Source organism: Burkholderia pyrrocinia, from assembly GCF_018417535.1.
Lineage (GTDB): Bacteria > Pseudomonadota > Gammaproteobacteria > Burkholderiales > Burkholderiaceae > Burkholderia > Burkholderia pyrrocinia_E.
On record NZ_CP070979.1, the window covers coordinates 1,151,595 to 1,266,937 of the forward strand.

Genomic DNA, 115,343 nt, shown 5'->3' on the forward strand with positions numbered 1-115,343 from the left:
TCGACGACGCCGATCATCGGCTGGCCCGCGCGATGGCGCGCGAGGTTCGCGAGCACGGCGTCGACGGCGGTGTCGGGCCGCGTCGCGCTGGCGATGTGCGGCGTGATCCGGATGCGCGGATGCGTCCAGAACGGGTGTCCGGCCGGCAAAGGTTCGGGGTCCGTCACGTCGAGGATCGCGCTGTCGAGCCGGCCGCTGTCGAGTGCCGCGAGCAGCGCGGCGGCGTCGAGCTGCGGGCCGCGACCGACCTGCACGAGCGACGCGCCGGCCGGCAGCGCATCGAACACGCGCGCGCCGAGCAGCCCGCGCGTGCCGTCCGTCAGCGGCAGCAGGCAGATCAGGATGTCGGTGCGCGCGAGAAACGCGTCCAGCGCCGCATCGCCCGCATGGCACTCGACGCCGTCGAGCGTGCGTGGCGTACGGCTCCAGCCGGCGCACGGGAAGCCGAAGCGCCGCAGCGTGTCGAGCACGGCCTGGCCGAGCGTGCCGAGCCCGAGCACGCCGACGCGGCGGGATGCAGCCGCGCGCACCGGCCGCTCGTGCCATACCTGCGCGCGTTGCTGCGCCGCATAGTCGAACAGGTCGCGATGGATCGTCAGAACGGCCTGCGTCACGTACTCGACCATGCCGTCGACGATGCCGGGCTCGATCATCCGCACGACCGGGATGTGCGCAGGCACGCGCGACAGGTCGAACTGGTCGATGCCGGCGCCGACGGAGAACACGATCTCGAGGTTCGGCAGCAGCGCGACCGGATCGTCGGGCGGCTGCCACGCGGCGAGGTAGCGCACCGCGTGCGGATCGCCGATGTCCGGCCAGATCCGGAACGCGAGGTCGGGCGCCTGTTGCGCGAAGCGGTGCGCCCATTGCGCGCCGCGTACTGGATCGGCCTTGTAGACGAAGCTCATGGCACGCGTCGCTCAGCCGAGCGCCTGGTTCACGATCGCGAACGTGCGCAGCGCCGGGTCGCGCGCGGGCGCCGCACCGCGCGCCATCGCGACGACGGTATCGACGCGCGGCAGGCCGAGCCCCTGCAGCCAGTCCGACAGCCCGCTGTCACCGGGCACGTCGATGCGCACGAACATGCCTTCGTGCAGCGCGAGCCAGTGGCTGATCAGCGCCTGCGCGCGCAGCGCGTCCGGTGCGATCACCGGGCCGATCGCGTGGCCGCGGCCGAAACGGCGAAACAGCGCGAAGCCGAGCAGTTCGCCGTCGCGATCGAGCGCGATCCCGTTGGCGACGCCGAGCAGCGCATCGATCACCGCATCGCGCGGGTAGCCGGCCGCGCGCGCTGCGAGCGCCGCGAGTCGCGGGCCGTCGTTGGTGCCGAGCGGCCGCAGCCGCTCGCCGGGCGGCAGCGAAATCAGCGGCGGCTGGAACGCGGCGCCCTGGTGCTGGTCGATCGTGCCGATCGCACCGAATCCGAACTTCACGTAGAGCGGCTCGCCGGCCGGCGTCGCATGCAGGAACACGGTCCGCGGGCCGAGGCTGTCGACGACGCGCGCGAGCAGTTCGCGGCCGATGCCGCGGCCCTGGCGCTCGGGCGACACGATCACCATGCCGAGCGAGGCGTGCGACTCGCCGAAGCGCCAGCCGAGCGCGGTGCCGACGATGCCGGATTCGTCTTCGGCGACGAAGCCGCTGCCGAGCTGGAGCGCGAAGCGCCAGTCGTCGAGCCGGTGCGGCCACTTGACCGCCTCCGACAGCCGGTGCGCAGCGGGCAGGTCCGTTTCGGCGAACGGGCGATAGGTAAGCGTGCGGGAAGTATTGAGGTCGGACACGCCGGACTCCGGATGGGTAGGAATGACATCTCGACTCTGCCAGCGGCACAGCGGCGCGGATAGGACGATTCGCCTGTTTTCCGGCGGCAGCGGCCGCTCGCGTCAGATCGACGCAAACCCGCTCGATCGGCGCGAACGAACACGCGTATCGTGCCGGCGCGCGCTGCCGATCCGGCAACTCCTGCTGTGGGAATGCCACTACGATGAAGGCGACGGTGTCGCTGCCGCTTGCCGGCGAGCCGCGTCGGCCGGCAGCCTGCCCGGGTTTTCGCGAGGCTCGCCGGCCGGCCCGGCGAGCCTCGCCGGATCATGCCGCACATCGTGCTGCACGATCCGGGCAACTCGCGGCGATTGTGCGTTTTGGGCGGCGCCGAACGATGTGCGAACGACTTTTTGCCCTGATTCAATTTCGTTGAACCCAGCCCGTCCCCGGCCCTGCCGGGGCTTCACACCGACAGGACGTCACCATGATCCAATTTGAACCGAAGTACATCACGTTCGACTGCTATGGCACGCTGACCCGCTTCCAGATGGCGGAGCTTGCGCGCGAGATTTACGCGGGCCGGCTGTCGCCGGTCGCGATGGAGGACTTCGTGCGCGCGTTCGCCGCGTATCGGCTCGACGAGGTGCTCGGCGCCTGGAAGCCGTACCGCGACGTCCTCGTCAACGCAATTCGTCGCACCTGCGCGCGGATCGGCGTGACGTTCGACGAAGCCGAGGCCGAGCGTTTCTATCATGCGGTTCCGACCTGGGGCCCGCATCCGGACGTGCCGGCCGGCCTGTCGCGGCTCGCGAAGAAGTACAAGCTGGTGATCCTGTCGAACGCGTCGGACGACCAGATCATGAGCAACGTCGACAAGCTTGGCGCGCCGTTCCACGCGGTGTTCACCGCGCAGCAGGCGCAGTCGTACAAGCCGCGCATGCAGGGCTTCGAATACATGTTCGACAAGCTCGGCTGCCAGCCGCAGGACGTGCTGCACGTGTCGTCGAGCCTGCGCTACGACCTGATGACGGCCGAGGATCTCGGGATCAAGCACAAGGCGTTCGTCAATCGCGGCCACGAGCCCGGCACGCCGTTCTACAACTACTACGAGGTGTCCGACATCGGCCATCTCGCGACGCAGCTCGGCCTGTAAGCGCCGCGCCGGCTGCGCGCGAATGTGCCGTGCGACGCGTAGCCACGCGGGCACACCCGGGGCGAATCCAGGAGCGGCCGGCCCGGCCGCTTCGTCGTGCGCGTACGATCGGCGCACGAAACAAGGGTAATTACCGATGCGGTGCCGTTCAAGGTAGAGCCGCCAACGCCGATATATGTACCGAATGGTTAATATCGCGAGGCTCCCGCATGAAGTTGTCCACGAAACTGCTGATGCTCGTCGCAGCCGCGCTGCTCGGCGTCGTATTGCTTGCCGCGATGTCGCTGCAGACGCTGCGCGGCGCGCTGATCGACAGCCGTCGCGAAGAGATCGTCATTCTTTTGACGAAGGCCGAACATCTGGTCAATTCGTACCGCGCGTTGCAGGCGAGCGGTACGCTCACCGCGGATCAGGCCCAGCAGCAGGCAAAAGCCGCGCTGTCGGCGCTCAACGCGGATACGAAAAGCTACTACTGGGTCACGACTGCCGACGGCGTCAACCTGGTTCACCCGAACGCGAAGTTCGTCGGCACGCGGGCCAAGGGCAACCGCACGACCGGCGGCCTGACCGATAGCGAGGCTTATCGCGCCGGGATGGCGCAGGCGCATTTCGCGCTCGTCGACGTGCTGGTCAAGCGCAGCCCCGACGCGGATGCGGAGCCGAAACTCCAGGGCGTGGTCGCCATTCCGGAGTGGGACTGGTGGATCGGCACGGGATTCTTTTATGACGATATCGACGCGGCCTTCACGCGGCTCGAGATGGTACTGGGCGCCATTGCGCTCGTCATCGCCGCGACGCTGGCAGCAATCGCGTGGGGCGTCCTGCGCAGCGTCAGGCGCACGCTGGGCGGCGAGCCGGCGCACGCGACGCACATCGCGGCACGCATCGCCGCCGGCGAACTGGACGTCGAGTTCGATGCGGCAAAGGCGGCGCCGGGCAGCCTGCTCGCGGCGCTCGGCGAAATGAAGGCGCGACTGACCGAGACGATCGCCGAAATCCAGACCACGTCCCACTCGATTGCCGTCGGCACCGGCGAGATCGCGCAAGGCAATCTGGACCTGTCGCAACGCACGGAGGAACAGGCCGCGTCGCTGCAGGAAACGGCCGCCAGCATGGAACAGATCACGTCGACGGTCAGATAGAATGCCGAGAATGCGCGTCAGGCCAATGTGCTCGTCACCACGGCCAAGGAGGCGACCGAACTCGGCGGTGCCGCCGTGCAGGAGGTCGTCGAAACGATGCGGCAGATTTCGGACGAGTCGGTGCGGATCGCCGACATTACCGTCGTGATCGAAAGCATCGCGTTCCAGACGAACATTCTTGCGCTCAACGCAGCGGTCGAAGCGGCGCGAGCCGGCGAGGAAGGGCGCGGGTTCGCGGTCGTGGCTTCGGAGGTCCGCTCGCTTGCCCAGCGCAGCGCCGCGGCGGCGAAGGACATCAAGGGGCTGATCGAGGTGTCGGTCGGGAAGGTCGGCAGTGGCAGCCGGCTCGTCGAGGCGGCGGGGGCGCGCATGACGGAGATCGTCCGGTCGATCGACCGGGTTGCCGACATCATGGGCGAGATCTCCACGGCCTCGGCCGAGCAAACTACCGGCATCGAACAGGTCGGCAAGGCGGTGGCGCAAATGGACGAAGTCACTCAGCAGAACGCCGCGCTCGTGGAGCAGGCCGCCGCGGCGGCTTCCTCGCTGGATGAACAGGCGGCACGGTTGCGGTCCGCGGTGGCGGTGTTCCGGCTGGCCAACTGAACTGCCGACCCGGGCGAGAAACCGGGCGCGGCGCGCGTGGGCGATGAACCCGGCATGTTCATGGGGTTCGCGATGGTTTGATCGCCGCCTTCGATAAGGAGGCATGCCGCGCTCACGCGTGCGCTCGGTGCCGAACCGACCGACTTCGCCGAGACGTTGCCTGCGCGGCCAGCCCGCCGTCTCGGGAAAGCCTGCGGGTGCGCTTGCGTCAGACGATCGCGTACACCTTGCGCATCGTCTCGCACACCTGCCAAAGCCCTTCGGTGTTCGCGGCAAAGAACGGCGTGTCGCCCGCGCCGAACTCGATTGCTTCCTCGCCATCCGGCGCAAACGTGCCGGCTCCGGCGACGAAATGCATCATCTCCGTTTTTCACGCCGCGCCGGTAAGTGCCCGGCGTGCATTCGAACACGCCGGTGTCGAACACCTCGCTGCCCGGAATGACCACCTGACGGTCCGACACGCGGGCGGGCCCGGTGCCGCGCAATCCGGCGGTGCCCCGGTCTTCGGGCAAGCCGGTGTCGACGGAGCGGGAGATCTTCTGAACTTTCATGCGTGGGTATTCTCGCGGTGCCGGGAAAAACGTCCCGACGCAGCGGCTGCGAGGGCGGCTCACTGTCGCGCGCGCGCGGCTGGCGACCGGGACATTTCGCTCGTTTCGACCCACGCCGGCCCCCGAGCGCGCAATCGACGCAAAACATGCGGTTTGGGGCCCTCGAACGCGTTTCGGATGCCGAACGGGCAATTTTGTCGGTGCAATCTGCGGTGGCCGTCGCTTTACGATTCTCCTCGTCGCGCATGTCGCCGGGGCGACGGGAAGACAACGCAGCACACGCGGGCACGCAGCAATTCATGCTGCGCGGACGGCCCAAAACGGTCGAATCGTGTCGTGCAGGCGCCCCGAATCGCGACAACCGCCATTTTGGCGGTGCTTAAATGAACTCAATGCGTACGACGTTGCGCTCGCTACCAGCAGGCGGCCGCGGCGGGAATCACGAACCACGCTGGACCCCAGGACCCACTTTCCACAGTCAGGAGCAGTTCGGATGAGCGACGATATCGACAACGGCGGAGATCACCGCGGCTTCACGCGCCGCGACATGATGCGGATCATGGCGGCGGGCGGCATGATGGCCACCGGCGCCGGCGGACTGCTGATGAGGACGCAGCCGGCGTTCGCCGCACCCGCGCCGAAGCGCGGCGGCAAGATCCGCGTGGCCAACGAATCAAGCTCGACGGCCGATACGCTCGACCCGGCCAAGGGCTCGACGGGCGCCGACTACATCCGCTTCTTCATGTTCTACAGCGGCCTCACGCAGCTCGATGCGAGCCTGGCGCCGCAGATGAATCTCGCCGAGTCGCTGCAGACGACCGACGCGAAGACCTGGATCATCAAGCTGCGCAAGGGCGTCACGTTCCACGACGGGAAACCGGTCGGGCCGGCCGATGTCGTGTTCTCGCTGATGCGCCACAAGAGCGCGGCGACCGCATCGAAGGTCAAGCCGCTCGCCGACCAGTTCGCCGACGCGAAGGCGACCGGCCCGGACGAAGTCACGCTGACGCTCACGAGCGCGAACGCCGACCTGCCGGTGATCCTCGCGACGCCGCAACTCGTGATCGTCAAGGACGGCACGACCGACTTCACGACCGGCATCGGCTGCGGCCCGTACAAGCTGAAGGCGTTCAAGCCGGGCGTATCGACGGTCGGCGTGCGCAACGACAGCTACTTCAAGCCGGGGATGCCGTATCTCGACGAGATCGAGCTGATCGGCATCAGCGACAGCGCCGCGCGCCTGAACGCGCTGCTGTCCGGCGACGTGCACCTGGTCAACGCGATCGATCCGCGCTCGACGCAGCGCGTCGCGTCGACGCCCGGCTATGCGCTGAAGGAAACCAAGTCGGGGCTCTATACCGACCTCATCATGCGCAGCGAAAGCCCGCTGACCGCGAACCCCGATTTCGTCGAAGGGATGAAGTACCTGTTCGATCGCGAGCAGATCCGTTCGGCGGTGTTTCGCGGCTACGCGGTGATCGGCAATGACCAGCCGATTCCGCCGGGCCATCGCTACTTCAATGCGTCGTTGCCGCAACGGTCGTACGACCCGGACAAGGCCAAGTTTCTGTTCCGGAAGGCGGGCGCGCTCGGCGTCGCGCTGCCGCCGGTCTATGCGACGTCCGACGCGAACGGGTCGATCGAAATGGCCGTGCTGCTGCAGCAGGCCGGCCAGAAGATCGGGCTGAACCTGCAGGTGAACCGCGTGTCGCCCGACGGCTACTGGTCGAACCACTGGATGAAGCACCCGCTCGGCTTCGGCAACATCAACCCGCGTTCGAGCGCCGACGTGCTGTTCACGCAGTTCTTCAAGTCGGACGCACCGTGGAACGAGTCGGGCTGGAAGAACGCGAAGTTCGACCAGTTGCTGCTCGCCGCGCGTTCGGAGACCGACGATGCGAAGCGCAAGCAGATGTACGGCGAAATGCAGGCGATCGTCGCGCAGCAGGGCAGGGTCGGCATCCCCGCATTCATCAGTTTCCTCGACGGGTACGACAAGCGGCTCGCGGGCCTCGGCTCGATTCCGACCGGCCCGATGATGGGCGGCATGTTCGCCGAACACGTATGGTGGAACGCCTGACGCCGTCGCCTGCCGCCGCCGCGCGGCCGGTGCGGACCACCGCCCCGACCGCGCGCGGCCTTTCCGGGAGTGCCGCTTCATGAACCGAATCCTCATCGGGCTGATCGGCCGGCGCATCGCGGTCACCGCGCTGACGCTGCTGATCGTGTCCGCGATCATCTTCACGATCACGAACCTGCTGCCGGGCGATGCCGCGCAGGCCGCGCTCGGCCAGTCGGCGACGCCGGAAACGATCGCCGCGCTGCGCCAGCAGTTCGGCCTCGACATGCCGGCGCACGTGCGCTACGTGCACTGGCTCACCGGGTTGCTGCACGGCGATTTCGGCCGCTCGCTGTCCGGCGACATGCCGGTGTCGGACATGATCGGCGGGCGCCTGCCGAAGTCGCTCGCGCTCGCGGCGATCACGACCGCCGTATCGGTGCCGATCGCGCTGCTGCTCGGGATACTCGCGGCGGTCAAGCGCGAGTCGGTGGTCGATCGCGTGATCAGTCTCGGCACGCTGTCGCTCGTCGCGACGCCGGAATTCCTGATCGCAACGGTCGCCGTGCTCGTGCTGGCCGTGAAGCTGCACTGGCTCTCCGCGCTGTCGTACAGCGGCCCGATCGAAAGCGTCCACGATTTTCTGCGCGCGTATGCGATGCCGGTGCTCACGCTGTGCGCGGTCGTGATCGCGCAGATGGCACGGATGACGCGCGCCGCGGTGATCGAGCAACTGAGCGCGTCGTATGTCGAGATGGCCGTGCTCAAGGGCGCGAGCCCGGCGCGCGTCGTGCTGCGCCATGCGCTGCCGAACGCGATCGGGCCGATCGCCAATGCGGTCGCACTGAGCCTGTCGTATCTGCTCGGCGGCGTGATCGTCGTCGAGACGATCTTCAACTATCCGGGCCTCGCCAGCCTGATGGTCGATGCGGTCGGCAACCGCGACTTCCCGCTGGTCCAGGCGTGCACGCTGATCTTCTGCGTCGCGTACCTGACGCTCGTGCTGTTCGCCGACCTGTGTTCGATCGTGTCGAACCCGCGACTGCGGACCTGAGCGCCCCGTCCTCCTTTCGAGATACCGCCCATGCATCCGACCGAACCCGTACAACGCAGCAGCGCGCTGCCGCCGTCCGGCGAACCGCGCCCGCCGTGGGGCGGCACGCCGCCTGCCGCGCCCGCCCCCGAGCAGCCGCGCAAGCGCCGCACGGCACGCATGAAGCTGACGGCCGGCGGCCGTGTCGGCCTGTCGATGGTCGGCCTGATGCTGTTCGTCGCGGTGTTCGGGCCGCTGCTCGCGCCGCACGACGTCGGCGCGATCGTCACGCCGGACGTGTTCGCGTCGTTCAGCGCGAAGCTGCCGTTCGGCTCCGACTTCCTCGGCCGCGACATGCTGAGCCGGATCCTGTACGGCACGCGGCTGACCGTGCTGCTCGCGCTGGCCGCGGTGCTGCTCGCCGCGTTGACCGGCACGACGCTCGGGCTGCTCGCGACGGTGTCGGGCCGCGCGGTCGACGAGACGATGAGCCGGCTGCTCGACGCGCTCACGTCGATTCCGTCGAAGATGTTCGCGCTGATGTTCGTCGCCGCGTTCGGCTCGTCGCTGCCGCTGCTGATCCTGACTGCCGCGGTCAGCTACATGCCGGGCTCGTACCGGATCGCGCGCGCGCTGGCCGTGAACATCAGCACGCTTGAATTCGTACAGGTTGCGCGAGCACGCGGCGAGAGCGCGCTGTACATCGCGTGCGTCGAGATGCTGCCGAACATGATCCACCCGATGCTCGCCGATACCGGGCTGCGCTTCACGTTCGTCGTGCTGCTGCTGAGCGGCCTGAGCTTTCTCGGGCTCGGCGTGCAGCCGCCGTACGCGGACCTCGGCTCGCTCGTGCGCGAGAACATCGCGAGCCTCGGCGACGGCTCGGCCGTCGCGATCATGCCCGCGGTCGCGATTGCGATCCTGACGGTGGGCGTCAACCTGTTGATCGACGGCCTGCCGCATCGCGGCCGCCGCAAGGGCGCGGCCGCTGCCGCGGGAGAGCACTGATGCGACATGAATCGACTCCGCTCGTCGAGGTCAGCGGGCTGCGTGTCGTCGGCGGCCGCCCGGGCGGTGCGGAGACGACGATCGTCCATGGCGTCGACTTCGAGATCCGGCGCGGCGAGGTGCTCGCGCTGATCGGCGAGTCCGGCTCCGGCAAGACGACGATCGCGCTGGCACTGATGGGCCATGCACGCGCCGGCTGCCGGATCGCGGGCGGCTCGGTGAAGCTCGCCGGCACCGACGTATGCGCGCTGTCCGCGCCGGCGCTGACCGCGCTGCGCGGCCGCAAGGTCGCCTACATCGCGCAGAGCGCGGCCGCCGCGTTCAACCCGTCGCGCACGATCCTCGACCAGGTGATCGAGAGTGCGCTGATACACCGGACGATGTCGAAGCGCGACGCGCAGGCGAAGGCGGTCGAGCTGTTCCGCGCGTTGGCGCTGCCGGAGCCGGAAACGATCGGCAAGCGCTATCCGCACCAGGTGTCGGGCGGCCAGTTGCAGCGCCTGATGGCGGCGATGGCGCTGATCACCGATCCGGAACTGGTGATTCTCGACGAGCCGACCACGGCGCTCGACGTGACCACGCAGATCGACGTGCTGCAGGCGTTCAAGAGCGTGATCCGGCGTTATGGCATGAGCGCGGTATACGTGTCGCACGATCTCGCGGTCGTCGCGCAGATGGCCGACCGGATCGTCGTGCTGAGCGACGGCGTGATCCGCGAGGCGGGCGATACCGAACAGATCCTGCATGCGCCCACGCACCCGTACACGCAGAGCCTGATCGCGGCGGTCACGCCGAACGGCGCCGAACGCGACGCGAAACCCGCGGCTGCCGCGCCTGCGCCGCTGCTCGACGTGCGCGGCGCGGTCGCCGGATACGGCGCCCGCACGGTGAAGGGCCTGCCCGCGAAAGTGATCCTGCACGAAGTGGACCTGCGCATCGGGCGCGGGCAGACGGTCGGCGTGATCGGCGAATCGGGCTCGGGCAAGACGACGCTCGCGAAGGTGATCGCGGGCCTGGTGCCGGCCACCGGCGGACAGATCCTGCTCGACGGCGAGCCGCTCGCGCTCGATATCGGCAAGCGCACGAAGGAGCAGCACCGGCGCGTGCAGATCGTGTTCCAGAACGCCGATACTGCGCTCAATCCGGTGCATACCGTCGAGCGCACGCTCGCACGGCCGCTCGCGTTCTATCACGGGGTCAAGGGCGCGCGTGCGCGGCAGCGCGTCGCGGAGCTGCTCGAGCTCGTGCGGCTGCCGCCGGCGGTCGCCGGGCGGCGCACCGGCGAGCTGTCCGGCGGGCAGAAGCAGCGCGTGAACCTCGCGCGCGCACTCGCGGCCGAGCCCGACCTGATCCTGTGCGACGAGGTGACGTCGGCGCTCGATACCGTGGTCGGCGCCGCGATCATGGACCTTTTGCGCGAACTGCAGGCGAAGCTCGGCGTGTCGTACGTGTTCATCACGCACGACATCGCGAAGGTGCGCGCGATAAGCGACGACATCGTCGTGCTGTACGCGGGCCGCCGCGTCGAGACGGGCAGTCGCGACGCGCTGTGCGCGCCGCCTTATCACCCGTACTCGCACCTGCTCGTGTCGTCGGCGCCGGAACTGCGCGCGGGCTGGCTCGACGATGCGGCCGAGCGTTGCCACCGGCCGCTGGTGCCGATCGGTGCGAGCGCGGACGATGCGCAGCTGTGCCCGTTCCTGTCGCGCTGCGCGATGCGGGTGGACGGCGTATGCAATCGGACGGCACCCGTGCTGCGCACCCTCGACAACGGCGCGCAGGTGCTGTGCCATCGCAGCGAGGACGACTTGACGCGCTTCCAGGCGGAGCCGGCGGCGGTCGTCGCGCCGGTGCAGCCGGTGCGCCAGTAGTGGGCCGCACCATTCGTTCGCCGCGCTCGCGTGCGCCGGCGATCGGCTTTCCGGCTTTCCGCACACGCTGCTGCGGCAGTCGCGAAAAACGGTGGATTGCGCGTGCGCCGTGCGCGAATACGCGGCAACTGCGCTTTTTGATGGTGATTAAATGGTTTTCAATGAGCGACCGCCGATCGTCGTCGCCGCAATGCTCGAGAAGGATCCGATGAAACCCGAATCGTACTGGCCGGATACTCGCCCCGCGTTTTGCGCCGGCCGTGAAGGGCCCTTCGAAGGGGGCGCCGGCGTGGTCGCGGTCTCCATGATGCGTTCGGGTTCTGCGGACATGGCTTCCGGCCCGGGCCCTGCGTCGGCGACACCATGGCGCGGTTGATCGACACCGGCGCGGCCGGCACGCCGATCAAGCCGTTCGCGATCGCGCGCTGCGTCGCGCCGGCCACGGCCGCGCAGGCGGCCGCATGAGGACGGAGAACATGATCGATCTGTTCCACGAGCCGGTCGACAGTGCGGTGCTCCGCGCTGCCGGCGTCGGGCGGGCCGTATCGCCGGCCATCGGCGACGTGCTGCGCACGATCGATGCGTCGTTCGCGCAGCCGCTGAATCTCGATACGCTCGCGGCGGTGGCCGGGTTCAGCGTGTCGCGTTTCACCGCGCGTTTTCGCAGCGAAATCGGGCTGTCGCCGCATCGGTATCTGTGTCTGGTGCGGGTTCGGCGTGCGCAGGACTTGCTGCGCGGCGGCGTGGCGCCGTCGGTCGTGGCGACCGAGGTCGGTTTCTTCGACCAGAGCCATCTGTGCCGGCATTTCCGGCGGGTGCTCGGGATGACGCCGCGCGATTACGTGAGCGCGCGCTCGGGTGGGACGCCGGGGCGAGCGCCGTCGATGCGTACGCGTGCCGAACGCCGCGACGCGTCCTGTCACGCCGTGTAGGTGCAAGCGGGCCGGACGCGCGGCTGCGACCGGCCCGCGGCGTGGTCATTAAACCGTGCTTAACGATCGCTTTTCTGGAAGTTAATCAGTCGGGAAGACCTGCGCCGCATGATTGCAGGCACGACCCACCAGTCGCGCGCTTGAATTATTTCGCAACGAGTACGCTTTATCGAACAGATCAATAGTCCTGACAGTTAGCGGAAAACGAAGTCGCGCGAACATCGATTTCCGGTACCGCCCGAGGACATTTCAACACGATCGTCGCGCAATGCGCAGGAGCAGAAATGACCGTAGCGTTGGTGTTGCACCGTGCCGACGGCACGCCCTTGTCGACCGTCTTCCGCAAGGAGTCATTCGGCGAGAACGACCCTTTCGGGCGACATCGGGAGATTGCATGGGAAGGCCCCGACTCGATGGCCGCGGGCCGTATCGGCTTCGTTGGCGAGCTCGACGTATCGAGCTTTCCGCACATTGAAACCATCGTCGTCGTGGAAGGAGAGCTTACCCTCGAAGTTCCCGGAGCCGCGCCGTTGGTGCTCGGTCCGCAAGCGGGGGCGGTCATCGGCGGCGGCACAACGGTCCGCGTCAACGCAGCATCGCCCGTGCTTTTCATGTTCTGCGCGGCGGCTTGCGGGAACCCGACGAAACGCGGCCTCTTTGCGCTGCGCGCGGATGCCGACTTCAAGACGTCCGCATCGCTGCCGGCCGACGTGCTGCTCGGTCCCGCTCCGCAATGCCGCAGTGACAACGTCTTCACCGACGACGGCGCAGATTACTGCGCGGGTACGTGGGATTCGACGCCGTACCATCGGATCGTTCGCCCGCATCGCGTGAACGAGTTCATGCAGCTGCTGGCCGGCAGCGTACGGTTCGCCGCGCCTGATGGCAGCGTGCTGTCGGCCGGCGCGGGCGACGCGCTGTTCGTCCCGCGGGGCGCGTCGATCGGGTGGGAAAGCAGCGAGCGCGTGGCGAAATTCTACGTCGTGCAAAACGTCCAGGCTTCGACCGGGCAACATTGATCATGTCACCTCCGCTGCAACACATACAAACTTCGCCCACGCAGCCGGCTGCGGCTGACGTCGTCGTGATCGGAGGCGGGATCATCGGCGTCTTTACCGCCTACTACCTGGCCCGGCGCGGGGTGTCGGTCGCGCTGGTCGAGAAGGGCAGGATCGGAGCCGAGCAGTCGAGCCGCAACTGGGGCTGGTGCCGGCAGCAAAACCGCGACGCGCGCGAGTTGCCGATGGCGAGCAAGAGCCTCGATCTCTGGGAACGATTTGCCGCCGAATCCGGCGAAGACACCGGTTTTCATCGTTGCGGGCTGTTGTATCTGAGCAATGACGAAGCCGAGTTGTCGCGTTGGTCCAGTTGGGGCGAGTTCGCCAGGACCGCCGGCGTGACGACGTACATGCTCGACAGCCGGCAGGCGAGCGAGCGCGGGCAGCCAACCGGGCGCCCCTGGAAGGGCGGCGTCTTTTCGCCGACCGACGGCACCGCCGATCCGGCGAAGGCCGCGCCGGCCGTGGCCGCTGCACTGATGAAGCTCGGCGGCAGCGTCAACCAGCAGTGCGCGGCCCGCGGCATCGAACTCGAGGGCGGCCGGGTTTCCGGCGTCGTCACGGAAGCCGGGGTGATCAAGACCAGGACGGCCGTGCTCGCCGGCGGCGCGTGGGCGTCGTCGTTCTGCCGCCAGCTCGGCATCCGTTTTCCTCAGGCGTCGATCCGCCAGTCGATCCTGAGCGTGTCGCCTGTCGAACAGCGCTTGCCGGATGCGCTGTACACCTCCGGCGTGTCCGTTACGCGCCGGAGCGACGGACGCTACGCACTGGCCATCAGCGGCCGCGCGCGCGTGGACGTGACGCCGCAGCTCCTGCGATTCGCCCCGTATTTCGTGCCGATGTTCGCGAAGCGCTGGCGCAGCCTTCTTCCAGGAGGCCTCGAAGGCATGCGCGGCGGCCACGAAACGCTGAAGCGATGGCGACTCGATGCGCCGACACCGATGGAGGCGGTGCGCATTCTCGATCCGAAGCCCGATATGCCGACGGTCACCGAGACGTACCGCCGTGCCGTCGAACTGCTGCCCGAACTTCGCGAAGCGACGATCACGCACGCATGGGCCGGGTTCGTCGACAGCACGCCGGACGGCGTCCCGGGTATCGGCGAAGTACCGGGCGTGCCGGGCTTGATCCTGGCGGCGGGCTTTTCCGGGCACGGCTTCGGCATCGGCCCGGGCGCGGGTCACTTGATCGCGGATCTCGCCACAGGTGCGCAACCGATCGTGGACCCGATGCCGTATCGGCCCGGCCGATTCGGCGAATCCGCGTGGGGCAAGGTCGCTGATTTTTAGTTTGCGGCCGTCACGCGCAACGCGGTGGCGGCGTTTGAACGATGCGCTTCGGTTCGGATCGTGCGCGACCCGCCGGCTTTGGAGTGTGTGATGCGTTTCAGTTCCTACTGGCTCGATACGTCCGAGCCATTCGTGAGCAGCTCGCCGGAGCTGCCTGACGGAAGTTGCGACGTGGTCGTGGTGGGCGGCGGGATCACGGGCTCGGCGGCTGCGCTGGCGCTGTCGAAAAAGGGCGCGCGCGTCGTTGTCTGCGAAGCGGGCACCGTGGGGCAGGCGGCGTCGGGACGCAACGGCGGCATGTGCAACAACGGCTTCGCGCAGGATTACGCTTCACTGTCGCAGCGCATCGGCACGGAACTGGCCAACCGGCTGTATCTCGCGTTCGATGCCGGTGTCGACAAGGTCGAGCGGCTGGTCAGGGAGGAGTCGATCGACTGCGATTTCGTGCGCCGCGGCAAGCTCAAGCTCGCGGCGAAGCCGGAGCACTACGACAAGCTGGTGCGAAGTCAGGCGCTGCTCGCCGCGAGCGTGGACCCCGACACGCGTGTGGTGACGAAGGCGCAACTGCGTGACGAGATCGGCTCGAACCGTTATCACGGCGGGCTGATCTTCGAGAAGAGTGCGGGGATGCACGTCGGCCGCTATGTACGCGGCCTGGCGAACGCCGCGCAAGCGCGCGGCGCACACATTCTCGAGCATGCGCCGGTTCTGAGATTGACGAGGGAAGCGGGCGGCGCATACGCGGTGCATACGCCGCTCGGCGAGATCCGTGCGCGCCAGGTGCTGCTCGCGAGCGGCATCTCGCAGGTGGGGCCGTTCGGCTGGATCCGCCGCAGGATCGTGCCGGTCGGCGCGTTCATCATCGTCACCGAGCCGTTGCCGCGCAAACTGCTCGACCGATTGCTGCCGACCCGCCGGATGGTCACCGACACCAAGAACTTCGTCAATTTCTTTCGCGTCACGCCCGACAACCGGATGCTGTTCGGCGGGCGGGCGCGTTTCGCGGCGTCGAACCCCCGGTCGGACGAAAAGAGCGGGCTGATCCTGCGACAACAGATGGCCGCCGTGTTTCCCGAGCTGGCCGGCGTGCGCATCGACTATTGCTGGGGCGGCATGGTCGACATGACGGCCAACCGTCTGCCGCGCGCGGGCCAGCGACAAGGCGTGTATTACTCGATGGGCTATAGCGGCCACGGCACGCACATGGCCACGCTGATGGGCACGCTGATGGCGGAGATCATGGACGGGCGAGCCGATCTCAACCCGTGGAGCAGTTTCGACTGGCCCGCTATTCCCGGCCACTTCGGCAAACCGTGGTTTTTGCCGTTCGTGGGCGCGTGGTACCGACTCAAGGACACCCTGCAATGAATTCACCTGTTCGTCACCTGATGCAAGCCGGAAGGCTGGATCGATTCTTTATCGACGGAGACTGGGTCATGCCCGAGGGCAGCGATCGGTTCGCGGTCGTCTGCCCGTCCACTGAAGAAAGGCTGTGCGAAATTCCGCTCGGGAACGCACGCGATGCCGACCGCGCGGTGCAGGCCGCGCGCGACGCTTTCGAACGCTGGGCCGCGACGTCGCCGCAGCAACGCGCCGCGCTGCTCGACCGCGTTCATGCGCTGATACTGGAGCGAGCCGAACTGTTCGCCACGGCACTCGCGATGGAAATGGGCGCTCCCATCAGCTATGCGCGCGGTGCCCATGTGCCGCTCGCGGCCGAACATATCCGGGTCGCGCGCGACAATCTGGCCAGCTACCCGTTCGTCACGCGGCGGGGGACGACCGCGGTCGTGCGCGAGCCGATCGGCGTGTGCGCGCTGATCACGCCGTGGAACTGGCCGATCTATCAAATCACCGCGAAGGTCGGCCCGGCGCTCGCGGCAGGCTGCACGGTGGTCCTGAAACCGAGCGAGCTGTCGCCGCTCAGCGCGTTGCTGTTTGCGGAAGTGATCGCCGATGCGGGCGTGCCCGCGGGCGTATTCAACCTGGTGAGCGGCAGCGGCACGGAAGTGGGCGCGGCGCTTGCCTCGCATCCGGAGGTCGACATGGTTTCGATCACGGGGTCGACGCGTGCGGGCGTACTGGTTGCGCAAGCGGCGGCGCCGACCGTCAAGCGCGTCGCGCAGGAGCTTGGCGGCAAGTCGCCGAACATCGTGTTGCCCGACGCGGACCTGTCGCGTGCCGTCGCGCCGGGCGTGGCCGCCGCGTTCCGGAACATGGGCCAGTCGTGCAGCGCGCCGACCCGCATGATCGTCCCGCGCGGCGTTCTGGGCCGCGTCGAGGAACTGGCCGTCGCGGCAACGGAACGGATGATCGTCGGCGATCCGTTCGCCGAAGCGACGACGCATGGCCCGCTGGCCAATCGCGCGCAGTTCGATCGCGTCGCGCAGATGATCGACGCGGGCATCGACGAACGGGCGAAGCTCATCGCCGGCGGGCCCGGACGGCCCGCGGGTTTCAACCGGGGCTTTTATGCGCGGCCGACCGTCTTTTCCGATGTCCGCACCGACATGACGATCGCGCAGCAGGAGATCTTTGGCCCGGTCCTTGCGATCCTTCCTTACGACACTGTCGAAGAAGCCATCGCGATCGCGAACGACACGGTTTACGGGCTCGGCGCACATGTGCAGGGCACCGACAAGGAACGCATGCGCGCGGTGGCTGCGCGCATCCGGTCGGGCCAGGTGCATCTGAACTACCCGGCATGGGACCCGCAGGCTCCGTTTGGCGGGTACAAGCAGTCGGGGAACGGTCGCGAGTACGGGATCGAAGGGATGGAAGAGTACATGGAGATCAAGTCGATCCTGGGTTTCCATGATTGAAGCAACTGCCGCGCGCGATGCGGCGGCAGTACAGATTTGAATCCGTTTGCTTTGCAAAGGTGCCGAGATTGGAAAACCCCGTCATTCCCGACGCGTCGCTGAAAACGCATCACGCGCACTGGGCGACCTTGCGCCGCGATCTGCATGCGCATCCCGAGTTGCGATTCGAAGAGCACCGGACGGCCGACGTCGTCGCCCGTGAGCTTGAAGATCTCGGCTATGCGGTGTCGCGTGGGCTCGGAGGCACGGGAGTCGTCGCGAGCCTGCCCGGTGCGAATCCGGGCCGCGGCATCGTGCTCCGTGCCGATCTGGATGCGTTGCCGATCCAGGAAGCCAATGACTTTGCGCACGCATCGGGCGCCCAAGGGGTCATGCACGCGTGCGGGCATGACGGGCATACCGTCATGTTGCTGGGGGCCGCGCGAATCCTGAAGGAACTGCCGCAGTTGCCGGGCACCGTTCATTTCGTGTTCCAGCCCGGAGAAGAGGGGGGCGCGGGCGCGCGGAAGATGATCGACGACGGGCTGTTCGAGCACTATCCGACGGAGGCGGTATTCGGCATGCACAACTGGCCCGGTTTGCCTGCCGGGCATTTCGGGTTGCGTACCGGCCCGATCATGGCCGCGGGCTCCCGATTCAGGATCACGGTAACGGGCCAGGGCGCGCATGCGGCGCAGCCGCACCTGGGCATCGACCCCGTCCCCCTCGCGTGTTCGATGGTGCTGCAGTGTCAGACCATCGCTGCGCGGCACAAGGATCCGGTGGATCCTGCCGTCATTTCCGTCTGCATGTTCCATGCGGGAACGACGGACAATGTGATTCCGGACAGCGCCGAGTTGCGCGGGACGATTCGCACGCTGTCGTCGGCATTGCAGCAGAAGCTGCAGCGCGACGTCCAGCTCATGTGCGAGGGGCTGGCCCGTGCCTATGGCGCGCAAGTCGACGTCGCGTTTTTTCAGTACTACCCCGCGACGGTCAACACGCCGGCCGAGACGGCACTCTGCGATGCGGTCATTCGCGAGACGTTCGGCGACGAACGCCTTGATCGCGACGTGCCGCCGAACATGACATCCGAAGACTTCGGCTTCATGCTGGAAGAGCGGCCCGGCGCTTATGTGCTGATCGGCAATGCGCCGGCCGGAACGGCCGCGCCGGCTCTGCATCATCCGAAATACGATTTCAACGACGACATCATTCCGGCCGGCGTCCGGTATTGGGTCGCGCTGGCGCAGCATTACTTCGCGACCGTTTGACGCGGCGCGTCGATCCATCGTGCCCGGCAGATTCGTCGCGCGATCGGGTGCGGTGCCCGCATCGCGCATGCGGAGCAGTCGCGACGGGCGCTCACCGGGGAGGTATGCCCGATGCCGGACAAGCCGGTAGTCGAGCCGCATCGAATGGTCATGCACGGGCCGAACGTTAAAGAGGCGTTAACAGCCGGTTTACTGGTTGCTAAGCATGACGAAGGCATTATTTCCTATAGTCGATTCCATGAACTTGCCGGCATGACGCGCGTGCCGCGAACGTCAGGGCGCAGATGCCGGCTCGTCGAACATCCGGCGAGACCGGCGCGCGCCGTCGTTCGCGCCCGGTTGCGCGATGGTGCCATCCGGAAGGATTGCTTGATGAAACAGGAACATGTGATGAACGATTCCCGCTCGACGACGGAGCTTCGCTATCGAAGGTTCACCGCGGCCGATTTACCCGCGGCCCACGCGCTCTCCACGGCGCTTCGCTGGCCATTCAGGCTCGAAGACTGGCAGTTTTCCGCCGACACGTCGATCGCGTTCGCGGCCGAGGAGAACGGTGTGGTCATTGGTACTGCGATGTGCTGGAAGTTCGGCGCGGATCGCGCGTCCATCGGGCACGTCATCGTGTCGTCCGCACACCAGGGCCGGGGCATCGGCCGCGAGCTGATGGAGACGCTCGTCGAAGAACTGGGGCCGCGCATCACGTTCCTGCACGCGACGCCGGCCGGCCTGCCGCTCTACGAAAAGCTCGGTTTCGACGTGTGCGGATCGCTGGACCAATATCAAGGGAACGTGAGCCGGCCTGCCGCGGTGCCACTGCCCGATGGCGAGCGACTGCGGCCCGGGACGCCTGCCGATTTGCGTCGCCTCGTCGAACTGGACGCGCGCGCTTCCGGCCTCGAGCGCGATGCGCTTTTGTCGGCGTTGCTGACGCGCGGGGAAAGCGTCGTGCTCGAACGCGACGGCGAAATCGCCGGATTTTCGGTGCTGCGCCGCTTTGGCCGCGGCTACCTGATCGGCCCGGTGGTCGCACCGCGTTCGACCGGCGACGCGCGTGCGAGGGCCCTGATCGGCTATTGGTTGAGCGGATTGGAGAACGAATTCGTTCGCGTCGACGTACCTTCTGGAACGAGCTTGCCGGACTGGCTCGACACGCAGGGATTGAAGCGAGTGGACACCTGCTCGAAGATGGTTCGCAACGCGCCCGCCGCGGCACACGGCGGTGCGCTCGATCCGGTATGCGGACTGTACGGGTTAATCAGTCAGGCAATGTTGTAGGCCACGGCCGCGCACCGCGGATGATGCGCGGCCTCGAGGCCGGCACGGTATGGATCGACCGCCATGGCAGCACATCGGATTTCGCGATCCCGACCGGCGGCTACAAGCAGTCGGGCATCGGCAAGGATCTCGGCCGCTACGCTGACGACGCGAACCTGCGCTTCAAGAGCGTCCTGACGACATGTCGGCGGGAGCGGGACGGATGGCGCCGACGCCTTTCATGACGGGATCGGGCGGCATTCGGCCGGTGCGCGCGGGCTCCCGCGCGCGGCTTGCGCATGATGTGCTGTCGCGGCTGCGCAAAACAGCGGATGATGCGCGCGCCGTGCGCCAATACGCGGCAACCGCGCTTTTTGACGATGATTAAATGGTATTCACCGGGCGGCCGTCGCCCGATCGCGAACCTGCGGCGACAGGCGGGCGGGCGCTGCGCATGCGCGTCATGCGCAGCGCCCGATTGCTCACGAAGGACCCGATGAAATTCGAATCGTACTGGCTGGATACCCGCCCCGACTTTCGCGCCGGCAGCGCAGGGCCTGTGGAAGGGCGTGCCGACGTGGTCGTGATCGGCGGTGGTTTTACCGGGTTGTCGGCGGCGCTGGCGCTCGCGCAGCGTGGCGTGTCGGTCGTGGTGCTCGAAGCCGCGCAGGTCTCGGCAGAGGCGTCCGGCCGCAACGGCGGGCAATGCAACACCGGTGTCGCGCAGGACTATGCGTCGCTCGCCGCGCGAATCGGCGCCGTGCAGGCGCAGCAGTTCTACCGCGCCTACGAAAGCGCGGTGAAGAGCGTCGAGACGATCGTCGCCGAACATGCGATCGACTGCGATTTCCGGCGCAGCGGCAAGCTGAAGCTCGCCGCGAAGCCGCAGCATTTTGCGGGTCTCGCCAGGACTTACGATGCGCTGCGGCGCGACGTCGATCCGGATATCGAGCTGATCGAGCCGTCGCGGATCCGCGACGAAGTCGGCTCCGACGGGTTCTACGGCGGCCTGCTGCAACGCAACGGCGCCCAGATGCACATGGGCAAGTTCGGGGTCGGGCTCGCGCAGGCCGCCGCGCGTGTCGGCGCGCGCATCTTCGAGCATGCGGCCGTCACGCAACTGAAGCGGCTCGACGGCGACCGGCACGAAGTGACGAGCGCGCGCGGCACGATCGTCGCCGATCGCGTGCTGGTCGCGACCGGCGCGTCGCAGCACGGGCCGTTCGGATGGTTCCGGCGGCGCATCGCGCCGGTCGGCAGCTTCATCGTCGTCACCGAACTGCTGCCCGACGCGCAGTTGAACCGGCTGTTCCCGCATCGCCGCGCGTACGTGACCTCGCGCCATATCGGCAACTACTTCCGCGTGACGCCCGACAACCGGCTGCTGTTCGGCGGCCGCGCGCGCTTCGCGATGTCGAGCCCGCGCTCCGACGCGAAGAGCGGCGAGATCCTGCGCGCGGGCATGGCCGCGTATTTCCCCGAGCTCGCGAACGTGCGGCTCGACTATTGCTGGGGCGGGCTCGTCGACATCACGGCCGACCGCCTGCCGCGCGCCGGGCAGCACGAAGGGCTGTACTACTCGATGGGCTACAGCGGCCATGGCGTGCAGATGTCGGTGCACATGGGCCGCGTGATGGCCGACGTGCTGTACGGCGCGGCAGCGTCCAATCCGTGGCGCGAGCTCGACTGGCCGGCGATGCCCGGCCATTTCGGGCACGCGTGGTTTTTGCCGTTCGTCGGCGCGTACTACCGGCTGCAGGACATCCTGCACTGATTGACGTTGATGCGCGCTGCAGCCCGGTTCGTTCGGCACGGCGTCGCGTGACAGGAGTGATGCACATGACAGGGCGATTCGTTCGTCTCGCCGAAACCGGGCGCGATCCCGTCGCATTTCGCGTCGACGGCCGCACGGTGAACGGGCTCGAGGGCGACACGCTGCTCGTCGCGATGCTGACGCAGACGGGACACGTGCGGCAATCCGAGTTCGGACCCGAGGCGCGGGCCGGCTTCTGCCTGATGGGCGCGTGCCAGGACTGCTGGGTCTGGACCGCCGACGGCGAGCGCCTGCGTGCGTGCACGACCGCCGTGCAGCCGGGCCTCGACATCGTCACCCGGCAACCGGAGGCGCAATGGCCGAACCTCGCGTAATCGTCGTCGGTGCCGGCCCGGCCGGCGTGCGCTGTGCGCAGATGCTGGTGGCCGCCGGCGTGCGCCCGCTCGTGATCGACGAGGGCCGGCGCGACGGCGGCCAGATCTACCGGCGCCAGCCCGACACGTTCTCGCGCCCGTACGAGAAGCTGTACGGCACCGAGGCCGCGCGCGCGCAAGACCTGCACGACACGTTCGGGCGCCTGCGCGCGTCGCTCGATTACGAACCGGACACGCTCGCGTGGAGCGTGTCCGGCGGCGCGCTTTACACGGCGCGCGACGGCATGTCGGTGCGGCGGCCTTATGACGCGCTGGTGTTGTGCCCGGGCGCGACCGACCGGCTGATGCCCGTCAAGGGCTGGCAGTACGCGGGCACCTACAGTCTCGGCGCATCGCAGATCGCCCTGAAGGCGCAGGCGTGCGCGATCGGCGCGAACGTCGTGTTCATGGGCTCGGGCCCGTTGCTGTATCTCGTCGCGAACCAGTACGTGCAGGCCGGCGCGAAGGTCGCGGCCGTGCTCGATACGTCGGCCGCCGCGAACCGGCTGCGCGCGCTGCCGAAACTGCTCGCGCGTCCCGACGTGCTCGCGAAGGGCATTGCGCTCACGCGCGCGCTCAGGCGCGCCGGCGTGCGCGTCGAGCAAGGGATCGAACCGGTCGAGATTCACGGCGATCCGGCGCAGGGCGTTTCCGCGGTCAGCTTTCGTACCGCCGGCGGTGCGCTCGAGCGCATCGCGTGCGACGCGATTGCGTTGGGCTACCACCTGCGTGCCGAGACGCAGCTCGCGGATCTGGCCGGCTGCGCGTTCCGTTTCGACGGCGACACGCGGCAATGGCTGCCGCAACTCGACGACATGGGGCGCAGCTCGGTCGCGGGCGTTTATCTGGCCGGCGACGGCGCGCGCGTGCTCGGCGCCGACGGCGCGGAAGCCGCAGGCCGCCTCGCGGCGCTTGCGGTGCTGCAGGATCTCGGGCGGCCGGTCGACGCGCGCGAGATCGCCGCGTTGCAGCGCACGCGCGCGAAGATGGACCGTTTCCGTGCGGGGCTCGCGCAGGCGTTTCCGTGGCCCGCGCAACACGCCGCGGCGCTGTCCGACGACACGATCGTCTGCCGTTGCGAGGGCGTGAGCGTCGGCGAACTGCGCCGCGTGATCCGTGACGAAGGCGCGTGCGAAGCGAATCGCGCGAAGGCCTTCAGCCGCGTCGGGATGGGGCGCTGCCAGGGCCGCTACTGCGGCCATGCGGGTGCGGAAGTGATTGCCGCCGCGGCCGGCGTGCCGCTCGAAGCGGTCGGGCGCCTGCGCGGGCAGGCGCCCGTGAAGCCGCTGTCGATCGCGCTGCGCGCGGCGGACGGGCCGCATGCGTCGCAAGCGGAAGCCGTGACGACGATGTCGGGGGACGAGTGATGCGGGCCGATGCGGATGTCGTGATCGTCGGCGGCGGGTTCATGGGCGCCGCCGCCGCGTTTTTCCTGCGCCGGCGCGGCCGCTCGGTGATCCTGCTCGAACGCGGGCTGATCGGGCAGCAGGCGAGCGGCGTCAATTTCGGCAACGTGCGGCGGCAGGGCCGCTATCTGCCGCAACTGCCGCTCGCGAACCGGTCGCGCGAGATCTGGGGCAGGCTGCCCGAGCTGATCGGGCACGACGCGGAATTCCTGCAGACCGGGCATATCCGCGTGTGCTACCGGCAGGAGCAGGACGACGCGTTCGAGGTCTATGCGCGCGAAGCCGCGCATTACGGGCTGAAGCTCGACCTGTACCGCGGCGCATCGATGCGCGCGACGTTTCCGTTTCTCGGCCCCGAGGTGCTGAGCGCGTCGCATTCGGAGATGGACGGTCATGCGAACCCGCGCCTGGCCGCCCCCGCGTTCGGTCGCGCGGCGGCGCGCGCGGGTGCGCGCATCGAGGAGAACACCGGGATCGCGACGCTCGAGAAGGATGGCGATACGTTCCGCGCGACGAGCACCGACGGCCGCGTGTTCTGCGCGCCGAACCTGCTCGTGACCGCCGGTGCGTGGGGCAGCCAGCTCAGCGCGCAGTTCGGCGAGCCGGTGCCGATTGCCGTCAACGGTCCGCAGATGTGCGTGACCGAGCCGGTGCCGTATGCGATCCGGCCCGTCGTCGGCGTGTCGTCGCCGCATATCGAGGAAGTCGTGTACTTCCGGCAGGTCGAGCGCGGCAACATCGTGATCGGCGGCTGCGCGCGCGCGCCGGCCTATCTCGACGAACGGCGCGCGAAGGTGCTGCCGGAGAGCACGCTGCTGCAGTTCACGCAGCTCGCGCGCGTGATTCCCGCGCTGACGCGACTGAACATCATCCGCGTGTGGAGCGGCGTCGAGGGCTACATGCCGGACGACCGGCCGATCATGGGGCGCAGCGCGAAGGTCGACGGGCTGTATTACGCGTTCGGCTTCTGCGGGCATGGCTTCCAGCTCGGCCCGGGCGTCGGCGACACGATGGCGGAGCTGATCGATACGGGCGCGACGAGCACGCCGATCGACCCGTTCGCGATCGCGCGCTTCGCGATGCCGGCCGACGCCGCGCACGCGACGACGTGACGGAGCCGCTCATGGCCGACGTTTTTCATCACGCGCTCGATCAGGATGCCGTCCGCCCGTTCGGCACCGCGCGGCCCGTGTCGCGCGCGATCGGGGGCGCCTTGCGCGTCATCGAGACATCGTTTGCGCAACCGTTGGGGCTCGCCGCGCTTGCCGCGGCCGCCGGGTTGAGCGTGTCGCGTTTTGCCGCGCGCTTTCGCAGCGAAGTCGGCGTGTCGCCGCATCGCTATCTGTGCCTCGTGCGGATCCGTTGCGCGCAGGAACTGCTGCGCGCGGGGCTGCCGCCGTCGGTCGTTGCGACCGAGGTCGGGTTCTTCGATCAGAGCCATCTGTGCCGCCATTTCCGCAGGGTGCTCGGGCGGACGCCGCGCGATTATGTCGATCATGCACCGGGCGCGGCATCGGGGCGGTGCGCCGCGCCGCCGCGCGAGCAGGACGCGGGCAGCCCGGCTGCTTCAGCCTGACATGTCGCGGCGGCCACGCCGATGCGTTCGGGTTCAGGCGTGCTCGGTCGACCCGAAAAAACGACGACCGACGCGGCGCTCGATCCCTGTTGCTTTCGCTGTCCTTTTCCGGCTTCGACATCCCGCGCCTGCCGGATCGATGAAGCGGAACCGGCACGCGCCCCATACGCCGGCCTCCGATTCGTGGAGGTAACCGGGTAAGGTCATTTGGTGCGCCGGCGCGCGCTGCGAACGGGCAACCGCTGCAGCCAATGCCGGCTCATGCACCGAAATGAGGAATGCGAGTCGACGGAATTTCCGTCTGTTGCTTGTCCAGCAAGCATTGCGCGGCGATGGCCCGGTTTTTGCTGGAGATGGCATGGCCGCGCAACGGTTGCGCGCTGCCCGACGACAGACGAGACAAGGAAGACTCACCGTGAACCCGACGACCCGACCTATCCCCCGACGCGCGTGGCTGGCTGCGCTGATCGCCGCGCCCGTGATGGCGCTGCTTGCCGCCGCGCCTGCGCGCGCCGACGCGCTCGACACCATTGCGAAAAGCGGCACGCTGCGCGTCGCGGTGCCGGAGGACTATCCGCCTTTCGGCTCGGTCGGCACGGACATGCAACCGCAGGGCTACGACATCGACATGGCCGCGCTGCTTGCGAAATCGTTCGGCGTGAAGCTGAAGCTGGTGCCCGTGAACAGTGCGAACCGGATTCCGTACCTGACGACCGACAAGGTCGACATGGTGATCTCGTCGCTCGGCAAGACGCCGGAGCGGGAGAAGGTCATCGATTTCTCGACCGCGTACGCACCGTATTTCCAGGGCGTGTTCGGGCCGGCCGACGTGAAAGCGAGCTCGCCCGCCGACCTGAACGGCAAGACGGTCGGCGCCACGCGCGGCGCACTCGAGGAGATCGCGTTGTCGCAGCTCGCGCCGAACGCGACGATCAAGCGTTTCGAGGACAACAATGCGACGATCCAGGCGTTCCTGTCCGGGCAGGTGCAGCTGATCGCGGCCGGCAACATCGTCGCGGCGGCGATTCTCGCGAAGAATCCGCCGCGCCGGCCCGAGGTCAAGTTCGTGATCAAGAATTCGCCGTGTTTCGTCGGTGTGAACAAAAACGAGCCGCGCTTGCTCGCGAAGATCGATGACGCGATCGCCCATGCGAAGCAGGACGGCACGCTGGGCGCGATGTCGAAGAAGTGGCTTGGCCAGCCGTTGCCGGCCGGACTGTGACGGATCGCAGTCTCGCCTGATACGCCGCCGCGGCCGGCCCTGCCGGCGCTGTGGCGGGTGTTGTGGTCCGAACCGGAATTTCCCCACTTGTCATGAGCTATCAGCTTCAATTCGGCGAACTTGCCGATTATGCCGGCATGTTCGCGAGCGGCGCTGCGACCACGTTCGCGCTGACCGCGGCCGCGACCGTGCTCGGCGTTGCGATCGGCGTGCTCGGCGCGGCAGCGTACAGCGCCGACGCGCGCGCGGCCGTGCGGCTGCGCCCGTTGATCGGCGCGTACGTCGAGGCGATTCGCAATACGCCATTCGTCGTCCAGCTGTTCTTTATCTTTTTCGGCTTGCCCGCGCTTGGCGTGCACATCGACGAATACATGGCCGCGATTTTCGCGATGACGCTGAATCTCGGCGCGTACTCGGTCGAGATCGTGCGCGCCGGCGTCGCGGCCGTGCCGAAGGGGCATCTCGAGGCGGCATCCGCGCTCGCGATGTCGCGCGCGCAGATGCTGCGCCACGTCGTGCTGCCCCAGGCGCTTGCAAAGGTGTTTCCGGCGCTCGCGAGCCAGATCGTCATCACGATGCTCGGTTCGGCCGTCGTGTCGCAGATCTCGGTGGCCGATCTCACCTATGCGGCGAGTTACATCCAGTCGCGCAACTTCCGCGCGTTCGAGACGTATTTCGTCATTGCGCTCGCTTATCTGGCGATGGCGCTCCTGCTGCGCGCGGCGCTTGGCTCGATGGGGCGCCGCCTGTTCTCCCGCCGCATGCGAGGTGCGCGATGATCGATTTCACGTTCGGGCAGATTCTCGCGAATCTGCTGCTGGCCGCGCGCTGGACGGTCGTGCTGTCGATCGTGTCGTTCCTGTCGGGGGGGCTCGTCGGCCTGGGGCTGCTCGTGATGCGCGTGTCGGGTTCGCGCGTGCTGCGAGGCTGCGCGAAGCTGTACATCGAGGTGTTCCAGGGCACACCGTTGCTGATGCAACTGTTCCTCGTGTTCTTCGGTCTGCCGCTCGTCGGCCTCGATGTGTCGCCGTGGGTCGCCGCCACGGCTGGTCTCACGTTCTTCACGAGCGCGTATCTCGCGGAAATCTGGCGCGGCTGCGTCGAGGCCGTGCCCAAGGGGCAGTGGGAAGCGTCGGCGAGCCTCGCGATGAGCTACGTCGAGCAGCTGCGCCACGTGATCCTGCCGCAGGCCGCACGCATTGCCGTTGCGCCGACGGTCGGTTTCGGCGTGCAGGCCGTGAAGGACACGGCGCTGGTGTCGATCATCGGCTTCACCGAATTGACCAAGGTCGGCGTCGCGATCTCGAACGCGACGTTCCGTCCGTTCGTCGTGTATGGGCTCGTCGCGCTGATCTACTTCGCGCTCTGTTATCCGCTTACCCGTTATGCGCGCACGTTGCAAAGGAGATGGCATGCCGCTCGTTGAAACTCGTGGTCTCGACAAGAGCTTCGGCACCCAACATGTGCTCAAGGGGATCGATTTCTCCGTCGAGCGAGGGCAGGTCGTATCGATCATCGGCCGCAGCGGCTCGGGCAAGAGCACGCTGCTGCGCACGCTCAACGGGCTCGAGAGCATCGACGCGGGCACGATCGCGATCGACGGCGAACGCGTCGACGCGCGACACGCGGACTTGCGTGCACTGCGGCTCAAGGTCGGGATGGTGTTCCAGCAGTACAACCTGTTTCCGCATCTGAGCGCCGGGCAAAACGTGATGCTCGCGCAGTCGGTCGTGAAGAAGGCGCATCGGCACCAGGCACGCGCGATCGCGGAGCTGATGCTCGAGCGTGTCGGCCTTGGCGACAAATTCGACGCGTTTCCGGAACAGCTGTCGGGCGGTCAGCAGCAGCGCGTCGCGATTGCGCGCGCGCTCGCGATGAAGCCGAGCGTGCTGCTGTGCGACGAAATCACGTCGGCGCTCGATCCCGAACTGGTCGGCGAGGTGCTGGGCGTCGTCGAGCAGCTCGCGCGCGACGACATGACGCTGATCATGGTCACGCACGAGATGAACTTCGCGCGTGCGGTGAGCGACAGGATCGTATTCATGCACCAGGGAAGAGTGTGGGAGAGCGGGACGGCGAAAGAGATCTTCGAGCGGCCGCAGACGATAGAGTTGACGCGGTTTCTGGGGAGCGTTCAGAAAGCGGAAGATATTGCAAACTGAGGCCGGCGAAGCCGATGTCGGCCGACAGGATGCTGTCGACGTCGGACATGATTACCCCGGTGCAGAGCATCGATCCGACGCCGACAGGATGCGGCTGACGCGTCGGGCCCGGCACCGGAACCTTCCTGTGGACGGCCTTGAACGCGTGGAGCGCGGCGTCGCGCCGGCGGCGACGCGGGCCGAGGATTGCGGCGCGTACAACGCGTTTCCCGCCGCGCCCGGCGAACGCTTTACGAGGCGCCCGCCGCCCGGACGGGCGACCGTCGTCGACATGGCGGCGGCATCGCCGTTGCGGGCGCTGCGCGTTGCCGCCATCGGCCGCGCGCGCGCATGCGCATTTATTTCGGAAGCACGCCGTCGACGCCGTCGACATACCAGTTGATCCGCTGCAGGTCGGCATCGCCGAGCGTCTTGCCCGCCGGCACCTTCACCGCGCCCGACTGATCCTTGATCGGCCCGGCAAACACGTCCCGGTTGCCGCCGGCGAGCTGCGCACGTTTCTCGTCGACATCCTTCAGGCCAGCCGCCGGAATCGCGGCCGTGTTCAGATTCTCGAGTGCCACCGCCTTCTGCGGAATCCCCCACCACACGGGGTCGTTCTTCCACTTGCCGTCGAGTACCTGCTGGACGGCCGCCGTATAGTAGACGCCCCAGTGGCCGACGACCGAGCCGAGATGAGCGGTGGGCCCGTACTTCTTCATGTCCGAATCCCAGCCGAACGCGTGCACGTGCTTTTCCGCCGCGGTCGCGAGCGTCGCGCTCGAGTCGGTATTCTGCAGCAGCACGTCGGCGCCATTGCCGATCAGCGTCTCGGCCGCCTGCTTCTCCTTGCCCGGATCGAACCAGCTGTTGATCCACACGACCTTGGTGCGAACCTTCGGGTTCACCGAGCGCGCGCCGAGCGTGTATGCGTTGATGTTGCGGATGACCTCGGGAATCGGCACGGACGCGACGAAGCCGAGCGTGTTGGTCTTCGTCACGTAGCCGGCCGCGACGCCCGCGAGATACGCACCCTGGTACATCCGGACGTCGTAGGTGCCGAAGTTGGGCGCCTTCTTGTAGCCTGTCGCGTGCAGGAATACCGTATCGGGGAAGTCCTTCGCGACCTTCAGTTCGAAATCCTGATAACCGAAGCTGGTGCCGAGGATGATCTTGTTGCCCTTGTTCGCGAGATCGCGGAACACGCGTTCCGAGTCCGCGGACTCGGGAATGTTCTCGACGCGTGTGACCTTGACCCTGCCGCCGAATCTGGCCTCGACTTCCCTGACACCCTGGTCGTGCGCGTAGGTCCAGCCCGCGTCGCCGGGATTGCCGAGATAGACGAACGCGACGCCTGGCGCGTCGGCCGCGCAGGCGGTTGTCGCGCCCGCGGCGAGCACGCCTGCCGTGAGGGCGCGTTTGATCGTCGTGATCAACGGAGGTTGTGTCATCGAATGGACTCCATGGGTGGGGTGAGTGTTCGGGGATGCCGGAAGATCCGTCAGGCCGACGCGACGAACGGCTTGCCGAGCGACGCGGGGGCGTTGACGCGAATACGCACCGGATTGCGCGAGATCGCGACGAGCACGACGATGGTCGCCGCGTACGGCAGCATGGCGAGAAATTGCGTCGGCACGGCAAGGCCGGCCACCTGGCCGTAGAACTGGAGCCCTGTCACCGCACCGAACAGCAGTGCGCCGAGCAGCAGCCTGCCGGGCCGCCAGGTGGCGAACACGACGAGCGCGAGTGCGATCCAGCCGCGTCCGGACGTCAGTTGTTCCTGCCACAGATGGAGGTTGACGATCGAGTAGTAGCCGCCCGCGACGCCCGCCATCGCGCCGCCGAACAGCGTTGCCGCGTAACGCACGCCGATGACCGGCGAACCGAGCGCATGCGCGACGGCGGGCGATTCGCCGATCGAGCGCAGCGTGAGGCCCGCGCGCGTCCGGTAGAGGAACCAGCCGACGGCGACGAACATCGCGAACGCCGCATAGTCGAGCGGCGTGAGCCGGAACAGCGCGGGGCCGACGACGGGCAGCGCGGACAGGCCCGGCACCGGCCACGGGGCGATCGTCACGCCAACGGCGGCCGACGTGTAAGGCTTGCCGACGTACGCGGAGAGGCCGACGCCGAAGATGGTCAGCGAAAGGCCGGTCGCGACCTGGTTCGCCAGCATCGTCAGCGTGAGGAACGCGAACACGAGCGCCATCGCGGCGCCCGCCGCGGCCGCTGCGGCGATGCCGGCCCACGGGTGGCCGGTGGTCGTCGCGACTGCGTAGCCGCTGACCGCGCCGACGAGCATCATGCCCTCGACGCCGAGGTTCAGCACGCCGGATTTCTCGGTGACGAGCTCACCGAGCCCGGCGAACATCAGCGGCACTGCCGCGACGATCGCGCTCGACAGCAAAGCGCTGGCTTCCTGTGCTTGCATGGAAATCTCCGTAAGCGGGTCAGCGAACCGCGCGGCGGCGCAGCCGGTACGCGACGAACAGGTCGGTGCCGAGCAGGCAGAACAGCAGCAGCCCCTGGAACACCCCGGACAGCGCCTGCGGCAGTTGCAGCGACGTCTGCACGGCCTCTCCGCCGAGATAGAGGAGCGCCATCAGCAGGCTCGCGAGCACGATCCCGAGCGGATGCATGCGGCCGACGAACACGACGATGATCGCGGTGAAGCCGTAGCCGGGCGACCACGTTGCCTGCAACTGGCCGATGGGGCCGGCGATTTCGCCCATCCCGGCGAGGCCCGCGAGCCCGCCGCTGACGAGCAGCGCGGTCCACACGGTTTGCGTGCTCGAGAAGCCGGCATAGCGCGCGGCGAGCGGCGACAGCCCGCCGACGGTCATCCGGTAGCCGGCGAAGCTCTTGCGCATCAGCAGCCACATCAGCGGAATCGCGGCGAGCGTGACGAAGATCGATACGTTGATGCGCGTGCCGCGCAGGAAGGCCCAGTGCCAGCCGCCGCCGAGCGTCGGATAGAGTGCGGCGTCGCCGAACATCTCCGACAGCGGGAAGTTCATCCCCTGCGGATCGCGCCACGGGCCGCTGACGAGGTAGATCAGCAGTTGCGTCGCGATGTACGTCAGCATCAGGCTGGTCAGGATCTCGTTCGTGTTGAAGCGGGTGCGCAGCCACGCGGGAATCGCGGCCCACGCCATCCCGCCGAGCACGCCTGCCGCCATCATCGCCGGCAGGATCCAGCCGCTCGACGACTGGTCGAAGTGGATCGCGACGCCACTCGCGCAGATGCCGCCGATCACCATCTGGCCTTCGGCGCCGATGTTCCAGACGTTCGCGCGATAGCTGAGCGCGAGGCCGAGGCCGATCAGGCACAGCGGCGACGCCTTCAGCAGCAGTTCCGCCCAGCCGTTGACGCTCGACAGCGGCTCGATGAAGAATGCGTGCATCGCGCGCAGCGGGTCGCTGCCCGTCGCGCAGAACATCAGAAAGCCGAGCGCGAGCGTCGCGATCGCGGCGATGGCGGGCACGGCGAGCTGCATCGCGCGCGACGGCGTCGGTCGGGCTTCGAGTCGGTACGGGAAAGTCGGGAAAGTCGTGAATGCCATGGTCGGCCCGGTCGGCGCAGCGTCAGCTGCCGAGTGTGTGCGAAGAGGGGGAGGAAGCAGGAACGGAAGCGGGCGGTGCGTGGCCGGCCGCCGCGTCGCCGTGCGTGCCGGCATCGAACAGGCCCGCCATCCAGCGGCCGATTTCCTCGGGGCTCGTGTCGTCCTTCTTCCGGACCGGCGACAGCTTCCCGCGCGACAGCACCGCGATCCGGTCGCAGATCTCGAACAACTCGTCGAGTTCTTCGGAGATGACGAGTACGGCTGCGCCGCGCGACGACAGGTCGAGCAGCTGCTGACGGATGAACGCGGCGGCGCCTGCGTCGACGCCCCAGGTCGGCTGCGCGACAACGAGCACGCGCGGCTCCTGCAGGATCTCGCGGCCGACGATGAATTTTTGCAGGTTGCCGCCGGACAGGCTCTGCGCGGGTGCGTCGGGGCCGCCGCAGCGTACGTCGAACGCGTCGATGCAGCGGCGCGCGAAGCGCACCGCCGCGCGCGCGTCGATCCAGCCGAAGCGGATCATGCGCTGGCGATGCGCGGTCAGCAGCGCGTTGTCGGTCAGCGACATCGGCGGCACCGCGCCGCGCCCGAGCCTCTCCTCCGGGACGAACGCGAAGCCCAGCGTGCGGCGCGCGGCCGGACCGAGCCGCCCGGCCGGCACGCCGTCGATGCGGACCGCATCCGCGTCGCGCAACGGGCGCTCGCCGGACAGCGCGGCGAGCAGCTCGGCCTGACCGTTGCCCGACACGCCCGCGATGCCGACGATCTCGCCGCCGTGCACCCCGAATGTGATCCGGTCGAGCGACGTGCCGAACGGATCCTCGCTCGGCATCGACAGCGCGCGTACGTCGAGCCGCGTCTCGGCGGGCGTGTGCGGGCGACGCTCGTAGCACGGCAGCGCGTGGCCGATCATCAGTGTCGCGAGCGAGCCGTGCGTTTCGTCGCGCGGCGTCACGCGCGCGACGACGCGCCCGCCGCGCATGATCGTCGCCGAGTCGCACAGCGCCTGGATCTCGTCGAGCTTGTGGCTGATGTACAGGATGCTGCAGCCTTCGGCTGCGAGCCGGCGCAACGTCGCGAACAGTATCCGGACCGCCTGCGGCGTCAGCACCGAGGTCGGTTCGTCCATGATCAGCAGGCGCGGATCCTGCAGCAGGCAGCGGACGATCTCGACGCGCTGCCGCTCGCCGACTGTCAGGCTATGCACGCGCCGCTTCGGATCGACGTCGAGCCCGTAGTTCGCGGACGTCGTGCGGATGCGCTCGCCGAGCGCCTGCAGATCGAAGCGGACGTCGAGCGCGAGTGCGATGTTTTCGGCGACCGTCAAGGTCTCGAACAGCGAGAAGTGCTGGAACACCATTCCGATGCCGAGCCGGCGCGCGACCGCGGGCGACGCGATGTGAACCGGCTCGCCGTTCCAGCGGATCTCCCCCGAGTCGGGGCGGACGGCCCCGTAGACGATCTTCATCAGCGTGCTCTTCCCGGCGCCGTTTTCGCCGAGCACGGCATGGATCTCGCCGGGCGCGACGGACAGCGACACGTCGTCGTTGGCTCGCACGGACGGATATTGCTTGCCGATGCCGGCGAGTGCGAGCCGCGGCGGGACAGCTCGTGCGGGTGTCGAGGAGAGGTCGGTCATGCGAATGGGTCGGTCGGATGTTGCTCGAAGCCGTCGGCGGCGGCGCGCGGGCTGGCCACGCACCGGGCGCGTGCGCGTCAGAACTTCGCGCGGATACCTGCGCCGAACGTGTTGCCGGTCGACAGGCCGCTGATGTGGTCGTTCATGTACGCGGCGTAGACGTCCGTGCGCTTGGACAGCGGATAGTCGTAGCCGACGGCCCAGGTCTGGCGCGTCTGGTCGAGGCCGCCGGCATCGCGCGAATACGCGTACGACGCCATCGCGTTGCCCACGCCGAGCGGCACCGACACGCCGCCCTGCGCGGTGTTCACGTGCCAGCTGCCCGCGACCTGGTCGTTCTTCGTATACATGTACTGGCCGAACAGCTTCACGAGCTTCAGATCGTAGGTCGCGCCGACCAGCGCGATGCCCTGGCTCTTCATGCCGGTGACGAGCGCGCTCAGGTCCTGCGGGCCGTTGTTGAAGTTCACGTACTGATACATGGCGGTCGCCGCGAACGGGCCGTTCGCATAGTTGAACTGCGCGCTCCACTTCTTCGAGCGGTTGTCGCCGGCCTGGTTGCCGAGCGCATACATCGCGCCGAAATTCAGGCCGCCGAACGACGGCGACGTATACGACAGCGCGTTGTTCCAGCCCGAATCGCCGACTGCACCCTGGTCGCTCGGATAGGTCGGGAACGTGCCGAGGCCGAGGAACACGTGGTACACCATCGGCGAGAAGGTGTACGAGTCGTAGAACGGGTTGAACAGGATCGTCGACAGGAACAGGTGCGTCGTCAGGCGGCCTGCCGTGACCGTGCCGTACGGCGAGCTGATGCCGACGTATGCGTTGCGGGCGAAGAACGTGTCGCCCTGGAAGCGGCCGAACTGGCCGTTCTGCGCGCGGAAGAAGCTTTCCAGCGTGAAGATCGCCTTGTAGCCGCTGCCGAGATCCTCTGCGCCGTGCAGGCCCCAGTACGACGTCGACATCCCGCCGCCCGACACGTTCCATGCGCGATCGCCGCCCGGGAACTTGGTTGCGCCGACCCATTCGTCGACCTGACCGTAGAGCGACACGCTCGATTGCGCGTGGGCCGACATCGTGCCGCTGGCCAGCAGGCCCGCGGCCAGGCCGAGTGTCGTCATCGTCTTGAGCTTGCGAAAAGGGCGTGCTGCCATGTTGTTCAGTTCTCCAGACCGGAAGTTGTGTGTTTTGGAAATTCGATATCGCGTCAGGTAGCAGGACGCTCGGGTGACGCAATCATGTCCGGCCAGTTTTATGGACATAAATATGGATTGTTATCCCCGATATAACGGTTGGATTATTTTTCTTTTTTGGTCATTCGAACATTTCCATGGGCCGGTAGTGCGCTTCATTCGACATCGCTGCCCGGATCGCCGACAATCCGTCGAGTGCACCGCGCCCGCGCGTGCAAAGCCGCCCGAGAGAGTCCTCAATGACCGGAATATCCATCAGGTCCGCCAATATCGACGATGCGCAGGCGATCGCCGATTTTCACGTCAAGGTCTGGCGGCATACCTATCGGGATCTCGCACCGGCGCAAGCGCATGCCGTCCTCGACGAGCACTATCGCGGCAAGAAATGGCAGGAAAAGCTGGCTTCGAACGACGGCAGCCAGCTCGTGCTCGTTGCGGAGACCGACGACAGGATCGTCGGAATCGGGGCGGCCGGCGCGCCGTCGGAACCGATCTTCGACGGCCGTGGCGAGATCAAATTCCTGTATGTCGATCCCGAATTCAAGCGTCACGGCATCGGCCGCACGCTGCTTGCACAACTCGCGGCGCATTTGAGCGGGTTGCGGTATCGGGGCGCCGCGTTGAGTGTCGTCAACGGAAACGCGTCGGCGATCGCCTTTTACGAGGCGCTGAACGGGCGGTTTGCCGGCGAATACGTCGATGCGGGGCCGATCTGGCGGTCGCACAACATCGTCATGGTGTGGGACGACCTGGCGAATCTCATTTCCTGACCGACACCCTGCCGCAAGCAACGGCGCGCATCCCGCGAGGCAGGCGCGCAGCCACGACGTGAACGCGGTCACGAGCGGCGTCGCGGTCAGCTCGTGACGCGTGACGAGATAGTACGCATTCCGGACGTCCGGCGCGTGCCTGGGCGTGGCTGTCGGGGATCCGATCCCGGCAGCCCGGGTTGTTTGCTCACTGGAGCGTGGAGGCGGTGGACGATAGGAGCCGGATGAATCGAGAGATTCACGTCCGGATCTGTGAGAGCGTGAGGGTGCAATTCCCTTGCGCTACTCGACTATGCTTTCTCATCGAGGTGAATCCGGTTTGTGCTGTCCGAAACGGTGGCGCTTCTCCTGCTAAGCGGGCTAACGTTGCCCCGCTTTCGAGAGCGCGGTTCAAGACGGTCTCAGCATCCCGCGGGTTCGTGCGCAAGGATGTGGGTCTGATTCACTCAGGTGCTTGAGCGCGCCGAGATTGGTGGCAACGATACGCCAGAGATTTTGTGATCGGGACGCGGTCGCCGTCGGGACGGTGGCACGATGACAGACGGTTGTTGCGCCGAGGTGGTGCTGAGGCCGCAAGCAGGGCGGATTCTGGTCGAAAATGCGTGGACTTGCGCCATCGCTCGGCTTGTGTTGCTTCTGCTTTTTAGTGTCTATTTGGTGTTCGGGCCGGGCGAGGAGAATTCATTTTTATGGGGGCGGATCGAAAAGCCTTACGGGCATTGATCGGTGGCGCGGGCTGGATTCAAAGTTAAATGAATTGTGATGATTGTCCGGGTGTGGCGGTGAGGTGCGCTGGAAACCGTTCAAGCCCCGATTGAAAAGGGTTTTTCGGAAGTTTGATGGCCTGCCGACGCCTGCCGAAATCCGGTGCGAGCCGCGTTTTTTTTGTGTTTTTTGGTGTTCGTGACGTGGGGTAGGCATCTACCTGGCGATGCACAGGCAAACCTCGTGACGATATCAATGGACACGGTTATGGGTGGGTGCTCTGACGGTAAGACAAATCGAAGCCGCAAAGCCGACCGGCCAGCGGTCGCGATGTTGGGGACCGCCCGACAAATGCTCAGGTCGGGTGAGCGTAACCCGTTGCGGAAGCGCCTGTTGATCGATTGCAATGTACTCGCGCTTGCGAAAGAGAATGTCGTGCAGCGTGATTACGTCCGGCGCGTGACAACGAACGTGACCGGACGCTTGCGGAAGATGAAATTCGCGCGCTCGGTCGACTCGTTCCGGCTGCACGCGTTCAGCGTTTCGTTGAGTCAGCAGTATGGATGAAACGAGACGATATCGACTCCGTTATTGCGCGGATGGCAACTTCAAATCGGGTCCAACGAACACGCTGACGAGTCGGCAGCGATTTTGAAGTAACGACAGCTTCAACACAGATGTAAAGTGTTGCAAGGGAAGTGGAAGTTAGTTTATAAACACAAATGATTCGTATTTCCCTCCCACCTGCAGCCATTGATGTTGAAGGGGTTGTGACATGACCGTCACGCAGTCCGCCGTGCATCAGCATGTGCATGTTCTTTATCGTGACCATCAAGGTTGGCTGCAAAGCTGGCTACGTCGGCGACTGGGAGATGCCGCCGACGCTGCCGACCTTGTCCACGACACATTTCTGCGCCTGATAGTCAAACCAGCACTCAAGGATTTCGGCAGCGACGCTGAAGCGCGGGCTTACCTGCGTGCGATTGCGCAGGGGATGTGCATCGACCTATGGCGCCGTCGCGAAGTCGAGCAGGCCTGGCTGAACTCGTTAGCGGATCAGCCCGAGGCCAGTGAACCGTCTGCGGAACATCGTGCCATCGTCATCGAAACGCTGATCGAGATCGGCGAACTCATCAACCGCTTGCCGGATAAGGCGAGGCGAGCTTTCATCATGGCGCAGATCCACGGGTTGCCCACTCGAGAGATAGCTGCCGCACTCGCTGTTTCGGAGCGGATGGTGCAGAAGTATCTCGCACAGGCCATGTTGCATCTGGCGCTGATCGACGCCGGTCTCGTTCGTTGACGCATGCCGGTGATACTTTCCGCGTCCGGTGTGGAGGGCGATGTTCGAGCTGGTCGCCAAAGCCTCGAACAGGCTGCCCGCTGGTATGCCGCGCGTGATGTCCATGGAGCACACGACGAGCACGTGGAGGCCTGGGGTCGAACACGGGCGACGCATTTGGAGAAATGCTCGTCGGCACTGGCGAAGACGGTTATCAGCGTCCGTTCTCGTTGACGCCCGTCGTGGCCGGATGCAGGCATTGGGCACGCACTTCATCGTGCAGAAAACTGAACGGTTCACGCTGCTCGTCAGCTTCGATGGAAAGATCCGGATTTGCAATTCATCAGGGCGGGTCGAAGTCGTCGCGGCCGGCCAGTAACGGCGCTTTACCGTAGGCGACATATCTGCGGCAGTACACGCGGATCCCGCCTGAGAAGCGTGGCTGCGTGGAGCAATTATCGTCGAGAATATTTCGTTAAGCGAATTAATTGACGAATTAAGTCGCCATCGGTATAGCTATATCGGCGTCGATTCGAGGGTCGCGGGAGTCACGGTGGTCGGCCGCTTGCCAGTAGGCAGTCGGGACCAGACGCTCGCGATACTCGAACGCGAACTGCCAATCGGGGTAACGCGAATACTTCCATGGTGGACCAAGATCGACACCAGGTGACGTGCGAGGCCAGGCGCGCCGCCGGATTCCGCGTGGTCGACTGATCTGCGAGAAAAAAATTATCTGGATTCGGTTCGCATTTCCGGTCCTCATCCGGTTAACAGATGAAAGGGGATCATTCGCTAAATAATGGCGCGGTGATCTAGCGTGAAAGTCAGTGACGATAGCGCCCGCTGCCATCACGGAGCGCCCGCCTGACACGCGGGAGCGCGGCCGTCGTTCCGATAAGCCGCGTCGACGTCGATTTGATGGCTGAAGGGCATTATTTTTCTTGGCATTTCGACTCCAAAGGATCACGACCTTATGTATTGCCTGCCGGAAGCTACAGTGCTCGTGTACTGCCCCGATCGGGCGGCCTGCGCGATTTCGTCCGCGCATCGTTCCGCATCTCGGGGGATGCGACTTGCCGTACCTGGAATCGCACCGAGTTTTACTGCCGGGCTATGTGCGGCTTGACGCTGTAACGCGTTACCAGGCCAGCACTGGCGGACATTCAGTGATGTTCCGCGCCGGGGTGAGGAACGTCCCCGACAAGCGCTACTTGGCTGAGGCGAATTGCATCGCCATCTGGCCCGGCCGGACGGGCACGTTTGTCTTGTCCGCGGAGATCGGCATGCAAGGAATGCCATCAGCACCACCAAAACGATACTGAGAGACGACGGCCCGCAATGCACCACGGAGCAAATCGGTCGTCGACGACGAAAGCTCGGGCATCCGCCGCACCACAGGTGCGTGATTGCCCGATTTCACACGAGGGAAATGTATGAATCTTTCCGAAGGCATCGATCCATCCGGCCTGCGGCCGGTTTCGAAGTCGCTAGCTATCTATGAATTACGCGACGACGAGGTGGCCCGACTCGCCGACATTTCGCAGGAGTTGATCGCTCAATACGACAGTGTCGAGAGTGTCGCGTTCGCAAACGATTGCATGCTGGCCTCGCAGGAATTGCCGCGCTCGCTGCGCTCGCTGGCGCATCGCTATCGACAACTGGAACTACCGTGCAGTGTGCTTCTGTTGCGCGGAATGCCGGTGGACGACACCCGCATCGGCCCGTCGCCGTCGCACTGGGACGCGCCGTGGCGCAACCCGCGATCGCTGACTGAAGAAGTCATGCAATGCCTGATGACGTCGCTGCTGGGTGACATGTTCGGTTGGCGCACACAGGAAAACGGCCGCTTCTTGCGTCACATCGTGCCGATCAGGAACGACCATGCCGAGCAACTCGGCGGCGGCAGCAGTGTGACGCTCGTGTGGCACAACGAGGAGGCGTTTCACGAGCATCGAGCCGATTTCCTTTCGATTCTTTGCTACCGCAACGACGAGCGGGCAGAAACGATTTTCTGCGGGATCGAGGAAATCGGGATTCCGGACGATATGTGGCGGGTATTGAGCGCCCAACGCTTCATGATTCTTCCGGACAAGTCGCACCTGCCCGAGCAGAACGTCAGTGAACACTGGCGACTCGACGATCATGTATTCGAGCACATCCGCCGCATGCACGAGAACCCGGAGCCGGTGTCGGCCCTGTCCGGGCTGCGCGCGAAGCCGTGGTTGCGTGTGGACGAGGCATTCATGGCGGCGCTACCGGGCGACGAGGAGGCGCAGCGTGCGTTGCGCTGGCTGATCGACGCCTGCTATACGCATCGCACGAGCGTTGTGATGCACCCGGGCGACATGGTCTGGGTCGATAACAAGCGCGCCGTCCACGGACGCACCATCTACCGCCCCAACTATGGACCGCGCCAGCGCTGGTTGCGGCGTGTCAATGTCCACGTCAACCTGCGCGAGACGTTGCCGTTCCGGCAGGCCCCTTCGATGCGCGAAATCCTGTGAGACACGGATGAATACGATGACATTAGCGATGCCCGGTGCGACCAAACCTGACGCGGACGTACGACCGCGGCTTGCGACGCAACCGTCAAGGCTGCTCGTGCTTGGCAAGCACACGATCGACGAACTCGACTACGACCCGTCGATGGTGCTCGAGGCGGTCGAGGGTGCATACCTTGGCCTGGGTACCGGCGAATCGGAGAATCCGCGCAAGCTGATGAGCCAGCCGGACGACAAGCATTCGGTTGCGTATTCGATGCTAGGCCGAGACGGTGGGCGTAAAACTGTCGGATTCAAGACTTCGTATAAGTACGATCCCGAACACAACCGCGAACTACAGAAGTACTACACGACATTGCTGCTGTTCGACGATGAAACCGGCATGCCCGTTGCACTGATGGACGGCAGCCTGGTCGGGTCGCTGCGTACGCCGGCCGTGTCGGCCTTGATCGCGCGTGTAGCCGCGCCGCATGCCCGAACGGCACTTGTCGTCGGCACCGGAACGCAGGGTCGTATGGCGGCGCCGTTCCTGTTAACCGCCCTGCCAGACATCGAGCGGGTGATCGTACACGGCCACTATGAATCGGGAATCGATGCCGTCCGCAGTACGCTGAAGCGCTTTCACCCTGACCGTGACATTGAGGTGTCGACGGATCTCGCTGCGTCGGCGACGGAGGCGGACATCGTGCTTGGCGTGGCCGGCGCCGGCGTACCGGAGACGGTGCGTCACGCGGCGCTGAAGCCGGGCTCTCTTGCACTGCTGGTCGGATACGGGATTCACGCCGATGCGCTGCATCGCGCCGACTACCGGATCGCGACCAGCGAGGCACAGATGTCGGTGACCGGCGTCGACCTCGTTGACGAAACCGGCAAGCTTCCTGCTGTCGATGCGGAGCTTCCGGACATACTGCTCGGCCGTAAGCCGGCACGGCGCAATGACGGCGACATCGTCTACGCGTTCAACAGCGGAATGATCGTGACCGACATCGCGCTCGGGCGCGTGTTGGCCGACGCGGCTCGGGTGAAAGGGCTCGGCGAGGAAGTCGAACTATGGTGAGCGACATCCCCCGACTGCCCGCGTTGTGGGACCCGGCATTGCGCGATTTCGTGGACGGGCATCAGGCAATGATCCGCGATCTTGCGGACGGCTTTGACGCGCCTGTCCATTTCTTGTTTCCAGAGCGATTCGCCCGCAATGTCGCGGAGTTCCAGCGCGTGCTCGACGGATATCGGGTTCCCGGGCGCGTGTACTATGCGAAGAAGGCGAACAAGGCGCGCTGCTTCGCGCATATGGCGGCAGAAGCGAGGATCGGCGTCGACGTCGCGAGTGCGGGCGAGTTCGCCGACGCGTTGGCCGCAGGGGTGTGCGGAGCCGACATCGGCGTGTCCGGTCCCGCAAAGGCGAGTGCGCTGCTACGGCTCGCCATCCTGCACGATGCGTTGATTGCGGTCGACAGTATCGACGAACTCGATCGTCTGACCGCGATTGCGCGGCAATCGAATCGCGTCGCACGTGTTCTGCTGCGCATGGCGCCAGGTGTGCAAAACGAGAGTCGATTCGGGCTGAGTGCCGAGGCGCTCAGCTTGGCGCTGTCGGCGTGTGCCGCGATGCGGTCGGCGGTCGTCCTGGAAGGGTTCTCGTTCCATCTGTCTGGTTACAGTGCAACGGCCCGCTGCAATCAGGCGGGGATCGCGCTGCGCGCGTGCATTGCCGCTCGAACGCTCGGCCTTGCGCCACACACGATCAACATCGGCGGCGGCTTTGCGATGTCGTACGCCAGCGAGGACGACTGGCGCGCATTCCAGCGCGCACACGGCGCGGGCGATTACCACGCAAACAAGGTATTCGACGGCTTCTATCCGTATTACTCGGCGTGCAGTGGCGCGCAGATGCTCGATGCCATTTTGGCCGGCATTCCCGATGCAGAATCAACGTCGTTCGCCGAACTGGTACGTGAGCACGGCTTGCAAGTCATGCTGGAACCGGGGCGCGCGCTGCTGGATCAGGCGGGATTCACGGTTTTTGCCGTGCAGGGCGTGAAGGATTGCGGCGACTACGGGATAGCGACCGTCAACGGCACGAGCTTCAGTGTTTCCGAGCAATGGTTTGCCAGCGAATTCCTGCCCGATCCGGAGTTGCTGATGCCCGTGCGCGAATCGTCGCAATCTCCGCGTGCGGCGGGCCCTTATCGCGCGTGTGTTGGCGGCGCGAGCTGCCTCGATTCCGACATGCTGACCTGGCGCAAGATCGCGTTCAAGCAACGTCCGGAACCTGGCGATCTTCTGATCTACCCAAACACGGCTGGCTATCAGATGGATTCCAACGAGTCTCCATTTCACGAATTGCCGCTCCCGCCAAAGCTTGTCTTAACGCTCGACGGTACGCGGCCGCGTTGGCGCGTCGATCGCCATTTCCAGATCTCCGGAGCCTGACCATGAATGTACGTTTTCTCGGTGAACAAGCCACGATGACCATGCCCGCGATCGTGTCGAAAGTATCGGATCTTATCGGCCGCACGCCGCTGTTCGAATTGATTCGCGGCGCCAACGGAGCGCGCATCCTGCTCAAGCTGGAATCGACGAATCCGACCGGCAGCGCAAAGATTCGGATGGCAAGGCAGATGCTCGACGAAGCGGAGCAGGACGGAAGCCTGCGGCCGGCCGGACGCGTGATCGAATCGACCTCCGGCAACACGGGTATGGGCCTGGCGCTGTTGTCGGCCGAGCGCGGCTACCGATTTACCGCAGTCGTGGACTGCCACGCGTCGAAAGACAAGCTGCGCGCGATGCAGGCGTTCGGCGCGGAACTCGTCTACGTGAGCGATGGCGAAGCACTCGCGACGGTGGACCGGGAGGCGCTTGCCGAGCGAATGGCAGCCGACGACCCGGACAGCATCTGGACCGAGCAGCATAACAATCCGGCGAATGGCAACGGCTATCGCGGGCTGGCGCACGAGTTGCGCGAAATTCTCGGCGACCGAATCGACTTCCTGGTCGGTTCGGTCGGCACCGGTGGCTCGCTTTTCGGCACCGCGCGCGAACTGCTCGCGACGGGCTCCGCGCCACGTGTCGTCGGTGTCGAACCGGTCGGCTCGATCGCATTCGGCGGCGAAGGTGGATCCTATTACCAATCCGGCACCGGGACACCGCCTGGCGCCGAGATTGGTGCATTGGTCGACTACGCGCTACTCGACGAAGGGGTCAAAGTGACGGACGCGGCCGCATTCAATACCGCCCGCTACATCGCACGCAAGAAATCGCTGCTCGTCGGCGGCTCGGCAGGCGGCGTTATTTGGCATGCACTGAAGATGCTCGATTCGTTGCCGGCCAATTCGACGCTTGTCGTCCTGGTATGTGACGGCGGCGAGAAGTATCTTGACACGGTGTTTAACGACGAGTGGATGCGCGAGCGAGATCTGCTCGACGAGTCTGTCGCCCGCGAACTCGAACCGATATTCTCCCGCGCCGTATGAAACTTCATCGACAAGTCTGGCTCGATGCCAGGCAAATCGGCGTGCTCGCTGCCCCCCTTGTTCTCACGCAGCTCGCCCAGGTGGCGCTGACGACGACCGACATCGTCATGATGGGAATGCTTGGACCTCGCGAGATTGCCGCCGGTGGTCTCGCACTGACGATCTTCAATCAGTTTCGGACAATGGGGACCGGGCTCGTGACGGGGACCGGCAATCTGGTCGCGTTCGCCAACGGCCAGCAAGCTCACGCGGAAATCCTGCGGTTGGGGCGCGCCGGCTTTGCGCTATCGACGCTTGCGGCACTGGTGTTTTCGCTACTGATGCTGTGTATCGAAATGCCGCTCGTCTGGCTCGGGCAAGATCCTGATGTTGCAAGGCAAGCTTCGTTCTATCTTGCGGCTGCCGCACCCGGCATATTGCCGTGCCTGTGGTTCCAGACGCTTCGGCAATATACCGTCGGCTTGCGCAAGCCAGGGCCTCTACTGGTGATCACGATCGTTTCGATTGTTGTAAATGCCGCGCTCGACTACGCGTTGATGTTCGGCCGGTTCGGCTTCCCGAAGCTCGGCTTGATCGGCATTGCCTGCGCAACCAGCAGTGTGTACCTGCTCTCTTTCATTGCGTTTCTCACGATCGCAAAGCGCCGGCCGGAACTGGCCGAAAACCTGTCGCTCGCTGTCTGGCGCGCGGACGCCGAAGCATTGGCGCGAACGTGGAGAATGGGGCTTCCGATCGCTGCCACGTATGGGTCGGAAGCGGCGTTCTTCACCGTCCTTACGCTCGTGATCGGAACGCTCGGTACCGATGCGCTCGCCGCCCAGACGATCGTCAATCAGGTGATTTACATTGTATTCATGATTTCGGTCGGGTTGTCTCATGCATCATCGATCAGCATCAGCCACGCGTGCGCGCAGCACGACTATCGCGGCGCTCGGCGGCTCGGTTATACCGGACTCGCGCTCGGCGTCGGGGCCATGCTGATCGTTGCGCTGCCGTATCTCGTCACACCGACCCGTGTGCTTGCGCCATTCCTCGACAACAGCGTTGCCGCGAGTGCGGAAGTCCTGCGGCTCGCAGGAGGACTGCTGACGATCGCGGCGCTGCTGCAGATCTTCGATTGTAGCCAGAACATCGGTGTCGGCATTTTGCGGGGCCTCGGTGATGTGACAAGCTCGTTCCGTATCTCGATCGTCGGGTACTGGATGATCGGTCTACCTGTCGCATGGGCGGCCGGTGTGCTGCTGGGGTATGGCATCTACGGAATATGGAGCGGACTCGCGATCGGGCTTGCCGCAACGGCGTCGATGCTGCTTCACAAGTTTGAGGGCAATCTTCGAGAGCTGACGGAACGTACTCGCACGGGGCATTCGTGAACAGGCTGAAAGGTCCCGATGTGCGGGCAGGTGACGGGTCGATACGCGAATACTCGTAGTACTGCACCGTATCGGACGCATCGGTCGCCGGATTGCACCGATCGTGCCTGAGCGCCGGTGCCCGGCGGTGATGGACCAACACCATCGACCGCCGACCGTAGGGCGTTTGTCGCTGCCGCGAGTGCCGTGCCTGCTGCTCGGTTACGGACAGGTGTGCGTCGCGAGACGACCCCCGGACTTCTGGATGGATGGCGAGCGGGTCTCGAGCGCTTAATGGCCCGCATGTCCTATCCACCAAAGACGACAACGCAGCTTCTTGCAACCGCTACCGGTGTGCAGCAAAGACGTCGTCATGCCCTCGGTGACGTAGCCGCTTACGAGATGCGCAAGTCATTACAGTGACCGTTCGCGGTCGCTCGAATGGAGTGCCGATTACATACGTCGATTGACTGTCGGTGTCGACTGTCTGCCGGGATCCACAAGAGCAGGGGAATATGGCTGTATAAAAATGATGGGACTCCCTTCAACATTGTTGCGCTCGCCTGATCGTTGCGATGATTGAATGTCACTGATTCCGATGGTGTGAATAATTGATGGAACTATGCGAATGAGTGAAATTGAAACTCGAGCGAATTAGAAAGTTTCGCGGCTTCGCTGCACTGCAGATTAGTCTGAATGGCGAATATAATCGTCTTTTTTGAAATTTCATGCGCCTTTGTGACGAGTTATTGATGTGGTGTGCTCCATTTGAGAGTAATGCGCAAGAAAGCTTCATTACATATTTTTTCGATGAGTAATGTTTTTGTCTTCTGTACTCCGATATACTTGCGCAACGTCAAATTTAGAGCGTGGAATCTAAGCGCGAAGGTTAATCGGTGGGTTGTACCGGTAGCCGCCGGTTCGGATGTTGGAACTGAATGAATAAAATATGACACGGCGTGGATGGATGAAATCGATCTGTCATCGGCTCTTGTGAGCAACGCTGTTAATAATTAACGGTTTAATATTGCGGACGTTAATGGTATGCGGGGCGAGTGTTTGTCTGCATTCGCTGTCAAATTATTCATTCCAAGAACGTGTTTGTGAGTGGCGATCGATTTGACGATGCCATTGCTCACTGTCGCGGTGATGGCGCGCCGAGTAAAAATTGTGGTGGATCAGTAGCCCATTATGGCCTTGACACTTTGGGAAATCAAAAGTCGATTGCCAGGGCGTACCAATGCATACGAATCTTGTCTTTTCATAAGGGCCCGGCAAATTGGAGACCTTTTCTCGCATCATCGGCGAGATTCTTCGCCCCAACGGCTTGACCGAGGGGATCGATCAACTCGCGGAAAAAATTGGACGAGTGATTCCGTTCGACAAGTGTTTGATTTTGCATACCGGAAGCGGCGATACAGCTTCTCATGGGTTGATCTATCGCTACGGTGTGGCAAATGACGTCGCCGGAACCCGGCGAGGTTTGACTCTGTTCGGCGCCGCGATTGACATTGACCAATATTTGAGTTGCTTCGCGCTGTCCAACCGTCAGGACCATACATTTCATTGGCACGATCTCGATGCCGGATTGCCGCAGTGCGATGCGTTTGTCAATGATCTTGCGTTATGTATGCGGGGAAAGGGTATTGTCGCCTGTATCGGAGCGCCGCCGGGCGATTCGACGGCTACCCGGACCGTTCTGCAGTTGAAGTGTGAAGGCGCGACATTGCACTCGGCGCTTCTTCTAACCTTCATTGCCATGCATTTACATACCGCGTTGAGTCAGAAGATCATGGGGCAGAGCCTTATGGGTGCGGAACGGTGCGCGGCGGATCTTGACCAGAAATCCTGCAATGACTCGAAGGGAATTCAGTTTACGAGAAAGGAATCCGACGTAATTAAATGGGTAGTCGAAGGCAAGACCGCCTGGGAAATTGGTCGGATACTTTCCATGTCGGAAAGGACGGTCAAGTTCCATCTGACCAACGTATACGAAAAACTGCGTGTTTCGAACAGGGCACAAGCGGTGGCGAAAGTCAGCCGTCTGGGATTGATCTAGGGGGAGTTCAGGAATGTCTTTCAAGGAAAAGGTCAAGGCGTTTGTCGCGCGTCACGGATTTACGTACAAAGCATACATTTTGTCGATTCTCTTTTTGCCACCGGCGGCGGTTTACATCGCGTGGAAGCGTCCAGGCCTGCCGCCTTTCGGCCGCGTTTTGCTCTGCGTCACCGGTGTACTCGCGCCCCCATTGGTCGGCGTGGCCACAGCGATGATCCTGAAAAGCGCGTTTGATCTGATCCGGACGGTCATTTCCGTTTAGTTCGCCTGCTTGTGTCCGGATACGTTCCCGGTTTCCTGAGCCTTGTTTTAGACCGCTTCACCATTCGTTCCATAGACTCCAATGAATGCCCGACTGCCAACCGTACATTTGTTCGATTGTGTTCGGGCAATAGCGGGAATACACGAGCCTTCACGCAACATTCCCTATAACTACACGTCGTTTTCCGATCGCGAGATCGTGATCCGCCTGCTCGGTGCAGACGCGTGGTCGGTGCTCGACGAACTGCGCGCCGAACGCCGCACGGGCCGCTCGGCGCGGCTGCTTTGTGAAGTGCTGGGTGACATCTGGGCCGTGCGCCGCAATCCGTATCTGCAGGACGACCTGCTTGATAACCGAAAGCGTCGCGCGTTCTTGGTCGGCACGCTGCACGACCGGCTGACCGAGATCGCAAGGCGTCGCCGCGTGCGAGTGGATGGCCAGTATGGTGGCGCGGGCCGCGAGCGCGCGTTGCGCGTCGAGATGCTCGAAGCCGCCGCGCAGCGTGCGGTCAACGAGTTCGCCGACGAATTCGCGAAAATGGCCGACCTGCGCCGCCGCGCGACCAAGGCGCTCGGCCGCTGCACGCAGAAGGACAACATCCGCTTCGACGGGCTGTCGCGCGTGTCGCACGTCACCGACGCGACCGACTGGCGTGTCGAATACCCGTTCGTCGTGCTGACGCCCGACACCGAAGCCGAGATCGCGGCACTGATCAAGGCCTGCTTCGAGCTCGGCCTGACCGTGATCCCGCGCGGCGGCGGCACCGGCTACACGGGCGGCGCGGTGCCGCTCACGCCGTTCTCCGCGGTGATCAACACCGAGAAGCTCGAACAGCTCGGCGCGGTCGAGCTGACCGAGCTGCCGGGCGTCGCGCACAAGGTGCCGACGATCTTCTCCGGCGCGGGCGTCGTCACGCGCCGCGTGACCGAGGCGGCCGAGGCGGCCGGCTACGTGTTCGCGGTCGATCCGACGTCGCTCGACGCGTCGTGCATCGGCGGCAACGTCGCGATGAACGCGGGCGGCAAGAAGGCCGTGCTGTGGGGCACCGCGCTCGACAACCTGGCCTGGTGGCGGATGGTCGACCCGGACGGCAACTGGCTCGAAGTCACGCGCCACGAGCACAACCAGGGCAAGATCCACGACATCGCGGTCGCGCGCTTCGAGCTGAAGTGGTTCGACGGCGCATACGCGCCGGGCGAGAAGCTGCTGCGCACCGAGATGCTCGAGATCGAAGGCCGGCGCTTTCGCAAGGAAGGGCTCGGCAAGGACGTGACCGACAAGTTCCTCGCCGGCCTGCCGGGCGTGCAGAAGGAAGGCTGCGACGGGCTCATCACGTCCGCGCGCTGGGTGCTGCACAAGATGCCCGCGCACACGCGCACCGTCTGCCTCGAATTCTTCGGCCAGGCGCGCGAGGCGATCCCGAGCATCGTCGAAATCAAGGATTACCTGTTCGAGACGTCGAAGCAGGGCGGCGCGATCCTCGCGGGCCTCGAACACCTCGACGAGCGCTATCTGCGCGCGGTCGGCTACGCGACCAAGAGCAAGCGCAATTCATTCCCGAAGATGGTGCTGATCGGCGACATCGTCGGCGACGATGCCGATGCGGTCGCGCACGCGACGTCCGAAGTGATCCGGATGGCGAACGGCAAGAGCGGCGAGGGTTTCGTCGCGGTCAGCGCGGAGGCGCGCAAGCGCTTCTGGCTCGACCGCAGCCGCACGGCCGCGATCGCGAAGCACACGAACGCGTTCAAGATCAACGAGGACGTCGTCATCCCGCTGAACCGGATGGGCGAGTACACCGACGGCATCGAGCGGATCAACATCGAACTGTCGCTGAAGAACAAGCTGCAGCTCGTCGACGCGCTGGAAGCGTTCTTCCGCGGCGGCAACCTGCCGCTCGGCAAGACCGACGACGCGAACGAGATCCCGAGCGCCGAGCTGCTCGAAGACCGTGTCCAGCAGGCGCTGGAGCTGCTCAAGCGCGTGCGCGCGCGCTGGGAATTCGTGCGCGACCGGCTCGACCAGCCGCTGCGCGAGGCGCAGCACTACCTCGTGCAGCTCGGCTACGAGGCACTGGCCGAGAAGTTCGCGGATCGTGCCGACGAGCAGCCGGGCGCGACCGTGTTCCACATCACGCAGGACCGCACGGTCCGCATCTCGTGGAAGCAGGAGATCCGCGCGGAGCTGCGCGCGATCTTCAACGGCGGCGCGTTCAAGCAGATCCTCGACGAAGCGCAGGCGATCCACAAGCAAGTGCTGCGCGGCCGCGTGTTCGTCGCGCTGCACATGCACGCCGGCGACGGCAACGTCCACACGAACATCCCGGTCAACTCCGACAACTACGAGATGCTGCAGGACGCGCACGCGTCGGTTGCACGCATCATGAAGCTCGCGCGCTCGCTCGACGGCGTGATCTCCGGCGAGCACGGGATCGGCATCACGAAGCTCGAGTTCCTGACCGACGACGAGATCGCCGAATTCCGCGCGTACAAGCAGCGCGTCGACCCGAACGGCCGCTTCAACAAGGGCAAGCTGCTCGACGGCGCCGATCTTCGCAACGCGTATACGCCGAGCTTCGGGCTGATGGGCTACGAGTCGCTGATCATGCAGCAGTCCGACATCGGCGCGATCGCCGATTCGGTGAAGGACTGCCTGCGCTGCGGCAAGTGCAAGCCGGTGTGCGCGACGCACGTGCCGCGCGCGAACCTGCTGTACAGCCCGCGCAACAAGATCCTGGCGACGTCGCTGCTGGTCGAGGCGTTCCTGTACGAGGAACAGACGCGCCGCGGCGTGTCGATCAAGCACTGGGACGAGTTCAACGACGTGGCCGACCACTGCACGGTGTGCCACAAGTGCGCGACGCCGTGCCCGGTGAAGATCGACTTCGGCGACGTCACGATGAACATGCGCAACCTGTTGCGCAAGATGGGCAAGAAGAAATTCAACGCCGGCAATGCGGCGGGCATGTTCTTCCTGAACGCGACCAATCCGCAGACGATCAACATCGCGCGCGGCGTGATGATGGGCGTCGGCTACAAGGTGCAGCGCTTCGCGAACGACATGCTGAAGAAGGTCGTGACGAAGCAGACGCAGCACCCGCCGGCGACCGTCGGCAAGCCGCCGGTCGTCGAGCAGGTGATCCACTTCGTCAACAAGAAGATGCCGGGCAACCTGCCGAAGAAGACGGCGCGCGCGTTGCTCGACATCGAGGACAACAAGATCGTGCCGATCATCCGCAACCCGAAGTCGACGACTGTCGATTCGGAAGCGGTGTTCTACTTCCCGGGCTGCGGCTCCGAGCGCCTGTTCTCGCAGGTCGGGCTGGCTACGCAGGCGATGCTGTGGGAAGCCGGCGTGCAGACCGTGCTGCCGCCGGGCTACCTGTGCTGCGGCTATCCGCAGCGCGGCGCGGGGCAGTACGACAAGGCCGAGAAGATCGTCACGGACAACCGCGTGCTGTTCCACCGGGTCGCGAACACGCTGAACTACCTCGACATCAAGACGGTCGTCGTGTCGTGCGGCACCTGCTACGACCAGCTCGCAGGCTACGAATTCGACAAGATCTTCCCCGGCTGCCGGATCATCGACATCCACGAGTTCCTGCTCGAGAAGGGGATGAAGCTCGACGGCGTGACGGGCACGCGCTACATGTATCACGACCCGTGCCATACGCCGATCAAGACGATGGATCCGATCAAGCTCGTCAACGAGCTGATGGGCTCGGAGAAGGACGGCTACAAGATCGAGAAGAACGACCGTTGCTGCGGCGAATCGGGCACGCTCGCGGTGACGCGCCCGGACGTGTCGACGCAGGTCCGCTTCCGCAAGGAAGAGGAGATCCGCAAGGGCGCGGCGAAGCTGCGCAGCATCCCGGTCGTGGCCGGCGGCGCGAGCGCACCGGCACCGGCCGCGAACGCCGGCCCGGACGTGAAGATCCTGACGAGCTGCCCGTCGTGCCTGCAGGGCCTGTCGCGCTACAACGAGGATGCGAACATCGAGGCCGACTACATCGTGGTCGAGATCGCGCGCCAGGTGCTCGGCGAGAACTGGATGGCCGATTATGTCGCACGTGCGAACCATGGCGGGATCGAGCGCGTGATGCTGTGAGCGGAGGATCTCGTCGAAAAAAACAGATGCGGCCGGTTTTTTTGGATTGAGCCTATGCGCTGGCGGTCAACGTCGCAACGACATGATCCTGAAGCTCGCGTTCCCGTGCATGGATAAAGAAGTGATCGCCGTCGAACCGATGAAGCGTGAAGGGCCCGTCGCTGTAGTGACGCCATTCGCGCAGCGCGTCGATATCGACATGCGGATCGCGCAGGCCGCCGAATACGGTCAGCCCGCACGGCAACGTGAACGGCGTATCGGGGCAATATCCTTCGGCGAGTGCCAGATCGGCTCGTAGCGCTCGCAGGAAGTGCCGAAGCCAGTCGGGCTCCGACAGCAACGCGTTTGGCGTTCCGCCCATCGTCTTCAGCCAACGGATAAGGTCTGGTTCGGGCAATCGATGAATCGATAACGGACGAGGTGCAACATGCGGTGCACGGTGTGCTGCGCAGAACGCGTGGATCGGCTCAGGAAGCCCGCGTCGGCCGAGCTCCCTCAACCATTCGATACCGACAACACTGCCGAAACTGTAACCGAATGTGCTGAATGGCTTGTCAAGGAGCCCGCCCGCAGCCATTGCCAATGCATCCACCATGGCGTCGAGCGATGCGGGTGGCGCTTCCGCGAAGCGTGTTTGGCGTCCCGGCAGTTCGACCGCAACGACTTCGATCCAGCCGGGCAGGTCAAGCGCCCAGCGTCGATAGAGCAGCGAGCCGGCTCCGGCGTACGGAAAGCAGAACAGCCGATGAGTCGCGGCGGGTTGCGGGCGATGCAGGATGAACCAGGGCGTTATCTTGACTGGCATGCCGATTCGGAACGGAAGTCGTGACGGGGCTCGGCCGCGAACCGACCCGGCGCGGCGCTCCGATGCCGGCACAGCGTAATCGGAAGGGCTGGTGACGTGTGCCGTCCGACGGTACAGGTTGACGATCCAGACCGGTCGTGATTGCTCACGAAATCCGGAAGGGACATCACTTCCCGGCATCGGAGCCGCCCCTGGCCGCTGCCCCAACGAACAGGTTTTTCCGTACACGCAAGTTGGTATTCTGCGCTGCGCGATCGTCCCTGCGCGTTGCTGTCGCGGGCCGCCAACTTCGTACATCGAGACCATGAACGCCGTAATACTCGAAGCCGTTGAGAAGTCATACCTGATGGGTTCCGTCAACGTGACCGCGCTGCACGACGTCACGCTTGACATCCGCGATGGAAGATTGACTGTCATCGCTGGTGCGTCCGGCAGCGGGAAGTCGACGTTGCTGAATCTCGTCGGTTGTGTAGACCGACCGGATCGCGGCCGCATCGTCGTTGCAGGCGAGGAGGTCGGTCGTTTGTCGGACGACGCACTGTCCGACTTTCGGGCTCGCCGGCTCGGCTTCGTCTTCCAGAACTTCAATCTGCTGCCGGTGCTCACCGCACACGAGAACGTCGAATATCCGCTGCTTCTCGCTGGTTCGCGACTGACCGAGTCCGAGCGCGCGCTCCGCGTGCGGGACATGCTCGATGCGGTCGGCCTTGCGGACAAGGCGCATCACCGGCCGGGGCAGATGTCTGGCGGTCAGCGACAGCGGGTCGCGATCGCACGCGCACTCGTCGCGTCGCCGAACCTCGTATTGGCAGATGAGCCGACCGCCAATCTGGATAGCAAGACCGGACAGCAGATCATCGCGCTGATGCGGCGGCTGCAACGGGAGCGGCGCGTGTCGTTCGTGATTTCGTCGCATGATCCGCAGGTGCTCGCGGCTGGTGATGACGTAGTCCATATTGTCGACGGCAGCGTGTCCACCGTTACGCGCACCGATGCACAGGAGGCGTTCGCATGAAGACATTTTCGCTCGCGCTACGCAACCTGCTGCGCAACCGTCGCCGTTCGATCACGACATTGCTTGCGATGATCGTCGGCGCCCATGCGGTGCTGCTGTTCGGCGGCTATACGCGCAACATCACGTATGGTCTGCAAACCGATTATGTGAAGTACGGCGGCCACATGCAGATCGAACGCAAGGGGTTCTACGAGTTCGGGAGCGGTAATCCTTCCGAGTACGGGATCGAAAATTACGAGGCGATCATTGATGCGGTGAAAGCCGACCCGGCACTGGCGCCTATGGTGCTCGTCGCGACACCTACGCTGCAGTTGCAGGGTATTGCGGGCAACTTCGACGCGGGGCTGTCGCGCACCGCACTCGCGCTCGGCATGCGTGTCGACGACCAGAATCGGATGCGCGCATGGAACGACTATCACTTTCCGGTGACGATTCCACCGATGGCGCTCACCGGAACGGCAGGCGACGCAGCCGTGATCGGTACGGGCCTCGCGCGCGTACTCGAGCTGTGCGGACCGCTCAAGGTACCCGACTGCAAGCCGCCCAAGAAGCCCGCAGACACGGCGAAGGCCTCGCCGCTTCCGGCCGACATCGCGGCGCTCGCCGACGGTATGCGCGACGCGCCGTCCGCCGCGACGGATGGGCGTCGGATCGAACTGCTTGCAGCGACCGCGCGCGGTGCGCCGAACGTCGCGGAACTGCAGGTCGTGAAGGCCGAGCGGCAGGGAATCAAGGAATACGACGACATGTACGTGGGCTTGCATCTCGCGCAAGCGCAACGGCTCGTCTACGGCAACGAGCGGCCGAAGGCCACGGCGATCGTCGTGCAATTGAGCCACACCGCGGATTTGCCCGCCGCGAAGGCCCGACTTGAGACGCTGCTGAACACCAAATTCACCGGTACGGACACGGAAGTGGTCGATTACACCGTGCTGAATCCATTCTACGGCCAGGCGCTTGCGATGTTCACGACACTGTTCGGTTTTGTCGCCCTGCTGATCGCCGCGATCGTGCTATTCACTGTTGGCAACACAATGAGCACTGCGGTGTTCGAGCGCACGGTCGAGATCGGCACACTGCGCGCGATGGGATTACGCCGTACCGGCGTGCGTCGCCTGTTCCTGTGCGAAGGGTTGCTGCTCGGCGGGATCGGCGCAGTGCTCGGCGTCGCCAGCGCAGCGATGCTCGCAGGTGTCGTCAACCTCAGCGGTCTTACGTGGACACCGCCGGGCCGCTCGCCGGTGCCGCTGATCATTCGCGTGTGGGGCGAGAACGATCTGATCGTTGGTACCGCGATCGGCCTGCTCGTGGTATCGATGCTCTCCGCGTTGCTGCCCGCGCGCCGTGCGTCCCGAATGGAGATCGTCGATGCGCTCCGCTATGCGTGATCGAACGATCAGATCTTGCACGAATGAAATGACTGTGAAATCAATTCGTCGGCGGTTTGTCATGCTAGCCTTCGCCGGGAGCTGCTTCACATTGCTCGGTGCGTGCGGCGCACCCGCCGGGCAGTCGGTTCCCGCGGGCCTGAATCTGTCGTTGACGCAATCGACTGCGGCAGGCGCATACGTCGTTACGCTCGAACCGCCGACGACGCCGCCGCCACTGAACCAGATCCATGCATGGACCGTCACCGTGAACCGTGCGTCGGGCGAGCCCGTGCGCGGTGCGCGCATCGACGTGAGCGGCGGGATGCCTCAGCACGGGCACGGTCTGCCGACGCGCCCTCGAGTCGTTCCGGATGACGGTAATGGCGTGTATCGGCTGCAAGGGATGAAGTTCAGCATGCCCGGGTGGTGGACGATCACGCTGAAGGTACGGGACGCGCAGGGCGGCGACGACGTGACGTTCAACGTCGTATTGCCGCCAGCGGTGGCGTCATGACGATCGAAACGGGCGCCATGCCTGTTTACTGGATGAATTCCATTCACGGAGAAGCTTCAATGCGAAGAGTCATGCTGTACTGGATGATGTTGCTGCTCGCGCCGTTTGCATCTGGTATCGCGAGTATTGCTCATGCGGGCCCGGCGAACGAAGCGTCGGCACCCGCCGCGGCCGCGGCCGCGCCCGTTGCCGCACGCGCAGACCGGCTGCCCGCCTATCAGCCGCGATTCGGACGCACGCGCCCGATCGTCGCCGTCGTTGGCGAGAATTACTATACCGAGCTGACCGATTACGTAGTCCCGTATGGGATCGTCGCCGAATCGGGCGCGGCGGATCTCGTCGCACTTGCAACGAAACCTGGCCCCATCCGGATGTTCCCGGCACCGATGAACGTCATTCCGGACGAAACCACCGCGCAGTTCGACCAGCGCGTGCCCGAAGGCGCGGACTATGTGATCGTGCCGGCCGTGCATCGTGACAGCGATCCGGCGCTGCTTGCATGGGTCGCCGAGCAGGCGAAGAAGGGGGCGACGATCATCGGCGTGTGCGACGGCGTCTGGGTCGTCGCACGCGCGGGTCTGCTGGAAGGCCGCCGCGCAACGGGGCACTGGTACTCGATGAGCGACCTCCGCAAGAAGTTTGTCGATACGCGCTGGGTCGAAGGCAAGCGCTACGTTGCCGATGGCAAGGTCGTCACGACGACCGGCGTCACCGCGACGATTCCGGTGTCGCTTGCACTCGTCGAAGCGCTCGCCGGCCGCGAACGGGCACTGCAGGTCGCCGAGCGACTCGGACGCCCCGCGTGGTCATCCGAGATCGCAAGCGATCGCTTCAACCTCGGATTGCCGGCGATGGCGACGATCGCGACCAACTATGTGTCGTTCTGGTCACATGAGGATTTCGGCATTCCGATCGCACCGGGTGTCGACGAAATTGCTCTCGTGCTCGAAGCTGACGCGTATTCGACCACATTCCGCTCGACGGCCTACACGGTTGCCGCGAATCGCGAACCTGTACGCACCCGGCGCGGACTGACAATCGTTCCCGACCGCGTTGCCGGTGTCGACGCGCCGACGCGTATGTTGTCCGCACCGATCACGCGCTATCCGTTGCATGCGCTCGACGCGTCGCTGAATGCGATCTCGTCTGAATTCGGCAAGCGCACGGCCGCATGGGTTGCACTGCAGATGCAATATCCGGGCTACTGAGCAGCGCACCGCAGCTTCGACTTATTCGTCCCCAAGCGTGTCGGTTTTCCACTCGTCCCGGGTGGAGAGCCGCGCTCGTCCCAGTCATTCCGTATTTGCTCCGGAGATTCCGATGCAGACGCATTCGATGGCGCGCCTGTGCGCTGCCGTGATCCTGGCACTCGCCTGCAGTGCCGCAAAAGCCGCGCCGGATCCACAGCGCATCCTTGCCGCGAGCGACGCCGTTCGCAACCCGAGCGAACCGTTCACGCTGAGCGTCACGCTGACGCAATACACCGACGGCAAGCAAACGGATTCGAACGCACTTACCGCCTATTCGCGGATCAATCCGGCGAGCGGTCAGTTTCGCAGCCTGATCCGGTTCGCCGCGCCGGCACGCGACGCTAACAAGCTGATGCTCAAGAGCGGCAACGACCTGTGGTTTTTCGATCCCGCGAGCAAAGCGACGATCCGCATTTCGCCGCAGCAACGGTTGCTCGGGCAGGCGTCGAACGGCGATGTGGTCACGGTCAATTTCGCGCAGGGGTATCGCGCGCAGATCGAGGCCGAGGAGGAGGTGCAGGACGGTGAGCGCCAGACGCGCCGTGCATACCGGTTGAAGCTCGTTCAGAGCGTGTCCGACATGACGTATCACTCGATCGAAATGTGGATCGACGCGACGGACTCGCGTCCGGTGAAGGCACGTTTCTTCAGCGAAAGCGGCAAGCTCCTCAAGACGGCATTCTATCGGCGCTATCAGCAACAACTCGGCGCGCTGCGGCCAACCGAGATCGTTATCATCGACGGGCTCAATCCGAATCTCGTGACCGTGATGCGATATGCGGACTATGTCGCGCGCGAGATTCCGGACGCCTGGTTCCAGTCCGATTTCATGGCGCGTTTCCAACCGGAATGATGAAGCGAATCAGCATCGTCTGCATTGCGTTGGCCGGCGCGGCAAGCACGTGCCATGCGAGTGACGCGGAAGAGGCGGGCCTGGCGCTCGCCGACGCGACACCGGTGCAGACGGTTGACGACAGCAAGTACCAGTTCAGCATCGAACCAGGCCTGCGCTTCGCGACCTTGCGGCCAGGCGGTACGCGGATGGCCACGCGCCTGTCGCTCGACCTGACCGCGCGCCATGCGCTCTCGAACGGCTGGGGCATCAATCTCGCCGATCGACTCGACCTGAACGGTCCGCTACGCTTCGACGATGACTCCGGTGCCATCAACACGCTGAAGGAACTGTACGTGGACGGTCGTGCGGGCGGCGGCAAGACACTGATGCAGGCCGGCCGCGTCAACGTGAGGCTTGGAGTCGCCACCGGCTACAACCCGACCGACTTCTTTCGCGACAACGCGGTCCGCTCCGCGACATCGGTGGATCCCGCGAGCCTGCGAGAGAACCGGCTCGGCACCGTGATGTTGCGCGGTCAACAATTATGGGCAGACGGCTCCATTAGCGCGCTTGTCGCGCCGCGCATCGCGGATCGCGCAACCGACGTGTCGTTCTCGCCGGACTTCGGCGCAACGAATCAGCGCACGCGCTGGATGCTTCAATTCAGCCAGCACGTGATATCGGACCTGTCACCGCAGATCGTGATCTATGACGACGGAAAACCGGGCAGTTCACCGCAATTCGGCGTCAATCTGGTCCATCTCGTGAACAATGCGTGTGTCGGATACGCGGAATGGTCCGGAGGCCGAGGGCCGTCGACTCTTGCTCGCGCGCTCGGACGCCCGTATAGCGATGTCGCGTTTCGCTGGAAGCTCGCAACAGGCGTGACGTGCACGACGTCTCGCAATCTGTCCGTCACGCTGGAGTATGACCGGGACGGCGCAGCACTCGATCGTGCAGGCTGGCAGGCGCTGCGCAACGGCTCCCCGGCCAGCTACGCCGCGTACCGGACGCTGGCGGCCGCGCAGCAAGACCCCGTCACGCGCGACGGGGTTTTCGCGATGGTGAGATGGCAAGATGCATGGCTCCAGCGTCTCGATCTGTCCGGTTTCGTCAGGTTGAATCTCGCGGATCGCAGCAGGCTCACCTGGCTCGAAGCGCGCTATCACTTCGCTCGTACCGATGTCGCACTGCAATGGCAGATCAACGCCGGCGCATCGTCAACCGAATTCGGCGCGTTGCCGCAGTCGAATCTCTGGCAGCTGCTCGTCAAGCACTACTTATGACACGGAAGATATGCGCATGTTTCGCGCGACGCGTGGCGCCATACACATCGAGGAGAAATTCATGAAAAGCTACATTACGTCGGGTAACGGACTGCCGCAATGGCCATCGCCGATCAGTCATGCGGTCGTCGCAAACGACACCTGCTACCTTAGCGGTCAACTTTCATTGGACGCCGATGGTTGCTATGTGCCCGGTACGCCCGCGGAAGAGGCCAGACGCGCGTTCGCGAACCTGTTCAGCGCACTTGACGCGGCAGGTTTTGACCCTCGGGATCTGGTATTCGTCGACATCGCGTTCGTCGACATCGGCGCGCTTGCGGAGGTGAACGAGGTATACGCGGACCTGTTCCCTGCCGATCGTCGGCCCGCGCGAACCGTCTACCAGGCGGCCGCGTTGCCATTCGGCGGCAGGGTGAAGGTGATGGGCGTAGCCGTTCGCGACGCGTCCCGCTGATGTGCGACGCGAGCTGGCCGCTCAGCGCTCGACGACGGGGCCGGAGAAAGCGCCGAGCAGGGCGACGAGCTGCCGTTGTTCTTCCTCCGACAACGCGATTTTCTTCAGTTCGCTATGCCCGATCGCAGCAGCCGGCGCGTCCGCGTAATGCCGCATCACTGCTTCAAGGGACGCGAATTGTCCCGCATGCATATACGGCGGTCGCAGTGCGACGTTGCGCAGGCTCGGCGTTTTGAACGCGGCAAGCATCTGCGGGTCGTCGGTCGAGATGAACTGCAGCTCCTCGCACTGCTCGGGTTTTGCGTCGCTGAACGGTCCCATGCAATTGAATTCGTCGCGCAGAACCTTGTCGACCGCCGCCGCGCGGCCGGTATCGGAGGCCACTCCGCCGCGCGGCGGTACGCCGATGTTGTGGAACTGACGATCGCTCAGCATCGGCCCGGTGTGGCACGTCACGCATTGACCCTTGCCCATGAATACGCGCAGCCCTGCCTTTTCGACAGCAGTGAGCACCGCGAGCTTGCCCGGGTCGCCGGTCAGGACACCATCGACGTAAGTATCGAAGTTCGACGGCCCGTACTGCAGTGTCGCTTCGTACGCCGCGATCGCCTTGCCGAGATTCGCGAACACGCCCGACACGTCGGTGCGCGTGCGTTCGTCGAGTGCTCGCCACACCGCCTTTTCGATGTCGGTGCCGAGCGGACCCGCGTCGCGCGGCAACGCGCTCAGGTTGGGCAATGGTCCGAATAACGACTCGTATTCGCCGCGATAGTGCTCGGCAAGCACATGTGCGGTGCGTAGCCGGGTGCCGGCGTGTTCGTTGTGATCCTCGATCGGCCCGATCGCTTGCGACCATAAACTGTCCTTGCGGCCGTCCCAGAACAGCCATGGAGAACCGGCCACGCCGACAACGGGCATCGTGCGGCGCACGCCGGTGCCCAGGCCGATCGCGAGTGGTCGCCCGTCCTCGAACTGGCGGTCGACGGCGTGGCAGCTGGCGCAAGCGATTGCACCGTTGCGGCTGAACCGCGGATCGGTGAACAGCCGTTTGCCGAGCCGCGCCGCGTTCGCGGACGTCGCGACCCGATTCGAAGGATCGGCCTTTGCGGGGGTGTTCGACGGCTGGCGCATCGATTTGAGCAGCGCCAGCTCGTCGGTGCTCCAGCGATCCGGCGTATCGGCAGTTTCGGTCGCCGCGTCGGACGGGTGGGCGGGCCATGCACTCCAGACAAGCGTTGCGGCGACAACTGCGGCGGTCGCAAGCCCGCAACGCGTGCGGGACGGCCGGCGCACGCGCCGGCCCGAGTCACGCGATCGCATCGATCGTGCGCGGTGCCGGCAGCAGCGCGCGTGTGTTGCCGGACATCAACCACTTGCGTTGCACCGGTGCGACCGCCGCCAGCGGACCAGTGGGGGCCAGAAACTGTTCCATCACCTTGCGATGGCCCCCCGAATTGCGAAAGACCGGCCAGTCGGTGCCGAACAGGATCTTGTGATTGATGTTCATGCGGAACAGCTCCGCGAGGGCGGTCGACCAACCCTGAGGATGCTGGGAACCGAGAAACGCGCTGATGTCGAGATACACATTCGGTCGATACGCGCACTGTCGCACGCACGCATCGACGTGATGTACGGCGCCGTGCGCGAGGATGAAGTTCACATCGGGAAAATCGAACGCGGCGCGGTCGAGCAGATCGGGGTGCGAGTACGCGAATTCGAGCGTCGGACTGGTCGGACCCACGTGCAGCAGAACCGGAAGTCGGTGCGCGCGACAGATTTCATACAGAGGGTAGAGAATCTTGTCGCTTGGGCTGTAGCCGCAGGGCGGATAGAGTTTCAATCCGGAGAAGCCGTATTCGACCACGCCTTTCTCGAACAATGCGACACCGTCCGCACCCCAACGCGGATCGATTCCGCCGAACACGTGGAAGCGCTCACCGTGGCGCTGCAGAATCGCATGATGCTCGGCGTACATCTCGGCGATCGTGAGGTCGCTCTTCATCACGTACGTGAAGTCGGGCAGTAGCAGGACGGCCTGTTCGATACCGGCCGACGCCATGTCGACTGCCAGTGCGTCGCCGAAGTGGTCCTGGCTCTTCGCGAGGTAGGTATCAAGGAGTTCCGAGCGGGATTTCCGAACCCCGTTTGCGACGAGCCGCACATGAACGTTGGCGCATAGACCCTCGAGGAACGCGCTCGGAATAAAGCGCGTCGATGCGATGTGGCAGTGCGAGTCGATGATCGGGCCGCTGTAGATTGGATCACTCATACCGATGCTTTGGCTGCGACAGTACGGTCGGCCTCGCGGCCGAGGAGCATGCCGAGTGCACGTTCCTTGAGGTCTCCGACGCGCTGCATCATGAAGTGACCCGCATGAACCTTCCCGTTTGCGCGTGCGTAATCCGGCAAGGTGCCCCAGGTCTGGAAGCCGTAATGCTCCCAGACCCGATGCGCGGGCGTGCCGTCGCGCACATCGAGCGTCACCAGTTCGACATTGTCCAGATCGCATTGCAGCGCGATTTCAACGAATGCGGCGGGCAGCACACCACCGCCTCGATAGGCATCGTGGATCATGCCTTTCGCGAGATCTGTGATGTGGCGATTATTCGGGTTCAGGTTGCGGCGCAACGTGCACAGGCCGATCAGTTGTGCCGTGCTGGCGAAGATCGTCAGTAGACGCACCTTCTCCGCGGCGAGATTCGAGCGCAGTTCATCGAGGTAGCGGATCGCTTCCGCATCCGTGATGGTTTCAGCGAAACCGATGATCGGTGCGCCCTCGCTCGTGCGTCGCATCAGCTCGATGACCTGCGCACCCAGCGCATCGTCGACGGTGTTCGCCCAACGATAGGTGACATGCGTGACGTCGGCCTTCGGCAACACGATCGGGTACTGTGCGCCGTCGGCAAGCTGGGTACGGATGGAGTCTTTCATTGGTGCTCCTGGATCACATGGTTTCGAGGGCCACGGCGCTTTCGGCGCGTGGCGGCATCGCGGTGTTGCAAAGTTCGTCGAGCACTGCCTGGAGGCCATGATCGATAAGCCATTGATCGTCGTAAATCGTGTCCAGATACTTGGTTCCGCCGTCCGGGAGCACCAACACGATGTTGGCCGGGCCTTGCAAGGTCGCGATGTAGCGGTGCGCGGCCTGCGCGATCGCGCCGGAAGAACCTCCGAGCAACAACCCTTCGTCGAGCGCGAGACGGCGGCAACCGACGAATGCATCGCGATCTTCGATGCGCATCGTGTCGTCGACGAGATGAATCAGGATGTTGCCGGGCTGGAAGCTGAGACCTGCGCCATTCTGCAGATGCGGTCGGTACGTGCCGCCGAACACGACCGAGCCGTCGGGTTCGACGCCGATTACGCGGGTCGACGGATCACGCTCCTTCACATAGCGCGCGATTCCGCTCAGATGGCTGCCGGTGCTGGCGGACACGATCACGGCGTCGAGCCGGTCGGCCAGCTGGGAAACGATCTCCGGTCCGGTGGAGTAGTAATGGGCATCGATGGCGGCCGGATTGTTGTACTGATCGAGGTTGACGCAGTTCGGCACGCTCGCGGCGATCGCTTTCGCGACTGCAATTCGCTTCTTCTGAAAACTGCCGGTCTCGTCCGGTTGTTCGACCATCTCCACCTCTCCACCGAATGCCCGAACGAGGTTCGAGTTCGTCTTCGGTGTCTTCGGGTCGAGCACGCAAATGAAGCGATATCCCCGTGTTGCGCAAAGCATGGCGAGCGCATGCCCCATGTTGCCCGACGTCGATTCGACGATCGACCAGCCTGGTTTGAGGCCATGATCGCGCTCCGCCTGGCGCAAAAGCTGGAGAGCGCTCCGGTCCTTGACACTGTTGCCGGGGTTGTAGCACTCGAGCTTCCCGTACACGCGGATTCGCCGGTGCTCATTCGACAGGCTCTTCAGATAAAGCAGCGGCGTATCGCCGATCAGTTCGACAAGACTGTTTGCGTACATTCGAAATCTCCGACCAGCTGGTTGACGGTGGCTTGTGCGTCGTTCGCGAGTTGCACGACGCGATCGGACGCGTGTGATCCGAACTGCTGTCACAGCGCGACTTTAGTGACCGAGGCCCCGGGTCTGTAACTGTCCGAACGGGCATCGAACCGGGCAGCCGTCACAGTTCGCCCGACTCCATGTCGCCATACCCGGCATCCGCCAGGAATCGCAGTCTCGGATGCGGAAGCGCCTCGGGCGCAAGAATCGGGTCGTCAACGAAAGCGCCGACGAGTCGCGCCAGAAGCGCCGCGTTCTGGTGAACCATGTGATGACTGCCGCCTTGCATTTCGATCTGGACCGGACGAAGCAGCGCGGAGGTAATTGCCCGCGCGCGCGTCGCGCAGGTCATTTCGTCGTATTCCCCGGTCACGAGCATGGCCGGGATTCCCGCGATCGAGTCGTCGCGCTCGGCCTCGATTCGATGGGCGCGGAAGTTCAGCAACTGCTGGCTGTAATCGATCATGTTCGTTGCAGACATGAACGGCGCATGCAGCCAGTGGCGCGTCGACGAATCGGACAGCGCGAACATCGATGCATGTCCGTCTCCGTGCGCATCGCTTCGCTCTCGCTTCTCCAGGAGCGCCATCATCGATTTCGCCATACTGTCCGCGGCCTTCGGCATGCGGGCGACGAGCGAACACATCGTGTTGAGATTGTTTTCGTAGGCGCTGTCCGCACCATCATAGTCCTGCGCGCCGGCAAACGACGGTGCGATCAGGCTCAACGACGCGATACGGCCGGGCAGCGCTCGCGCCAACGCAAGCGCATATCGTGCCCCTCCGCACCAGCTCGCGACGTGAATCGTGTCGATCCGCTCGACGTCGAGCAACTCGGCCACGCTACGTGCATAGCGGCCAGGGGCATCGGGACCGGAATAGTAGGCACGTGTCAGTCCTGCTTCGTCACGCATGTCGTCCGCGTTGTCCATCAAGTAGACGGAAAAATGCGGCGCCAGTCCAGTGGCGAAATCATGCCAGACGTCGTGCGGGATACCGAAGGCGTTGATGAGCAGCAAGGCCCGCGAACCCCTTCCGCAATTCAGGTATACATGCCCGTTTCCGGTCGTGATGCGCCGCGCGGACGGCAGGTCGACGAACCGGGGCGCGACGCGTCGCTCATGCGCTGCGGCGTGAACGGCGACGCGCGAGGCGATTCGATCGCCCCAGTCGAAGTTGTCGCAGTACAGCCGGTGCACGCGGACGTCGGTCGGGAACTCGCGCGCGTCGTCGAGGCATCCGAGCGTATGCGCGGCGTGCCGCAGGTTCGTATCGAGCAGGTCGAGAACGGCGTCCGGACCGTCTTGAGCGGAGCGGGTTCGTGTCGGAACCTGCGCCAATCCGGCGACGCTTGCGGAGAGCTCGTGCCACGTGATGCGCAGGTCACCGTACACAACGTGAAGGCCGGCCGTCGCGTCGGCCGCAAGCCAGGCCAGCACGGCGTCGGCCGTCAACAGGCGAACCGCGCCGGCCGATTCGCCGGGCAATGCCAGCGGTTCTTGCCGAAAGTATGTATCGACGCGCCGGCGTACCTCGAACAAGGTATCGGCGACCGCATCGGTGAGCGTATCGAGCGGTGGCAACGAGAGTGCGCTCGCGTTGTCGATGATATCCGTGCCGTCCGCGAGCGCGTCGCCGAGCACGACGATGCATGCGTCGGTCATGGACGCCGCGTCGACGCCGAGCGCGGCCGGGATCGTCCGTGGCAAGGACGCGAATTCGCACGTACGCCGGAGCTCGGGATCGTCGATGACGATAGCGATCCGCTGCGTGTCAGCGGCGCTCAGCGCATCCCGAAGTCTCGCAACGCGCGCGTTTGTCTTCGGTTCCGCCTCGGTGCGGGCGCCTGATGCCGCGTCGCCGGCGCCGAACGCGACGCGCATTGCGCCGAGATCGCCGGCAAGCAGCCAATGAATGCTGCCGTAGCCGCCGGCGGGAGATGCCGTGCGCGCGTCGAGCGGGTGACCGTTCAACGGAAATCGATCGTTCATCGCCATCCCGTTACGCTTTCACGGACAACAGCATTTCAACAAGATCAACCGCGTCGCCAATGGTATCGAGATTCGCGACCTGTTCCGTGTGCGATGCAAAGCTGACGCCAAGGCGATCCTCCGTCAGCGCCATCAGGGACAGCAGCGAAATCGAATCGAGCATCAGATCCGACGTCAGCGACGTTTCCCGAGTCAGCATGTCCGGCGCGATATCAAGCGCGGCAATCTGTGGAATCAGTTCGGTAAGCGTAGCGAATACATTCGCGTGGTCGTCCATCGGATTCTCCAAGTGCCGTAGGGGTTCCGCTTTATAGCGTCAAGCAGCCGCACTGCCTACCTGCACTGACGTACAGGATTGGCGTACAGGTGAAACACTCGCCCGAACGGACAGGTTTCAGTCTTGAAAGCCGCCATTACATTGCCGGTTACCTTACCGACAGGGAACGACCATGACCCTCGCAAACGAAGCCGTGCTGATGGACAAAGCGACCTTCTCGCGCACGCTGCGCGAAACGCTGGACGAACAACTGACCCTCGATCATCCGATCTTCGCGGAGTTGTTTACGCCGCAGAAAAACTGGCGGTTGCTGAAGATCATCACGCTCGAGGGATACCAGATCACCCGGTACTTTCTCGAATACATCGAGAATCTGTACTTCCGTTGCCCGTTTCCCGACCACAAGCGCCGACTGCTGTACAACCTGTTCGAGGAGGAGACGGGACGTTTCTCGAAGACGAAGAACCATGTCGAGCTCATGGAGGACTTCATTCGGGCGCAACGAATCAGTGACGAGGAGCGCGATGCGTGGTCACCGTCTGCTGCGACCCGTGAGTTGATCGAGTATCGGCTCGAGAACTGCAAGGGCGAGGGCACCTACCATATCGGCGCCGCCGCGGTGATGATCGCCAGCGAAGGGCAGAGTCTGGAAACCCGCGCGGGCGACGCGCGCCACGCCATTCTGGCGAAGTGCTACGGACTGACCGAGGAAGACACCCGCTTTTTCTCGGTTCACCAGAAGGAAGACGTAGCGCACGTCGCCGAGGGCATCTCGCTCGTGACCGATCTGTGCACGACCGTGGAGATGCAGCAGGAAGCGCTGTTCGCGGTGCGCCATACGTGCAAGCTGTTCTGGAACATGTATGAAAGCGCAGCACAAAAGTACTACGCGTCCGCGGAGGGCGTCGCGCACGCGTGACGGGAAAACGCCGATGATGACCTTCGATGATCTCGTCGCCCGTTTGCGCGACAGCAGTCATACCTTGACCTTTGTCGACGACAAGGGAGCCGAAACCGTCCGGACTTTTCACGAACTGTTCGAGGACGTGCTCGCTACGGTGGAGCGCGGCAAGGCGATCGGCCTCGTGCCGGGGGCACGCGTCGGCATCGCGGCACCGAACGGCTACCCGTGGATCGTGTGGGACCTTGCGTGCATGGAGCTCGGCTGCGTATCGGTCGCTTTTCCGAACGATCGCCTGCCCGACACGTGCGACGCGTTGATCGAGCGCTACCGATTGAGCGTACTTGCGGTGGATACACGGTGGCTCGATTCCGCCGAGTCGATCGCCGGCCGGGTCATCGATATCGACCCGGCCGACGCGCGCGGGTCGGACACGCGTATCGAGCCGGTGCTCGTCGAGCACGGGCCGGATACTCATTCGCTCGTGTTCAGCTCCGGCACGACAGGCAAGAACAAGGGTCTCGTGATGAGCCGGCGTGGTACCGCGCACCTGCTCGATCTGTATCGCGACGCGTTCGGCGTCGCGCCGAGCGAGCGCTTCCTGACGTTTCTGCCGTTCGCGAATTATCAGCAGCGGATGACGTATTACTTCTGCCTGTACCACGGTGTCGATCTCGTTTCCGTGCCGTTCCACGGACTCTTTCCGGGTCTGAAACGGCATCGCCCGACGTTCGTGATCGCGCCGCCCGTCCTGTATGAGACGCTGCATACCCTGACGCGAGCGGCCGCCGGTCCTGCCGGCGACCCCTCGACGCTCGCGGAGCGTCTGATCGCGCTTACGGGCGGCAACATCCGCTACATGATCACGGGGATGGCGCCGATCAAGCGTGCCGCACTCGATTTCTTTTGGGACTGCGGGATCGAGTTGTACGAGGCATTCGGGATCACCGAGGCAGGTATGGTTGCCTGGAACAAGCCCGGACACGTGCGAGTGGGCACGGTCGGTCGACCGGCGGAGCCCGGAAGCGTGTCGTTGTCGGAAGACGGGGAAGTGATCGTTACGCGAAACGCACTGCTTTCGCTGGGCTACTTCGACGCGTCGGAAGAAGACATCCGCGCGACGTTCATCGCACCGAACGCGGTGGCGACGGGCGACATCGCCGAGTTCGACAGCGATGGCTTCCTGCGCGTTGTCGGTCGCAAGAAAGACGCAATCATCACGAGCAACGGCGAGAAGTTTCATCCCGAGCCCATCGAGGCGCTGTTGTATCGCGATCCACGTGTCGAGGTGGCGGTCGTGATGGCCGGCTCGCACGCAGGGTTGAGCGTCGTCGTCGCCACGCGCCGGCCGGACGATTCCGAAGTAACAGACGCGTTGCGCGAGCTCGTCCGGGCGATCAATGGCACGCTTCCTGCGCAGCGGCAATTGACGAAGGTCATTTTCACCGACCGCGAATTCGACGTCGAAGGCGGACTACGCACCCGTAACCTCAAGCTCAATCGCCGCGCGATCGCGGACGCGTTCCTGCGCGACGCATGAGATCACGCGCTTGCGCGAGCTTCCGCGTCTGCGCGGCGGCTCGCGCAGACCTCATCCAGGACACACCATGACGACGCATCCCAACTCGAATCCGAACGTGTTTAAGATGGATGTCGAACCGACGTCCATCATCGAGACGCTCGCGCATCACACCGAGCGGGACCCTGATCGCGTCGCGCTGACGATCTTGCGCGACGGCGAAGCGATCGAAAGCGAAAGCACTTTCGGCGATCTGTATGCAGGCATGATGCGCGTCGCGCGTGGCCTCGCGCACTTGACCGAGCCGGGGGCTCGCGTGCTGTTGCTGCTGCCGACCGGCGCCGAGTTCGTCTGCACGTTCTACGGGTGCCTTGCATCGGGCCGCGTCGCCGTACCGGCCTATCATCCGCAGCAGGTACGCAAGGTCGCGCAATGGTTGAAGCTGCAGGCAATTGCCGACAATTGCGGCGCAACGCTGATCGTCGCGCCCGCGGCATCGATCGACACGCTCGCGACCTTGCGCGAATCGCAGCAGTTGTTTTCCGGCTGCAAGCTCGTCCCGTACGAAGCGCTCGTCGATGCAGGGATGCCGGACGAGTCGGGACTGCCGCATCTGCCTGATGCGAGCGATTTGGCGTTCCTTCAGTACACGTCCGGGTCGACGGGCACGCCGAAGGGCGTGATGATCACGCACGGCAACATCATCGACAACCAACGGGCGATCGCGACGTTGATGCAGCACGACCGCGATACACGAATGTTGTCGTGGCTGCCGTTGTATCACGACATGGGACTGTCGATGCCGCTGCAGCTGGCGTCGATCGGGCTGTCGGTCGTCCTGATGTCGCCCGTTGCGTTCGTCCAGCAGCCCGGCCGATGGTTGCGTGCGATCTCCGCGCACAGGGCAACGACGTCCGGCGGGCCCAATTTCGCGTATGCGCTCGCGGCAGCCGCACTGAACGCAAGCGATGCCGGAGATACGCTCGATCTGTCGAGCTGGCGCGTTGCGTTCTGCGGCGCCGAGCCGATTCATCGCCAGACGGTAACCGACTTTATCGACGCTGCATGCCCGCACGGTTTCGCGCCCGGGTCGTTTTACCCGTGCTACGGGATGGCCGAAGCGACCCTGATCGTATCGGGCGTCCGGTGCGGTGAAGGCGCCTACTATCTGGACGTCGACAACGTGAAGCTTGCCGCGGGTGTCGTCGAGCCTGTCCAGCCCGACCACGCGAATGTAAAGAGTCTCGTTTCGTGCGGCGCCACGGCGCCCGGCACCGAGATCCGGATCGCGGACGCCGACGGTCGCCCGGTTGCCGATCCGAACGGTGTCGGAGAGATCTGGGTCCGCGGCGGTGCGATCGGCGTCGGTTACTACGGCAATCCGGACGCCACGCAGTCGACGTTCGGTGCACATTTCGAGGCCGATCCGGACGCGCGTCCGTTCATGCGTACCGGCGATCTGGGCGCAATCGTCGATGGCCGCCTGTACGTGACCGGCCGCGTGAAGGACATGCTGATCGTCCGCGGGCGCAATCTGTATCCGCAGGATATCGAGGCGTGCGTGCAGGATGCGGTGCCGGCGTTGCGCCGCGGCTGCGGCGCCGCCGTGTCGGTGCACGTGGATGGAGAAGAGAAGCTCGTGATCATCCAGGAGGTCGGCCGCACCGCGCGCCGCACGATGGACCTGGACGCAACCCTGCGGGCGATGGTGGTGGCGGTCGGCGAGGACTTCGGCGTCACGCCGCACGCAATCGTGCTGGTCGAGCCGGCGACCATCGAAAAGACGTCGAGCGGCAAGATCGCGCGCGCGCTTTGTCGTCGTGCGTATCTTCAAGGGGAACTGCGCGCCGTCGCCAACTGGACCGATGGAGCTTATGCGAGCGGCGCCGGCGCGTCACCGGACTTTGCGGTCGCGCCGGTAGCCCCGCCGGCGCCCCCGGTCGTCGATTCGGGCGCAACGCTGATCGAGCGGGAGATCGCCGCCCGAATCGTACGGGTCGTCGCCGAACGACTGAAGATATCCGAAGCGCAGGTTTCCCGCACGGCCGCGTGGGTCGAGATGGGTTTCGATTCCATGAGCGCGCTGCAATTCTCGTTGAAGGTACAACACGCGATCGGGCTGACGTTTGACGCAGCCGTGCTGTGGGATTGCTCGAATGTCGAGCAACTCGCCGCGCATCTGGCCCGGATGCAGGGTGCCGAAGACGCGCTACGACCGAGCGATGCGTTCGCACCGGCTCCGGCGCGTGCTTCGGGCGATGAAGACGCGGAGGTCGCACGCACCCCCGAGCAGCTCGCGGCGCTCTCCGACGCGGACGCCGAAGCGCTGCTGCTGAAAGAGCTGCAGCGCTGAACCGTACGCCGGCAGTGCCGTCCCGCGAACGTCTGGAATCCTACACATGAATGAGTCTAATCAGGCGCCCTCGGCGTCCCTCACGCCCGTGAAGCAAGCGTTGCTGAAGATCGACGCGTTGCGACGCGAGCTGGCCGACGTGCGTGAAGCGATGAACGAGCCGATAGCGATCGTCGGCATGGGCTGCCGTCTTCCCGGCGGCGCGGATTCCGCCGACGCGCTCTGGTCGATGCTCGCGGAAGGCACCGACGCCGTCGGCCCCGTGCCGGCCGATCGCTGGACGGATGCCGTCTACGACCCTCGACCGGGCCGCCGCGACACGAGCTACAGCCGGCACGGCGGTTTCATCGACGACGTCGATCGTTTCGACGCGGCGTTCTTCGGCGTGTCGGACCGCGAAGCGTCGCACATCGATCCGCAGCAGCGTCTGCTGCTCGAATGCACGTGGCGAGCGCTCGAGGACGCCGGCTTTTCACGAGAGACGATCGCGCCGTACCGCACCGGTGTGTTTGTTGGCTCGTCGGTCGACGACTATGCACGGGTAAGCGAAGGCGTGCCCGACGACGCGCTCAGCTACGCGCAAACGTCGCTGGGCACCGCACGCCCCTTCGCGGCCGGCCGCATTTCCTACCTGTTCGGCTTTCACGGCCCGGCGTTGCATCTCGACACCGCCTGTTCGTCGTCGCTCGTCGCCGTACATCTGGCCTGCCACAGCCTGCGCACCCGCGAGTCCGACGTCGCATTCGCCGGCGGCGTGAACCTGATGCTGTCGCCGGAGATGACGATCGCGCTGAGCGAGCTTCAGGCACTGTCGCCAAGCGGGCGCTGCCGGACGTTCGACGCGGCCGCCGACGGCTACGTGCGCGGCGAGGGCTGCGGAGTCGTCGCGCTGATGCGCCTGTCCGACGCCCGCGAGCAGGGCAGATCGATCCGTGCGGTGATCCGCGGCTCCGCGGTCAATCACGACGGTCGCAGCAACGGGATGACCGCGCCGAACGGCCGAGCGCAACGGGACGTGATCCGCGAGGCGCTCGAGCGCGCCGGCGTGTCGCCGGCTGACGTCGATTACGTCGAGGCACACGGCACGGGTACGCCGCTAGGCGATCCGATCGAGCTTCGTGCGCTCGAGGACGTGTATTGCCGCGGGTCGAGTCGCACCCAGGATTTGTACGTGGGCAGCATCAAGACGAATATCGGCCACCTCGAGTCGGCGGCTGCGGTCGCCGGTTTGATGAAGGTCATTTGCGCGCTGCAGAAAGGGGAACTGCCGCGACACCTGCATTTCGACACGCCAACCGCACACGTCGACTGGCAGACCAATGGCATTCGCGTCGCGTCCGAACATGCGGCATGGCCGTCGTCACGACCGGGTCGACGGGTCGCGGCGATCAGTTCGTTCGGCATGAGCGGCACGAACGCGCACCTGATCGTCGAAGCGTGGCAGGGCGAACACACGTCGCATTCAGACGCGAGCGCCGCTCTCCCCGGGCACGCGCGCTTCGACATCTGGCCGTTGTCGGCACACACGGCGCCGATGCTGAAGCAGGCGATTGGAGCGTGCGCGGCGCATTTGCATGCCGACGCATCGCTTGCACCGGATGCCGTCGCGAGCGCGCTGCGCATCAAGCGCGACAGCCATCGGCACCGTGTCGCGATCGTCGCGGACTCTCGCGATGCGCTGCTCGACGCACTTTCGGCAGCGGAGCGGGCAATTTCCATGCGGCACGTGCCGCCCGGGGGCGTCCGGGACCGGCTCGCGTTCCTGTTCACCGGGCAGGGCGCGCAGCGTGCGGGCATGGCGCGTCAACTGTATCGGGACTTCGGGCCGTTTCGCGACGTATTCGACGCATGCGACGTCCACGTCGAAGCGCAGGGAGAGCTGTCGCTCGTAGACGTGCTGTGGGGCGATCACCAGGACAGGATCCACGAGACGCGCCATACGCAGCCTGCGATGTTCGCGCTCGAGGTTGCCCTTGCGCGCTTGTGGATGCACTGGGGCGTCGTGCCTGACGTGGTGATGGGCCATAGCATCGGTGAGTACGCGGCTGCCTGTATCGCCGGCGTGTTTTCGATCGAGGACGGCTGTCGTCTCGTGACGGCGCGCGGTCGGTTGATGGATACGCTCACCGCGCCGGGCCGGGCCCTCGCGGTGTTCGCGAACGTGAGTCAGGTCGCCGACGCCGTGCGCGACTACCCGGGACGTGTCGCAATCGCCGCTGACAACGCGCCGGATAGCGTGCTCGTGTCCGGCGATCCGGACGCCATCGAATCGCTCGAGCGGCTGTTTGCAGCGAGCGGAATCGCGACGAAGGTGCTGGCAGCGTCGCGCGCATTCCATTCGCCGCTGATGGATTCGATGCTTGACGAATTCGGCGCAGTCGCGGCGACAGTGCAGTATCGGGCGCCTGCCATTCCGATCGTATCCAATGTAACCGGCCGTTTCGAAACCGAACGTTTGTGCGATCCGGCGTATTGGGTCGAGCACGTTCGCGCAACGGTTGCCTTCCGCGCGGGTGTCGACACGTTGCTCGATGACAAGGTGACGACGGTCGTCGAGATCGGACCAGGCAAGACGCTTTCAGGCCTCGTCGCCGCATGCGTCGGGGGGCGGGGCGGCCATGGCGATGTTGTCGCGTTGCCGTCGATCCACGGCGACGGGCGTGAGACCGAGCAGTTGTTGCGCGCATTGGCGCATGTCTATATGGGCGGCCGTCGCGTCGACTGGCACGCATACGAGCGTTCCCGAGCCGTGACGTCCCCGGCGAAACCCGATCGCCGCGGCGTGCTGCCGCCGTACCCGCTCGAAGCCCACCGTTATTGGGTTGGTTCCCGGGAGCCGGCGCAGCGGGCGAGACCGCTGGCGAGCGCGTCCGCAGCAGGCAAGCAGGCAAGTAACGGCGTGCTCGGTCGTCTCCTCCCGATACCTGCATCGGACGATCATCGTTACGAGAGCCAGGTGTCCGATCGACATCTGCCGTTCCTGAGCGGACATGTTCTGCATGGAGAACTCGTTTTTCCGGCGGCAGGATTCGTCGAGGCAATGCTCGATGCCGCATCGCGGCGGAATGCCGTCGCACCGGACTCCACGACCAATCGCTGGCAAGTCGCGAGCGCGGTGTCGTTTGACAACGCGCTCATGCTGGAACCGGGGAAAGTGGTCACGTTCGGCACGGTCGTGCACGGAACCGATGCCGCGCATACGAACGACGAAGGGGCCCGGATCGAGATTCACGCGTGTCACGACACGGTGGCTCCCGAACCTGAATGGACCTTGCAATGCGCGGGGCGGATCGGGTCGATGAGCGGCGTACCCGAGGCGCCGCCGCTTGACGACTGGCGCGCGCAATGCCGTGACGCCGTGTCCGTCGACAGGTTCTATGAGCGATTGCATGCCACCGGGCTCGAATATGGTGGTGCGTTTCGTTCGATTCGCGAGCTGTCGCGCGGCGGCGATGCCGCGCTGGCCCGAATCGAGATTGGAGCGGACTGCACCGACGATACCGAGCGCGTCGTACATCCGGCGCTGCTCGACAACGCGTTTCAGGCCGTTGCCGGCGCGCTGTGGGATGCGGAGCTGAACACCGCGTTCGTACCGATCGGCATCGAACGGATCGCTTGCATGCCAATGCGGGGCGTGCGGACCGGGTGGTGCGCCGTGCGCGCACGGGTGCAGCGTAGTCTTGCTACGGCCGATCTCTGGTTGTATGACGACGACGGTCGCTGCATCGCAATCATCTCCGAACTGCGGTTGCTTGCGGTCGACCCGCGCCGATTCCAGCGTGTCGCGGAGCCGGCTGCGGTGCACCGGCACGTATGGCGGCCGCTGGTACCCACGCACGAAGCGGCTGGCGCTCGCGCGGATTTCGTGCTGATCGGCAACGATTCGGTATCGGACGCGGTGCTTTCGCAAGCGTGCGAAGCGGCTGGAGGTGCCTGTGCAATTGTGAAAATGCAGGTCGGTGACATGTTCGACGGCGACGCTGGCGCACAGCGCATTCGTATTGCACTCGGCGACGCGCTCGCAGGCGTGGACGCACGACGAACCGTACTGCTCTACATGTGGCCGTCGTCCGATAGTGCAACCGCGGATGACGAACTGGCTCGAGTCGGCGCCGCTTATCGTCGCTTCGCCAGCATTTGGCGCGAAGTGCAGAATACCCATTGGCCGGCGGGCGCGCCCACCTTGTGCATCGTGACGCAGGCGGCACAGCGCATACCCGGTGTCGACCGCCGCGTGTCTCCTTTTCAGGCAGCCGCATGGGGCGTCGCGCGCAGCCTCATGCACGAAAGCGGTGAAATTCCGGTGTTTGCGGTCGATTTACCGGGGCCGGATTCCGCGTCTTGCGCGAGCGCGCTGGCTGCGCTGGCGGGAGCCACGGTGGCTGGCGAGACGCAGTTCGTGTCGCGGGGCGATGTCGTGTACGTCCCGCGGCTCGTCGAGCGCGATGTCGGCGCGGCGCAACCACTTGCGCGCGGCGCTTATCTGGTGACGGGCGGGCGAGGTGCGATCGGCACGCGGGTGATCGAGCGGCTGATCCGGAATGGCGTACCGAAGATCGTGTCCGCAAGCCGCCAGTTGCCTGTGGACAGCGAGCGCGCACGGCTTGCTTCCATCGCCGACTCGCACGGCTCGATCATCGAGTTTGTCGCTGCCGATGTCGCCGTGGCGGCTGACGTGGACGCACTCGTCCATGCGCTCGAAGCCGACGCCACGCATCCGCTCGTCGGTGTCCTGCATGCGGCGGGCACGCTCGACGACGGCTTGCTCGCGACCCAGCCGATGTCCGACGTGATGAGGGTACTTGCACCGAAAATCGCCGGAACGCTGAACCTGCATCGCGCGACCGCGCATCTATCGCTGCGACACTTCGTGTCGTTCTCGTCGATCGTGGCCTGTATCGGCTCGCCCGGGCAATGCGCCTACGCAGCGGCAAACGCATACGTGGACGCGCTGACGGCCTCGCGCAATGACGACGGCCTGCCCGGGCACACCATGAACTGGGGCCTGTGGGGAGGTAACGGGATGGTCGATCAGCTCGACGCGCACCAGTTGCGCCGTATCGCATCGTTCGGCCTCAACCCGATTGAGCCGGACGTCGCACTGAGCATGTTCGATGCGCTGGTCGCCGAACCGGACGGGCAGACGCAGATCTGGAGCGTGGACGTCGATACGCTGATCAAGCGCAGCCCGAGCCGGGCGATGGGGGCGTTGTTGTCGGAACTTGCGACACCGTCGAGTCCGACGAGCCGCCCGTCTCGTGCGGGCCCGCGATTGCGCGAGCGCCTGGACGGCTTGCCCGCCGACGAACGCATGCAACTGCTGCGCGAACACATGACCGACGCAGTCGCGACGACATTGCACGCGTCCAGCGTGCGGATCGCTCCCGATATCCCGTTGATCGAGCTTGGGCTCGATTCGCTGATGGCCGCGGAATTCCGCAATGCGTTGCGCACCGAACTGGGCGTCGATGTTCCGTTCGGGCGGTTGCTGGAAGGCGCGACCATCGACGACGTCGTGCGCACCATCGCGGCGATGCTCGATCGTGATGACCGGCAGGCGCCCGGTGCGACACGGCCGTCGCGCGCTGCGGACCGGATTGACGCGGTATCCCGCGAAGCGACGTTCGGCCTGGAAATGGAAGGAGGGGAGCTGTGAGCTCGATCGAATTCATCAATGAACTGGCCGAGCGGGGAATCGAGCTCTGGGCCCAGGATGGCAAGCTGCAGTACAAGGCGCCGAAGGGCGCCGTAACGCCGTCGCTCGTCGACGAGCTGAGGACCCATAAAGCGACGCTCGTCGCGCTGCTTGAACAGTTTGCCGGCACCGCAGGCACCTATCCGCTTTCATTCGCGCAAAAGTCGCTGTGGTCGCTGCATCAGCTCAATCCCGAAAGCGCGGCGTACAACGTCACGTACGCGACCCGCATCGACGACGATGTCGAGGTGGCCACACTGCGTCGCTGCGTCGACTATCTGATCGCCCGTCACCCGATCCTGCGCACCGCGTACCGTGTGGTCGATGGCGAGCCGCGACAGCAGGTCGGTTCGGACGCGCGCGCGCAGTTCACTGTCGATCGCGTATTTGCGGCGGATGAAGCCGCCATCCGTCGGTGGATCGACGACGAGTCGAACCGCCCGTTCGACCTGACGCAGTCGCCGATCCGGCTCAAGCTGCTCCTGAACGAACATGACGGTGCAAACGCGATTCGCGTCGTGCTGCTGTTGAACGTACACCATATTGCCGCCGATTTCTGGTCGCTGGAAATCCTGCTCAGCGAGCTTCGCACGCTGTACCGGCTCGCGCATGCGGGCGAGCCGCTGAAACTGCCGCGTCTATCGGTGCAGTACAAGGATTGCGTCGAGCACGAGCGCGCGCGGCTCGACGGGAGCGACGGCGAGCATCTCGCCGCGTTCTGGCGCCGGGAACTGGCGCAAGGATTTCCGGTGTTGAGCCTTGCAACCGACAGGTTGCGTCCACCGCGCAAAACGGAGCACGGTCGCGTATACGACTGGCCGCTCGGTGCGACACTGTCGCACCAGGTACGCGACACGGCCAAGCTGCTGCGCGTGACACCGTACATGTTGTTGCTCGCGGTCTACCAATTGCATCTTCACCTCCATACCGGACAGGAGCGGTTGATGATCGGCGCACCGACTTCCGGGCGCAACGTGCCGGGCAGTGAAAGCGTGGTCGGTCATTTCGTAAACACTGTCGTGCTTGCATGCGAGGTACGACCCGACGATTCGTTCGACGACCTGCTGCGACGCACGCGCGAGATGATGCTGCGTGTGCTCGATCATCAAGACTACCCGTTCCCGATGCTTGTCGATGCGCTGCGCCCGGCGCGCGATCCAAGCCGGTCGCCGATCTACCAGGTGATGTACAACTGGAACCAGGCACGCGGCGATTTCGCCGCGCAACACTCCGCCGACGTGCCGTTCTATCGTGAGCGACTTGCCGCGTCGAGCACGGGTACGCGCGGCGCGACACACGACCTGACACTCAACGTTCAGGATCTCGGCGACGAATATTCGACCGCGTGGACGTTCAATACGGATCTGTTCGACGACACGACAATCGATCGGTTCGCGAACCAGTACAAACACCTCGTCGAGCAGGTGGTGGCTGATGCGACCCGACGCCTGACCCAATACAGACTCGCGGTTGCGCCGGACGACGATGCTCAAGGCCGTATCACCGCTGCACGCGCGTTCGCGCGCCAAGTGACGTACGCCGATTTCGATACGCTGCGGGATACATCGCGCGGTGCATGGGAATTCGACGGTCGGACGATCTCCTACGATGACGTGTACCGCGCGGTACGCGCCGTGCGTGCGCAATTCGACACGCTCGCGATCGGTGTCGGCCAGTGCGTGGCACTTCGCTTGAAAAGCGTCGCCGAACATGCAGTCGTGCTGCTTGCGATCCGTGCCGTCGGCGCGCGCTACATCGTATCGGGCGACACCCCGGACGGGAATGCTGACGCGGTGTGCCGGGGTCGTGGTGACGAGTGGTCCGGCTGGAACATCGGCGCTATCGACGTGGTGCGTGTACATCACGCCAATGCGCCAGACGATCGCATGGCCGCGGACGAGGCGGCGGCGGTCGAACCGCTGCTCGATTACGTCGGCCAATTGCTGCATCTGGACGCCGACACGACTGCGCTGGTTCTGCATGGTACTCAGGACGTGCTCGCGGCGGCGGCGCTCGCTCGAGTTGTGCTTGCGGGGGGGAGGGCCCGATTGTCCGAGCGGGCGTCGATCGGTGCGCTCGCCTCCGACGACCCCGTGTACGCGAAAATCGCATGTGCCGAGCTCGACCATTTGCTCGAAGACGGTCCCGCGCTGATCGTGCCGTCTCTCCTGTTACGGCACGCCGACGCCGCTGGCGTCGTGCGGGCGCACGCGCTTGTCGCTTACGGTGAGCATCCGCATGCGTTGACGGCACTCGTTAACAGGGATCGCGCACCCGCTGCGGCATGCTTTGTGCCGCTGCGCTGCGCGGAAATCTTTCCGGCGATGTGCGCGTTCGTGGCGGGGCGAAATGGCTGGCGGCTTTTGGCGCCGTCGTATCCGGGACGCGTAGCGCTCGTGCTCGGATCGTCTCGAAGCTTCGCCGACGATCGACAAGCCGGGGAACTGCATTTCTTCGATGGCACGCCGGCCCGCACGTCAGACGAGGTGGTTCCGCTCGAGACAGCCTGCCGGGACAGGACGTTCATATCGACCGGCGTTGCAGTCGTGCGCCGTGACGGCGATGTGCTGTGTGTGGACCCTTCGTTGCGCGTCGCGCGTCACCGGCCCGTACCGATCGAGATCGGCACGGTCGAGCAGGCCATCTCGGCCGTTCCCGGCGTTGCCGCCGCGGTATGCGTGTGCGTCATCCGGGACACGCAGGAAATGCTGGTCGCCTACATCGTCGCGGACGGCAGCGACTTGGACGCGTGTGTCCTCGAGAATGCAGTTCGTTCGGCATTGAAGCAGGTTTTACCTGACTCAATGCACCCGGACGCGATGATGGTGCTCGATCGCCTGCCGCTCGACGCATGCGGCGCACTCGACGCGGACCGGCTCCCGCTGCCACGCGCAAGCGAGACGGCCGTACGTATTGCGTCGACCGACATCGAACGCAAGCTCGCCGCTATCTGGGCCGATGTTCTCGGCCAACCGTCCGTCGGCGTCGACCACGATTTTTTCGAACTCGGCGGTGATTCGATTCTCGCCGCCGTCATCGTATCCCGGGCGGCGCTCGACGGGATGTATCTGAAACCGCAGGACATCTTCCAGCATACGACCGTGGCAAGCCTGTCGACGGTGGTGCGCGAGACACCAGGCCTCGATGTCGATCAGGGGGCGGTGCACGGCGAGGCAGCACTCGGTCCCGCGGCACAGTGGTTCGTCGAGCGAGTCGAAGTCGATCGTTCGCACTTTAACCAGGCGTTGCTCGTTCCGCTCGGCGAGACGCCCGATGCAAACATCATGGCCGAGGCGATTCGTGTCGTCGCGCGCCATCACGACGTGCTCCGTTCGCGCTTCGTTGTGCGCGACGACGGAATGCATCACGTATTTGCCGGTGACAACGGGTCGGACGAGGCTGATTTCTCGGTCGTCCGATGCGTTGATCCGGACGGCCGGCATTGCGAACGCATTTGGCGCGACGCGATTGACGCAGCACAGAGCAGCCTCGACATCGAAAGCGGCCGGCTGATGGCAATCAGGTGGCTCGAGAGCACCAGCGTGTCGGGCAGCCGGCTACTGATCGTCGTCCATCACATGGCGATCGACGGCGTATCGTGGAGCATCCTGCTGCAGGATCTGGCGGATTGCTATCTGCGGTTGCGTGCCCGTACGGCGGCGGCGTTGCCACTGAAGACGAGTTCCGTGAAGGCATGGGTCGACCAGTGGATCGCGCTTGCGCAGAGCGACGCGCTTGATGGAGATCGTCACTACTGGCGGAGGGTGAACGCACAGGTGCGCGATGTGTTGAGCGGGCCGAAGCGGGTGGCGCTGATGCGCCACGGGCTTGCGACGATCGTTCAGCATGCCTATCAGGAGTCGTCGCTCAGTTGCGCGATTACGCTCGACGCCGATCTGACTCACGCGTTCCGCACCACTGCACCGCGCGCCTATGGAACCGACGCGAATGACCTGCTCATTGCAGCACTCCACGCGGGTTTTCGTGCGTGGAGCGGTTGCGATGCGTTGCTGCTGGACGTCGAGGGGCACGGTCGGGACGCGCTCGGCGATTCGATCGACCTGAGCCGCAGTGTCGGCTGGTTCACGTCGATCTACCCGGTGCTGGTCGACGCGCCGGCTACCGCGTCGGATCCGTCGGCGCTCATCAAGTCGGTCAAGGCTCGACTGCGCGAGGTACCCCGGAAGGGAGCGAGCTATGGCGTACTGCGCTATCTCGACCCGACGCCCCAGGCCGGCGACGATTCGCTCGTTTCGTTTCCGCAGGCGCCGATCCTGTTCACCTACCTCGGTCAACTGGAGCAATTGTCGGGGCCGTCGTCGCTTTATGGCGGGCCGCCCGAACCCGCGCCGGGCATTCGCAGCCCGCGCCAGCGGCGCACGCACCTGCTGGACATCGTCGCGTACGTCTCGCGCGGCAGATTGACCGTGGAGTCCAGCTTCTTCGGAGTGCCGGGCGTTGACGAAAGCATCGGCTGCCTCATGTGTCGCGTCGAAGAAGCGCTGACGATGCTCGTTCGCCATTGCAGCGCCGACGGGGTTGGCGGATTGACACCCGACGACGTTCCGCAACTCGATGTCGACCAGCACGCTCTGGACGCACTGTTGGATGAAATCGACGCACTCGAGCGCTGAACGAGGCGACGCGCCGTACGGCGCGCTCGTCGAGCATGACCGCACCAGGAATCCAGGATGACCCGAAACGTCGACACCATTTACTATCTGACGCCTCTTCAGCGAGGCATGCTCCACCATTCGCGACTCGATCCGGCATCGGGCATATACGTCGAGCAATTTTCCTGCGTGTTGCATGGTTCGCTCGACATCGAGCGGTTCCGGGGTGCCTGGGAAACAGTCGTGCACCGCCATGACACGCTCAAGACGTTGTTCATCCGCCTGCATGAGGAGAAGCCGCTGCAGGCTGTCCGGCATACGGTCGGATTGCCGTTCGAGGTGATCGACTGGCGCGGCCATGCGGCTGATGAACAAGCGCGTCGTTTCGATCTTCTGCTGGCAGGCGATCGCACGCGCGGCTTCGACTTTGGCGTGGCGCCGCTGATGCGCGTCACGCTGATGATGCTCGGCAACGAGCGATATCGATTCCTCTGGACCTATCATCACGCGATCCTCGACGGTTGGTCGATGCCATTGCTTCTCGGCGAGGTGTTTCAGCGCTATGCGCGTCCGGACGTACCGCTGCCTCCGGTTACAAAGGATTTTCGCGACTATGTCGCATGGTTGCGTACGCACGGCGGCGCTCGGTCGCTCGATTATTGGCGCGACATGCTGCGCGGCTATCGCACGCCGGCAGGATTCGCGCCGTCGGTCGTCCCTTCGGCGGCAACACGTCCCACGGTCGACATAGAGGCACGTCGCACGCTCGCGGTATCGACCGGCACGATGCCGACGGAATGGATGGAGGCAGCCGCCCGCGCGTGCCGCCGCGATCGGGTGACGCTCAATACGCTATGCCAGGGTGCGTGGGCGGCGCTCCTCGCGCGCTATGCCGGCTGCAACGACGTCGTGAGCGGAATCGTCGTATCGGGGCGTACGGCAGATGTGGACGGCATCGAGCGGATGGCCGGCTTGTTTATCAACACGCTGCCGTGGCGTGCAAGACTCGACGGCGAGCTCGATACGGCGACATGGTTGCGAGGCTTGCAGGCGGACACGCAAACGCTGGAGCAGCATGCGCAGAGCGCCCTCGCGGATGTGCTGAATTGCAGCGAGGTGTCACGCCAGAAAGCGCTCTTCGATACGCTTTACGTGTTCGAAAACTACCCGGGAAGGGACGCGTTCGATCGGCTCGCGGCGAGTTGCGGGCTGCGGATCGACGATCCGCGTGCAGTCGAGGAAACGAGTTATGCGCTGGCGCTTATCGTATTGCCGACGGATACGCTGACGTTTCAATTGACGTATGACACTGCGCGATTCGACGCCGCGTTCATCGAACGCGTCGCCGGGCAATACCGTCGGCTGCTCCAGGTCCTGATCGACGCTACACCTCGTAAAGTTCGCGATCTCGTACTCGACGTGCCGTCGTCGATTATTGCAGGGCCAACCCGGGAGAAGCCCGCGCAATCGGCGATCAGCGACGCGACGTTGTACGCACATATCGCCCGACACGCAGCTCGAATGCCAAATCGAATCGCGTTCTCGTGGCTGGATGACCGTCAGTCGCCGGGCGATGCGCGCGGTGTCACGTACGGCGTGCTCGCAGATCGCGTGCAACGCGCTGCGTATCAATGGCGGAATTTCGGCTATCGGCCGGGTGAACGCGTACTGGTCGCGTGTGACGATCCTGTCTCCGGGCTCGTGCTGCTGCTGTCAGGACTGATGTACGGCGTTGATTGCGTGATCGCCGACCCTGATCTGCCATCGTCCGCGTTTGATGCCGTTGCCGATCTCAGCTGGTGTCCGGAGCCGCTGCGAAGCTGCGTGACCACCGGCCAGCATACGCCGTTGACGGGTGTCGTCTGCTACGTGTTCGACGAGCGGGACCCGATGTATGGTCAGATCGACGGCACGATGGAAGACCATGCAGATCCAGCGCAGGGGGCCTGTTCGTTGCTGCGGCGCGACGCCGCCGGTGACTGGCGGGTCCTGCGTTACACGCATGCTCAACTCGTCGAGGCGGCGCGCGTGTTCTCGGCGACGTTTCCCGCGGGTGCGTCGCAGGATGTCGCCTTTGGCGAAGGGCCGTTGTCGCACACGGCGTTGTGGACGGTACTAGGGGCACTGAGTGCAGGGTTGTCGCTACGCCAGATTGCGAGCGCCGGTGATCCGGCGTTTCTGCAGCGGGCCGCTTGCGCGGATACGCACTGGCACAGCGTCGTCTTGAGTCCGGCGGCGACGCGCCACATCGCGATCGCATCCACCGACCTGCCGGGAGACGGGATCCGTGCAGACTGGGTGATAGCCGATGCACGCTCGTTAACGCGACAGGGTGCGGCCAGGCTCGCCGATCTCGCGCCGCGCGCGCAGCGCATCCGGCGTCTGTGCTGGCCGGCGTGGTCGATTCCGCATGCTGTCTTGTCGGCCGATGTGTCCGACGGATTCGAAACGGGTGCGGTATCGGCCGGCAGCACGGTATTCGTGGCGGACACGCATCTGAACCCGGCGGGCGTGGACGCACTCGGCAAGCTTGTCGTAACAGGGCATTCCGTGCCGGACCTGATGCTGCGCAACGGCAAGGCGGACAGGGACAACCTGGTCGTCACGCGAAACGGTGCGTGTCTGCATACAACGCTGGACGCGTGGCACACGGTACGTGGCTGCCATATGCAACTGCCCGACACAGGCGTTTTCGCGGAACTGATGACGGTAGGCTGGCTCGATCTGGAAGTCGACATTGCTCGCATCGCGGGCATCGACGAGGTCGCGCTCGTGGAGCGGATCTCCGATGGCGGCGACTGGGAGCATGTACTTTTCCACTGCAGCGCTGCTGTCGGCGGCGCGGATATCGCGCGCCGACTGGCCGGCCGGCGCGGCGTGCCGGCACTGTCCCCCGGCGCGATCCTCTCCCTTGCGGTTTTGCCGCTCTCCCCGAACGGCACCATCGACCGCGTCAGGCTACTTGCCGGTGACGTCGAGATCCGCAGGGACGACTGTCATGTGGCGCCTCGGGACGTGGTCGAAACCGCGATTCACGAGATCTGGCGCATCTTGCTGAAGCAGCAGCGGATCGGCGTTCACGACAATTACTTCGATCTCGGCGGGGACTCGCTTCAGGCAACCGTGATGCTGTATCAGATCAACGAGCGGCTGCAGCACCAGATCGATATGGACACGCTGCTCGCCGCGCCGACCATTGCCGGCTTGGCCGCCAGCATCGCGAATGGCAGTCTGCATCGCGATAGGCCGCCCGTCGATTTGCGTGAGGAAGCGCGGCTTGATCCGGCGATCGAGACACGGCAGCCGTATTTCCGGCGACCGTATCGCACCGTGCTGCTCACCGGTGCCACGGGATTCCTTGGCGTGCACCTGCTCCACACGCTGCTCGCGACGACCGACGCTCGCGTGATGTGCGTTGTCCGTGCCGACGACCCGGTCGCCGGCGTACGGCGCATTGAGGCCGCGATGCAGTCGCATGGCTTGTGGGAAGCGCGGCACGTGCATCGGATCGTGGCCGTGCCAGGTGATCTTGGTGAACCGAACCTGGGTTTGTCGATGGCAGCATTCGAGGCGCTCGCAACTGAAATCGATGCGATCTACCACAATGGGGCGCTGGTCAACTTCGTCTATCCCTACGCGACGCTGAAGCAGGTCAACGTGCTGGCAACTCAGGACATCATCAGACTTGCGAGCCTCCATCGGGTGACGCCGATTCACTACGTGTCGACTGTCGGTACGCTCGATCGCTATTCGGATGCATTGCCGGAAGCGCTTGCAGTGCCGTTCCACGAGCAACTGACGAGCGGCTATGAACAGAGCAAATGGGTCGCCGAGCAACTGCTCGCCCAGGCGCACGCACGCGGCATTCCCGTCACCGTGTATCGTCCGGCGCGGATCGTGGGACATTCGGAGAGCGGACGAATGAACCTGGACGATCTGTTTTGCCGGTTGATCAAGGGAATCATATTGTTCGGAAGGGCACCTCGAGACGTCGGGTTCGACAACATCCTTCCTGTCGACGTCGTCAGCCGAATCATCGTGAGCGCGTCGCTCGAGCCGACTGCTGCGGGGCAGGGGGTGCACGTGATCAATCCGCGCTGGAACTCGCTGGATGCCCTCGTCGATTTTATCGAGGACGAAGGCTTCGAGATCGAGCGGATGGGCTATGACGCGTGGCTGGCCGCACTGGCGGAGCATGTACGACACGACCCGTCACACCCACTGTCGATGTTGATTCCGGTGCTGAGGAAACTCAACCCTGCCGCGGATCCGACGGTCGGGCGCATTCTGCCGATCGACGTAACGCAACTGAGGCGGCTCGCGGGCGGCGTGCTGGCCTCGAGTTTGCGGCCGACGAACGACTGGTTGCGCACATTCTTCGACTACTTTTACGAAGCAGGCTTTCTCGAACGGGCACACGCGAAGCTGGCCTCGGCGTGAGGAATGCGGGAATGTCGGCAGCTCGCGCCGGGGGGTGTTTGCAGTCGGTTTTGACCTGCGCCGACGGCGAGCCGGGCGATCTTCGTCGCCCGGACGGCTCGTCGCCGGCAACATACCAGGATGCATCCACGGCCGCCTGGATGTCGCGTCGATCGTCCGGCTCGTCCTGGATATCCGATGAATGGAGTCGATCGATGCGCCCGAACGCATGGAACCGCCTATCGCAAAATATTGCGTTAACCTGTCGAATTGGTTTATAAACGGGAATGATTCGCATTTTCTTTCTCGTCTCCCGCCTTTAAAGCCAAAGGGGTTGTTCCATGTCCGCCGCCCAACTCGCCGTGTATCAGGATGTGCAGGCTCTTTATCGCGACCACCATGGCTGGTTGCAGGGCTGGCTGCGCAGGCGACTGGGTAACGCTTTCGATGCGGCGGACCTTGCCCAGGACGCATTTCTTCGTCTGATCCTCAAGTCGGTGCCGAAGCGCTTCGACAGTGATGCCGAGGCGCGGGCCTACCTGCGCGCGATGGCGCAGGGCATGTGTATTGACCTGTTCCGCCGCCGACAGGTCGAGCAGGCGTGGCTCGATGCGCTCGCCGCGCAGCCGGAGCCCTGCGAGCCTTCGCCCGAATCCCGTGCGATCGTCATCGAGACGCTGATGGAAATCGGCGCGCTCGTCAGCGGGCTGTCGGACAAAGCGAGGGACGCGTTCGTCATGGCGCAGATTCACGGTCTGTCCACTCGCGAGATCGCCAGCGAACTCGGCGTCTCGGATCGAATGGTGCAGAAGTATCTCGCTCAGGCGATGCTGCAGCTGACCTTGCTCGACGCCGGCATCAACCACTGACCGATGGCCGCCTCGTCGTCTTCATCCACCGTGGAGCCCGGTGCCCAGGCCGATTTCGAAAGCCTCGAGCAAGCCGCCAACTGGTTTGCGCTGCTGCATGCCGATGGCGGGAGCAGCGAGCATCGCAGCGCCTGGGCGGCGTGGCTGGCGGAGCGGCCGGAACATCGGCGAGCGTGGGCGCATGTCGAAGCGGTCAGCCGTCGATTCGAGCCGCTGAGGAGCGAGAGCCAGGGCGAGCGCGACGCTGCCGCTGCAGCCGTGCACGTTTCCGCGACACGTTCGGCGAGTCGGCGCCACGTGTTGGGCAGTCTCGCGGCGCTGGCCGGAACCGGTCTCGCCGGCTGGTTCGCATGGCGTTTCACGCCGCTGCCGGCTCGCGTCATGGCATGGCGGTCGGATTACCGCACCGGTGTCGGCGAGCGGCGGGATGTGCAGCTCGCCGACGGCACGCGAGTCTGGTTGAACACCAACAGTGCATTCGACGTTCATTACGACGATACCCGGCGAGTCCTGACGCTGACGATGGGCGAAATGCTCATCGATACGGCCAGGGACAGTCACGGGCGTCCGTTCTTCGTCGACACGCCGAATGGCCGGATGCAGGCGCTGGGCACCCGGTTCACCGTAAGGCAATCCGGAACGCACACGCTGCTGGCCGTATTCGACGGCCGTGTCGAGATTCGCAACCTGGCCGGACACGTCGAAATCGTGCCGGCCGGTCGGCAGCGGCAGTTCACGGCGGATGCGATCTACGCGCCCGAACGGGTCGATCCCGCACGCGAAACGTGGTCGCGCGGCGTGATCCTGGCCGACGACGTCACGCTCGACGCGCTGATCGCCGAACTGGACCGTTATCAGCACGGGCACATCGGCGTCGATCCGTCGGTGGCGGGCATTCGCGTCGTCGGCCGTTTCCCTGCCGACAACCCAGGCCAGATGCTCGCGATGCTCGAACGCGACCTGCCGATCCGCGTACGTCGCACGATGCCGTGGTGGGTCACGATCGAAGCCCGGTGACGGGCGCGATACCGGTCCGGGCCTGGGCTTCGGAGGTTATCCCGCCCCGCGGCAAAAAATTTCCGATTCTGGTTCGCATTTACGGGCGTCATCCGATTAACAGATGAAAGAGGACCATTCGGAGATCAATCAGTGCTCTGAATGCCGACCCGGCGCCATGAGGCGGGGCATCTGCTCCGGGCGGACGGTGCGTGCTTCCGGACGGAAACAGGCACCGTCGCGATGGCGACAGTCGTAGCCAGCATGGCACCGCCCGAACGACCGGGCGCGGCCGCTATCAAGCCAAGGTATCCGGCTCTGTTAGACGCGCGATGGACCTCCCCTTGGTCACTTCATTCTCAAGGAATGCCGTCCATGCATTGCCCGTCGTTTTCGTCGAATCCCGATTTTTCGCGGCCCATGCGCAGCCGCGCACGGATGCGCACCGCGCACCGTCCCGCTGCGCACGCCGTGCGGTGTGCCGTTCTCGGCATCGCGCTCGCCGGGAGCGGCGCGTGGCAAGTGGCGTCCGCCCAGTCTGCCGCCGGCGCGGCGGCGCAAGCGGCCACCCGGCATTACGACGTGCCGGCCGGCCCGCTGTCTGCGTCGCTGAACCGTCTTGCCGATCAGGCCAACGTGATGCTCGGCGTGCCCGGCGACCTGACGGCCGGGAAGACCAGCGCGGGCGTCCATGGCACGTATTCGGTACAGGGTGCATTCCAGGCATTGCTGAACGGCACGGGCCTGGAGCCGGTGCAGCAGTCCGACGGCAGCTTCTCGCTGCGTCCGGCTTCTGCCGCGGCTGCAGGTGCCGAAGCCGCCGTGCTGCCGGCCATGAAGGTCCTTGGCAAGCGGATCGATGACGCGGTTCCCGACGTTTATGCCGGTGGTCAGGTGGCACAGGGCGCGAAAGTCGGCCTTCTCGGCAATCGCGACTATATGGACACGCCGTTCAGCATCTCGAGCTATACGGAAAAGCTGATCCGCGACCAGCAGTCGACCAGCGTTGCGGATCTGCTGACCACGACGGACCCGTCGGTCCGAGCGGCGATCGACAGCACCAACCGCTACGACGCGATTACGATTCGCGGGTTGCGCGTCGAGAACGGCGAGATCGCGCTCAATGGCCTGTACGGGCTCGTGCCGGCCTACCGCGTCGGCGCGGATCCGGTCGAACGGGTCGAAATCCTCAAGGGGCCGGGTGCATTGCTGAACGGGATGATGCCGCAGGGCAGCGTCGGCGGCAGCGTGAACGTCGTGACGAAGCGTGCCGACGACACGCCGCTCAACCGCCTGACCGCCGAATACGCGTCGAGCTCGGTGTTCGGCGGCCATGCCGATATCGGCAGGCGCTTCGGCCAGAACGGCGAGTTCGGCGTACGCGTCAACGCGGCCCATCGCGAAGGCGATGCGCCGATCGACGAACAGTCGCGGCGCAACACGTCGCTGTCGGTCGGGCTGGATTACCGCGGCCGCCGCCTGCGCGTGTCCGGCGACGTGATCTACCAGGAGGACTTCATGCGGGCGCCGGTGCGCGGCTACACACCGATCGCCGGCATCGCGGTGCCGGCGGCGCCGAATTCGCGGACCAATCTCGCGCAGTCGTTTTCCTATTCGAATTCCCACAGCCTGACGGCGCTCGGGCGCGCCGAGTACGATCTGTCGTCGAACGTGACGCTGTTCGGCGCGATCGGCGTGAACCGCTTCGGCTACGACAAGCTGGAAGACCCGGGCGCGACGATCATCAATGCGCGGGGTGACGCGAGGTCAACGTCGAGATACCAGTCGGGCGCATCGCATGCACTGTCGGCCGAGGCCGGTGCGCGGACGCGTTTCAAGACGGGCCCGATCGATCACCAGCTCGTCGTGAGCGGCAACTACCTGCAGCAGACGACGTGGTTCGGTCAGACCGCCTACGGCAGCTATGCGACGAACATCTACATGCCGACCCGTATCGCCGGGCCGAGTGCGCCGGTCTCGGTGTCGCCTGAAGCGCAGGACAGCGCGCAGATCCTGCGCAGCATCGGCGTTGCCGATACGCTGTCCGCCGCTGGCGGGCTTGTGCAGCTCACGGTCGGCGTGCGTCGCCAGCAGGTGAGCAGCCGCAACTTCGACACGTCCGGTGCGGAAACGTCGCACTACGACCAGGGTGCGACGACGCCGTCCGTCGCGCTCGTCGTCCGGCCGCTCGACCAGCTGTCGTTCTATGCGAACTACATCGAGGCGTTGACGCCCGGTTCGGCACCGCCGCCCGATGCGGCGAACCCGAACCAGGTGTTCGCGCCGTTCAAGTCGAAGCAATACGAGGTCGGCACCAAGGTCGATTTCGGCAAGTTCGGCGCGACGCTCGGGCTGTTCCAGATCGACGTGCCGGGCGGGATCGTCGACCCGGTCAGCAAGCTGTACAGCCTCAACGGGTTGCAGCGCAATCGCGGTCTCGAACTGTCCGGCTTCGGCGAAGTGACGCGCGGCGTGCGTTTGCTGGGCGGCGTCACGTGGCTCGATGCGCGGCTGCGCCGCACGCAGGGGGGCCTGTACGACGGCAATCATGCGCTCGGCGCGCCGTCGCTGCAGGCCACGCTCGGCGCGGAATGGGATACGCCGTTCGTGCCGGGTGTCACGCTGACGAGCCGGATGATCCATACGGGGAAGGCGTACGTGAGCCAGGACAATACGCAGCACGTGCCGAGCTGGACGCGCTTCGATCTGGGCGGTCGCTACGCGACGAAGGTCGCCGGCCGCGACGTGACGCTGCGCGCGAACGTGACGAACCTGTTCAACCGAGACTACTGGCAGGCGAACCCGACCGGGTATCTGTTCACGGGTGCGCCGCGCACGTTCTGGCTGTCGGTGTCGACCGACCTGTGATGGGCGGCACGGCCTGCCGATGGTTTGCCATTCCGATTCTCACCGCCATTTCATGAAACTTCATGGACAGTTCCGGCTCGACGCCCGGCGCATCGGCGTGCTCGCTGTGCAGCTCATCCTCACCCAGCTCGCGCTTGCGTTGTTCAACCAGTTACGCACGATGGTGACGGGCCTCGTGACGGGCACTGGCAATCCGGTCGCATTCGCGAGCGGGCGGGGCGACGCTGCACGGATCATGCGTATCGTCCGTGCGAGCTTCGCGCTGTCGACGCTCGCCGCGCTCGCGTTCTGGCTGACCGCGACCGCGACGATGCTGCTGCGCACGTTCGAGTACCGACTGGGTGCGTCGGCGAAACAGGCCGGAGCGACACGGTCATGAACGAACGGCCTGCGGCGGCGAAGCGCGTGCGTGTTTCGCGGCTGCGATCGGCTTCCGGTGGGCACGCACGTGTCGGTGCGATCATGCTTGTGCTGATCGTCGCTCTCGCTGCGATCACGCTCGCAAGCCTGTGCGCAGGCAACCTCGTGCTCGGTCCGGTCGCTGCGCTCGATGCGCTGGCCGGCGGCGACACGCCCGCCGCGCAGATCGTTCACGCGCTGCGGCTGCCTCGCCTGATCGCGGCACTGATGGTCGGCGCGAGCCTCGCGGTGGCCGGCGCGCTGATGCAAGGCATTACGCGCAATCCACTGGCCGATCCGACGCTGACGGGTGTCGTCAGCGGTGCGGCGCTCGCGGTCGTAGCGGCGACCGTGCTGGCGCCGGCCTGGTCCACCGGTACGCTTCCGTTCGTGGCGCTGGCCGGCGGCAGCATTGCGGCAACGCTCACGTTCGGGCTGGCGTGGCGCGCACGGCTGTCGCCATTGCGTCTCTCGCTGGCCGGGACGACGATAGCTGCGCTCGGCAGTGCGGGCGTCATCTCGCTGATGATCGTGGCGGGGCCGCAGGCCGGGCCGTTGTTCTACTGGCTGGCCGGCGGCTTCGCGGGCGTCGGCTGGCAACAGGTCGCGATGGTCGCGCCCTGGGCCGTCGCGGGGCTGGTTGCCGCTCTGGCAGGTGCGCGCGTGCTCGACACGCTCGCACTCGGCGACGAAGCGGCGCAGAGCGTCGGCCTCGATCTGCTGCGTTGGCGCCTGATTCTCGGCGGCATCGCGGTCGCGCTGTCGGCGTCGGGGGTCTCGATCGCGGGGCCGGTCGGCTTCGTCGGACTGTGCGTGCCGCATCTCGTACGCGTCGCGATCGGTGGCGGCTATCGGCGAACGCTGGCCGTGACGGCACTTGGCGGTGCGTTGCTTGTGTCGGCAGCGGATCTCGTCGCCCGTACGATTGCCGCGCCGCGCGAACTGCCGGTCGGCTTCCTGACCGCGCTGGTCGCGACCCCGTTGCTGATCGCGATGATTCGTCGCGATGAAGGCGCATCGTCATGACGGGCATTCCGATCCGGTCGATCCGTACGACGCGCTCATCGGGCATCGCCCGGTGGCGGATGTTTGCGCGTGGTGCAGGGTGGGCGGCGATCCTGATGCTGACGGTCGTTCTGTCGGTGCGTTTCGGTGCGGCCGATTTTCCGTTGACGTCGGCCGTGCAGGCGCTGATCCGTCGCGACGGCGCGCGCGACGTCGCCTTCGTGATGTGGGAGTTGCGCATGCCGCGCGTGCTGCTTGCGCTGATGATCGGCGCGCAACTGGCAGCGAGCGGGCTTGTGCTGCAGGCCGCGCTGCGCAACCCGCTCGCGGAACCCGGTGTGATCGGCGTGTCGTCCGGCGCGACGCTCGGCGTGATGTTGCTGCTGCTCGTCGCGAGCTTCGCGGATTCGCTCGATGGCAGCCGGCTCGACGCGTACGACATCACGTGGATGCCGCTCGTCGCGCAGGCGGGCGGCATCGGTGCGGCGCTGGGCGTCTATGCGCTGGCGTGGCGCAACGGCACGGCACCGTTCCGGCTGATTATGACAGGCGTCGCGGTTAGCGCTGCGATGTACGCGGTTGCGATGACGATACTCGCAGGCTGGGGTTCGAGCCGTATCGAGGTGCTGCTGACGTGGCTTGCCGGCAACCTCTACGCGCGTGGCTGGCAACACGTGCTGCTGCTCGCCCCGTGGACCGTGGCGACGATTGCGTTGCTGCCGGTGGTGCTGCCGGCGGTGCAGGTGCTGTCGCTCGGCGACGACGCGGCGACGAGCGTCGGCCTGGACGTCGAGCGCTGGCGTCTCGCCGCAATCGTCTATGCAGGCTTCGCGGCCGCCGGTGCGGTGGCGATCGCCGGTCCGGTCGCATTCGTCGGCCTGATCGCGCCACATCTCGCCCGGCTCGCCGCGGGCGGTTCGCTCGCGCGACAGGCGCCGTTCGCGCTCCTTTGCGGCGCGTTGATCACGGCGCTTGCGGACCTGACCGGCCGCGTCGTCGTTGCGCCGGCCGAAATTCCCGTGGGGGCGGTCACCGCGCTGTTCGGCGCGCCGCTCTTTCTTTATCTGCTGTCCCGGTCTTCACGATGACACTCGTTGCCCGCGATCTTTCGCTCGGATATGGCCCGTGCCGCATCGTCGACAATCTGTCGCTGTCTGTCGAACCCGGCCGGATCACCGTGCTGCTCGGTCCGAACGGCTCGGGCAAGAGCACGCTGCTGCGCGCGCTGGGCGGCCTGCTCGCGCCGCGCGGCGGCGATGCGTTGCTCGACGGCGTGTCGCTTCGGCAATGGCCGCGTCGCAGGCTCGCGCGGCGCATCGCGTTCCTGGCCCAAACGCAGGACATTCCGCCCGGCTTGAAGGTACAGGAGCTGGTTCGCCACGGACGGTTCGCGCACCGGAACTGGCTGCGTGGAGAAACAGACGATGATCGCGACGCGGTCGAATGGGCGCTGGAGATGACCGGTCTGGTGCCGATGCGCGATCGCCCGCTCGTTGCGCTGTCGGGCGGCGAGCGTCAGCGTGTCTGGATTGCGATGGCGCTTGCGCAGCGCGCCGACATACTCCTGCTCGACGAACCGACGACCTATCTCGACCTCGGCCACCAATTCGACGTGATGCAGACGCTGCGGCGGCTCAACGAGGAATTCGGGCTGACGCTGGTGATGTCGCTGCACGACCTGAACCAGGCGATGCGTTTCGCGGACCGGGCGATCGTGATGCGCGACGGGCGGCTGGTTGCAGATGGCGAGCCGGTGGACGTGCTGACGCCGGCGTTCATCGCGGACGTATTCCAGGTGCGCAGCGAGCGGCTGCATGGCGCGAGCGACGGCGTGCCGGTTTGCCATCCGCTCGGTTATGCCGGACCACGCCATGAGCGGGGTGTGGTCCGGCAGGACGTCGGCACCGCCGTATCGTCGATCGAAGAGGCTGGCGATGATTGACCGCAAGCGTCGCGTGCTGTCGTTGTCGTTGCCGGCTTCGCTTGCGTCGCTGCTCGCGCGGCCCGTTCGCGCGGCGGTACGACAGACGCCGTACAGCGTCGTCGACGATCGCGGCGCGACGCAGCGCTTCGATACCGCGCCGAGCCGGCTTGCTGCGATTTCGTACTTCGGTGCCGATACCGCGCTGGCGCTCGGCGTACAGCCGATCGCGTCTACGTTTCTCGTGCGAGGCCGGCGTCCGGCCTATCTTCTGGACAGGATGAATCGCGTGATCGACCTGGGGCAGCGCGCGAGTCCGAATCTGGAATTGCTGGCGAGCGCTCACGCGGATTTGATCGTCGCGATCCGCCGCTACACCGAAGCGAATGCGGTGCGGCTTCAGCAGATCGCGCCGTACCTTGCGCTCGATCTCGAGGTTGGCGAAGACAGCGATCGCGGCATCGCGCTTGTCGGGGCAGCGCTGGGTCGTGCCGAGGCCGCGGCCGCGATTAACCGGCGTTTTGCCGATGTGCTGGCGGGATTCCGCGCGCGCGCACGATTGCGCCTCGCGCCGCGCTATCTGTTCGTCTGGGGGGCGGGCGTCGCGCCGTGGGCGTTCTACGACGAGAACATGACCTGCTCGTTGCTGAATGCGCTGGGCGGCGTCAACATCGCGGGGCGCAATCCGCTGCCGTCGCATCGCGACAATACGGCGTTCCAGATGAGCCTCGAGACGTTGTTGCTCGCGAAGCCCGACACGATCTTCGTCTACGACGACAGCGGGCGACGCAGCTTCGAGACGAATTCCGTGTGGCGGCACCTGGCGTCGACGCGCCGGGTGAGGATCGTGAGCGTGGGCGATCACTGGATCGAATCGTTCGGTCCGATTGCACGGCATGCGGTGCTGGCTGAAGCGGCCGCGTTCATGCATCCGGGCTTGTTCGCGCCCCCGGACTTGCGGGAGATCGCGTCATCATATTTGAGACGTGTGGATTGACGCGCTGTGCCGGGGCGTAACGGTCGCGACGAGATCGTGCAGGTGCGTTCGCGAGTACAGACGCAAAGAGGTTCGTCAACGACCGAAGCAATCCGGGCATGCTGTCCACGGGGAGCAGGTTCGAGCTTGCCGTGCATGTGGCAGCTGGCCGGCGCGAAGGAGGGTGGTGACGCGAGGGACGCGCCGGCGGCCAGCCTCCGGAGATCATGACCGGTGGCCACGGGCCGCAACCGGCCCGTTCGACATCGCTGCCCGGATCGTCGACAATCCGCTGCGTGCACCGCGCCCACCGGCGCAAGGCAGCCCGACAGAGAATCCTCGATGACCGGCATATCCATCAGGTCCGCCAATATCGACGATGCGCAGGCGATCGCCGATTTTCACGTCAAGGTCTGGCGGCATACCTATCGGGATCTCGCACCGGCGCAAGCGCATGCCGTCCTCGACGAGCACTACCGCGGCAGGAAATGGCAGGAGAAACTGGCGTCGAACGACGGCGATCAGTTGGTGCTCGTCGCGCCGTCGGAACCGATCTTCGACGGCCGTGGCGAGATCAAATTCCTGTATGTCGATCCCGAATTCAAGCATCGCTGCATCGGCCGCACGCTGCGTGCACAACTCGCGGCGCATTTGATGCGGTGCATCACGCGAGGCACGCTCGCAGCCACGACGTGAACGCGGTCACGAGCGGCGTGTCGGTCAGCTCGTGACGCGTGACGAGATAGTACGCATGACGTGACGGCACCGTTGCGCTGAACGGCCGCACGAGCGTGCCGTCGATCAGGTCGTCGCGCACGGACAGGCTGTCGCCGAGCGCGACGCCTTGCCCGTGCACCGCGGCTTCGACGCCGATGTGCGCGTTGCCGATTTCGAGGATGCGGATGCCCGGCAGCTTGTCGGCGTTCGCCTCCGCCAGCCAGCGCATCCACGAGCCCGCATGCTCGCAGAACAGCGTGCGTCCGGCGAGATCCTGCACCTTGCGGATCGCATCGGGCCCGTTCATCAACGCCGGGCTCACGACCGGGAACAGCGCCGGATGCGCGAGCAGCTCGACGTGCCGGTTGCGCCAGTTGCCTTCCCCGTAGCGGATGCATACGTCGACGTCCGGCGAATAGATCTCGCGTTCGTCGTTCGACGGAATCACCTTCAGGTGAATCCCCGGATAGCGTTCGAGAAAATCGCCGATGTGCCGGGCGAGCCAGCGCGACGTCAGCGACAGCGGCGTCGACACGACGAGGTCGCCGACGGCGGCCGGCGAATCGAGCCTGACGGTCGCGTTCGCGATCATGTCGAACGCGGTGCCGACCGGCTCCAGCAGCGCCTCGCCTTCGGGCGTGAGCTTCACGCGGGCCTTTGATCGGACGAATAGCGCGACGCCGAGCGTGCTTTCGAGAATGCGGATCTGGTGGCTGACCGCGCTCGCGGTCACGTGCAGTTCGTCGGCGGCCGCCGACACGCTGCCGCGCCGGGCGGCGGCTTCGAACGCGCGAAGCGGGTTCAGCGGGGGCAGGCGGTTGCGCATCGGCGGGCGCGTCGGAGGCGACGGTGCTGAGAAAAATTTCATTTAAGCGGATTCAATTTCTCGCTACAACAAAAAAAATTGAATGCCTACAGTGGGGGCAATCCAACCGAGTCGAGGTCGACCGCAATGAGCCTTACCGAACCGATCGAACGCCTGTGGGGCGGCCGCTTCCAGTCGGAACCGTCCGACGCGCTGCAGAACCTGTCCCGCTCCGATCCGAGTTTCTACCGCCTCGTGCCGTACGATCTGGCGGGCTCCCGTGCGCATGCGCGCGAGTTGAACCGCGCCGGCATAGTGAACGACGACGACCTCGCGCAGTTGCTGGCCGCGATGGACGGCATCGCACGCGACTACGCGGCCGGCGCGATCGCGCCGTCGCTCGGCGACGAGGACGTGCATACCTTCCTCGAGCGCGTGCTCACGCAGCGGCTGCCGGCGCTCGGCGGCAAGCTGCGCGCCGGGCGTTCGCGCAACGACCAGGCGGCGAACGACCTGCGCCTGTACCTGCGCGACAAGGCGCGCCAGCTCGTGCGCGGCGTGCTCGAGCTGCAGCAGGCGCTGGTCGGCCAGGCGAGCCGGCACGTCGACACGGTGACCGCCGGCTTCACCCACCTGCAGCCCGCGCAGCCGATCGTGTTCGGCCATCAGTTGCTGGCGCACGCGCAGTCGCTGTATCGCGACGCCGACCGCCTGGTCGACTGGGACCGCCGCACCGCGCGCTCGCCGCTCGGCGCGGCCGCGCTGGCGGGCTCGGCGATCTGCGTGCGGCCCGAGCTGTCCGCGCAGGAGCTTGGTTACGACGCGCCGTGCGAGAACTCGATCGACGCGGTGGCTGCGCGCGATCACGTCGCCGAATTCGCGTTCGTCGCGAGCATGCTGGCCGTGAACCTGTCCCGCCTGTCGGAAGAGGTGATCCTGTGGACGTCGCGACAATTCCGCTGGGTGGAACTCGACGATGGTTATGCGACGGGCAGCTCGATCATGCCGCAGAAGAAGAACCCGGACATCGCGGAGCTCACGCGCGGCAAGGCGGGGCGCCTGATCGGCAACCTGACGGGCCTGCTCGCGACGCTGAAGTCGCTGCCGCTCGCGTACAACCGCGATCTCGCGGAAGACAAGATCGCCGCGTTCGATTCGATCGATACGCTCGAACTCGTGCTGCCGGCGATGGCGGGGATGATCCGCACGATGCGCGTGAACGTCGACGAGATGCGTCGCCAGGCGCCGCTCGGCTTCACGCTCGCGACCGAGGTCGCGGACTGGCTTGCGCTGACCGGCGTGCCGTTCAGCGAAGCGCACGAGATCACCGGCGCGCTCGTGCGCGCGTGCGAACGCGACGGCATCGAGCTCGCGGACGCCAGCGCGGAACAACTGCAGGCCGTCGACCCGCGCCTCGCGCCGGCGGTGCGCGCGCATCTGACGCTCGACGCGGCCGTCGCCGCGCGCGGCGGTGCGGGCGGCACGTCGCCCGCGCGCGTGCGCGAACAGATCGGCCGCCTGAGCGACGCGATCGAGCGCCAGGCCGCATGGGCGGCCGACTACCGGGGGCCGTCATGCTGAGCGCATCCGATTCGCGCCGTCTCGACGGCGCACCCGGGCCGGCCGGCGCCGCGGCAGACGATACCGCCGGCCTCGTGCGCGTGCGCCGGCGCTACTGGGGCCGCTATGTCGCGTCGATCGCGATCATTGCCGCGCTCGCCTACGTGGCCGCCGCGTTCGCGCGCGGACAGATCGAGTGGCGCGTCGTCGGCCAGTTCCTGACCGCACGCTCGATCCTGACGGGGCTCGGCAACACGATCGTGATGACCGTCCTCGCGATGACGCTCGGCGTCGTGCTCGGCGTCGTCACCGCGGTGATGCGGCTGTCGTCGAACCCGGTGCTCGGCGCGATCGCGCAGGGCTACATCTGGCTGTTCCGCGGCACGCCGGTGATCCTGCAACTGCTGCTGTGGTTCAACCTCGCGCTGGTGTTTCCGACGCTCGGCATCCCGGGTATCGCCGAATTCCGGACCGTCGACGTGATGACGCCGTTCCTCGCGGCGGTGCTCGGACTCGGCATCAACCAGGGCGCGTATACGTCGGAAGTCGTGCGCGCGGGGCTGCTGTCGGTCGACACCGGCCAGTACGAGGCCGCGAAATCGATCGGCATGCCGCGCCTGCAGGCGCTGCGCCGGATCATCCTGCCGCAGGCGATGCGCGTGATCGTGCCGCCGATCGGCAACGAGCTGATCGGCATGGTCAAGCTGACCTCGCTCGCGAGCGTCGTGCAGTACGCGGAGATGCTGCACAACGCGCAGAACATCTACTACGCGAACGCCCGCGTGATCGAGCTGCTGATCGTCGCGGGCATCTGGTATCTCGCGGTCGTCACCGTGCTGTCGCTCGCGCAGGCGCGCGTCGAACGGCGCTTTGCGCGCGGCGCGGGTCGCGCGGCGGGCCGCGCATGAACGACACGACCCTCAACCATCGGGAGAACGTCATGACGAACGCGGTCGTTCGCGCGGTCGACGTGTGCAAGTCGTACGGCGATTTCCAGGCGCTGCACGGCATCACGCTCGACGTCGCGCAGGGCGAAGTGCTGTGCATCATCGGGCCGTCGGGCTCGGGCAAGAGCACGTTCCTGCGCTGCATCAACCAGCTCGAGACGATCAGCGCGGGCGCGCTGTGGGTCAACGGCGAACTGGCCGGCTACCGGCGCGCGGGAGACCGGCTCCACGAACTGTCGGAGCGCCAGGTCGCGCGTCAGCGGCTGGCGACGAGCATGGTGTTCCAGCGCTTCAACCTGTTCCCGCACAAGACCGCGCTCGAGAACGTGATCGAGGGCCCCGTGCAGGTGCTCAAGCGCCGCCGCGCGCAAGCGGAGGAGGAGGCGCGCGCGCTGCTCGCGCGCGTCGGGCTCGCGCACAAATGCGACGCGTTTCCGGTCGAGCTGTCGGGCGGCCAGCAGCAGCGCGTCGCGATCGCGCGGGCGCTCGCGATGCATCCGCAGTTGATCCTGTTCGACGAGCCGACGTCGGCGCTCGATCCCGAGCTCGTCGGCGAAGTGCTGGCCGTGATGCGCGATCTCGCGAAGAGCGGGATGACGATGATCGTCGTCACGCACGAGCTCGGTTTCGCGCGCGAGGTGGCCGATCGCGTCGTGTTCATGGACGGCGGCCGGATCGTCGAGAGCGGGCCGCCCGACCAGGTGCTGTCCGCGCCGACGCACGCGCGCACGCGCGACTTCATCTCGGCCGTGATTGCGTGAACGGGCCGGGCGCCCCGACCCGCAGCGCCCGATCGATCGAGCCGTCGACCAGACCGGCGCAGCACCCCATTACTCCACCACGACAAGGCGACACCCCCATGAAAGCATCCGTCCTGACCCGCACGCTGGCCGCCGTCGCATTCGGCGCGCTCGCGCTGCATGCCTCCTTCGCGGTCGCCCAGGCCGCGGGCGCGAAGCGCACGCTGAACGTCGCGATCGTGCCGAACTATCCGCCGTTCGAATACAAGGACCCGGCGACCGACAAGCTCGCGGGCTTCGACGTCGATCTCGGCGAGGCGCTCGCCGCGAAGATGGGCGCGAAGCTGAACTGGGTCGAGACGAGCTTCGACCAGATGATGAGTGCGGTCGCGACGCAACGCGTCGACATGATCCTGTCCGGCATGACCGACCTGCCGACGCGCCGCGATGCGGTGACGTTCGTCGACTACATCGAGACGGGCCCGCAGTTCTACACGCTGAAGACGCGCGCCGGCGAGTTCGCGCAGATGAGCGCGCTGTGCGGCAAGCGCGTCGGGTCGAGCCGACGCACGTCGTTCCCGGACAACACGACCGCGTGGAGCGCGGAGAACTGCGTGAAGGCCGGCAAGCCGGCGATCGTCGTGGTCGGCACCGACGGCTCGTCGGATGCGCGCATGCAGTTGCGCCAGAACCGCATCGACGCGGCCGTGCAGGGCGGCGAGACGCTGCCGTACCAGAACGGCCTCGAGCAGAACGCTTACGCGCCGGTCGGCAAGCCGTTCCTGTCGCAATACACGGGCATCGGCGTCGCGAAGAGCAACACCGCGCTGAGCAGCGCGCTGACGACGGCGCTCAACCAGCTGATCGCGGACGGCTCGTACCATAAGCTGCTCGCGAAATGGGGGCTGCAGGAGCACGCGGTGGCGAAGGCCATGATCAACGGCACGCACTGAGCACGCGATGACGGAGCTGGCTCCCCGCTGGCCGGACGCGACGCGCGCGTGCGTCGCGCTCGCGTTCGATCTCGACGGCCCGACCGGTGACGCGATGCTGAACGGGTCGATCTGGCGCAACCCCGCGTATTTCACGCTCGGCAGCTACGGGCCGTGGCGCGCGCTCGGCCGGTTGCTCGACCTGCTCGCGGCGTTCGACCTGCCCGCGACGTTCTTCGTGCCCGCGTGGGTCGCGCGGACGTGGCCCGCACAATGCGCGGCGATCGTCGAGCGCGGCCACGAGATCGGCTACCACGGCTACCGGCACGAAGCGTTCTGGACGCTCGAGCCCGAGCGGCAACGCGAGATCATGGCGCAGTCGGCCGAGATCCTCGCACGTACGCTCGGTGTGCGGCCGGTCGGGTTCCGCACGCCGTCCGGCGACTGGAGCGCGGCGACGGTGGCCGTGCTGCGCGAAGCCGGCGTGCGCTATTCGAGCTCGATGCGCGGCGACGACCGGCCGTACCTGCTGCACGGCGACGACGGCGAGCCGCCGCTCGTCGAGATTCCCGGCCGCTGGGAGACCGACGACTATGCGTCGCTCGCGTATCACCGCAACCCCGATTATCCGGCCGGGCTCGACCGGATCGCCGGCTACGGCGCGACGCTCGACAACTGGACGCGCGAATTCGACGGCGTGTACCGGGAAGGGCTGTGCCTGACGACGCTGCTGCATCCGAAGGTCTGCGGCAAGCCCGGCCGCATCGCATTGCTCGAGGCGTGGCTCGGGCACATGCGCGCGCAGGACGGCGTATGGTTCGCGCGCTGCCGCGAAGTGGCCGACTGGTGGCTTGCGCAGCACGCGCGAGACGCGCAACCGACGCAACCGACGCAACCGACGCAACCGACGCAACCGACGCAACCGACGCAACGGAGCGGCCTGTGACGACACTCCCTTCATGGCCGGGCGGCGCGCGATGCGCGGTCGCGATCACGGTCGACTTCAACGACATTCACGGTATCCAGACACGAGAGCCGCGCATCGTCGGCCGCGAGAAATCGCTGTCGGTCTGGCGTTACGGCGCGACGCGCGGCGTCGACCGGCTGCTCGCGGCATGCGACGAATTCAGCGTGCCGACGAGCTGGTTCGTCCCGGGCATCGTTGCCGAAACGCATGCGCAAACGGTGCGCGCGATCGCCTCGGCCGGTCACGAGCTCGGCGTGAGCGGCTATCGCTGCGAGGATTTCGACGCGCTGCCGCTCGTCGCGCAGGTCGACGCGTGCCGCGCCGGGCGGGCGGTGCTCGCCGACACGATCGGACGCGACGTGCAAGGCTTTCGCTCGTTCACCGGCAACTGGGCCGACGGTTTTGCGGATTTCCTCGTTGCGGAAGGCTTCACGTGGTCGTCGTCGTGGCGCGGCGACGATCTGCCGTACGTGCATCCGCGCGGCGACGGTGGCGCGGACGGCGCGCGGCTCGTCGAGCTGCCGCTTCACTACGAACTCGAGGACGAGCCGTATTTCGAGTTCAACCTGTCGCCGGCCGTGCCGGCGGGTCAGCCGCGCATCGCGGCGTACCGCGACGTGCTCGACAACTGGCGGCGCGACGTCGACGGGTTTCGGCGTTTCGGGCTGTGCTGCGTGATGCGGCTGCATCCCGAGATCATCGGCACGGCAGGGCGGATCGACTTGCTGCGCGCGTTGCTCGCGCATCTGCGCGACGCGGGCGACGTCTGGTTCGCGACGGGGCGTGATATCGCGCGCTGGTGGCGTGCACAGGCGCCCGTCAACGCTCCGGGACATCCGGTCGACGTGTTCGCGCACTGCGTGGCGGAGGAGTCGGCACGATGACGATGAAAATCGAAACGCGCGCCACGCGGCTCGCGGCGTTCGTCGCGCAGACGGCCGCCGATGCATTGCCCGACGACGTCGTCGCGAAGGCCAAGCGTCATGTGCTCGACACGTTCGGAGCCGCGCTGGCGGGCGCGTCGGCCGTCGAGACGCGCAGTGCCCGTGCGCTGATCGGCGCCGTCGCGCATGGCGGCGCGTCGTTATGGGGCACGCGACGGACCGCGGGTGCGCGCGACGCGGCGTTCGTCAACGGGATTGCCGCGCACGCGCTCGAGCTCGACGATTCCGGCGGCTGCGATCATTCGGGTGCAGTCGTGCTGCCGGCCGTGCTCGCCGCGCTGTCGTGCGCCGGGCGCCCGGTGACGGGCCGCGAATGCGTGGCGGCGATCGTGCTCGGCTACGACGTCGGCCGTCGCGTGCTCGAAGCGGCGGGCGGCTACGCGGTTCACAACGGCGCGGGCTGGCATTCGACGCTCAGTTGCGGCGTGTTCGGTGCGGCGGCCGCGAGCGCGCGCGTGCTCGGGCTCGACGCCGCGCGCACGCGCGACGCGCTTGGCCATGCGGCGAGCTTCGCGGGCGGCCTGTGGGGTTTCATCCACGACGGATCGCAGACGAAGCGGCTGCACGCCGGGCGTGCGGCGGAGGGCGGCGTGCTCGCGGCGCTGCTCGCGCGCGAAGGCATGAGCGGCCCCGCGCACGTGTTCGACGACGTGTGGGGCGGCTTCTTCAACACGTTCGCCGCGCAATCGCATGCGCCCGACGCATTGACCGACGGCCTCGGCGCGCACTGGAAGCTGATGCGCTGCTCGATCAAGCCGCACGCATCGTGCCGCAGCGCGCATGCGGCCGTCGACGCGGCGCTGCAGCTCGCGGCCGGCCGCACCGTCGAGGCCGGCGAGATCGAGCGGGTGGTCGTGCGCGCGAGCGCGTTCGTGGCCCGCATGTGCGGCGGTCGCGACCTGTCGACGCTGTCGTCCGCGCAGATGAGCCTGCCGTACGCGGTGGCGGCGGCGCTGGCATTCGGCGACACGGGGATCGGCGTGTATCGCGCGGGCCGGCGCACCGATCCCCGCGTGACCGCGCTGCTCGCGCGCATCGCGGTCGACGTCGATCCGGCGCTCGGCGATCTCGACGAGCCGACGGTGATCCTGCATCGCACGGACGGCGGGCGGGAATCGCGCCACGTGCCGATCGCGCTCGGCGATCCGCGCAATCCGCTGTCGGACGCGGCGCTGTTGGCGAAATATCGTGCGTTGGCGGGCATGGCGCTCGACAGTGCGCAGGTCGATGCGCTGAGCGACGTGTGCCTGTCGCTGGACCGGCAGGCGGACGCGCGCGTGATGAATGACCGGCTCGCGGGCGATGCGGACGTCGCGCAGGCGATGGTCTGAATGTCGTCGTCGTGTCGAAACGGTATGGGCTTACCCGTCCGGGAGCGGCGATGAACGCGTCGCATCCGAAGCCGTGAGCGCGGGACGGACCTTCCGCAGAGTTGGCCGCCCAGGCACGACGGTCATCGCGCCGCTGTCGGTATGAACGGCGAACGCATATAAAACGTCCGGAAGCGACGAAACAAGTGCGCTATACATCTTTCTCGCCGCATCGGCCATTTTCCGGGGAAGTCAGGAAAAACGCTCATGCTGCGTCAGGACTCGGATGTCTACTCATGTTTCTGGTCGCGGATCGCTCGAAGCACGATCTTGCTTCGAGAAATCGCTCGCCAAGATTCAGCGATTGCTCGCGAGCAAGAGCATCGTGCCACCGCCCCGCGAAAGAACCCGGGTTTTGCGAGGCGACACTGTGCCGGCGTCTAACTGGGGAACCTCATCAGGGCCGTGCGGAGTCGTTTCGTCAGCGCTGGGTCGCAAATGCATTCGACTGGTGTGAGATGGTCCAATGCCGGCACTTTCTGGTGAATCCACTCGCCGTAGCCGGCGCCGACCACTTCGTAGATCACGGTCGCCAGTTCGACATCGCCATTGAGCGATTGCGCGAGATCCTGAACAGCCTGTTTGGACTTTGATTGGCCGAACACGTCGACAAACCGATGCCAACTCGTGTCGCCGGGATAATACTGTTCAAGTTCGTGCATATCGCCATCCTGCAAACGAAATCAGAAGGTAAGCGTGTACAGGAGCGAAGGCGGTTGCGGATGCATTCGCGGCGGGTTTGCGTACGTCCCTTCCCGCATATCGGCAACGAAATCGCTCCGTGGTTGTTGCGGCCCTGACCGCTTGCTGGCCCCGCCTCGGACTCACACCGTCAGGCACGCGCCCGGACGAGAAGCGCGGCTATCGATGGTAAAGACAAAATTCCTGACGTTGCCATGCGCATGGCAGCGTTCTGCGTCTCCCGGATGCCGCTCATGTCAAACGCGCGTTACGGCGTGTCGTTACGTAACGTGCGCGAACGTTGCAGTTGCGCAAACGTTGCACAGGATTATCCCGATTTATTCATACCTTTCGATTTCCGAACATAGGTCATTGGTTTATTGGGAGTTTTCTGCGCCGCAGCAAGAGAATGCGGCTTGTTGGCATGGATCGTGCATTAAATGCCATGTGCCGAAGTAGTTAATAACCATAACGTTAGACCAATCATGAATCGTATCCACATTCCGATATCCGGACGCGACGCGGGGGCGAAGCGGTCGATTCCGGACCTTCAATCGATAAATCGCGTCCATTCGCCAATCCATTCGGGATGGCTCGGGCGCGGCATTTCCGTTGCCATGCCGAACCGTGTTGACACGTCCTTGCGGCGGCCATGCATCGGCGCGGGGGCGTGCGCCTAAGCAACCCGCAGTTCGTCCGTCGTCCGGAATCCTGGCGTGAATTGAACCGTCCGTTCGATAAAGGCGCGTTCGATTTCATATAGGAATGCGAATTTATAGATAAATTCATCGATCGGTTAATGACGTCCGGGATGAATGTTTTCGATGCATCGGGATACCGAGGGCGGAGCATGTCCGCCGTCAGTCGGGAAATGTCCGTCGGCGCGGTGATCGGCGCGAAGCACGGACGGTCGGGTGGGGCCCGGGGGTGATCGCGTGCGGGAAGATCGGATGTTGAGGAGTACATGAAATGAGCACACTCGAGTGCGTCGACAAGTTGCGCCGTGCCGGAGACGACATCGTGCGCTTCGATGATGCATACGGGCGCGTTTGACGGCAAATACGGGCGCCATCGTGCGCCGCCTGGAGAAGAATCATGTTCGGATTTCAGTCGATCATTGCGCGCCTGCTCGATGCACTCGTTGTGGTTCTGGGGGCGGCTGCCGCGTCGCATGTGCGGTTCGATGACGATTCGCTCGGCCGACCGGATGCGATGGTCGTCCCGTTTGTCGCGATGCTGACGCTCGCCGTCTTTCCGGCATTTCAGGTGTATCAGTCATGGCGCGGGCGCTCGTGGATCGCAATGATCAGCCGCATCTGTGCTGCATGGGTCGCCGTGCAGGCATGCAACCTCGTGCTGCTGTTCGCGATGCATCGCGTCGATCAGGTGTCGCGGCTGTGGTTCGTCTACTGGACGGCAATCGCGGGATGCGGATTCGTCGTCGTCCGCCTGGCTGCCTATACGATGCTCGCGCGCGTCAGGCATGCGGGCCTGAATCTCCGCAAGGTGGCGATCGTCGGACACGGCGCGCATGCCGTGCGTGTGATCGAAACGCTTGCGTTGTCCCCGGCAAGCGGGTTTCGCCCCGTCTTGTTCCACGATCCCGCGGGATCGTCCAACGGCATCATCCCGGCAATCGCGGATTTCACCAGGTTCGCCGCGGCGGTGCGTGCCGAAGCCGCGACGGAAATCTGGCTCGCGTTGCCGATCTCCGAGGAACGGACGATCCGGCGCGTGCTGAAGACGTTCGGCGACGATCTGATCAATATCCGCTTCATGCCGGACATGTGCAGCATCGCGTTGCTCGGCGGAACGATGATGGATCTCGTCGGCATGCCGGCGATCAACCTTGTTGCATCGCCGATGTCGCATCGCGCATTGATGCAGAAAGCGCTGTTCGACCGGGTATTCGCGGCAGCGGCGCTCGTCGCGTTGACGCCGCTGCTCGCCATGATCGCGCTGGCGGTCAAGCTGTCGTCCCCGGGCCCGGTGCTGTTTACGCAGTACCGGAAAGGTGCCGATGGCCGGGTGTTCAGGATCTACAAGTTCCGCACGATGCGCGTGCACGCCGAACAGGCCGGCATCGTGCGCCAGGCAACCCGCGGCGACGCGCGCATCACGCGCATCGGCGCGTTCCTGCGTCGCACCAGCCTCGACGAGTTGCCGCAGTTCTTCAACGTGCTGCGCGGCGACATGTCGGTCGTCGGGCCGCGACCGCACGCCATCGAGCACGACGATCTGTACCGGCCGCTCGTCGAGGGATACATCCATCGTTACCGGATCAAGCCGGGCATCACCGGATGGGCGCAGGTCAACGGCTATCGCGGCGAGACGGATCACCTCGACAAGATGGTCGGCCGTGTCCAGCACGATCTCTATTACCTGCGCAACTGGTCCTTCGGGCTCGACATGAAGATTGTCGCCGCCACGGTGCTGAAGGGCTTCGTCCATCCGAACGCGTACTGAGCCCGGCCATGATCGAACGCATTCTGGTCGTCTGCGACGGCAATGCATGCCGCAGCCCGATGGCGAGCGCCATGCTGGCCCGCGCGCTGCCGTCCGTGCAGGTGCGGTGCGCGGGGCTGATCGCGCTGGCCGGCCGGCCGGCCGCGCAGGCCGCGATCGACGTGATGCGCGAACGCGGCTTCGACCTCACGTCGCATATCGCGCAACCGGTGCATCTCGGCCACGTGCGCACATCGCAACTGATCCTCGCGATGACGCTCGTGCAATGTCGCGAGATCGAGCGCCGTTATCCGTTCGCGCGCGGTCGCGTCTTCCAGCTCGACCATGCCGCGAAACGCGATATCGCCGATCCGGTCGGCCAGTCGGCGGAAGTGTTCGATGCCGTGGCGCGCCACATCGAGCGCGCGGTGGCGCACTGGATCGCGCGGATTCCCGCGGCGACCGCATGGGGGCACTGCTGATGCGACACCCTATCGGTCAACTCGCGATGCTCGTCGGCCTGTCGTGTGCATCGGCCGCACACGGCAGTGCCCCGCCGGCGCGCCCTTCGACGAACGTACCGCGGTGGATCGCGGGTCTCGCGGATACCGCGTCCCAAACCTCGAATCCCTGGCGCGGATCGATCGCAAAGCCGGCGGTCGCGTCGGGCGTCGCAGCGCCGGCGGTCGACAACTATGCGCCGCTGCCGATCGAGCGGCAGATGCGAGCGTTGTCGATCGACGCGCCGGGCATGCCGACGGTGCGTCGCACGCGCGGCGCGGCACGCGTCCCGATTCGGCCACGCGGCGGGAACGACAACGCGACAGACGACTGGCCAGGCATGGAGCCGCCCTGGGTCCGTTCGTCATGGTGATCGACCGGGCGGCGCGGGATTGCGGGCGAAACAAGCCGAACCATCACGCGACGAAACGAACACAACCGTGAGCACGATGCCACGGACGAAATTGACGATAGCGCGACACACGAGGCAGCAATGGGCAAATCATTCGACGGTATATCGACAGGAAGCAGACGGGGCCGCGCGCTGGTTCCGCTCGTGCTGTCCGTGTTCCTGACGGCATGCGCCGTCGCGCCCGGCATGCGGATGACCGGCTCGCAGGAGTTGCCGGTGGCCAGTGCGCGCAACGGCGAACCGGCACAGTCGCTCGATGTGCCGATCCGGGAAATCGACGTCAACCTGCTGCAATCGATGCGCGACGATAGCGAAGCGACCGGGCACGTCGACGCGCTGTTGCGTGAGCGCGCGAAGGGCGGTTATCGGATCGGCGCCGGCGACGTGTTGCAGATCACGGTGTGGGATCACCCCGAACTGTCCGCGGCGGCGCCGACGAATCAGTCGTCGTCGGCACAACGGCAGAGCGACCCCGTCAGCGGCTTTGTCGTCGACGAAACCGGCAGCGTGCAGTTTCCTTATGTCGGCACGCTCGCGGTCTCGGGCAGGACGACAACCGAGGTTCGCGATGCGTTCCGCGTCGCGTTGACGCAAACCTTCCGCGACCCGCAGGTCACCGTGCGCGTCACGTCGTACCGCAGCCAGCAGGTCTATGTCGAAGGCGAGGTGCGCAATCCGGGCGTCCAGCCGATCAACGACGTGCCGATGACGCTGATCGAGGCGATCGATCGCGCGGGCGGGCTTCAGCCCACGGCCGATCGAAGCCGCATCGAGCTGATGCGCGGCGACGAGCATTACGTGCTGAACCTGTCTCAGCTCGTCGCACGACGTATCGACCCGGCCCGCATCCTGTTGCGCAACCGGGACGTGCTGCGGGTGCAGTCGCGCGAGGACAACGGCGCGTTCGTCATGGGCGAGGTCGCGAAGCCGACGCTCGCGCTACCGCTTCGCGACGGCTCGTTGACGCTCGGCGATGCGTTGCAGCAAGCCGGCAGCTTCAACAGCGGCACCGCCGACACGGCGCAGGTCTACGTGATTCGCGGGCGCGGCTCGAGTACCCCCGACGTGTTTCATCTCGACGCGAAGTCGCCGGTTGCGATGGTGCTCGCGAACGACTTCAGGCTGGCGCCGAAGGATGTCGTCTATGTCGACGGCAACGGCCTCGTCCGACTCAGCCGCGTGCTGTCGCTGCTGTTGCCCGCGATCAATGCCGGCATGACCGGCGCGCTGGTCGCGAAATGAACCGCCGGAATCCGATCGACACTGGATTTGCCATGACAGACCTTTCCGAAGCACGGCTGTACGACGCGGCGTTGTACGACGATGCACCCCTTTCGTCCTACGTCGACATCGTGCTGGCCCGGTGGCGCCTGGTGCTGGGCATCGCGGCCGGCGTGTTCCTGCTGGGGCTGCTGTATGTGGTATTCGCGACTCCGGTCTATCGGGTCGACGCGACGATCCAGGTCAACGAGTCGACCGCGGCAGGCAATTCGCCGTTGCACGACATCGCGGCGTTGCTCGACAACGGGAGCACGACCGCTGCCGAACTCGAACTCGTGCGCGCGCGCATGGTGATCGACTCGGTCGTCACGAAGCAGCATCTCAACATCATCGCCGAACCGCGCTATTTCCCGTTGATCGGCCGCTGGGTCGCCCGTCGCTATCGGGACGACGGCGTGGCGCAGCCGCTTTGGGGATTGTCCCGGTTTGCATGGGGCGGCGAGCGATTCGATGTCGTCGCGTTCGAGACGGCCGGCAAGAAAAGCCACGACGGCATCGACGTGCTGGACGGGCTCTGGTTCGACGTGACCGCCGAAGGCGGCGGGCGCTACGTGGTCAGGGACGAGGACGATGACGTCGTGCTGAAAGGCGAGGTCGGCGTGCCGGCGCACGGGCAGTACAAGGCGCAGCCGCTGACGCTGCTGGTCGCCGCCCTCGACGCCCGGCCGGGCACGGCGTTTCGGCTCAAGCGCATCCCGCAGCTCGAAGCGGTCTCCCAGCTTCAGGACGATCTGACCGTCGAGGAAAAGGCCAAGCAATCCGGCATCCTGACCGTCACGCTCGAGGGCGACGACCGGTCGCGCATCCGGAACATCCTGCGGGCCGTGGTCGACGGCTACGTCCAGCAAAACAAGGAGTACCGGAGCGAAGAGGCCGCCGCGACGCTGGAATCGCTGAAGAGCAGCATGCCGACGGTCATGAAGGCGCTGAAGGACGCCGAGGACCGGTACGCGGCGTTTCGCGCGCGCACGGGAACGGTCGATCTCGACGAACAGGGCAAGCTGCTGCTCGGTCAGGAAGTGGACATCGAGACGCGCACGCTCGAACTCAAGCAAAAGCGCGTCGACCTGATCGCGCGGTTCGCCGACGGCCATCCGGCCGTACAGGCGCTCGACGCCAACCTGGCGGAGCTGGCGGGCAAGGCGAAGGAACTGAAGGCGCTCGAAGCAAGGTTGCCCGATACGGAGCGGGAGGGTCTTGGCGTGTTGCGTGACGTGCGCGTCAACACCGAGCTGTATACGAACCTGCTGAACACCGGACAACAGCTCGAGATCGCCAGGCGAAGCGAGATCGGCAATGTCCGCGCCGTCGACTTGCCGGTCCTGCCGGTGAAACCCGTCAAGCCCAAGCGCCTGCTGCTGGTTGCGCTGTCGTTGTGTCTCGGGATTGCCCTTGGCGTCGCCGCCCCGTTCGCACAACGGGCGGTATGGGGCCGCGTCGAACATTCCGAGCACCTCGAGCAGGTGCTGGGCGTGCCGGTTTATGCGGTGGTGCCGCACAGTCGGGAGCAGCGACGTCTGGTGCGAGACCAGCAGCGTGCGGGACAGGGCGCGCATGTTCTCGCATCGGAAATTCCGGAGGATGTGACCGTCGACGCGATCCGCAGCCTGCGCACGACGCTGCAGTTCACGATGTCCGAGTCGGGGCACCGCGTGATCATGGTCACGAGCCCGCAGCCCAGTGCGGGTAAATCGTTCCTCTGCGCGAATCTGGCTTCGCTGTTCGCGTCGGGCGGCAAGCGCGTGCTGCTGATCGATGCCGATATTCGCCGCGGTCAGTCGCATCGTCACTTCGGGCTGCCGGCGGCGCCCGGCCTGCCCGACGCGATCGCGAGCGGCGCGCTCGAGCGCGGCGTCCAGAAATCGGCGATCGCCGGCGTCGACGTGCTGGCGCGCGGTGCCGTCGCCCGCACGTCGGAGCTGTTCAACGACGGCCGCTTCAAGTCGCTGCTCGACACGGCATCGCGTCTCTACGACATCGTCATCGTCGATACGGCGCCGATTCTCGCGCTGCACGATGCGGCGACCATCGGCCGCCACGGCGCGACGACGCTGCTGTGCGTCCGGCATGGCCGCAGTTCGATGCCGGAGATCCGCGAGGCAGAGCGTCGCCTGCGCAATGCCGGCATCGCGATCAGCGGCGTCGTGCTGAACGACGTGCCGCGGCGTCAGGCCGTCTACGGCGCGTATGGCGAAGGGAAATACGCGTATGAAACCGAGCACTGAGCCCGCGATTCGCGACATCGCGCCGCTTGCCGCGAGCGACCGTGCGTCGCCCGGCGGCGAGCGGCTCGGTGCGCGCACGGTGCGAAGCCTCGCGTGGGCCCTGGTGCAGGCATGGGGCGGCAAGCTCGTCACGCTCGTCACGTATCTGCTGGTCGCGCGGTGGCTCGGCCCGGCGGACGTCGGGCTTGCGGCCGCGGTCACGCTGTCGCTGTCGCTGGTCCTGATGATCGCCGAGGGTGGCCTGGGCGACGCGCTGGTGCAGCGCGCGTCGCTCGACGACGACGATCTCGAATGGCCGTTCGCGTGCTCGATCGGCATGGCGGTCGTGCTCGCGGCCGCGCTGTTCGTCCTCGCCGGGCGCGTCGAAACGTGGCTGGGCGTACCTGGCCTGGCGCCGTATCTGCGGGTGGCGTGCGCGTTCGTGCCGATCGGCTCGGCGAGCGCGTTCCAGGAGGGGCTGTACAAGCGGCGGCTGGATTTCCGTACGCTGGCGATGCGTCAACTCGTCTCGGTGAGCGTCGCGGGCGCCGTTGCGGTCGCGCTGGCGATTGCGGGCGCCGGTGCGTGGAGCCTGATTGCGCAGGCGGCGACCTTCATGACGATGTCCGCGCTCTGGCTCTGGCGCAGACCGGTCTGGCGTCCGCGCGGCCGCCGGAATGCGACCACGTTCTGGCCCATTGCGCGCTTCGGCGGTCACGTCGTCGCGTCGAGACTGATCGACTGGTGCGCGACGCGAGCGGTGGACCTGATCGTCGTCGCGCTGTACGGCGCGGCCGGGCTGGGCATCTACGCGATCGGCGCGAGGCTGTACCAGACGGCGCTGGAGCTGCTGTGCCGCGCCGCGACCGACGTCGCGCTCGCGGTGCTGTCGCGGGTCGCGCACGACGCCGGGAAAATGGCGGCCACCTACCTCGATGTCACGGGGCTTGCCGCCATGGCCGCGGCGCCGCTGTTCGTCCTGATGGCCGTGTTGAGCCACGACGTCACGATCGTGCTGTTCGGCGCCCGCTGGGCGGATAGCGCCGCGATCATGACGCCGCTGATGGGGCTCGGCGCGATTCAGACGGTCCAGTTCGTCAACGGTGCATTCCTGTCGGCACGCGGCCGGCCGAACGTCACGATGTGGCTGACGGTCGTCAAGCTCGTCCTGGTGCTGGGCGCGATGGCCTGCCTGCCGTCGCACGACGTCGCCGGGCTGGCGTGGCTGTATGTCGGCGCCGTGCTGTTCATCACGCCGCTCAGCTTCGGTGCCGTCGTCGTCGAGCTGTCGGTCGATCCCGGCCGCTTGCTGGGTCGACTGGTGCCGCCGTATCTGATCGCGCTCGGCTGCGCGCTGATCGTATCGCGGCTTGGCGCGCACCTCGGCGGCGTGTCGGTCCTGGTCAGGTTGCCGCTGCTGATCGTCTGCTTCGGCGCCGCTTATGTCGGCGCAACCTGGATGTTGCGCCGTCAGGCCGCCCGGCAAACCGTGTCGATGCTGATCGCATTGCGTGATGCGAGGAAAGGGACATGAGCCGCCTCGCGCTGCAGGTGCCGCGGCCACGCGCGTCGTCGTCCGGTGCGTCGACGATCGGGCCGCAGGTGCGCTTCGACCTCGCGGACGCAGTCTTGCTCGTGCTGCTGCTGCTGAACTCGATCCAGTTCCTGAAGATCGGCGGCGCGCAACTCGGTCAGTTGTTCGCGGTGCTCGTGCTGCCGGTGCTGCTGGTGCGGCGCCGGATCCCCGTCGGCGCGTGGGAAATCTGGGCCTTTGCGTTGTTTGTCGGCGTCGCGTTGTCGACGACCTTCCTGTCCGGCTATCCGCGCTTCAAGGCGATCGAGCAGATCGTGAAATTCATGTTCGTGATGCCGGCGTTCTATTTGATCGGCCGCTATTACGGCGCGCGGGCATGCGTGCGGCCGTTGCCGTTCGGTTATGCCGCGATCGCGGGGTTCCTGGCGTTTCAGTACGCGCTGCAGTATTTCGACGTCTCGGTGCTGTACGAAAAAGTCGACTTCATGCAGAACGCGATTCACGGTTCGTTCAAGGAGCGCAACTGGTTCGCGGCGTTTTTCTTCCTGACCGCCTACGCCTGTTTCCTGCAGTCGCCGCGTCGCATTCCCGACGTCGTGAAGTTCGTTGTGCTCGCCCTCGTCGTGACGCTGCTGAGCGAATCGAAGACGGTGTTGATCGCATGCGCGATCGTGATCCTGCTGCAGGTGCGCGGCCGTTTTTTTGCGAAATTGCTGACGATGGCCGCCGGGGCGGGATTCTACCTGTACATGTTCACACGCGAACTGACCGGCGACCAGCTTCAGGTCCGGCTGCAGCAGGAGCGCGGGCTTGCGTTCACGGAATCGATCAAGCTGGTCGGCCGCGACTGGATCGGTCACGGCTTCGGCTTCGTCGAGCATTACTTCTCGCACTCGGCCGTCGCCGTCCGCGGGCTCGGCGAGGGCACGAGCGCGGTCTTTTGCGCGCCGCTGGATCTGATGCTGGTCGCCGGCCCGATCGGGCTGCTCGCGTGGGCGGTGTTCTTCGCCGGTCTCGGCCAGGGCCGGCGCGCGATGGTCTTGCTCGCGCCGCTCGCGGCATGGTCGCTGATCAACCCGATGCACCAGAGCGAAACCTCATACCTGTTCGTCGGCTATCTCGCGTCGTACGCCTTCGCTCCCCGGGCGGCACGCCGGAAAGCCCGCACTGCGCAGCCCGTCTTGCGGCCCCGATCCATTTCCTCGTCCGGACATACTCGATGAAATTCTCTCTCATCATGGCGACGCTCGGCCGCAGCGACGAGATCGAGCGCATGTTCGATTCGCTGCTGCGGCAGGCCTACGCCGACCTCGAGGTCATCGTCGTCGACCAGAACCCTGACGACCGGGTAGAGCGGATCGTCGACCGGTATCGCGACCGGCTGACGATCGTCCATCTGCGATCCGACAAGGGCAAGTCGCGGGCGACGAACGTCGGCCTGAAGGCCGTGACGGGCGACGTGGTCGGGTTCCCCGACGACGATTGCTGGTATCGGCCCGGGATGCTCCATGCAGTCGCGGCGCGGTTGTCCGCCGACCGGATGCTCGACGGCGTGACGGGCATGAGCATCGACGCCGCGGGCCGGCCGTCGCAGGGGCGGTGGGCGGCCTCGGCGCAGATCGTGAACCGCTTCAACGTGTGGGTGTGCGCGACGTCGTACACGATCTTCCTGCGCCGGTCCGCCGTGCATGCGGCGGGGCAGTTCGACGTGGACCTCGGCGTGGGCGCGACCACGCGCTGGGGAGCGGGGGAAGAAGTCGACTTTCTCGTGCGCGCGTTGCAAGCGGGGTGCCGGATCGACTACGACCCGCATCTGCGCGTCCATCATCCCGAACCGCTCGCCGTGCTCGACGAGCATGCGTATGCGCGCGGAAGGCGCTACAACCGCGGGTTCGGGCATGTGCTGCGCATCAATCGTTATCCGCTCGCCTACGTTCTTTACATGATCGCGCGGCCGGTCGCCGGCTGCCTGCTGTCATGTGTGCGCCGCAATCCCCGGCGTGCGAAGTACTACTGGATCGCCGCGTCGCATCGGCTGCTTGGCTGGATGGATTGAACGATGAGCACGATCTTCTCCGCTTCGACCGAATGCGCCGAGCGCGCCGACCGTGCCGACCGTGCCGATCGCGCGCACCTCACGGTTTATGCCGACACGCGCTGGCCGGTCGGAACCGGCATCCACAACGTGATGGTGGCCTATGCCGAGCGCGCGCCGTCGACCGTCCGCATCGCCCCGCTGCCGGTAGTCGGCGGTGTCGCGCACCCGCTGTCGCCGCTCGCGTTGAGCCGGGCGCTGAGGCGGCTGCCGGCCCGCAACGCCGTGTTCTGGAATCCCGGGTTCGTCCCGGCCGCGTTGCCCGATTTCCCGTCGGTCGTCGTGGTGCACGACCTCACCCATCGCCACTTCTACACGCGCGCGCACCGCTTCTACTACGACACGGTGCTCCGGCCGCTGTACCGGCGTTGCACCGCGATCGTCTGCGTTTCCGAGTTCACGCGCGACGAATTCCTCCGCTGGTCGGGCATGCCGCCGGAGCGCGTTCACGTGATCCACAACGGGACCGACGCTGCGTACCAGCGCAACCGCGACACGCTCGGCTATCCGTTTCCGTACGTGCTCTATCCGGGCAACCGGCGCAACTACAAGAACCTGCATCGCTTGATCGAGGCATTCGGCGCGAGCGGGCTGTTGCCGCTCGGCGTGCGTCTGATGCTGACCGGTGACCCCGACCCGTCGCTGCTTGCGCACGCCGCACTGCACCGATGCGCGGACGGCCTCGTATTCGCGGGGGTATTGCCGAACGATGCGATGCCGAAACTGTACCGGGGTGCACTGTTCGTCGCGTTCGTGTCGCAGTACGAAGGTTTTGGCCTGCCGATCCTCGAAGCGATGGCATCCGACGTACCCGTGCTGACCTCGAGGGTGTCGGCCATGCCGGAAGTGGCGGGTGCCGCCGCGATGCTCGTCGACCCGTTGTCGGTCGTCGACATCGCGGTCGCCATGCGCCGACTCGGCACGGAGGCCGTGTGGCGAGACGCGCTCGTCGCGCGAGGCCGGGAGCAGATCCGCCGGTTCGACTGGGACACATCGGCACGCAAGTTCTGGCGACTCGTCGAGCAGGTCGGCGCGTCGGCATGACGCGCACGTCAACGCACAGAGCCGGGCAAACCGGCCGACACAATCCACCACGGCGCGGGGTATCACGATGGAAACCGAAGGAAGCATCAGCGTCATCGTCGTCAATTACGGCACGCCCGACCTGACGATACGATGTGTGGCGTCATTGACGTCGTTACGCGTCGCACTCGCCGACGACATCGTCGTCGTCGAGAATGCGTCGCCGGACGATTCGTACACGCGATTGCGACACGCATTGCCGCGCGGCGTCAGGCTGCTGCGCGCCGCCTGCAATCGCGGTTTCGGCTCCGGCGTGAACTTCGGCATGGCCGCCTGTCGACGCGACTACGTGCTGGTGGTCAATCCCGATACGCATTTCAGCGAGAACGGGCTGGCGAAAGTGCTGGAGCTGTTCGAGACACGACCGGAGGCCGGGCTCGTCGGGCTCGATCTGCAGTATCCCGACGGCCGGCGCCAGTACTCGGCGCGACGGTTCTACAGCTGGCTCGACATCGTCGCGCGACGCACCGCGCTCGGCCGCTCGGGCCGCTTTCGTGCGCGGATGAACCAGCACCTGATGATCGATGCATGGTCGTGCGGCAACCCGTTC

At 65.5% G+C, this 115,343-nt stretch carries 88 protein-coding genes and 3 pseudogenes (2 of these 91 cut by a window edge); 74 read left to right on the forward strand and 17 right to left on the reverse strand.

What is annotated here, in order from left to right; all coding sequences use genetic code 11:
- A protein-coding gene (locus JYG32_RS38130) for a 2-hydroxyacid dehydrogenase (protein WP_213267831.1) crosses the window boundary here: on the reverse strand, positions 1-908 show its 5' portion. The gene continues 19 nt to the left of window position 1, outside the view; the window shows 908 of its 927 coding nt (coding positions 1-908); the start codon lies at positions 906-908; its stop codon lies beyond the left edge, outside the window.
- 12 nt (positions 909-920) lie between these two features.
- A complete protein-coding gene (locus tag JYG32_RS38135; RefSeq protein WP_213267832.1) occupies positions 921-1,781 on the reverse strand; it encodes a GNAT family N-acetyltransferase in 861 nt (286 codons plus the stop codon).
- A 467-nt stretch (positions 1,782-2,248) separates the two neighbouring features.
- Between JYG32_RS38135 and JYG32_RS38140 the strand changes: the two genes are divergently transcribed.
- Entirely contained in the window at positions 2,249-2,917 is a 669-nt protein-coding gene (locus tag JYG32_RS38140) for a haloacid dehalogenase type II (protein ID WP_213267833.1), read from the forward strand.
- A gap of 209 nt (positions 2,918-3,126) precedes the next feature.
- A pseudogene (locus JYG32_RS38145) lies at positions 3,127-4,665 on the forward strand (methyl-accepting chemotaxis protein).
- 208 nt (positions 4,666-4,873) lie between these two features.
- Here the strand turns inward: JYG32_RS38145 and JYG32_RS38150 are convergent.
- Positions 4,874-5,216 (reverse strand): annotated as a pseudogene (locus JYG32_RS38150) (cupin domain-containing protein).
- A gap of 493 nt (positions 5,217-5,709) precedes the next feature.
- Between JYG32_RS38150 and JYG32_RS38155 the strand changes: the two are divergent.
- From JYG32_RS38155 to JYG32_RS38265, 22 genes and pseudogenes are all read left to right on the forward strand, one after another.
- Positions 5,710-7,296 (forward strand): ABC transporter substrate-binding protein, encoded by a 1,587-nt coding sequence (locus JYG32_RS38155; RefSeq protein WP_174381277.1) that lies wholly within the window; start codon positions 5,710-5,712, stop codon positions 7,294-7,296.
- Positions 7,297-7,375: 79 nt separating this feature from the next.
- Positions 7,376-8,329 (forward strand): ABC transporter permease, encoded by a 954-nt coding sequence (locus tag JYG32_RS38160; RefSeq protein WP_204421067.1) that lies wholly within the window; start codon positions 7,376-7,378, stop codon positions 8,327-8,329.
- A gap of 30 nt (positions 8,330-8,359) precedes the next feature.
- Positions 8,360-9,316: an ABC transporter permease gene (locus JYG32_RS38165; RefSeq protein WP_213267834.1), complete on the forward strand. Its 957-nt coding sequence runs from the start codon at positions 8,360-8,362 to the stop codon at positions 9,314-9,316.
- Positions 9,316-11,187, forward strand: a complete 1,872-nt coding sequence (locus tag JYG32_RS38170) for an ABC transporter ATP-binding protein (RefSeq protein WP_213267835.1) — start codon at positions 9,316-9,318, stop codon at positions 11,185-11,187. The genes JYG32_RS38165 and JYG32_RS38170 overlap by 1 nt, the downstream gene beginning before the upstream one ends.
- A gap of 476 nt (positions 11,188-11,663) precedes the next feature.
- Entirely contained in the window at positions 11,664-12,119 is a 456-nt protein-coding gene (locus JYG32_RS38180; protein ID WP_249744923.1) for a helix-turn-helix domain-containing protein, read from the forward strand.
- Positions 12,120-12,403: 284 nt separating this feature from the next.
- Positions 12,404-13,138, forward strand: a complete 735-nt coding sequence (locus JYG32_RS38185; RefSeq protein ID WP_213267836.1) for a cupin domain-containing protein — start codon at positions 12,404-12,406, stop codon at positions 13,136-13,138.
- A 2-nt stretch (positions 13,139-13,140) separates the two neighbouring features.
- Positions 13,141-14,466 (forward strand): NAD(P)/FAD-dependent oxidoreductase, encoded by a 1,326-nt coding sequence (locus JYG32_RS38190; protein ID WP_213268337.1) that lies wholly within the window; start codon positions 13,141-13,143, stop codon positions 14,464-14,466.
- 90 nt (positions 14,467-14,556) lie between these two features.
- Positions 14,557-15,834, forward strand: a complete 1,278-nt coding sequence (locus JYG32_RS38195) for an NAD(P)/FAD-dependent oxidoreductase (RefSeq protein ID WP_213267837.1) — start codon at positions 14,557-14,559, stop codon at positions 15,832-15,834.
- Complete coding sequence (locus tag JYG32_RS38200) at positions 15,831-17,288, forward strand: aldehyde dehydrogenase family protein (RefSeq protein ID WP_213267838.1); 1,458 nt, start codon at positions 15,831-15,833, stop codon at positions 17,286-17,288. Before JYG32_RS38195 ends, JYG32_RS38200 begins: the two co-directional genes overlap by 4 nt.
- 68 nt (positions 17,289-17,356) lie before the next feature.
- Positions 17,357-18,541, forward strand: a complete 1,185-nt coding sequence (locus JYG32_RS38205; protein ID WP_213268338.1) for a M20 aminoacylase family protein — start codon at positions 17,357-17,359, stop codon at positions 18,539-18,541.
- A 372-nt stretch (positions 18,542-18,913) separates the two neighbouring features.
- On the forward strand, positions 18,914-19,816 hold the full coding sequence (locus tag JYG32_RS38210; protein ID WP_213268339.1) for a GNAT family N-acetyltransferase: 903 nt from the start codon (positions 18,914-18,916) through the stop codon (positions 19,814-19,816).
- A 5-nt stretch (positions 19,817-19,821) separates the two neighbouring features.
- Positions 19,822-20,040, forward strand: a pseudogene (locus JYG32_RS38215) (aldehyde dehydrogenase family protein); the annotation flags it as partial.
- Entirely contained in the window at positions 20,019-20,183 is a 165-nt protein-coding gene (locus JYG32_RS38220; protein ID WP_213267840.1) for a hypothetical protein, read from the forward strand. The pseudogene JYG32_RS38215 and the gene JYG32_RS38220, both read left to right, overlap by 22 nt.
- Before the next feature lie 108 nt (positions 20,184-20,291).
- Positions 20,292-21,569, forward strand: a complete 1,278-nt coding sequence (locus JYG32_RS38225; protein WP_213267841.1) for an NAD(P)/FAD-dependent oxidoreductase — start codon at positions 20,292-20,294, stop codon at positions 21,567-21,569.
- Positions 21,570-21,634: 65 nt separating this feature from the next.
- On the forward strand, positions 21,635-21,943 hold the full coding sequence (locus tag JYG32_RS38230) for a (2Fe-2S)-binding protein (RefSeq protein ID WP_213267842.1): 309 nt from the start codon (positions 21,635-21,637) through the stop codon (positions 21,941-21,943).
- Positions 21,925-23,349 carry an NAD(P)/FAD-dependent oxidoreductase gene (locus JYG32_RS38235; RefSeq protein ID WP_213267843.1) on the forward strand — a complete coding sequence of 475 codons (1,425 nt, stop codon included), beginning with the start codon at positions 21,925-21,927 and terminating at the stop codon, positions 23,347-23,349. Before JYG32_RS38230 ends, JYG32_RS38235 begins: the two co-directional genes overlap by 19 nt.
- On the forward strand, positions 23,349-24,500 hold the full coding sequence (locus JYG32_RS38240) for an NAD(P)/FAD-dependent oxidoreductase (RefSeq protein ID WP_213267844.1): 1,152 nt from the start codon (positions 23,349-23,351) through the stop codon (positions 24,498-24,500). Before JYG32_RS38235 ends, JYG32_RS38240 begins: the two co-directional genes overlap by 1 nt.
- A gap of 11 nt (positions 24,501-24,511) precedes the next feature.
- Entirely contained in the window at positions 24,512-24,964 is a 453-nt protein-coding gene (locus tag JYG32_RS38245) for a helix-turn-helix transcriptional regulator (protein ID WP_249744924.1), read from the forward strand.
- A gap of 415 nt (positions 24,965-25,379) precedes the next feature.
- Positions 25,380-26,186 carry a transporter substrate-binding domain-containing protein gene (locus JYG32_RS38250; protein ID WP_174381289.1) on the forward strand — a complete coding sequence of 269 codons (807 nt, stop codon included), beginning with the start codon at positions 25,380-25,382 and terminating at the stop codon, positions 26,184-26,186.
- A gap of 92 nt (positions 26,187-26,278) precedes the next feature.
- Complete coding sequence (locus tag JYG32_RS38255) at positions 26,279-26,965, forward strand: amino acid ABC transporter permease (RefSeq protein ID WP_213267845.1); 687 nt, start codon at positions 26,279-26,281, stop codon at positions 26,963-26,965.
- Positions 26,962-27,612, forward strand: coding sequence for an amino acid ABC transporter permease (locus JYG32_RS38260; RefSeq protein ID WP_213267846.1), 651 nt, complete (start codon positions 26,962-26,964; stop codon positions 27,610-27,612). The genes JYG32_RS38255 and JYG32_RS38260 overlap by 4 nt, the downstream gene beginning before the upstream one ends.
- Positions 27,599-28,348, forward strand: coding sequence for an amino acid ABC transporter ATP-binding protein (locus tag JYG32_RS38265; protein ID WP_174381292.1), 750 nt, complete (start codon positions 27,599-27,601; stop codon positions 28,346-28,348). The genes JYG32_RS38260 and JYG32_RS38265 overlap by 14 nt, the downstream gene beginning before the upstream one ends.
- Positions 28,349-28,686: 338 nt before the next feature.
- Here JYG32_RS38265 and JYG32_RS38270 read toward each other — a convergent pair whose 3' ends face one another.
- The 5 genes from JYG32_RS38270 to JYG32_RS38290 all read right to left on the reverse strand — a co-directional run bounded on the left by JYG32_RS38270 (position 28,687) and on the right by JYG32_RS38290 (position 34,653).
- Positions 28,687-29,778 (reverse strand): BMP family ABC transporter substrate-binding protein, encoded by a 1,092-nt coding sequence (locus tag JYG32_RS38270; RefSeq protein WP_213267847.1) that lies wholly within the window; start codon positions 29,776-29,778, stop codon positions 28,687-28,689.
- 50 nt (positions 29,779-29,828) lie between these two features.
- Positions 29,829-30,758, reverse strand: a complete 930-nt coding sequence (locus tag JYG32_RS38275) for an ABC transporter permease (RefSeq protein ID WP_174381294.1) — start codon at positions 30,756-30,758, stop codon at positions 29,829-29,831.
- Positions 30,759-30,777: 19 nt separating this feature from the next.
- Positions 30,778-31,890, reverse strand: a complete 1,113-nt coding sequence (locus JYG32_RS38280) for an ABC transporter permease (RefSeq protein ID WP_174381295.1) — start codon at positions 31,888-31,890, stop codon at positions 30,778-30,780.
- A gap of 22 nt (positions 31,891-31,912) precedes the next feature.
- Positions 31,913-33,529: an ABC transporter ATP-binding protein gene (locus JYG32_RS38285; protein ID WP_213267848.1), complete on the reverse strand. Its 1,617-nt coding sequence runs from the start codon at positions 33,527-33,529 to the stop codon at positions 31,913-31,915.
- 77 nt (positions 33,530-33,606) lie between these two features.
- Complete coding sequence (locus JYG32_RS38290; RefSeq protein ID WP_213268341.1) at positions 33,607-34,653, reverse strand: porin; 1,047 nt, start codon at positions 34,651-34,653, stop codon at positions 33,607-33,609.
- A 311-nt stretch (positions 34,654-34,964) separates the two neighbouring features.
- Here JYG32_RS38290 and JYG32_RS38295 point away from each other — a divergent pair, with 311 nt between their 5' ends.
- The 11 genes from JYG32_RS38295 to JYG32_RS38345 all read left to right on the forward strand — a co-directional run bounded on the left by JYG32_RS38295 (position 34,965) and on the right by JYG32_RS38345 (position 51,236).
- On the forward strand, positions 34,965-35,495 hold the full coding sequence (locus tag JYG32_RS38295) for a GNAT family N-acetyltransferase (RefSeq protein ID WP_213267849.1): 531 nt from the start codon (positions 34,965-34,967) through the stop codon (positions 35,493-35,495).
- Positions 35,496-36,975: 1,480 nt separating this feature from the next.
- Positions 36,976-37,503, forward strand: coding sequence for a sigma-70 family RNA polymerase sigma factor (locus tag JYG32_RS38300; protein WP_174381297.1), 528 nt, complete (start codon positions 36,976-36,978; stop codon positions 37,501-37,503).
- A 40-nt stretch (positions 37,504-37,543) separates the two neighbouring features.
- Positions 37,544-37,861 carry a hypothetical protein gene (locus tag JYG32_RS38305; protein WP_213267850.1) on the forward strand — a complete coding sequence of 106 codons (318 nt, stop codon included), beginning with the start codon at positions 37,544-37,546 and terminating at the stop codon, positions 37,859-37,861.
- A 1,054-nt stretch (positions 37,862-38,915) separates the two neighbouring features.
- Positions 38,916-39,986 carry a TauD/TfdA family dioxygenase gene (locus JYG32_RS38310; RefSeq protein ID WP_174381298.1) on the forward strand — a complete coding sequence of 357 codons (1,071 nt, stop codon included), beginning with the start codon at positions 38,916-38,918 and terminating at the stop codon, positions 39,984-39,986.
- A gap of 7 nt (positions 39,987-39,993) precedes the next feature.
- Positions 39,994-41,040, forward strand: a complete 1,047-nt coding sequence (locus JYG32_RS38315; RefSeq protein ID WP_213267851.1) for an ornithine cyclodeaminase family protein — start codon at positions 39,994-39,996, stop codon at positions 41,038-41,040.
- On the forward strand, positions 41,034-42,416 hold the full coding sequence (locus JYG32_RS38320; RefSeq protein WP_249744925.1) for an alanine racemase: 1,383 nt from the start codon (positions 41,034-41,036) through the stop codon (positions 42,414-42,416). The genes JYG32_RS38315 and JYG32_RS38320 overlap by 7 nt, the downstream gene beginning before the upstream one ends.
- A 2-nt stretch (positions 42,417-42,418) precedes the next feature.
- Positions 42,419-43,456 (forward strand): cysteine synthase family protein, encoded by a 1,038-nt coding sequence (locus tag JYG32_RS38325; protein WP_213267852.1) that lies wholly within the window; start codon positions 42,419-42,421, stop codon positions 43,454-43,456.
- A complete protein-coding gene (locus JYG32_RS38330) occupies positions 43,453-44,829 on the forward strand; it encodes an MATE family efflux transporter (RefSeq protein WP_213267853.1) in 1,377 nt (458 codons plus the stop codon). Before JYG32_RS38325 ends, JYG32_RS38330 begins: the two co-directional genes overlap by 4 nt.
- Positions 44,830-46,087: 1,258 nt before the next feature.
- On the forward strand, positions 46,088-46,867 hold the full coding sequence (locus JYG32_RS39390; protein ID WP_249744926.1) for a helix-turn-helix domain-containing protein: 780 nt from the start codon (positions 46,088-46,090) through the stop codon (positions 46,865-46,867).
- Positions 46,868-46,880: 13 nt separating this feature from the next.
- On the forward strand, positions 46,881-47,129 hold the full coding sequence (locus tag JYG32_RS38340) for a hypothetical protein (protein ID WP_174381302.1): 249 nt from the start codon (positions 46,881-46,883) through the stop codon (positions 47,127-47,129).
- Positions 47,130-47,210: 81 nt separating this feature from the next.
- Complete coding sequence (locus JYG32_RS38345; RefSeq protein ID WP_433960880.1) at positions 47,211-51,236, forward strand: DUF3683 domain-containing protein; 4,026 nt, start codon at positions 47,211-47,213, stop codon at positions 51,234-51,236.
- Between the two features lie 52 nt (positions 51,237-51,288).
- Here JYG32_RS38345 and JYG32_RS38350 read toward each other — a convergent pair whose 3' ends face one another.
- The gene (locus tag JYG32_RS38350) at positions 51,289-52,041 is read right to left on the reverse strand and encodes a thioesterase II family protein (protein ID WP_174381083.1); all 753 of its coding nucleotides are present in this window, start codon (positions 52,039-52,041) and stop codon (positions 51,289-51,291) included.
- A 304-nt stretch (positions 52,042-52,345) separates the two neighbouring features.
- Here JYG32_RS38350 and JYG32_RS38355 point away from each other — a divergent pair, with 304 nt between their 5' ends.
- The 7 genes from JYG32_RS38355 to JYG32_RS38385 all read left to right on the forward strand — a co-directional run bounded on the left by JYG32_RS38355 (position 52,346) and on the right by JYG32_RS38385 (position 58,765).
- Positions 52,346-53,056 (forward strand): ABC transporter ATP-binding protein, encoded by a 711-nt coding sequence (locus JYG32_RS38355; RefSeq protein WP_213268344.1) that lies wholly within the window; start codon positions 52,346-52,348, stop codon positions 53,054-53,056.
- A complete protein-coding gene (locus JYG32_RS38360) occupies positions 53,053-54,444 on the forward strand; it encodes an ABC transporter permease (RefSeq protein ID WP_213267854.1) in 1,392 nt (463 codons plus the stop codon). Before JYG32_RS38355 ends, JYG32_RS38360 begins: the two co-directional genes overlap by 4 nt.
- A gap of 151 nt (positions 54,445-54,595) precedes the next feature.
- Positions 54,596-54,940, forward strand: coding sequence for a FixH family protein (locus JYG32_RS38365; RefSeq protein WP_249744927.1), 345 nt, complete (start codon positions 54,596-54,598; stop codon positions 54,938-54,940).
- Between the two features lie 59 nt (positions 54,941-54,999).
- Positions 55,000-56,148: a DJ-1/PfpI family protein gene (locus JYG32_RS38370; RefSeq protein ID WP_213267855.1), complete on the forward strand. Its 1,149-nt coding sequence runs from the start codon at positions 55,000-55,002 to the stop codon at positions 56,146-56,148.
- Positions 56,149-56,260: 112 nt separating this feature from the next.
- Entirely contained in the window at positions 56,261-57,043 is a 783-nt protein-coding gene (locus JYG32_RS38375) for an outer membrane lipoprotein-sorting protein (RefSeq protein ID WP_174381090.1), read from the forward strand.
- A gap of 188 nt (positions 57,044-57,231) precedes the next feature.
- Complete coding sequence (locus JYG32_RS38380; protein WP_249744928.1) at positions 57,232-58,311, forward strand: hypothetical protein; 1,080 nt, start codon at positions 57,232-57,234, stop codon at positions 58,309-58,311.
- A 16-nt stretch (positions 58,312-58,327) separates the two neighbouring features.
- Positions 58,328-58,765 carry a RidA family protein gene (locus JYG32_RS38385; protein WP_249744929.1) on the forward strand — a complete coding sequence of 146 codons (438 nt, stop codon included), beginning with the start codon at positions 58,328-58,330 and terminating at the stop codon, positions 58,763-58,765.
- Positions 58,766-58,786: 21 nt separating this feature from the next.
- Here JYG32_RS38385 and JYG32_RS38390 read toward each other — a convergent pair whose 3' ends face one another.
- The 6 genes from JYG32_RS38390 to JYG32_RS38415 form a co-directional block, all read right to left on the reverse strand.
- Positions 58,787-60,085 (reverse strand): cytochrome-c peroxidase, encoded by a 1,299-nt coding sequence (locus tag JYG32_RS38390; protein WP_213267856.1) that lies wholly within the window; start codon positions 60,083-60,085, stop codon positions 58,787-58,789.
- Positions 60,072-61,034 (reverse strand): amidohydrolase family protein, encoded by a 963-nt coding sequence (locus tag JYG32_RS38395; RefSeq protein ID WP_213267857.1) that lies wholly within the window; start codon positions 61,032-61,034, stop codon positions 60,072-60,074. The genes JYG32_RS38390 and JYG32_RS38395 overlap by 14 nt, the downstream gene beginning before the upstream one ends.
- Positions 61,031-61,696, reverse strand: coding sequence for a GNAT family N-acetyltransferase (locus tag JYG32_RS38400; protein ID WP_213267858.1), 666 nt, complete (start codon positions 61,694-61,696; stop codon positions 61,031-61,033). The genes JYG32_RS38395 and JYG32_RS38400 overlap by 4 nt, the downstream gene beginning before the upstream one ends.
- A gap of 13 nt (positions 61,697-61,709) precedes the next feature.
- Entirely contained in the window at positions 61,710-62,735 is a 1,026-nt protein-coding gene (locus JYG32_RS38405; RefSeq protein WP_213267859.1) for a PLP-dependent cysteine synthase family protein, read from the reverse strand.
- A gap of 160 nt (positions 62,736-62,895) precedes the next feature.
- Entirely contained in the window at positions 62,896-64,764 is a 1,869-nt protein-coding gene (locus JYG32_RS38410; RefSeq protein ID WP_213267860.1) for an alpha/beta hydrolase, read from the reverse strand.
- A 10-nt stretch (positions 64,765-64,774) separates the two neighbouring features.
- The gene (locus JYG32_RS38415; RefSeq protein WP_213267861.1) at positions 64,775-65,041 is read right to left on the reverse strand and encodes an acyl carrier protein; all 267 of its coding nucleotides are present in this window, start codon (positions 65,039-65,041) and stop codon (positions 64,775-64,777) included.
- A 172-nt stretch (positions 65,042-65,213) separates the two neighbouring features.
- Between JYG32_RS38415 and JYG32_RS38420 the strand changes: the two genes are divergently transcribed.
- The 15 genes from JYG32_RS38420 (at position 65,214) to JYG32_RS38490 (ending at position 94,271) form a co-directional block, all read left to right on the forward strand.
- A complete protein-coding gene (locus JYG32_RS38420; protein ID WP_174381073.1) occupies positions 65,214-65,960 on the forward strand; it encodes a TenA family transcriptional regulator in 747 nt (248 codons plus the stop codon).
- Positions 65,961-65,973: 13 nt separating this feature from the next.
- A complete protein-coding gene (locus JYG32_RS38425; RefSeq protein WP_213267862.1) occupies positions 65,974-67,482 on the forward strand; it encodes an AMP-binding protein in 1,509 nt (502 codons plus the stop codon).
- Positions 67,483-67,549: 67 nt separating this feature from the next.
- Positions 67,550-69,814, forward strand: coding sequence for an AMP-binding protein (locus tag JYG32_RS38430; protein WP_213267863.1), 2,265 nt, complete (start codon positions 67,550-67,552; stop codon positions 69,812-69,814).
- A gap of 178 nt (positions 69,815-69,992) precedes the next feature.
- Positions 69,993-75,470, forward strand: coding sequence for a type I polyketide synthase (locus JYG32_RS38435; RefSeq protein WP_433960884.1), 5,478 nt, complete (start codon positions 69,993-69,995; stop codon positions 75,468-75,470).
- Positions 75,467-80,143, forward strand: coding sequence for a condensation domain-containing protein (locus JYG32_RS38440; RefSeq protein WP_213267865.1), 4,677 nt, complete (start codon positions 75,467-75,469; stop codon positions 80,141-80,143). The genes JYG32_RS38435 and JYG32_RS38440 overlap by 4 nt, the downstream gene beginning before the upstream one ends.
- A gap of 57 nt (positions 80,144-80,200) precedes the next feature.
- Complete coding sequence (locus tag JYG32_RS38445; protein ID WP_213267866.1) at positions 80,201-84,562, forward strand: thioester reductase domain-containing protein; 4,362 nt, start codon at positions 80,201-80,203, stop codon at positions 84,560-84,562.
- A gap of 320 nt (positions 84,563-84,882) precedes the next feature.
- The gene (locus JYG32_RS38450) at positions 84,883-85,410 is read left to right on the forward strand and encodes a sigma-70 family RNA polymerase sigma factor (RefSeq protein WP_174381067.1); all 528 of its coding nucleotides are present in this window, start codon (positions 84,883-84,885) and stop codon (positions 85,408-85,410) included.
- A gap of 3 nt (positions 85,411-85,413) precedes the next feature.
- Positions 85,414-86,427 (forward strand): FecR domain-containing protein, encoded by a 1,014-nt coding sequence (locus tag JYG32_RS38455; RefSeq protein ID WP_213267867.1) that lies wholly within the window; start codon positions 85,414-85,416, stop codon positions 86,425-86,427.
- Between the two features lie 501 nt (positions 86,428-86,928).
- Positions 86,929-89,274, forward strand: coding sequence for a TonB-dependent receptor (locus tag JYG32_RS38460; protein ID WP_249744930.1), 2,346 nt, complete (start codon positions 86,929-86,931; stop codon positions 89,272-89,274).
- A gap of 52 nt (positions 89,275-89,326) precedes the next feature.
- On the forward strand, positions 89,327-89,653 hold the full coding sequence (locus tag JYG32_RS38465) for a hypothetical protein (protein ID WP_249744931.1): 327 nt from the start codon (positions 89,327-89,329) through the stop codon (positions 89,651-89,653).
- Positions 89,650-90,699, forward strand: a complete 1,050-nt coding sequence (locus tag JYG32_RS38470; protein WP_249744932.1) for a FecCD family ABC transporter permease — start codon at positions 89,650-89,652, stop codon at positions 90,697-90,699. Before JYG32_RS38465 ends, JYG32_RS38470 begins: the two co-directional genes overlap by 4 nt.
- Positions 90,696-91,766 (forward strand): FecCD family ABC transporter permease, encoded by a 1,071-nt coding sequence (locus JYG32_RS38475; protein WP_249744933.1) that lies wholly within the window; start codon positions 90,696-90,698, stop codon positions 91,764-91,766. The genes JYG32_RS38470 and JYG32_RS38475 overlap by 4 nt, the downstream gene beginning before the upstream one ends.
- Positions 91,763-92,620, forward strand: coding sequence for an ABC transporter ATP-binding protein (locus tag JYG32_RS38480; protein ID WP_213267868.1), 858 nt, complete (start codon positions 91,763-91,765; stop codon positions 92,618-92,620). Before JYG32_RS38475 ends, JYG32_RS38480 begins: the two co-directional genes overlap by 4 nt.
- Positions 92,613-93,596 carry an ABC transporter substrate-binding protein gene (locus JYG32_RS38485; RefSeq protein ID WP_213267869.1) on the forward strand — a complete coding sequence of 328 codons (984 nt, stop codon included), beginning with the start codon at positions 92,613-92,615 and terminating at the stop codon, positions 93,594-93,596. Before JYG32_RS38480 ends, JYG32_RS38485 begins: the two co-directional genes overlap by 8 nt.
- 213 nt (positions 93,597-93,809) lie before the next feature.
- The gene (locus tag JYG32_RS38490) at positions 93,810-94,271 is read left to right on the forward strand and encodes a hypothetical protein (protein WP_249744934.1); all 462 of its coding nucleotides are present in this window, start codon (positions 93,810-93,812) and stop codon (positions 94,269-94,271) included.
- Here the strand turns inward: JYG32_RS38490 and JYG32_RS38495 are convergent.
- Positions 94,240-95,118, reverse strand: coding sequence for a LysR substrate-binding domain-containing protein (locus JYG32_RS38495; protein WP_213267870.1), 879 nt, complete (start codon positions 95,116-95,118; stop codon positions 94,240-94,242). The two genes, JYG32_RS38490 and JYG32_RS38495, sit on opposite strands and share 32 nt — an antisense overlap.
- 126 nt (positions 95,119-95,244) lie before the next feature.
- On the opposite strand from JYG32_RS38495, the gene argH reads away from it, so the two are divergent.
- The 7 genes from argH to JYG32_RS38530 all read left to right on the forward strand — a co-directional run bounded on the left by argH (position 95,245) and on the right by JYG32_RS38530 (position 102,518).
- Positions 95,245-96,678 (forward strand): argininosuccinate lyase, encoded by a 1,434-nt coding sequence (argH, locus tag JYG32_RS38500; protein ID WP_174381063.1) that lies wholly within the window; start codon positions 95,245-95,247, stop codon positions 96,676-96,678.
- Positions 96,672-97,565 carry an amino acid ABC transporter permease gene (locus JYG32_RS38505; RefSeq protein ID WP_174381062.1) on the forward strand — a complete coding sequence of 298 codons (894 nt, stop codon included), beginning with the start codon at positions 96,672-96,674 and terminating at the stop codon, positions 97,563-97,565. The genes argH and JYG32_RS38505 overlap by 7 nt, the downstream gene beginning before the upstream one ends.
- Positions 97,562-98,365, forward strand: coding sequence for an amino acid ABC transporter ATP-binding protein (locus tag JYG32_RS38510; RefSeq protein ID WP_283842762.1), 804 nt, complete (start codon positions 97,562-97,564; stop codon positions 98,363-98,365). The genes JYG32_RS38505 and JYG32_RS38510 overlap by 4 nt, the downstream gene beginning before the upstream one ends.
- A gap of 98 nt (positions 98,366-98,463) precedes the next feature.
- Positions 98,464-99,297, forward strand: coding sequence for an ABC transporter substrate-binding protein (locus JYG32_RS38515; RefSeq protein ID WP_174381061.1), 834 nt, complete (start codon positions 98,464-98,466; stop codon positions 99,295-99,297).
- Between the two features lie 7 nt (positions 99,298-99,304).
- The gene (locus tag JYG32_RS38520) at positions 99,305-100,222 is read left to right on the forward strand and encodes a polysaccharide deacetylase family protein (protein WP_213267871.1); all 918 of its coding nucleotides are present in this window, start codon (positions 99,305-99,307) and stop codon (positions 100,220-100,222) included.
- Positions 100,219-101,127: a polysaccharide deacetylase family protein gene (locus JYG32_RS38525; RefSeq protein WP_213267872.1), complete on the forward strand. Its 909-nt coding sequence runs from the start codon at positions 100,219-100,221 to the stop codon at positions 101,125-101,127. Before JYG32_RS38520 ends, JYG32_RS38525 begins: the two co-directional genes overlap by 4 nt.
- Entirely contained in the window at positions 101,124-102,518 is a 1,395-nt protein-coding gene (locus tag JYG32_RS38530; RefSeq protein ID WP_213267873.1) for an MmgE/PrpD family protein, read from the forward strand. The genes JYG32_RS38525 and JYG32_RS38530 overlap by 4 nt, the downstream gene beginning before the upstream one ends.
- A 419-nt stretch (positions 102,519-102,937) precedes the next feature.
- Here the strand turns inward: JYG32_RS38530 and JYG32_RS38535 are convergent, their stop codons facing one another.
- A complete protein-coding gene (locus tag JYG32_RS38535) occupies positions 102,938-103,219 on the reverse strand; it encodes a hypothetical protein (protein ID WP_213267874.1) in 282 nt (93 codons plus the stop codon).
- Between the two features lie 1,114 nt (positions 103,220-104,333).
- On the opposite strand from JYG32_RS38535, the gene JYG32_RS38540 reads away from it, so the two are divergent.
- From JYG32_RS38540 to JYG32_RS38585, 10 genes are all read left to right on the forward strand, one after another.
- The gene (locus JYG32_RS38540; RefSeq protein WP_213267875.1) at positions 104,334-105,704 is read left to right on the forward strand and encodes an undecaprenyl-phosphate glucose phosphotransferase; all 1,371 of its coding nucleotides are present in this window, start codon (positions 104,334-104,336) and stop codon (positions 105,702-105,704) included.
- Between the two features lie 8 nt (positions 105,705-105,712).
- Entirely contained in the window at positions 105,713-106,165 is a 453-nt protein-coding gene (locus JYG32_RS38545; RefSeq protein ID WP_213267876.1) for a protein tyrosine phosphatase, read from the forward strand.
- Between the two features lie 26 nt (positions 106,166-106,191).
- Positions 106,192-106,557, forward strand: a complete 366-nt coding sequence (locus JYG32_RS38550; protein WP_213267877.1) for a hypothetical protein — start codon at positions 106,192-106,194, stop codon at positions 106,555-106,557.
- Between the two features lie 120 nt (positions 106,558-106,677).
- On the forward strand, positions 106,678-107,838 hold the full coding sequence (locus JYG32_RS38555; protein ID WP_213267878.1) for a polysaccharide biosynthesis/export family protein: 1,161 nt from the start codon (positions 106,678-106,680) through the stop codon (positions 107,836-107,838).
- 32 nt (positions 107,839-107,870) lie between these two features.
- Positions 107,871-110,102: a polysaccharide biosynthesis tyrosine autokinase gene (locus JYG32_RS38560; protein WP_213267879.1), complete on the forward strand. Its 2,232-nt coding sequence runs from the start codon at positions 107,871-107,873 to the stop codon at positions 110,100-110,102.
- Positions 110,086-111,615, forward strand: a complete 1,530-nt coding sequence (locus JYG32_RS38565) for an oligosaccharide flippase family protein (RefSeq protein ID WP_174381485.1) — start codon at positions 110,086-110,088, stop codon at positions 111,613-111,615. Before JYG32_RS38560 ends, JYG32_RS38565 begins: the two co-directional genes overlap by 17 nt.
- A complete protein-coding gene (locus JYG32_RS38570) occupies positions 111,612-112,838 on the forward strand; it encodes a hypothetical protein (RefSeq protein WP_249744935.1) in 1,227 nt (408 codons plus the stop codon). The genes JYG32_RS38565 and JYG32_RS38570 overlap by 4 nt, the downstream gene beginning before the upstream one ends.
- Complete coding sequence (locus tag JYG32_RS38575; protein WP_174381486.1) at positions 112,835-113,671, forward strand: glycosyltransferase family 2 protein; 837 nt, start codon at positions 112,835-112,837, stop codon at positions 113,669-113,671. The genes JYG32_RS38570 and JYG32_RS38575 overlap by 4 nt, the downstream gene beginning before the upstream one ends.
- 3 nt (positions 113,672-113,674) lie before the next feature.
- The gene (locus JYG32_RS38580) at positions 113,675-114,754 is read left to right on the forward strand and encodes a glycosyltransferase family 4 protein (RefSeq protein ID WP_213267880.1); all 1,080 of its coding nucleotides are present in this window, start codon (positions 113,675-113,677) and stop codon (positions 114,752-114,754) included.
- 67 nt (positions 114,755-114,821) lie between these two features.
- On the forward strand, positions 114,822-115,343 hold the 5' portion of the coding sequence (locus JYG32_RS38585) for a glycosyltransferase family 2 protein (protein ID WP_174381488.1). Its footprint extends 309 nt past the window's final position; the window shows 522 of its 831 coding nt (coding positions 1-522); its start codon is at positions 114,822-114,824; its stop codon lies off the right edge, out of view.

Bases quoted from the DNA above. Each gene is read 5' to 3' on its own strand.
- JYG32_RS38345 (WP_433960880.1), top strand. From the start codon at position 47,211: ATGAATGCCCGACTGCCAACCGTACATTTGTTCGATTGTGTTCGGGCA.
- JYG32_RS38265 (WP_174381292.1), top strand. From the start codon at position 27,599: ATGCCGCTCGTTGAAACTCGTGGTCTCGACAAGAGCTTCGGCACCCAA.
- JYG32_RS38280 (WP_174381295.1), bottom strand. From the start codon at position 31,890: ATGGCATTCACGACTTTCCCGACTTTCCCGTACCGACTCGAAGCCCGA.
- JYG32_RS38170 (WP_213267835.1), top strand. From the start codon at position 9,316: ATGCGACATGAATCGACTCCGCTCGTCGAGGTCAGCGGGCTGCGTGTC.
- JYG32_RS38300 (WP_174381297.1), top strand. From the start codon at position 36,976: ATGACCGTCACGCAGTCCGCCGTGCATCAGCATGTGCATGTTCTTTAT.
- JYG32_RS38200 (WP_213267838.1), top strand. From the start codon at position 15,831: ATGAATTCACCTGTTCGTCACCTGATGCAAGCCGGAAGGCTGGATCGA.
- JYG32_RS38475 (WP_249744933.1), top strand. From the start codon at position 90,696: ATGACGGGCATTCCGATCCGGTCGATCCGTACGACGCGCTCATCGGGC.
- JYG32_RS38360 (WP_213267854.1), top strand. From the start codon at position 53,053: ATGAAGACATTTTCGCTCGCGCTACGCAACCTGCTGCGCAACCGTCGC.
- JYG32_RS38320 (WP_249744925.1), top strand. From the start codon at position 41,034: ATGGTGAGCGACATCCCCCGACTGCCCGCGTTGTGGGACCCGGCATTG.
- JYG32_RS38285 (WP_213267848.1), bottom strand. From the start codon at position 33,529: ATGACCGACCTCTCCTCGACACCCGCACGAGCTGTCCCGCCGCGGCTC.
- JYG32_RS38420 (WP_174381073.1), top strand. From the start codon at position 65,214: ATGACCCTCGCAAACGAAGCCGTGCTGATGGACAAAGCGACCTTCTCG.
- JYG32_RS38270 (WP_213267847.1), bottom strand. From the start codon at position 29,778: ATGACACAACCTCCGTTGATCACGACGATCAAACGCGCCCTCACGGCA.
- JYG32_RS38225 (WP_213267841.1), top strand. From the start codon at position 20,292: ATGAAATTCGAATCGTACTGGCTGGATACCCGCCCCGACTTTCGCGCC.
- JYG32_RS38540 (WP_213267875.1), top strand. From the start codon at position 104,334: ATGTTCGGATTTCAGTCGATCATTGCGCGCCTGCTCGATGCACTCGTT.
- JYG32_RS38165 (WP_213267834.1), top strand. From the start codon at position 8,360: ATGCATCCGACCGAACCCGTACAACGCAGCAGCGCGCTGCCGCCGTCC.
- JYG32_RS38510 (WP_283842762.1), top strand. From the start codon at position 97,562: ATGAACGACACGACCCTCAACCATCGGGAGAACGTCATGACGAACGCG.
- JYG32_RS38340 (WP_174381302.1), top strand. From the start codon at position 46,881: ATGTCTTTCAAGGAAAAGGTCAAGGCGTTTGTCGCGCGTCACGGATTT.
- JYG32_RS38550 (WP_213267877.1), top strand. From the start codon at position 106,192: ATGCTCGTCGGCCTGTCGTGTGCATCGGCCGCACACGGCAGTGCCCCG.
- JYG32_RS38455 (WP_213267867.1), top strand. From the start codon at position 85,414: ATGGCCGCCTCGTCGTCTTCATCCACCGTGGAGCCCGGTGCCCAGGCC.
- JYG32_RS38415 (WP_213267861.1), bottom strand. From the start codon at position 65,041: ATGGACGACCACGCGAATGTATTCGCTACGCTTACCGAACTGATTCCA.
- JYG32_RS38195 (WP_213267837.1), top strand. From the start codon at position 14,557: ATGCGTTTCAGTTCCTACTGGCTCGATACGTCCGAGCCATTCGTGAGC.
- JYG32_RS38450 (WP_174381067.1), top strand. From the start codon at position 84,883: ATGTCCGCCGCCCAACTCGCCGTGTATCAGGATGTGCAGGCTCTTTAT.
- JYG32_RS38395 (WP_213267857.1), bottom strand. From the start codon at position 61,034: ATGAGTGATCCAATCTACAGCGGCCCGATCATCGACTCGCACTGCCAC.
- JYG32_RS38505 (WP_174381062.1), top strand. From the start codon at position 96,672: ATGCTGAGCGCATCCGATTCGCGCCGTCTCGACGGCGCACCCGGGCCG.
- JYG32_RS38405 (WP_213267859.1), bottom strand. From the start codon at position 62,735: ATGTACGCAAACAGTCTTGTCGAACTGATCGGCGATACGCCGCTGCTT.
- JYG32_RS38515 (WP_174381061.1), top strand. From the start codon at position 98,464: ATGAAAGCATCCGTCCTGACCCGCACGCTGGCCGCCGTCGCATTCGGC.
- JYG32_RS38275 (WP_174381294.1), bottom strand. From the start codon at position 30,758: ATGCAAGCACAGGAAGCCAGCGCTTTGCTGTCGAGCGCGATCGTCGCG.
- JYG32_RS38355 (WP_213268344.1), top strand. From the start codon at position 52,346: ATGAACGCCGTAATACTCGAAGCCGTTGAGAAGTCATACCTGATGGGT.
- JYG32_RS38375 (WP_174381090.1), top strand. From the start codon at position 56,261: ATGCAGACGCATTCGATGGCGCGCCTGTGCGCTGCCGTGATCCTGGCA.
- JYG32_RS38435 (WP_433960884.1), top strand. From the start codon at position 69,993: ATGGGCTGCCGTCTTCCCGGCGGCGCGGATTCCGCCGACGCGCTCTGG.
- JYG32_RS38485 (WP_213267869.1), top strand. From the start codon at position 92,613: ATGATTGACCGCAAGCGTCGCGTGCTGTCGTTGTCGTTGCCGGCTTCG.
- JYG32_RS38140 (WP_213267833.1), top strand. From the start codon at position 2,249: ATGATCCAATTTGAACCGAAGTACATCACGTTCGACTGCTATGGCACG.
- JYG32_RS38465 (WP_249744931.1), top strand. From the start codon at position 89,327: ATGAAACTTCATGGACAGTTCCGGCTCGACGCCCGGCGCATCGGCGTG.
- JYG32_RS38555 (WP_213267878.1), top strand. From the start codon at position 106,678: ATGGGCAAATCATTCGACGGTATATCGACAGGAAGCAGACGGGGCCGC.
- JYG32_RS38565 (WP_174381485.1), top strand. From the start codon at position 110,086: ATGAAACCGAGCACTGAGCCCGCGATTCGCGACATCGCGCCGCTTGCC.
- JYG32_RS38380 (WP_249744928.1), top strand. From the start codon at position 57,232: ATGGCCACGCGCCTGTCGCTCGACCTGACCGCGCGCCATGCGCTCTCG.
- JYG32_RS38545 (WP_213267876.1), top strand. From the start codon at position 105,713: ATGATCGAACGCATTCTGGTCGTCTGCGACGGCAATGCATGCCGCAGC.
- JYG32_RS38290 (WP_213268341.1), bottom strand. From the start codon at position 34,653: ATGACGACACTCGGCCTGGCCGCGGGCCTGCTGGCCAGCGGCACGATG.
- JYG32_RS38520 (WP_213267871.1), top strand. From the start codon at position 99,305: ATGACGGAGCTGGCTCCCCGCTGGCCGGACGCGACGCGCGCGTGCGTC.
- JYG32_RS38220 (WP_213267840.1), top strand. From the start codon at position 20,019: ATGGCGCCGACGCCTTTCATGACGGGATCGGGCGGCATTCGGCCGGTG.
- JYG32_RS38245 (WP_249744924.1), top strand. From the start codon at position 24,512: ATGGCCGACGTTTTTCATCACGCGCTCGATCAGGATGCCGTCCGCCCG.
- JYG32_RS38305 (WP_213267850.1), top strand. From the start codon at position 37,544: ATGTTCGAGCTGGTCGCCAAAGCCTCGAACAGGCTGCCCGCTGGTATG.
- JYG32_RS38425 (WP_213267862.1), top strand. From the start codon at position 65,974: ATGATGACCTTCGATGATCTCGTCGCCCGTTTGCGCGACAGCAGTCAT.
- JYG32_RS38180 (WP_249744923.1), top strand. From the start codon at position 11,664: ATGATCGATCTGTTCCACGAGCCGGTCGACAGTGCGGTGCTCCGCGCT.
- JYG32_RS38310 (WP_174381298.1), top strand. From the start codon at position 38,916: ATGAATCTTTCCGAAGGCATCGATCCATCCGGCCTGCGGCCGGTTTCG.
- JYG32_RS38430 (WP_213267863.1), top strand. From the start codon at position 67,550: ATGACGACGCATCCCAACTCGAATCCGAACGTGTTTAAGATGGATGTC.
- JYG32_RS38185 (WP_213267836.1), top strand. From the start codon at position 12,404: ATGACCGTAGCGTTGGTGTTGCACCGTGCCGACGGCACGCCCTTGTCG.
- JYG32_RS38210 (WP_213268339.1), top strand. From the start codon at position 18,914: ATGAAACAGGAACATGTGATGAACGATTCCCGCTCGACGACGGAGCTT.
- JYG32_RS38580 (WP_213267880.1), top strand. From the start codon at position 113,675: ATGAGCACGATCTTCTCCGCTTCGACCGAATGCGCCGAGCGCGCCGAC.
- JYG32_RS38385 (WP_249744929.1), top strand. From the start codon at position 58,328: ATGTTTCGCGCGACGCGTGGCGCCATACACATCGAGGAGAAATTCATG.
- JYG32_RS38190 (WP_213268337.1), top strand. From the start codon at position 13,141: ATGTCACCTCCGCTGCAACACATACAAACTTCGCCCACGCAGCCGGCT.
- JYG32_RS38370 (WP_213267855.1), top strand. From the start codon at position 55,000: ATGCGAAGAGTCATGCTGTACTGGATGATGTTGCTGCTCGCGCCGTTT.
- JYG32_RS38390 (WP_213267856.1), bottom strand. From the start codon at position 60,085: ATGCGATCGCGTGACTCGGGCCGGCGCGTGCGCCGGCCGTCCCGCACG.
- JYG32_RS38330 (WP_213267853.1), top strand. From the start codon at position 43,453: ATGAAACTTCATCGACAAGTCTGGCTCGATGCCAGGCAAATCGGCGTG.
- JYG32_RS38470 (WP_249744932.1), top strand. From the start codon at position 89,650: ATGAACGAACGGCCTGCGGCGGCGAAGCGCGTGCGTGTTTCGCGGCTG.
- JYG32_RS38235 (WP_213267843.1), top strand. From the start codon at position 21,925: ATGGCCGAACCTCGCGTAATCGTCGTCGGTGCCGGCCCGGCCGGCGTG.
- JYG32_RS38230 (WP_213267842.1), top strand. From the start codon at position 21,635: ATGACAGGGCGATTCGTTCGTCTCGCCGAAACCGGGCGCGATCCCGTC.
- JYG32_RS38445 (WP_213267866.1), top strand. From the start codon at position 80,201: ATGACCCGAAACGTCGACACCATTTACTATCTGACGCCTCTTCAGCGA.
- JYG32_RS38155 (WP_174381277.1), top strand. From the start codon at position 5,710: ATGAGCGACGATATCGACAACGGCGGAGATCACCGCGGCTTCACGCGC.
- JYG32_RS38495 (WP_213267870.1), bottom strand. From the start codon at position 95,118: ATGCGCAACCGCCTGCCCCCGCTGAACCCGCTTCGCGCGTTCGAAGCC.
- JYG32_RS38260 (WP_213267846.1), top strand. From the start codon at position 26,962: ATGATCGATTTCACGTTCGGGCAGATTCTCGCGAATCTGCTGCTGGCC.
- JYG32_RS38530 (WP_213267873.1), top strand. From the start codon at position 101,124: ATGACGATGAAAATCGAAACGCGCGCCACGCGGCTCGCGGCGTTCGTC.
- JYG32_RS38400 (WP_213267858.1), bottom strand. From the start codon at position 61,696: ATGAAAGACTCCATCCGTACCCAGCTTGCCGACGGCGCACAGTACCCG.
- JYG32_RS38240 (WP_213267844.1), top strand. From the start codon at position 23,349: ATGCGGGCCGATGCGGATGTCGTGATCGTCGGCGGCGGGTTCATGGGC.
- JYG32_RS38350 (WP_174381083.1), bottom strand. From the start codon at position 52,041: ATGCCAGTCAAGATAACGCCCTGGTTCATCCTGCATCGCCCGCAACCC.
- JYG32_RS38255 (WP_213267845.1), top strand. From the start codon at position 26,279: ATGAGCTATCAGCTTCAATTCGGCGAACTTGCCGATTATGCCGGCATG.
- JYG32_RS38160 (WP_204421067.1), top strand. From the start codon at position 7,376: ATGAACCGAATCCTCATCGGGCTGATCGGCCGGCGCATCGCGGTCACC.
- JYG32_RS38295 (WP_213267849.1), top strand. From the start codon at position 34,965: ATGACCGGAATATCCATCAGGTCCGCCAATATCGACGATGCGCAGGCG.
- JYG32_RS38480 (WP_213267868.1), top strand. From the start codon at position 91,763: ATGACACTCGTTGCCCGCGATCTTTCGCTCGGATATGGCCCGTGCCGC.
- JYG32_RS38535 (WP_213267874.1), bottom strand. From the start codon at position 103,219: ATGCACGAACTTGAACAGTATTATCCCGGCGACACGAGTTGGCATCGG.
- JYG32_RS38575 (WP_174381486.1), top strand. From the start codon at position 112,835: ATGAAATTCTCTCTCATCATGGCGACGCTCGGCCGCAGCGACGAGATC.
- argH (WP_174381063.1), top strand. From the start codon at position 95,245: ATGAGCCTTACCGAACCGATCGAACGCCTGTGGGGCGGCCGCTTCCAG.
- JYG32_RS38410 (WP_213267860.1), bottom strand. From the start codon at position 64,764: ATGAACGATCGATTTCCGTTGAACGGTCACCCGCTCGACGCGCGCACG.
- JYG32_RS38570 (WP_249744935.1), top strand. From the start codon at position 111,612: ATGAGCCGCCTCGCGCTGCAGGTGCCGCGGCCACGCGCGTCGTCGTCC.
- JYG32_RS38560 (WP_213267879.1), top strand. From the start codon at position 107,871: ATGACAGACCTTTCCGAAGCACGGCTGTACGACGCGGCGTTGTACGAC.
- JYG32_RS38315 (WP_213267851.1), top strand. From the start codon at position 39,994: ATGAATACGATGACATTAGCGATGCCCGGTGCGACCAAACCTGACGCG.
- JYG32_RS38325 (WP_213267852.1), top strand. From the start codon at position 42,419: ATGAATGTACGTTTTCTCGGTGAACAAGCCACGATGACCATGCCCGCG.